The 115,343-nt window shown below is 41.3% G+C and carries 88 protein-coding genes, 1 tRNA gene and 1 riboswitch (2 of these 90 running past the window's edge); of the genes, 39 read left to right on the plus strand and 50 right to left on the minus strand.

Annotation, left to right across the window (positions count from 1 at the left end):
* Window positions 1-52 carry the beginning of an endonuclease/exonuclease/phosphatase family protein gene (locus BM161_RS07720; protein ID WP_074931582.1) on the minus strand. The gene continues 1,025 nt to the left of window position 1, outside the view, so 52 of the gene's 1,077 nt are visible here — the first part of the coding sequence; the start codon lies at window positions 50-52; its stop codon lies beyond the left edge, outside the window.
* Between the two features lie 70 nt (window positions 53-122).
* Between BM161_RS07720 and BM161_RS07725 the strand changes: the two genes are divergently transcribed.
* Window positions 123-1,679: a sodium:solute symporter family protein gene (locus BM161_RS07725; RefSeq protein ID WP_074931426.1), complete on the plus strand. Its 1,557-nt coding sequence runs from the start codon at window positions 123-125 to the stop codon at window positions 1,677-1,679.
* A gap of 290 nt (window positions 1,680-1,969) precedes the next feature.
* On the opposite strand, the gene metA is transcribed toward BM161_RS07725, so the two are convergent.
* Window positions 1,970-2,887: a homoserine O-acetyltransferase MetA gene (gene metA, locus BM161_RS07730; RefSeq protein ID WP_074931427.1), complete on the minus strand. Its 918-nt coding sequence runs from the start codon at window positions 2,885-2,887 to the stop codon at window positions 1,970-1,972.
* Window positions 2,888-2,958: 71 nt separating this feature from the next.
* Between metA and BM161_RS07735 the strand changes: the two genes are divergently transcribed.
* The 4 genes from BM161_RS07735 (at window position 2,959) to BM161_RS07750 (ending at window position 7,100) form a co-directional block, all read left to right on the plus strand.
* Window positions 2,959-3,963 (plus strand): alpha/beta hydrolase, encoded by a 1,005-nt coding sequence (locus BM161_RS07735; protein ID WP_074931428.1) that lies wholly within the window; start codon window positions 2,959-2,961, stop codon window positions 3,961-3,963.
* A gap of 9 nt (window positions 3,964-3,972) precedes the next feature.
* On the plus strand, window positions 3,973-5,475 hold the full coding sequence (locus BM161_RS07740; RefSeq protein WP_074931429.1) for a peptidase U32 family protein: 1,503 nt from the start codon (window positions 3,973-3,975) through the stop codon (window positions 5,473-5,475).
* A 204-nt stretch (window positions 5,476-5,679) separates the two neighbouring features.
* Window positions 5,680-6,228, plus strand: coding sequence for a hypothetical protein (locus tag BM161_RS07745; protein ID WP_143090520.1), 549 nt, complete (start codon window positions 5,680-5,682; stop codon window positions 6,226-6,228).
* Window positions 6,225-7,100 carry a metallophosphoesterase family protein gene (locus BM161_RS07750; RefSeq protein WP_074931431.1) on the plus strand — a complete coding sequence of 292 codons (876 nt, stop codon included), beginning with the start codon at window positions 6,225-6,227 and terminating at the stop codon, window positions 7,098-7,100. The genes BM161_RS07745 and BM161_RS07750 overlap by 4 nt, the downstream gene beginning before the upstream one ends.
* On the opposite strand, the gene BM161_RS07755 is transcribed toward BM161_RS07750, so the two are convergent.
* Window positions 7,097-8,923, minus strand: a complete 1,827-nt coding sequence (locus tag BM161_RS07755) for a RelA/SpoT family protein (protein WP_083425725.1) — start codon at window positions 8,921-8,923, stop codon at window positions 7,097-7,099. The genes BM161_RS07750 and BM161_RS07755 overlap by 4 nt on opposite strands.
* A gap of 103 nt (window positions 8,924-9,026) precedes the next feature.
* Here BM161_RS07755 and BM161_RS07760 point away from each other — a divergent pair, with 103 nt between their 5' ends.
* The 4 genes from BM161_RS07760 to BM161_RS07775 all read left to right on the plus strand — a co-directional run bounded on the left by BM161_RS07760 (window position 9,027) and on the right by BM161_RS07775 (window position 14,826).
* A complete protein-coding gene (locus BM161_RS07760; RefSeq protein ID WP_074931432.1) occupies window positions 9,027-10,331 on the plus strand; it encodes a TolC family protein in 1,305 nt (434 codons plus the stop codon).
* Between the two features lie 9 nt (window positions 10,332-10,340).
* Window positions 10,341-11,357, plus strand: a complete 1,017-nt coding sequence (locus tag BM161_RS07765; RefSeq protein WP_074931433.1) for an efflux RND transporter periplasmic adaptor subunit — start codon at window positions 10,341-10,343, stop codon at window positions 11,355-11,357.
* Window positions 11,357-14,431 (plus strand): efflux RND transporter permease subunit, encoded by a 3,075-nt coding sequence (locus BM161_RS07770; protein ID WP_074931434.1) that lies wholly within the window; start codon window positions 11,357-11,359, stop codon window positions 14,429-14,431. Before BM161_RS07765 ends, BM161_RS07770 begins: the two co-directional genes overlap by 1 nt.
* A 98-nt stretch (window positions 14,432-14,529) precedes the next feature.
* Window positions 14,530-14,826 carry a PG0541 family transporter-associated protein gene (locus tag BM161_RS07775; RefSeq protein WP_074931435.1) on the plus strand — a complete coding sequence of 99 codons (297 nt, stop codon included), beginning with the start codon at window positions 14,530-14,532 and terminating at the stop codon, window positions 14,824-14,826.
* Between the two features lie 73 nt (window positions 14,827-14,899).
* Here the strand turns inward: BM161_RS07775 and prmC are convergent, their stop codons facing one another.
* From prmC to BM161_RS07805, 6 genes are all read right to left on the minus strand, one after another.
* Window positions 14,900-15,850, minus strand: coding sequence for a peptide chain release factor N(5)-glutamine methyltransferase (gene prmC / locus BM161_RS07780; RefSeq protein WP_074931436.1), 951 nt, complete (start codon window positions 15,848-15,850; stop codon window positions 14,900-14,902).
* 151 nt (window positions 15,851-16,001) lie between these two features.
* The gene (gene prfA / locus BM161_RS07785) at window positions 16,002-17,084 is read right to left on the minus strand and encodes a peptide chain release factor 1 (RefSeq protein WP_074931437.1); all 1,083 of its coding nucleotides are present in this window, start codon (window positions 17,082-17,084) and stop codon (window positions 16,002-16,004) included.
* 480 nt (window positions 17,085-17,564) lie between these two features.
* Complete coding sequence (locus tag BM161_RS07790) at window positions 17,565-17,711, minus strand: FeoB-associated Cys-rich membrane protein (protein ID WP_074931438.1); 147 nt, start codon at window positions 17,709-17,711, stop codon at window positions 17,565-17,567.
* A 91-nt stretch (window positions 17,712-17,802) separates the two neighbouring features.
* Window positions 17,803-20,154, minus strand: coding sequence for a ferrous iron transporter B (gene feoB / locus BM161_RS07795; RefSeq protein WP_074931439.1), 2,352 nt, complete (start codon window positions 20,152-20,154; stop codon window positions 17,803-17,805).
* Window positions 20,155-20,244: 90 nt separating this feature from the next.
* The gene (locus BM161_RS07800; RefSeq protein WP_074931440.1) at window positions 20,245-20,463 is read right to left on the minus strand and encodes a FeoA family protein; all 219 of its coding nucleotides are present in this window, start codon (window positions 20,461-20,463) and stop codon (window positions 20,245-20,247) included.
* A 27-nt stretch (window positions 20,464-20,490) separates the two neighbouring features.
* Window positions 20,491-20,700 carry a FeoA family protein gene (locus BM161_RS07805; protein ID WP_074931441.1) on the minus strand — a complete coding sequence of 70 codons (210 nt, stop codon included), beginning with the start codon at window positions 20,698-20,700 and terminating at the stop codon, window positions 20,491-20,493.
* Between the two features lie 135 nt (window positions 20,701-20,835).
* On the opposite strand from BM161_RS07805, the gene BM161_RS07810 reads away from it, so the two are divergent.
* From BM161_RS07810 to BM161_RS07825, 4 genes are all read left to right on the plus strand, one after another.
* Window positions 20,836-21,498, plus strand: coding sequence for an HAD family hydrolase (locus BM161_RS07810; protein WP_074931442.1), 663 nt, complete (start codon window positions 20,836-20,838; stop codon window positions 21,496-21,498).
* 77 nt (window positions 21,499-21,575) lie between these two features.
* A riboswitch (cobalamin riboswitch) is annotated at window positions 21,576-21,756 on the plus strand.
* A 78-nt stretch (window positions 21,757-21,834) separates the two neighbouring features.
* Window positions 21,835-22,359 carry a hypothetical protein gene (locus BM161_RS07815; protein ID WP_074931443.1) on the plus strand — a complete coding sequence of 175 codons (525 nt, stop codon included), beginning with the start codon at window positions 21,835-21,837 and terminating at the stop codon, window positions 22,357-22,359.
* A gap of 248 nt (window positions 22,360-22,607) precedes the next feature.
* Complete coding sequence (locus BM161_RS07820; protein WP_143090522.1) at window positions 22,608-24,065, plus strand: hypothetical protein; 1,458 nt, start codon at window positions 22,608-22,610, stop codon at window positions 24,063-24,065.
* A 130-nt stretch (window positions 24,066-24,195) separates the two neighbouring features.
* Window positions 24,196-26,172, plus strand: coding sequence for a TonB-dependent receptor plug domain-containing protein (locus BM161_RS07825; protein ID WP_074931445.1), 1,977 nt, complete (start codon window positions 24,196-24,198; stop codon window positions 26,170-26,172).
* On the opposite strand, the gene BM161_RS07830 is transcribed toward BM161_RS07825, so the two are convergent.
* Genes BM161_RS07830 through ilvB form a run of 3 tightly spaced genes read right to left on the minus strand, consistent with a single transcriptional unit; the run spans window position 26,159 to window position 30,413 of the window.
* Window positions 26,159-27,061, minus strand: coding sequence for a hypothetical protein (locus BM161_RS07830; RefSeq protein ID WP_074931446.1), 903 nt, complete (start codon window positions 27,059-27,061; stop codon window positions 26,159-26,161). The two genes, BM161_RS07825 and BM161_RS07830, sit on opposite strands and share 14 nt — an antisense overlap.
* The gene (locus BM161_RS07835; protein WP_074931447.1) at window positions 27,058-28,671 is read right to left on the minus strand and encodes an NFACT RNA binding domain-containing protein; all 1,614 of its coding nucleotides are present in this window, start codon (window positions 28,669-28,671) and stop codon (window positions 27,058-27,060) included. Before BM161_RS07835 ends, BM161_RS07830 begins: the two co-directional genes overlap by 4 nt.
* 23 nt (window positions 28,672-28,694) lie before the next feature.
* Entirely contained in the window at window positions 28,695-30,413 is a 1,719-nt protein-coding gene (gene ilvB, locus BM161_RS07840) for a biosynthetic-type acetolactate synthase large subunit (protein ID WP_074931448.1), read from the minus strand.
* Between the two features lie 903 nt (window positions 30,414-31,316).
* Between ilvB and BM161_RS07845 the strand changes: the two genes are divergently transcribed.
* A complete protein-coding gene (locus BM161_RS07845; RefSeq protein ID WP_074931449.1) occupies window positions 31,317-31,847 on the plus strand; it encodes a hypothetical protein in 531 nt (176 codons plus the stop codon).
* A gap of 56 nt (window positions 31,848-31,903) precedes the next feature.
* Here the strand turns inward: BM161_RS07845 and BM161_RS07850 are convergent, their stop codons facing one another.
* The 3 genes from BM161_RS07850 to BM161_RS07860 are packed head-to-tail and all read right to left on the minus strand — an operon-like array spanning window position 31,904 to window position 36,339.
* On the minus strand, window positions 31,904-34,498 hold the full coding sequence (locus BM161_RS07850; protein WP_074931450.1) for an AAA family ATPase: 2,595 nt from the start codon (window positions 34,496-34,498) through the stop codon (window positions 31,904-31,906).
* A gap of 42 nt (window positions 34,499-34,540) precedes the next feature.
* Window positions 34,541-35,701: a hypothetical protein gene (locus BM161_RS07855; protein ID WP_074931451.1), complete on the minus strand. Its 1,161-nt coding sequence runs from the start codon at window positions 35,699-35,701 to the stop codon at window positions 34,541-34,543.
* A gap of 41 nt (window positions 35,702-35,742) precedes the next feature.
* A complete protein-coding gene (locus BM161_RS07860) occupies window positions 35,743-36,339 on the minus strand; it encodes a TP0733 family outer membrane beta-barrel protein (RefSeq protein WP_074931452.1) in 597 nt (198 codons plus the stop codon).
* Between the two features lie 100 nt (window positions 36,340-36,439).
* Between BM161_RS07860 and folD the strand changes: the two genes are divergently transcribed.
* Complete coding sequence (gene folD, locus BM161_RS07865) at window positions 36,440-37,315, plus strand: bifunctional methylenetetrahydrofolate dehydrogenase/methenyltetrahydrofolate cyclohydrolase FolD (RefSeq protein ID WP_074931453.1); 876 nt, start codon at window positions 36,440-36,442, stop codon at window positions 37,313-37,315.
* Window positions 37,315-38,085, plus strand: a complete 771-nt coding sequence (folE2, locus tag BM161_RS07870) for a GTP cyclohydrolase FolE2 (RefSeq protein ID WP_074931454.1) — start codon at window positions 37,315-37,317, stop codon at window positions 38,083-38,085. Before folD ends, folE2 begins: the two co-directional genes overlap by 1 nt.
* A 420-nt stretch (window positions 38,086-38,505) precedes the next feature.
* On the opposite strand, the gene BM161_RS07875 is transcribed toward folE2, so the two are convergent.
* Window positions 38,506-39,516 (minus strand): LacI family DNA-binding transcriptional regulator, encoded by a 1,011-nt coding sequence (locus BM161_RS07875; protein ID WP_074931455.1) that lies wholly within the window; start codon window positions 39,514-39,516, stop codon window positions 38,506-38,508.
* Window positions 39,517-39,605: 89 nt separating this feature from the next.
* On the opposite strand from BM161_RS07875, the gene miaB reads away from it, so the two are divergent.
* From miaB to BM161_RS07905, 6 genes are all read left to right on the plus strand, one after another.
* Window positions 39,606-40,982: a tRNA (N6-isopentenyl adenosine(37)-C2)-methylthiotransferase MiaB gene (miaB, locus tag BM161_RS07880; RefSeq protein WP_074931456.1), complete on the plus strand. Its 1,377-nt coding sequence runs from the start codon at window positions 39,606-39,608 to the stop codon at window positions 40,980-40,982.
* A gap of 9 nt (window positions 40,983-40,991) precedes the next feature.
* Window positions 40,992-41,330, plus strand: coding sequence for a LapA family protein (locus tag BM161_RS07885; protein WP_074931457.1), 339 nt, complete (start codon window positions 40,992-40,994; stop codon window positions 41,328-41,330).
* Window positions 41,331-41,332: 2 nt separating this feature from the next.
* Complete coding sequence (locus BM161_RS07890; protein WP_074931458.1) at window positions 41,333-42,322, plus strand: SPOR domain-containing protein; 990 nt, start codon at window positions 41,333-41,335, stop codon at window positions 42,320-42,322.
* A 117-nt stretch (window positions 42,323-42,439) separates the two neighbouring features.
* On the plus strand, window positions 42,440-44,176 hold the full coding sequence (gene ettA / locus BM161_RS07895) for an energy-dependent translational throttle protein EttA (RefSeq protein WP_074931459.1): 1,737 nt from the start codon (window positions 42,440-42,442) through the stop codon (window positions 44,174-44,176).
* A gap of 50 nt (window positions 44,177-44,226) precedes the next feature.
* The gene (locus BM161_RS07900) at window positions 44,227-45,555 is read left to right on the plus strand and encodes a glycoside hydrolase family 5 protein (protein WP_074931460.1); all 1,329 of its coding nucleotides are present in this window, start codon (window positions 44,227-44,229) and stop codon (window positions 45,553-45,555) included.
* Complete coding sequence (locus tag BM161_RS07905) at window positions 45,556-46,878, plus strand: GH1 family beta-glucosidase (protein WP_074931461.1); 1,323 nt, start codon at window positions 45,556-45,558, stop codon at window positions 46,876-46,878. It begins immediately after the preceding gene.
* A gap of 161 nt (window positions 46,879-47,039) precedes the next feature.
* Here the strand turns inward: BM161_RS07905 and BM161_RS07910 are convergent, their stop codons facing one another.
* The 4 genes from BM161_RS07910 to BM161_RS07925 all read right to left on the minus strand — a co-directional run bounded on the left by BM161_RS07910 (window position 47,040) and on the right by BM161_RS07925 (window position 52,370).
* Window positions 47,040-48,431 (minus strand): carboxylesterase/lipase family protein, encoded by a 1,392-nt coding sequence (locus tag BM161_RS07910; RefSeq protein ID WP_074931462.1) that lies wholly within the window; start codon window positions 48,429-48,431, stop codon window positions 47,040-47,042.
* A 174-nt stretch (window positions 48,432-48,605) separates the two neighbouring features.
* Window positions 48,606-49,547, minus strand: coding sequence for a carbohydrate ABC transporter permease (locus BM161_RS07915; protein ID WP_218150245.1), 942 nt, complete (start codon window positions 49,545-49,547; stop codon window positions 48,606-48,608).
* The gene (locus tag BM161_RS07920; RefSeq protein WP_074931463.1) at window positions 49,544-50,524 is read right to left on the minus strand and encodes an ABC transporter permease; all 981 of its coding nucleotides are present in this window, start codon (window positions 50,522-50,524) and stop codon (window positions 49,544-49,546) included. The genes BM161_RS07915 and BM161_RS07920 overlap by 4 nt, the downstream gene beginning before the upstream one ends.
* Window positions 50,525-50,654: 130 nt before the next feature.
* Window positions 50,655-52,370 (minus strand): type 2 periplasmic-binding domain-containing protein, encoded by a 1,716-nt coding sequence (locus BM161_RS07925; RefSeq protein ID WP_074931464.1) that lies wholly within the window; start codon window positions 52,368-52,370, stop codon window positions 50,655-50,657.
* A 164-nt stretch (window positions 52,371-52,534) separates the two neighbouring features.
* Here BM161_RS07925 and BM161_RS07930 point away from each other — a divergent pair, with 164 nt between their 5' ends.
* On the plus strand, window positions 52,535-53,371 hold the full coding sequence (locus BM161_RS07930) for a helix-turn-helix transcriptional regulator (protein ID WP_074931465.1): 837 nt from the start codon (window positions 52,535-52,537) through the stop codon (window positions 53,369-53,371).
* A 3-nt stretch (window positions 53,372-53,374) separates the two neighbouring features.
* Here BM161_RS07930 and BM161_RS07935 read toward each other — a convergent pair whose 3' ends face one another.
* Both BM161_RS07935 and BM161_RS07940 read right to left on the minus strand, forming a co-directional pair.
* Window positions 53,375-54,859 (minus strand): family 43 glycosylhydrolase, encoded by a 1,485-nt coding sequence (locus tag BM161_RS07935; protein WP_074931466.1) that lies wholly within the window; start codon window positions 54,857-54,859, stop codon window positions 53,375-53,377.
* On the minus strand, window positions 54,840-55,808 hold the full coding sequence (locus BM161_RS07940; RefSeq protein WP_074931467.1) for an alpha/beta hydrolase: 969 nt from the start codon (window positions 55,806-55,808) through the stop codon (window positions 54,840-54,842). The genes BM161_RS07935 and BM161_RS07940 overlap by 20 nt, the downstream gene beginning before the upstream one ends.
* 63 nt (window positions 55,809-55,871) lie before the next feature.
* On the opposite strand from BM161_RS07940, the gene BM161_RS07945 reads away from it, so the two are divergent.
* The 3 genes from BM161_RS07945 (at window position 55,872) to BM161_RS07955 (ending at window position 61,665) form a co-directional block, all read left to right on the plus strand.
* Window positions 55,872-57,359, plus strand: coding sequence for a family 43 glycosylhydrolase (locus BM161_RS07945; protein WP_083425730.1), 1,488 nt, complete (start codon window positions 55,872-55,874; stop codon window positions 57,357-57,359).
* A 260-nt stretch (window positions 57,360-57,619) separates the two neighbouring features.
* Complete coding sequence (gene lysS, locus BM161_RS07950) at window positions 57,620-59,251, plus strand: lysine--tRNA ligase (protein ID WP_074931469.1); 1,632 nt, start codon at window positions 57,620-57,622, stop codon at window positions 59,249-59,251.
* A gap of 89 nt (window positions 59,252-59,340) precedes the next feature.
* Window positions 59,341-61,665, plus strand: coding sequence for a methyl-accepting chemotaxis protein (locus tag BM161_RS07955; protein ID WP_074931470.1), 2,325 nt, complete (start codon window positions 59,341-59,343; stop codon window positions 61,663-61,665).
* Here the strand turns inward: BM161_RS07955 and BM161_RS07960 are convergent.
* The 5 genes from BM161_RS07960 to BM161_RS07980 form a co-directional block, all read right to left on the minus strand.
* The gene (locus BM161_RS07960) at window positions 61,655-62,521 is read right to left on the minus strand and encodes an ABC transporter permease subunit (RefSeq protein WP_074931471.1); all 867 of its coding nucleotides are present in this window, start codon (window positions 62,519-62,521) and stop codon (window positions 61,655-61,657) included. The two genes, BM161_RS07955 and BM161_RS07960, sit on opposite strands and share 11 nt — an antisense overlap.
* A complete protein-coding gene (locus BM161_RS07965) occupies window positions 62,518-63,426 on the minus strand; it encodes an ABC transporter permease (RefSeq protein WP_074931472.1) in 909 nt (302 codons plus the stop codon). Before BM161_RS07965 ends, BM161_RS07960 begins: the two co-directional genes overlap by 4 nt.
* A complete protein-coding gene (locus BM161_RS07970) occupies window positions 63,423-64,535 on the minus strand; it encodes an ATP-binding cassette domain-containing protein (RefSeq protein WP_074931473.1) in 1,113 nt (370 codons plus the stop codon). Before BM161_RS07970 ends, BM161_RS07965 begins: the two co-directional genes overlap by 4 nt.
* Window positions 64,536-64,613: 78 nt before the next feature.
* Window positions 64,614-65,618: a BMP family ABC transporter substrate-binding protein gene (locus tag BM161_RS07975; RefSeq protein WP_074931474.1), complete on the minus strand. Its 1,005-nt coding sequence runs from the start codon at window positions 65,616-65,618 to the stop codon at window positions 64,614-64,616.
* 32 nt (window positions 65,619-65,650) lie between these two features.
* Entirely contained in the window at window positions 65,651-66,076 is a 426-nt protein-coding gene (locus BM161_RS07980) for a MarR family winged helix-turn-helix transcriptional regulator (protein ID WP_074931475.1), read from the minus strand.
* Window positions 66,077-66,136: 60 nt separating this feature from the next.
* On the opposite strand from BM161_RS07980, the gene BM161_RS07985 reads away from it, so the two are divergent.
* Complete coding sequence (locus tag BM161_RS07985; RefSeq protein WP_074931476.1) at window positions 66,137-66,949, plus strand: hypothetical protein; 813 nt, start codon at window positions 66,137-66,139, stop codon at window positions 66,947-66,949.
* A gap of 55 nt (window positions 66,950-67,004) precedes the next feature.
* Here the strand turns inward: BM161_RS07985 and BM161_RS07990 are convergent, their stop codons facing one another.
* The 6 genes from BM161_RS07990 to BM161_RS08015 form a co-directional block, all read right to left on the minus strand.
* Window positions 67,005-67,382 (minus strand): hypothetical protein, encoded by a 378-nt coding sequence (locus BM161_RS07990; protein WP_074931477.1) that lies wholly within the window; start codon window positions 67,380-67,382, stop codon window positions 67,005-67,007.
* Window positions 67,383-67,455: 73 nt separating this feature from the next.
* Window positions 67,456-67,992, minus strand: a complete 537-nt coding sequence (locus BM161_RS07995) for a hypothetical protein (RefSeq protein WP_074931478.1) — start codon at window positions 67,990-67,992, stop codon at window positions 67,456-67,458.
* Window positions 67,993-68,119: 127 nt separating this feature from the next.
* Complete coding sequence (locus BM161_RS08000) at window positions 68,120-68,779, minus strand: hypothetical protein (protein ID WP_074931479.1); 660 nt, start codon at window positions 68,777-68,779, stop codon at window positions 68,120-68,122.
* 401 nt (window positions 68,780-69,180) lie between these two features.
* Complete coding sequence (gene fusA, locus BM161_RS08005; protein ID WP_074931480.1) at window positions 69,181-71,277, minus strand: elongation factor G; 2,097 nt, start codon at window positions 71,275-71,277, stop codon at window positions 69,181-69,183.
* 102 nt (window positions 71,278-71,379) lie between these two features.
* Window positions 71,380-72,756: a hypothetical protein gene (locus BM161_RS08010; RefSeq protein WP_074931481.1), complete on the minus strand. Its 1,377-nt coding sequence runs from the start codon at window positions 72,754-72,756 to the stop codon at window positions 71,380-71,382.
* A gap of 178 nt (window positions 72,757-72,934) precedes the next feature.
* Window positions 72,935-73,783 (minus strand): SPOR domain-containing protein, encoded by an 849-nt coding sequence (locus BM161_RS08015; RefSeq protein WP_074931482.1) that lies wholly within the window; start codon window positions 73,781-73,783, stop codon window positions 72,935-72,937.
* A 220-nt stretch (window positions 73,784-74,003) separates the two neighbouring features.
* Between BM161_RS08015 and BM161_RS08020 the strand changes: the two genes are divergently transcribed.
* Window positions 74,004-75,026, plus strand: a complete 1,023-nt coding sequence (locus BM161_RS08020; protein WP_074931483.1) for a methionine ABC transporter ATP-binding protein — start codon at window positions 74,004-74,006, stop codon at window positions 75,024-75,026.
* Between the two features lies 1 nt (window position 75,027).
* Window positions 75,028-75,696, plus strand: a complete 669-nt coding sequence (locus BM161_RS08025) for a methionine ABC transporter permease (RefSeq protein ID WP_074931484.1) — start codon at window positions 75,028-75,030, stop codon at window positions 75,694-75,696.
* Between the two features lie 98 nt (window positions 75,697-75,794).
* On the opposite strand, the gene BM161_RS08030 is transcribed toward BM161_RS08025, so the two are convergent.
* The gene (locus BM161_RS08030) at window positions 75,795-77,363 is read right to left on the minus strand and encodes a hypothetical protein (protein WP_074931485.1); all 1,569 of its coding nucleotides are present in this window, start codon (window positions 77,361-77,363) and stop codon (window positions 75,795-75,797) included.
* Between the two features lie 152 nt (window positions 77,364-77,515).
* Here BM161_RS08030 and BM161_RS08035 point away from each other — a divergent pair, with 152 nt between their 5' ends.
* Both BM161_RS08035 and BM161_RS08040 read left to right on the plus strand, forming a co-directional pair.
* A complete protein-coding gene (locus tag BM161_RS08035) occupies window positions 77,516-78,571 on the plus strand; it encodes a PorV/PorQ family protein (protein ID WP_074931486.1) in 1,056 nt (351 codons plus the stop codon).
* Between the two features lie 20 nt (window positions 78,572-78,591).
* Window positions 78,592-81,726 (plus strand): FlgD immunoglobulin-like domain containing protein, encoded by a 3,135-nt coding sequence (locus BM161_RS08040; RefSeq protein WP_074931487.1) that lies wholly within the window; start codon window positions 78,592-78,594, stop codon window positions 81,724-81,726.
* On the opposite strand, the gene BM161_RS08045 is transcribed toward BM161_RS08040, so the two are convergent.
* A complete protein-coding gene (locus BM161_RS08045) occupies window positions 81,727-82,371 on the minus strand; it encodes a 5-formyltetrahydrofolate cyclo-ligase (RefSeq protein ID WP_177206220.1) in 645 nt (214 codons plus the stop codon).
* A 111-nt stretch (window positions 82,372-82,482) separates the two neighbouring features.
* Between BM161_RS08045 and BM161_RS08050 the strand changes: the two genes are divergently transcribed.
* From BM161_RS08050 to BM161_RS08070, 5 genes are all read left to right on the plus strand, one after another.
* Window positions 82,483-82,555 (plus strand) — tRNA-Asn (locus BM161_RS08050).
* Between the two features lie 255 nt (window positions 82,556-82,810).
* Window positions 82,811-83,449: a bifunctional 4-hydroxy-2-oxoglutarate aldolase/2-dehydro-3-deoxy-phosphogluconate aldolase gene (locus BM161_RS08055; RefSeq protein ID WP_074931489.1), complete on the plus strand. Its 639-nt coding sequence runs from the start codon at window positions 82,811-82,813 to the stop codon at window positions 83,447-83,449.
* Between the two features lie 9 nt (window positions 83,450-83,458).
* Window positions 83,459-84,478, plus strand: a complete 1,020-nt coding sequence (locus BM161_RS08060) for a sugar kinase (RefSeq protein WP_074931490.1) — start codon at window positions 83,459-83,461, stop codon at window positions 84,476-84,478.
* Window positions 84,479-84,564: 86 nt separating this feature from the next.
* Entirely contained in the window at window positions 84,565-85,386 is an 822-nt protein-coding gene (locus BM161_RS08065) for a CheR family methyltransferase (RefSeq protein WP_074931491.1), read from the plus strand.
* A gap of 25 nt (window positions 85,387-85,411) precedes the next feature.
* Entirely contained in the window at window positions 85,412-86,608 is a 1,197-nt protein-coding gene (locus tag BM161_RS08070; RefSeq protein WP_074931492.1) for a protein-glutamate methylesterase/protein-glutamine glutaminase, read from the plus strand.
* On the opposite strand, the gene BM161_RS08075 is transcribed toward BM161_RS08070, so the two are convergent.
* The 4 genes from BM161_RS08075 to BM161_RS08090 form a co-directional block, all read right to left on the minus strand.
* Window positions 86,605-86,922, minus strand: a complete 318-nt coding sequence (locus BM161_RS08075) for a hypothetical protein (RefSeq protein ID WP_074931493.1) — start codon at window positions 86,920-86,922, stop codon at window positions 86,605-86,607. The genes BM161_RS08070 and BM161_RS08075 overlap by 4 nt on opposite strands.
* On the minus strand, window positions 86,922-87,440 hold the full coding sequence (locus BM161_RS08080; protein ID WP_074931494.1) for a tetratricopeptide repeat protein: 519 nt from the start codon (window positions 87,438-87,440) through the stop codon (window positions 86,922-86,924). The genes BM161_RS08075 and BM161_RS08080 overlap by 1 nt, the downstream gene beginning before the upstream one ends.
* Window positions 87,437-88,486 carry a polyprenyl synthetase family protein gene (locus tag BM161_RS08085; protein ID WP_074931495.1) on the minus strand — a complete coding sequence of 350 codons (1,050 nt, stop codon included), beginning with the start codon at window positions 88,484-88,486 and terminating at the stop codon, window positions 87,437-87,439. The genes BM161_RS08080 and BM161_RS08085 overlap by 4 nt, the downstream gene beginning before the upstream one ends.
* A 506-nt stretch (window positions 88,487-88,992) precedes the next feature.
* Complete coding sequence (locus BM161_RS08090; protein WP_074931496.1) at window positions 88,993-89,547, minus strand: STAS domain-containing protein; 555 nt, start codon at window positions 89,545-89,547, stop codon at window positions 88,993-88,995.
* A gap of 164 nt (window positions 89,548-89,711) precedes the next feature.
* Here BM161_RS08090 and BM161_RS08095 point away from each other — a divergent pair, with 164 nt between their 5' ends.
* Both BM161_RS08095 and BM161_RS08100 read left to right on the plus strand, forming a co-directional pair.
* The gene (locus tag BM161_RS08095; RefSeq protein ID WP_074931497.1) at window positions 89,712-90,686 is read left to right on the plus strand and encodes a hypothetical protein; all 975 of its coding nucleotides are present in this window, start codon (window positions 89,712-89,714) and stop codon (window positions 90,684-90,686) included.
* A gap of 12 nt (window positions 90,687-90,698) precedes the next feature.
* Window positions 90,699-92,534, plus strand: coding sequence for a hypothetical protein (locus BM161_RS08100; protein WP_074931498.1), 1,836 nt, complete (start codon window positions 90,699-90,701; stop codon window positions 92,532-92,534).
* Here the strand turns inward: BM161_RS08100 and coaE are convergent.
* The 6 genes from coaE to BM161_RS08130 all read right to left on the minus strand — a co-directional run bounded on the left by coaE (window position 92,531) and on the right by BM161_RS08130 (window position 106,844).
* Window positions 92,531-93,121, minus strand: coding sequence for a dephospho-CoA kinase (coaE, locus tag BM161_RS08105; protein ID WP_074931499.1), 591 nt, complete (start codon window positions 93,119-93,121; stop codon window positions 92,531-92,533). The genes BM161_RS08100 and coaE overlap by 4 nt on opposite strands.
* Window positions 93,121-96,093: a DNA polymerase I gene (polA, locus tag BM161_RS08110; RefSeq protein ID WP_074931500.1), complete on the minus strand. Its 2,973-nt coding sequence runs from the start codon at window positions 96,091-96,093 to the stop codon at window positions 93,121-93,123. The genes coaE and polA overlap by 1 nt, the downstream gene beginning before the upstream one ends.
* Window positions 96,094-96,360: 267 nt before the next feature.
* The gene (locus tag BM161_RS08115) at window positions 96,361-98,061 is read right to left on the minus strand and encodes a SulP family inorganic anion transporter (RefSeq protein ID WP_074931501.1); all 1,701 of its coding nucleotides are present in this window, start codon (window positions 98,059-98,061) and stop codon (window positions 96,361-96,363) included.
* Between the two features lie 39 nt (window positions 98,062-98,100).
* On the minus strand, window positions 98,101-100,137 hold the full coding sequence (locus tag BM161_RS08120) for an ATP-dependent DNA helicase (RefSeq protein ID WP_074931502.1): 2,037 nt from the start codon (window positions 100,135-100,137) through the stop codon (window positions 98,101-98,103).
* An 11-nt stretch (window positions 100,138-100,148) separates the two neighbouring features.
* Window positions 100,149-103,583 (minus strand): UvrD-helicase domain-containing protein, encoded by a 3,435-nt coding sequence (locus BM161_RS08125; RefSeq protein WP_074931503.1) that lies wholly within the window; start codon window positions 103,581-103,583, stop codon window positions 100,149-100,151.
* A gap of 3 nt (window positions 103,584-103,586) precedes the next feature.
* The gene (locus BM161_RS08130; protein ID WP_074931504.1) at window positions 103,587-106,844 is read right to left on the minus strand and encodes an exodeoxyribonuclease V subunit gamma; all 3,258 of its coding nucleotides are present in this window, start codon (window positions 106,842-106,844) and stop codon (window positions 103,587-103,589) included.
* A 110-nt stretch (window positions 106,845-106,954) separates the two neighbouring features.
* Here BM161_RS08130 and malQ point away from each other — a divergent pair, with 110 nt between their 5' ends.
* Window positions 106,955-108,448, plus strand: a complete 1,494-nt coding sequence (malQ, locus tag BM161_RS08135; RefSeq protein ID WP_074931505.1) for a 4-alpha-glucanotransferase — start codon at window positions 106,955-106,957, stop codon at window positions 108,446-108,448.
* Window positions 108,449-108,455: 7 nt separating this feature from the next.
* Here the strand turns inward: malQ and BM161_RS08140 are convergent, their stop codons facing one another.
* From BM161_RS08140 to BM161_RS08160, 5 genes are all read right to left on the minus strand, one after another.
* On the minus strand, window positions 108,456-110,057 hold the full coding sequence (locus BM161_RS08140) for an alpha-amylase family glycosyl hydrolase (protein ID WP_083425733.1): 1,602 nt from the start codon (window positions 110,055-110,057) through the stop codon (window positions 108,456-108,458).
* Complete coding sequence (locus tag BM161_RS08145; protein ID WP_244882745.1) at window positions 110,057-110,899, minus strand: sugar ABC transporter permease; 843 nt, start codon at window positions 110,897-110,899, stop codon at window positions 110,057-110,059. Before BM161_RS08145 ends, BM161_RS08140 begins: the two co-directional genes overlap by 1 nt.
* An 11-nt stretch (window positions 110,900-110,910) precedes the next feature.
* Window positions 110,911-112,296 carry a carbohydrate ABC transporter permease gene (locus BM161_RS08150; protein WP_074931507.1) on the minus strand — a complete coding sequence of 462 codons (1,386 nt, stop codon included), beginning with the start codon at window positions 112,294-112,296 and terminating at the stop codon, window positions 110,911-110,913.
* 86 nt (window positions 112,297-112,382) lie between these two features.
* Complete coding sequence (locus tag BM161_RS08155; RefSeq protein WP_074931508.1) at window positions 112,383-113,564, minus strand: sugar ABC transporter substrate-binding protein; 1,182 nt, start codon at window positions 113,562-113,564, stop codon at window positions 112,383-112,385.
* A gap of 156 nt (window positions 113,565-113,720) precedes the next feature.
* Window positions 113,721-115,343: the 3' portion of a glycoside hydrolase family 13 protein gene (locus tag BM161_RS08160; RefSeq protein ID WP_074931509.1), read on the minus strand. The gene runs 165 nt beyond the window's last position; only the last 1,623 of its 1,788 coding nucleotides appear in the window; the start codon falls outside the window, past its right edge — the gene reads right to left on this strand; its stop codon occupies window positions 113,721-113,723.

Raw genomic sequence — 115,343 nt, forward strand, 5'->3', positions numbered from 1 at the left:
CCGGAATTCCGATTATTGCGGCTGGAATAATAATAAACAATCTTCTTTTCATAGTAAAAATCATTATATCACTTGTGTGGGGATATACAATAGAAAATAATTTTGTTATTATACATAGTATCATGATTATAAAACTATCTTTACTTATCGTTTTCTTCGCCGTTTTCGTCTTTGTCGGCATTAAGTGCCGCGCAGTTTCAAACAATGTAAACGGTTATGTTTTGGGAGGCAGAACCGTAGGTCCCTGGCTCACAGCTTTTGCTTACGGTACATCTTACTTTTCTGCCGTAATTTTCGTTGGTTATGCCGGACAGTTCGGCTGGAACTTTGGCCTTGCTTCAACCTGGATTGGTCTCGGTAATGCGTTCATCGGTTCTCTTATGCCTTGGGCAATTCTCGGTCGCCGCACCCGCGTTATGACCCAGCATTTGAACTCAAAGACAATGCCTGATTTCTTTGGTCAGCGCTATGAATCAAAGGGCCTCAAGGTTGCTGCTTCTGCAATTACCTTCTTGTTCCTGATTCCTTACACAGCATCGCTTTTCAATGGTCTTTCACGCCTTTTCCGCATGGCCTTTAATGTTGACTATTCAGTTTGTGTAATTGTTATGGCTGTTCTTACTGCTATCTACGTAATTGTAGGTGGTTACATGGCAACTGCTGTAAACGACTTCATTCAGGGAATCATCATGCTCATTGGTATTGTTGCTGTAATTCTCGCAGTTCTTTCTAAGAACGGCGGTTTTATGCAGTCTATGGCTTTGATGTCTGAAATTGAATCTCCAGTTATGAAGGGTGCTTACTCTTCCTTCCTGGGACCTCAGCCTTTCTACCTTCTGATTGTAGTTCTTCTTACATCTCTTGGTACCTGGGGACTTCCTCAGATGGTTGGTAAGTTCTACGCAATCAAAAATGAACGTTCTGTAAAAATCGGTACAATGATTTCTACTTTCTTTGCCATCATCATCGCAGGCGGATGTTACTTCCTCGGTGGTTTTGGCCGTCTCTTCCTTACACCGGAGCAGGTTAAGACAGAAGGTTTTGATGCTGTTGTTCCTACAATGCTTTCGGGGCTCGGAGATGTTCTTATTGCTGTAGTTTTGATTCTTGTACTCTCTGCTTCTATGTCTACTCTTTCTTCACTTGTTTTGACATCAAGCTCAACACTTACTCTCGACTTCATCAACTCATTCAAAAAGAAGGAATTATCTGATAAGCAGAACCTCTTTATACTCCGCATTTTCGTTGCAGTATTCATTGTGATTTCTGCAGTAATTGCAATTGTTCAGGCTAAATCAAAAGTAACCTTTATTGCTCAGCTCATGGGTGTTTCATGGGGTGCTCTTTCTGGTGCCTTCCTTGCACCATTCCTCTACGGTCTTTACTGGAAGAAAACAAGCAAGGCTGCAGTTGCAACTTCATTCTGCTTTGGTGTTGTAATGATGATTATTCAGCTCAGTATTTCTCTTGGTCTCTGCCACGTATCAGGACCAGTTCTCGGATTGATTTTCAAGAACTCACTTTACTCTGGCGTATTCAGCATGCTCGCATCACTGATTATCGTGCCGGTAGTAAGCTTCTGTACTGCAAAGACAAGACCTGTTGAAGTAGAAAAGATGTTCGACTGCTACAACACAACAGTTACTGTTCATACTACTGAAGCACTTACAGAAGAATAGAAATCTATAAGCCCGTCTGGGAAATAAAAAACCTATGCGATCTACCGATAAGATTATTTTGACAGGCAGTCAAGCTGCCTGCAAAATAACTTATAATGTATCTCGCATAGGTTTTTTATTTCCCAGACTTGTTTTGTAGTTTCTAAGAAAAGAGTTATAAAGAACTAGGCCCCAACCAGAAGAAAAAAACATGCAAGATACATTATAAGTTATTCTGCAATTGGCTTGACCAATTGTCAGAATAATCTTATCGGTAGATTGCATGTTTTTTTCTTCTGGTTGGGGTATATTTATTTAATAGACGAAAGATTAAACGGTGTAGCCTGGTATACGTAGTAGTTCAGCCAGTTTGAATAAAACAGATGAGCCGTAGCGCGCCAGTAACTGGTTGGCATTCGGTTTACATTATTTGTAGGGAAGTAGTTCTTTGGAAGTGGAACTTTCATTCCCTTGTCTGTATCGCGGTAATATTCCTGAGCCAGGGTCATTGTGTCATATTCAAGATGACCGGTCATAAAGATTTCGCGGTTATCTTTTGATTTCAAAATTGTAACACCTGCTTCTGCACTTTCTGCAAGAATCACAAGTTCAGGATGTTTAATCAAATCTTCTTTTATTAAAGTTGTGTGGCGGCTCTGTGGAATAGGGAAGGTGTCATCAAAACCTCTTAAGAGAGGGTCGCCTTCAACGGCACGTTCATTCATAAAAATGCCCGACATCTTTCTTTCAAGCGCGTGTTTTGGAACTCCATAATGATGATAAAGACCTGCAAAGCATCCCCAGCACAAATAAAGTGTTGAGTAAACATTCTGGCGAGCATAATCCATAATCTTACAAAGTTCATCCCAGTAATCAACATCTTCAAAATCAATCTGCTCAACAGGGGCACCGGTAATCAGCATGCCGTCGAATTTCTGATTGTAGAGCTCGCTCGAAGGAATGTAAAAACGGTCAAGGTAGCTCTGATCTGTGTTTTTGCTTGCGTGATTTTCCATATTAACGAGGGAAATCTCAATCTGAAGCGGTGTGTTTCCAAGCAGGCGGAGCAACTGAGTTTCTGTTACTTCCTTGTTTGGCATGAGATTTACAATCGCAATTTTAAGCGGACGGATATCCTGTTCCATCGCCCGTTTCTCCGTCATGACGAAGATGTTCTCTTTTTCAAGTGTTGCGCATGCAGGCAAATCTGACTGAATCTTAATAGGCATCGTAAACCTCCTTTGGTTATATTGTTGCATATTCTAGCAGAAATCATATATCTTTGCTATAATATTGCACTATGGAAAACAAAAACGACCGCAAAGGTGCAATCAAAAAACTTAAGCTTCTTACCTTTGGATCAAAATCAAATGTAGATACTTTCCGCGCAAAACTTGATGAAGGCTTTAAAACTGTTTTTCTGCCTAACGGAGTTGAGCGCACCGAATATAAATATGGAAATACAGAATGTGATGTGCTTGCGCCAGAGATTTATGCTTCTAACCGCGTAATGCTTTACATTCACGGAGGCTCTTTTGTGGGCGGTTCACGTGCCGCTTATGCAAGTTTCTGTGCTTCCCTTGCAACAAAATGTTTTTGCCGTGTAGTTGTACCAGAGTACCGCCTAGCACCGGCTTTTCCTTTCCCTGCTGCAAATGAAGATATTCAGAATGTCTTTAAATCACTTTTTACAGAAGAACAGATTGCCTGCTCTCTTAATGCAGAAAAGGGCGCAAAGCCACAGCTTCCGGAAATCATCATTGCGGCAGACAGTTCGGCTGCTCCAATTGCCTGCTCTTTGATTTTTAATCTTCGTGAGAGATACCGTACCTGCATCAAGCAGATTATTCTTTTTTCTCCATGGCTTGATGTTTCAAACTGTTCAAAACTGATTACAACCAAAAAGATAAGTGATGAAGTTATGAGCGGAGACGTTCTTAGAAAGAGCAGCTCTGTTTATACTTTTGAATCTAATACTTCCAGTCCTATGGTCTCACCTCTGCTTGCCGGAGATGATGCATTACAGAATTTCCCACCGGTATTTATTCAGATGGGAGAAAAAGAAATCCTTCTTGATGATGCAAAAGAATTTGCTGAGAATCTTCGTGCTGCCGGTAATGAATGTGTACTGGATTTCTGGCCAAATATGATGTTTATGTTCCAGATGGCAGATGAATATCTTCATGAGTCACACCTTGCACTGGATAAGGTTGGTAAGGTTGTTACAGAAGGCACAATGGGTAAGTCAGCAGTTCAGATTGAAAACAAGCCTAAACTGGAACAGAGTCTTCGTTCGGAAGCGTAGGAGACATTTATGGAACTTTTATCGCCAGCTGGCAATGTTGAAAAATTATATTATGCGTATGCTTATGGCGCAGATGCTGCCTATATTGGTCTTAAGAAATTTTCACTTCGCGTAAAGGCAGACAATTTTTATGAGGACGAATACAAAAAGGTTGTGGCTCTTAAAGAGCAGTTTCCTGGACGCCGTCTTCACTGTGCGCTAAACATTTCTTTTCATGATGAAGAAATTGATGCACTCAAAGCAAATTTTGATTATTTTAAGCAGTATCCGATAGATGCTTTTATTGTACAGGATATTGGTATTGTTCCGCTTCTTCAAAAAGAATTTCCTGGGGCGCAGCTGCATTTAAGCACTCAGGCGAGCTGTGTTAATAGCGAGGCGGTTAAGATGTACAAGTCTATGGGATTTTCGCGCATTGTTCTTGGACGCGAGATTTCCATTGAACAGATTCGCCGTATTAAGGACTCGGTGCCTGATATGGAGCTCGAGACTTTTGTTCATGGTGCGATGTGTATAGCCTACGCAGGCCGCTGCCTTATGAGCGCATACCTTACAGGTCGTAGTGCACAGAGCGGTTTCTGTTCTCACACCTGCCGCTGGAACTTTAAGCTTGCAGAAGACCGTGATTCTGGAAACGACAGTTCGGCTCCTCATATCATAACTGCAGAAGAAGCACGCCAGATGGCACAGAGTGGTCTTCTCACAATCGAAGAAGAGCAGAGACCTGGCGAAAAGTTTCCTATTTTTGAAGGTGAAGATTTTACTGCAGTTCTTTCTTCAAAAGATATTCGCATGATTGAGCACCTTGCAGACCTTCGCGATGCCGGAATCGACTCGCTGAAAATCGAAGGCCGCATGAAGAGTGTTTACTATGTTGCAATGGTAACCCGTGCTCATCGTAAAGCTCTCGATGCTCTGGAAGGAAAAATCACAGACGAAGAAGCGGCTCCATATATCGCAGAACTTGAAAACGTAGCCCACCGCGAAAGCACTACGGGCTTTTACTATAACAAGGCAGATGCCGACAAAACTACAACCGGTGCGAGCGACAGTAAATATCAGCTTGCAGCGGAGATTGGAAACGAAATTACAGGTGCTGCCTTTGATTCAGTTTATTCAGAAGGTCAGAAGCGCGGCGCTGAAAATCAAAAGGTTCTCGACGAAATGCATCCTGCTGCCCGCGAAGCCCGTCTTAAAGATTACGAACAGCATCCGGACCGCCGCATAATTCCGTTTGAGAAGAAAGACGGCTGGTATATGTACGAATGCAATGCCATGAACATGATTCGTATTGAAGATGATATTGAATTTGTTTCACCTGAATTCTGTTCTCTTACAATTCCTGCTGGTGAATGGGAAATCATTGATTCAGAAACAGGTCTTAAAATGAACTGGACCTGCGACGGCCATCCAACCTACATCTATGTTTCGCATAAACTTCCTGCTGCAACTTTGCTTAGAACTCTGGACCCGGATTATGTTGAAGGCAAAATCCGAGACACGGGCCGCTAATACTTTTGGGACAAAATCATGCAGCATCGTGCAGTAAGGCTTTTTCTCGCAATTCTGATTTTTTCACTTTTCAGTTTTTCTCTGAGTGCGGACATTAACTTGTTTACGGGCGGAGCCCCGGCCAGTTCCATTCAGTGGGCTGTAGATTTTCCTATAATCCGAGACTTGAGGAACCCGGCCCCCGCGGAGGAGCTTATCTTGGCGGTGGATTATGGGGAGCTCAGAGCAGGTTCTGGAATCAAATATCAGTGTAATCAGTTTGATTTTACAAATCATATTTCTTATATGCCAACTTTTAATCACAGCTTTCAGGCGGGCTTTGGTGGTACCTGGCATTTTTACCGTTACTTAAAAGAGTTCACAGAGAACGACCTTATAGTTACTGCCCGTTTCCGCTGGATGCGCGGTCCTGTTTTCTCTTTTGAAAATGCGGCAGGTTTTCTTTTTAAGTTTACGACAATTGATGTAATTAGAGAATATAAGCCTTTGATCTACAATTTTTCATATCATTTTTCTCTTTTGTGTAACTGGCATCTTTTTAATAAAACTGATTTATGGTGCGCGCTTAATCTTCAGGATTATTTTGATTACCCGCTTGCTATAAGTCCTTTTTTCAAACTCGGTTTTAATTTCTATGCCGCTCCAGATATTGTTTTAGGACTGGACTATTCTTTGAAGTTTGTTGATATGTTTTTCAGCGCGATTTATCTGAATGAAACTGTCCTGCGTTTTTCGTTTAAGGTGTTAATATGATTTTCAGAGTTGCCAGAGTTTTTGTGATTTCAATCTTTCTCTTTTTCTTGACTTCCTGTTACGGCAGCTGGAATTTCTTTTATGAAGGAAACAATGTAGATGAACGAACTCAGGAAATGAAATGGATTTCAGATTCGAATGATTTACAATTTGAACAGAGCGGTGTTTCAAAACTTGGCGGAACATACACAGTTCTTGTTTTATCTGATACTCATTTTGGAAGCAAGAAGAAGCCTGTAAATCCACAAAAGCTTTATAACTGGCTCGACACTAAAAAGGAATCACCTGATTATCCGTCCTTTGCAATCTGCCTTGGAGATGCAACTGAATTAGGCCGCCGTGATGATTTTGATCTTTATCATGATTTTTGTAAAACTCTTCAGACAAAATATAATCTGTCCCTGATTTTTAATGCCTGCGGAAATCATGACATCTATCAGAATAACTGGGAAAACTGGGAACGTGAATGTTATCCGTATACTTCGTTTTACAGATTTCAGACAACGAATTTTTCATGGTACTGCCTTGATACTGCCTCGGGAGCTGTAGGTTATGAGCAGTACAAAAAGCTGATGGCAGTGTTTGAACTTGATCCTCGACCGAAAATTGTTTTTACACACTATCCTTATGTGCGCTTTAATATCAACTGTTCGAATATGGCAGAGACAACAGAGCGCAATCTCATGATTTCAGATTTTTATAAGAACAAGGTAAAGTGCCTTCTTGGCGGACATAATCACACTGCAACCTACGACAATCTTGGCTTTAATGATTATGGCATTCCATCTTATGGTTATGTTGAAAAGTGGGGACTGCTGTATGTTGATGAAGCAGCCGGCACTGCCGAACTTATTTTTTGTGGTGATAATTAGTCATCCCACTGAACTTCTACGCTGCGTTCTTCTTTATGAGGAATGCGTTGATAAATGAGACAGTCGGCGCGGTGAATTGAAACACCCTTAGTTCTTGTTACATAGCCCGCAATAAGGTCTGGATATTCCGGATGGCAGCACTGCGCAATGTTGTAAAGTACACGGCGTTCGCCCTGTACCAGAACTCCGCATTTTCTTTTAGGCTTCTGTTCAACATTTTCCTGCTTGCCTTTTTTAGGGCGTGATTTCTTTACTCTGCTGAAATGAGTACCACCAGCACCCGCAGTACCAACCGTGCCCTCAATGCCCTGAGCCGCGGCGGCCTCTTCAGCCTTAAGCGCAAGCCGTTCACTGAAAGTAGGGTCATTAGCCATGAGCCACGAGTGAATCTTCTGGTGAGCCTTACTTGTCTTTACCAGCTTGAGCTGAGCCTCTGTAGGATGAGCCTGAGGATTTGTGATTACTTCAATAATCTGAGTATTTTGAAGCGCCTTAGACAAAGGAATGATTTTTCCGTCTGCCTTAGCCGCAATGATTTTTTCACCGATAGCTGAGTGAATTGAGTATGCAAAGTCAATTGCAGTTGCTCCCATCGGAAGCTTTTTTACATCACCCTTTGGAGTGAAAACGTAAATCTCATCACCAAGGAGTTCGTTCTTGAGAGTTTCAAAATTGTTGCCTTCTGTGAGGCTGTCTTTAAACTGCTGCAGTTTGTTGTAAATGGCGAGGCGGTCTTCTTCTATAAGTTCGCGCGAGCTTCCTTTTTTGTAAAGCCAGTGTGACGCAATTCCGTGCTCGGCCATGTTGTGCATGTCGTGGGTACGAATCTGAATCTCAAGAGGCTTTCCTTCACACATTACAGTTGTGTGCAGCGACTGATAACCGTTTGCCTTAGGCATGGCAATGTAGTCTTTGAATCGGCCGTCGAGTGGTTTCCAAAGTCCGTGAACAATACCAACAAGAGTATAGCATTCAGCCGGAGTATTACAGAGAATACGCAGTGCAAGTAAATCAAAAAGTTCTCCTGCTTCCTTGTTGCGCTTTCTCATCTTCTGATAAATTGAGTAAAAGTGTTTTGCACGGCTTTGAATCTCAATCTTCATGCCCATTTTATCTGCAGATTTATAAATGCTGTTTACAGCCTTTTCGAGGTAGCTTGAGCGCTCGTCTTTTTTCTGAGAAACAATTGCCTTAATCTGCTGGAAAACTGCCGGGTTTGTATACTTAAGGCTCAAATCTTCAAACTCATTTTTTTCTGCCTGCATTCCAAGACGGTCTGCAAGAGGAGCCCAGATCTCTATAACGGCAGATGCAATCATATGCTGGTCTGCGGCGGTAAAGTTTTTGATATTGCGGATGCGGTCCAGACGGTCGGCAAGGGTAATAAGGATAATGCGCGCATCATCACACATTGCAAAAAGCATATTGCGGATGGCGTCTGACTGATGCATTGTTTTTGTGTTTATAGGGAGATTGAGAATCTTATTTACTGTGAGAATAATATTGCAGACATTTTCACCAAACTGAGCCTTCAGTTCCTCTTCTGAAACATCAAATTCTGTAATTGAGTGAAGGATTGCTGCTACAAGGGTAGGGCTGTCGAGCTTGCTTTCTGCAAGAATGTTTGCAACTCTGAGTGGATGAACGTAGTAAGGCTTTCCGCATTCACGAACTTTGTCGCCTGCTTTTTGTACAAGAAGAGACCATGCCTGTGAAACTGCCTGTTTTTCTTCCGGAGAAAGATATTCGTGTTTAGAAAAAAACTCTTCCAGAAGGGCAGCTGGATTTTTCATGTCGGAAACAAAAACTTTATCGCTGCTCATACTTCCACCGTATAAATTAAAAATAACAGATTATTCTAAAAAATTACAGTAATTTTCTATAAAATTTATTGTTATTTTATTATAATTTAAATGGAAAACTAGTATGAAACGTTTGATTTTAGCATTGTTTGTTACTGCGTCATTTTCGTTGTATGCGCAGGAAACATTAGAAAAAGTTAGAAAAATTACAGTTGATGATGCGGTTATTCTGGCAGCAGATAACAATATTTCTTTGAAGCGACAGAGAATCACTCTAGATGGTCTTGAAAGAAGAAATAAAACTGCCTGGAATGGTGTGAGTCCTTCTGCATCTTTAAGTGGTGGCTTTACAAAACCTCTTGATGGTATTGTAACTGATATGGAAGCACAGATAAAGTACACTTATAACATTGGTGCTTCTGCAAGACTTTCCCTTACCCCTTCACTTTATACTTCAATTAAAGATGCAAGCCTTAAATACGAAAGCGGAAAAACTTCCTATGAAGATGCAGTTCGTCAGGTTGAGCTGAATGTACGAAAGCTTTTTTATAATCTGCTTTACACACAGGAGAGCATGAATCTGCAGCGCCGAAATATGGAAACTGCAAAGCTCCGTTATGAAAATAATCTTGATAAATATAACCGTGGCCAGCTTTCTGAGCTTGATTTACTTCAGTCACAGTACAGCTATGAAAGCCAGCGCCCGTCACTTGAGTCTGCAGAAATTGCATATCAGAACAGTATTGCATCTTTCAAACAGACTCTCGGTATTCCTCAGAACGAAAAAATTGAACTTTCCGGCTCCCTTGCAGAAGCAATTCCACCGGAAAGTTTTTCTTTTACACAGTCTGTAGATGACCTTCCTTCTGTAAAAAAGATTGAAGCAAGCATTGCACAGCAGAAAAACTCACTTTTGGCAACCCGCTTTTCTGCTTACGGTCCTTCAGTTACTGCATCTTATTCGTGGGGCATGAACGGAAATGATAAAGTTGAAGAATTTAAGAAGATGCAGGAAAGTCATTCACTTTCTCTTTCTGTTTCAATTCCTTTAGACGGCTATCTTCCATGGTCTACAGGCTCGCAGAATGTTGCAAATCAAAAAGCAACTTTGAAAGACCTTGAACTTCAGCTTGAAAATGAAAAAACAACAGCTTCCCTCAATCTTCAGAACAGCATGAAAAATATCCTTCAGAAGCAGAATCAGATGGATATGCTTAACCGCAATGTTGAGATTGCACAGAAAGCTTATGATATGACACTTACTGCCTATAATCACGGTTCGCGCGACCTCCTTACCCTGCAGAATGCTTCAGACTCACTTTTGAAAGCAAAAACAGACAGAGAGTCGCATATCTACAATCTGATTTGTGCAGTTCTTGATCTTGAAAATACACTGGGACTTCCGTTTGGTTCCCTTGGAAAAGAATAGGAGATATAAATGAGCAGAAAAAAAGGTACAACAGCCATTGTTGTGGTTGGAATTCTTGCAGTAACAGCACTTGCAGTATTTTTGATTATGGGATCTGCAAAGAAGAAAAGAGCTGCAATGGGCGGCTTTGGTGGTTTCGGTGGCGGCAGAGGCTTCCAGCAGTCAGCAACTGCAGTTCGTACAGTAGTTGCTAAAAATCAGACAATTACAGATTTTGTTTATACAAACGGTGAAATTGAAACTCAGAAATCTATAGAAGTTTTCCCTTCAATCGGTGGTAAGGTTGTTGAGATGATGGTTTCGCTTGGTTCTTCTGTAAAGCAGGGGGAAGTAATTGCTTACATCGACCCTTCAGAACCAGGAAGCTATTATGCAAAGAGCCCTGTAATTGCTCCTATCGACGGAAGTATCATTACCTCTCCGGTAAAAATAGGACAGAAGGTAAATGCCAATTCGGTAATCACAAAGATTGGTGATATCAACAACCTTCAGATTACAGCAAAGGTTCCGGAACGCTATGTTGCAGATATCGCAATCGGTCAGAAGGCAGAAATCACACTCCAGGCTTATGGCGAAGAAAAGTTTATTGCTTCGGTTGTGCGCATTTCTCCTGTAGTTGATCCTGCTACCCGTACAAAAGAAATTATTTTGAATTTTGATAAACACTACGATAAGGTTAATGCCGGTATGTTTGCCCGCGTTAAGCTTTTTACTGTTGATTTTGGCGGCTACCCTGTAATTCAGCAGGATGCCTTTGTTGAAAACAGCGACGAATATTATCTGTACATCGTAAAGGATGACAGCACTGTTACAAAGCGCAAGGTAACCCGTGGTAAAAACGTAGACGGCTACTATCAGGTAATCGATGGCGTTTCAAACGGCGAAGTTGTTGTTCTTGAAGGTATGCTTTCTTTGTATGAAGGTGCAAAGGTTCGTGATATCAGCGGTAACGTTGAGTTTGTAGAAGCTGCGCCACCAGCCCCTCCGGCTGGTGGTAAGGGGCCAAAGCCAGAGGGTAAAAAATAATGAGTTTAAGCCGAAGAACACTTGAACATCCGGTATTGATTCTGATTGTTTTTGCCCTGCTTGGTATGGTCGGAATCTTTACATTGAGCAATGTTTCAATTGCCCTTATGCCGGAAATGGAAAATCCGTCTCTGTCTATCAGTACTTCGTATCCGAATGCAGACCCGGAAACTGTTGAAAAAACAATTACAAGATCTATAGAAAGTGCCGTTATGAGCGTAAACGGTCTTAAAAAACTTACCTCAACTTCAAACGAAGGCTCTTCAAATGTTTCGCTTGAGTTTGAGTATGGTACAGATTTGACCGAAGCCATGAACGATGTTCGCGATAAGCTTGACCGTGTAAAACGCGGCCTTCCGGACAATGCCGGTGCTCCAACCATTTTCCGCTTCTCCGGAGACTCGGGCGAAATCATGCGTATCCTTATCCGCGGTAACCGCTCTGTAGATGACCTTAAATCAATTGCCGAAAGCAATATTGTAGGAATTCTTGAACAGGCAGATGGAGTAGGAGAGGCTACAGTAAACGGTGGTCGCAATGCTCAGGTAAATGTTCGCCTTGACCAGAACCGCATGACTGCCTATGGCTTTACAGTTCCAACTGTTACCGGCGCGCTTTCTCGTCAGAACCTTGAGCTTGGCGGTGGTAAGGTTCAGGAAGGACACAAAAACTACATCGTACGTACCACAGGTGAATATACCAGCCTTGATGAAATTAATGATACAGTAATTTCTACAATCAACGGTTATGCAATCCGCCTCCGCGATGTTGGTGAAGCAACTATCGGATATGGCGACACAACTCAGGAATCATTTATCAACGGTGGTAAGGGTGTTTACATCAGCGTGACAAAACAGTCTGATGCGAACTCTGTAACTGTTGCAAATAATCTCTATAAAAAAATTAAACAGGCAGAACAGAATCTTCCACCTGATGTAACTCTGGAAATAATTCAGGATAGTACAGACTCAATCCGCGAAACAATCAACACTCTGATTACTTCTGCATGGCAGGGACTCATTCTTGCCATAATCATCCTCTTTATCTTCCTTCAGAACTTTAAGTCTACAATCATTATTTCAATTTCAATTCCTTTGTCGATTATCATTACACTTTTTGCAATGAGCATGTTCGGATTAACGCTGAACATGATGACCCTCACCGGTTTGATTCTTGGTGTAGGCATGATTGTAGATGCGTCAATCGTTATGATTGATAATATTTTTGCGTACCGGCAGCGAGGAGCAAAGCCTCGTACTTCTGCAGTTCTTGGTTCTCAGGAAATGCTGATGTCTGTAATTGCCGGAAACCTCACAACAATCTGTGTATTCCTTCCGTTCATCTTCTTTATTAAAGATCTTGGATTTATGGGACAGATGTTTAAGGCCGCAATCTTTACGATTGTAATTGCGCTTCTTTCATCTCTGCTGGTTGCGATTTTCCTTGTACCGGTACTGGCCGGAAAATTTCTTCCGCTTTCAAATCGCCGTGAAAAGCCGGTGCGTAATCCTGTGCTTAAAAAGACTTACGGATTCTTTGAAGGAATCATTCAGTTCTTTACACGCATTTATGCAAAGCTGCTTGGCCTTGCTCTGGATAACCGCCTTGTTACAATTGTTGCGGCAATCTGTATTCTGATTATTTCGTTTGCCTTTATTCCTGGTATGCAGATTAATCAGATTCCGGCCGGCCGTGATGACCAGGTTCAGCTGAACATCAACATGGCAACTGCTACTCCTTTTGAAGAAACTAAGGAAGTTGTAATGGCTCTCGAAGCGTATGCCAAAGAAGAGTGTCAGGGCTATAAGACAATCACAACGTCTATCGGTGGACGAAATACAAACCGCGGTTCCATCACAATTGCGCTTCCGGAAACAGCAAAGCAGGTTGATTCGGCAGAAGTTATGCAGAATAAGCTTCGTAAGCATTTTGCAGAATTCCCAAGCGCTCGTCTTTCGTTCAGTCAGGGCTTCCGCGGTCAGTGGATGGGAAGCAGTATTGATATTGTTCTTTCATCAGATGATTTGGATGCGGCGCTCAATACCGCTGAAGAGATTCGCGAAGTAATTTCTGCCAACAAAAAAATCAGTGAACCTTCTGTAAGTATGGATAAAGGTTTACCTCAGGTTGAAATTGTGATTGATCGTGAGCGCGCCTACAGTATGGGCGTAGACATTGCCACAGTCGCACGCGAAATTAACTACGCAATCAACGGTTCAACAGCCTGTACTTATAAGACCAACGGAAAGAACCTGAACGTAGTTGTCGTTTACCGTCCGGAAGACCGCAAATCAATTAATGACCTTGAGTCAATTTATGTACGCGGAAACGGTGGCATGGTAAGTGTTGCAAACTTCGCTTCGATTAAGAAGGGGCTCGGTCCTGTTTCTATCAACCGCGAAAGCCAGAAGAGAATTATTCACGTTCGCGCAAGTAACCTCACCGAAGAAAACGACAACGTAATTGAAGAAGAAATCAGAACAATGATTCAGGAAAATATTATCGTTCCTGATTCAGTAATCGTAAATTACAAGGGCGCATGGCAGGACACAATGAGTCAGTATGGCTTCTATGCAAAGATTGCGATTATGGCAATTCTTCTGGTATTCGGTGTAATGGCCGCAACTTACGAGTCGTTTAAAGCGCCGCTTATCAACCTTGCGACAATGCCGTTCATCATCATTGGTGTAATTTTGATTCATAAGATTATCGGAGAAGCCCTGTCGTTCATGACTGCTGTCGGTGTTATTATGCTGATTGGTATTGTAGTAAACAACGGTATTATCCTTGTAGACTATACGAACATTCTTGTTGGCCGCGGCCTCGAGCTTAAGAAGGCCTGCTTTGAAGCCGGTAAGAGCCGCTTCCGACCGGTATTAATGACAACCCTCACAACAATTCTTGGTATGCTCCCAATGTGTTTTGCCACAGAAGGTCAGGCCAGCATGGTTCGCCCGATTGCAATTGCCGTTGTCGGCGGTTTGATTTCGAGTACCTTTGTTACACTGCTGATTATTCCGGTGTTATACAGCTTAGTTATGCGTAAGAAGAAGGAGGTACCGGTGATTGAGTAGCCCGCAGGGCGTATCGAAATCACAATTCGAGAGACTTCTGTTGTGTTTTCGATACGGCGCTTCGCGCCACTCAACCACCCGTGTAGTAGGAGAATTAAATGTCAGAACTTTATCGTGCCGAAATAATTTCAAATCAGTCTGTTCAGGAAGATATCGTTGAACGTCTGGAAAAAGAACTTCCTTCTATCCAGTACACTGTGATTCCGGAAATCCATGGCCGCGGTGTACGCACCAAAAAACTTGGTGACACCATCTGGCCCGAAATGAACTTTGTTCTTTTTGCGTATGTTGAAGAAGAAGCTGCGCGAAAGATTAAGGAAGTAATAGAAGCAGTAAAACAGAGATTTCCGAACGAGGGAATCAGTTTGTTCTTTACGAAGGCGGTGGAGCTGTAACGCGGCGACGCGCGGTGGTTGAGCCTGCGGTCCCTGAGCCTGGTCGAAGGGTCGAAACCACCGTGGGGCAGGATTAGTAGAGTTCCACGACCCTCAGCTGGCCTTCGAGATCCCGGTGAATCTCCGAGTTAAAACCGAACCCTTCCGCGAACTCCGCTGTTGCTTCGGCATTGTACTCGCCAGTCTCAATCAGTACTGAACCGCGCGGTGCCAGATGCGCCTGCGTCTGCGGAATAAGGTTTCTGATTATGGCAAGACCGTCGTTGGCGGGCTCGCCGCGGTCAGTTGTGGCGCGGTCGCCTTCAAGTGTTATGTCGCCGTCGAGTGCCAGGCGCGGTTCGCTCCGGCCATCGCGCAATAATTCATCCACCATAGTATGCGGAATATACGGCGGGTTAGAAAGGATTACATCATATTTAATTGCTTCAGAAATTGCATCGAATAAGTTTGTTCGCACAAAGTTGAAGCGGGAAAGAATCAAAGAACTGTCTGGCCCATCACCCAGCAGCGCTGCCACATTACGGCGAGCTACATCGAGCGCAGCCTCGGAAATATCCCCAAGTGTAAACTTAGGCAGCTGCTCCGCCGGAACTCTCTCATCTTCAAGCAAAGTCTTAGCCACAGCTACTGCAATACAGCCGCTTCCCGTACACATATCACAAACAGTCAAAAGGTTTTCACTACGTGCATCCATCATAGAAAGAATCACATCTACAGCACGTTCAACTAAAATCTCTGTATCCGGCTTTGGAATTAATACATCCGGAGTTACAATAAAATCATAACCATAAAACTCTTTGTGGCCGGTTATATACGCAATAGGAAGCCCTGTTGAGCGGCGATTTGCAGCATCGTTAAGCCAGACTTGTTGTTCATGTGGAACTTCGTAGTCGCGTTTTAATAACAGCTCAGTTTTTGAAAAGTTCAGACAGTGCATAAGAAGAACTTCTGCATCGAGTTTCGGGCTTGGAGAAGAATTGGAAAGTTTTGTAATGATTTTTGTTTTTAGTTCCTGGACTGTCATGGGGGCGTTGCGGGGGTGTCCCCCGCAGAGAGGGCATGCAGGCATAGCCTGCATGTGCGCATTTTGTTGGAGAATCCTAAAACGGCCCGCTGCCGCAGCCCGTTTTTTAACGGATTTCCAATAAGAGCGGGGGGAGACTTCCCCCTCCTTATTAAAGCTCAGTGATATCCGACTTCAACTGCTCTTCCTTAGCGTAAACGTTAAGAGCGTCGAGCATATCGTCCATATTTCCCATCATAAAGCTAGGAAGGTTATGAGCAGTGTAGTTGATACGGTGATCTGTTACGCGGTCCTGAGGGAAGTTGTAAGTACGAATCTTCTCTGAGCGGGCTCCACTTCCGACCATACTGCTTCGTGCAGCAGCACGCTCTTCCTGCTTCTTGCTTTCTTCGAGGTCAAAGAGGCGGGCACGGAGTACACGGAATGCCTTTTCCTTATTCTTAATCTGAGACTTTTCATCTTGCTGAATAACAACAAGACCAGTTGGAATATGAGTAAGACGAACGGCAGAGTCAGTTGTGTTTACACACTGTCCACCAGGTCCACCGGCACGCATTACGTCAACGCGAACATCGCCTGGTTTAATTTCAATTTCAGTTTCTTCTGCTTCAGGTAAAACGGCAACAGTTGCAGTAGAAGTCTGCAAACGTCCCTGAGATTCAGTAGCAGGCACACGCTGAACACGGTGAACACCAGATTCCCAACGCAAAGTTCCATAAACAAACTTACCGCTGATAGAAGTTACGATCTTGTTGAAACCACCAACCTCAGTTTCCTGAGCTTCCATAGTTTCAGTTTTCCAGCCCTTGCGTTCTGCCAGGTGAGTGTACATTTCCCAGAGGTCGCGTACAAAAAGCGAAGCTTCGTCACCACCGGCAGCCGAACGAATTTCCAGAATAATATTCTTTTCATCAAGAGGATCAGGCGGAACAAGTTTCAGTTTAATTTCTTCTTCCAGCTTAGGCTGTTTTTCTTCAAGTTCCTTAAGCTCTTCGCGAGCCATTTCTTTCATCTCGGCATCATCTTCAGCCGTAATCATTTCTTTTGCGTCTTGAATTCCCTGCAGAACCTTTTTGTATTCGTCATAAAGTGCACAAACTTCTGTCAGGTATCCGTGTTCGCGCATAGTATCCTTGTACTTTTTCGGATCCTTTACAAGATTTGGATCCATAACAAGGTCGCTTACTTCCTTAAAGCGTTTTTCGCATTCATCAAGCTTTTTCAGTAAATCCATAATTTGAATATATTATCATAGAAAAGAAATTGTGAAAATAGGTGGAGTTTTTTAAGAAGGAGGGGGGGAACCGCCTTCCCCTACCTTCAAACACTGAACTGTCCTCCAGTTTTCCGGCTTCCCCAGAATTACAACCTGTTTTTAAGTATTTCCGCGGGGACGAGCCTGCAAGAATACATTTTTTCTTGTTTAGCAGGCTCCCCCCTAGCAGAAAACTTTCCCTTGAGCCCGCTAAAAGGCCGAAAATTGTATTCTTGCAGGCTCTCAGACATCTCCCAATTTTCCTTCAGCCCGCTAAATCTTAAAAAATCTCAAAAAGCGGGCCTCCACCTAATTCTCACCAGAATTCCGAGCCTGCTAAATCCGTGAATTACAAAAATAACAGGCTCCTCCTGCTTTATCACAAAAAAAATAAGCCTGCTAAAAAACAAAAAATGCAATTTAGCAGGCTTGTCTCATAAAATATTCTTTATCTGAAAATTATTTCTGGCAGTGGCAGGCGCCACCGCAGGAAGCGCAGTGACCGCCACATGAGGGGTGCCGGCCGGCGCGTTTTGCTTTTACCAGATTACAAATTATAAGTGTGATAATAGAAATGAGAGTTATACTCACAATTATTGTTCCCATATTTAGCACTCCTCTTTTATTGATTGCTTCACACCTCGTCTTTACGTCCTTTTAACGGCTTCGAAAATACGCAGCGAAGCAATCTATAGTATTATTTTACAACTTTTGCCTTGCGGAATAAAGCGTAGCACAAACAGCCAAGTACTGCAATTGCACAGATAAAGCCTGCAATATTTCCGTTACCAGTGAACATGCTTCCGAACTGATAAACGATGAACGAAATTACATAAGCAAATCCACATTCCCAACCGATTGCAGCCCAGGTCCATTTGCGGTTGTTCATTTCGCGCTTGATAGCACCGATTGCGGCGAAACAAGGAGCACAGAGCAAGTTGAAAATCAGGAAGGAAAGACCTGCAGGTGCTGTAAAGGCCTCTGCAAGAGCAGACCAGGTTTCAGCACCGCCATAAAGTACACCCATAGTTCCAACAATGTTTTCCTTTGCAACAAGACCAGTAATCGATGCAACAGCTGCCTGCCAGTTACCCCAGCCAAGCGGAGCAAAGATCCAGGCGATAAGGCTTCCGAACTTTGCAAGAATACTAACATCCATCTGATCTTCTTCGAGCATTCCAAAGCCTTCTTCTGCCCAGCCGAAGTTAGAAAGGAACCAGATTACAATTGTAGAAAGGAGGATGATTGTTCCAGCCTTTTTGATAAATGACCAGCCGCGTTCCCACATTGAGCGAAGAACGTTTCCAACTGTAGGCCAGTGGTAAGCCGGAAGCTCCATTACAAAAGGAGCAACTTCACCAAGGAATGGCTTTGTCTTTTTAAGGATAATACCAGAAATGATGATTGCTGCCATACCGATAAAGTAACAGCTTGCTGCAAGCCATGGGTTACCACCAAAAATGGCACCAACAACAAGACCAATAAAAGGTACTTTAGCGCCACAAGGAATAAAGGTTGTTGTCATAATTGTCATACGGCGGTCGCGTTCATTTTCAATAGTACGGCAGGCCATAATACCAGGAATACCACAACCAGTTCCAATTAATACTGGGATAAAAGATTTTCCGGAAAGTCCGAAGCGGCGGAAAATACGGTCAAGGATAAAGGCAATACGTGCCATGTAACCGCAGGCTTCAAGGAAGGCAAGGAAGATAAAGAGAACCAGCATCTGTGGAACAAAGCCAAGTACAGCACCAACACCGGCAACAATACCGTCGAGAATCAAACCAGAAAGCCAGTCTGCACAACCAATTGCTTCAAGTCCGCTTCCAATAAGAGCTGGAATACCAGGTACCCAGATTCCATAATCAGCAGGATCAGGACCTTCTTCGCCGTACTTTTCTACCATTGCATTTGCTTCAGCAATAGCTTCATCTGTAATTTCGATTGGATCAGAAACCTCCATAGTTTCATCATCAACTGTAACATAAGTAACTTCGCCTGCTTCTGCTGCTTCGAGAATTGCAGCTGTATCACCAAACTCTTCGGCTGCTTCTTCGTAAGCGCCGGTACCAATTCCAAAGAGGTGATAGCCGTCACCAAAGAGACCGTCATTTGCCCAGTCTGTAGCAGCGGCACCAACTGTTACCATAGAAACATAGTAAACAAGCCACATAACTACTGCAAAAATAGGAAGGGCAAGCCAGCGGTTTGTTACAACGCGGTCAATTTTATCTGATGCAGAAAGCTTTGTACGGTTCTTTTTTGTAACACAGTTTTTGATGATTGATTCAATATATTTATAGCGTTCAGCTGTGATGATAGATTCTGAGTCATCATCGAGTTCTGCTTCGCAAGCTTTAATATCTGACTCAATATGATTAAGCTTTTCAGACGAAATTCTAAGGGCTTTGATTACCTTTTCATCACGTTCAAAAAGTTTTACCGAGTACCAGCGGTGCTGCTCTTCTGGAAGGTCGTGAACGATTGCTTCTTCAATGTGAGCGAGGGCATGTTCAACACAGCCTTCAAAACGATGTTTGTAAAGCATCGGCTTCTTTTCCATTGCCTTGTTCAAAGCAAGTTCAGCAGCCTCTGTACAGCCTGTTCCCTTAAGAGCTGAAATCTCAACTACAGGACAGCCAAGTTCTTTTGACATTTCATCAATATGAATTTTGTCGCCGTTCTTTTTTACAACGTCCATCATGTTTACAGCAACAACCATTGGAATACCGAGTTCTGCAAGCTGAGTTGTAAGATAAAGGTTACGTTCAAGGTTTGTTCCATCAACAATATTCAAAATTGCATCAGGGCGTTCTTTTACAAGATAATCGCGCGATACAACTTCTTCGAGTGTATATGGAGAAAGCGAGTAGATACCAGGAAGGTCTGTAATTACAACTTCATCCTTGTGGCCCTTAAGCTTTCCTTCTTTCTTTTCAACAGTTACTCCAGGCCAGTTTCCAACAAACTGATTTGAACCTGTGAGTGCATTAAATAATGTGGTTTTTCCCGCATTCGGGTTTCCTGCTAAAGCTATTTTTATCATTTGTATTTCTCCTGTTATGCGGTGATTGAGCCTGTCGAAATTACCGCATCGACTTCTGCAAGTTGTGGTTTCGACAAGCTCAACCACCGTTTATTTAAGTTGTATCAACTCTGCGTCGGCTTTGCGAATTGAGAGTTCGTAGCCGCGAACTGTAACTTCTACCGGGTCACCAAGCGGCGCAACCTTGCGCACGTAGATTTCTGTTCCCTTTGTAATTCCCATGTCCATAATGCGGCGTTTTACCGCACCTTCGCCAAGCAGTTTTTCTACAGTAACTGTCTGACCTGTTTTTACTTCCCTTAAAGTCATATTATTTCTCCTATAAAATGTACTGAATTAAATAATGATTTTTTGAGCCATCTCTTTACTGATGGCTACGCGGCTTTCCTTAATCTGAACGATTACGTTACCGCAAATCTTTGAAATAACAGACACTTCGGCTCCGGCAACAAAGCCCAGATTTTCCAGAAAGCGTCTTACTTCTTCTTTACCATTGATTTTCTTGATCAGAAACTTGTCATTTGGACAAGCCATAGTTAAAGGCATTGTAGTTAACTCCCTCTAACATAGTGTTAGATTAGCCTAATATTAGTATTAACTAACAGGTTAGTCAATACTATCAAAAGAGAAATGTTTTCTATTAAATTGTCTTTTTTATTTCATTGTTATATATTGATGCGTATGAAATACTCACTTGCGATTTTTGATATGGATGGAACCATCCTCAACACTCTTGATGACATGACAGATTCTCTGAACGAGATTCTTACAAAATACAATCTTCCGCTTCACACTGTAGACGAAGTACGTTTTATGGTAGGAAACGGAATTCCAAAACTGATTGAACGCGCAATTCCAGATGGACGCAGTAATTCTCAGTATGAAAAGATTCTTGCAGATTTTATTGCTTATTATGAAGAACACTGTGCAATTAAAACAGCTCCTTATGACGGAGTGGTGGACTGCATAAAGACTCTCCGTGCTGCCGGAATTAAAATTGCCGTAAATACAAACAAGGTTGAGCCTGCTGCTATTGCTCTTTGTGATGACTACTTCCCGGGCCTCTTCGATATTATCTCGGGCAGCCGTCCTGGTATGCCTCCAAAACCTGCCCCAGACGGAATCTATGAGATTTTGAACCGTGCCGGCATGGACGGAAAAACTGATGGCCAGCGTGCAGTGTTCATTGGCGACTCAGACGTTGATATGCAGACAGGCATGAATGCCGGCCTCGACGTAATCGGCGTAGACTGGGGCTTCCGCGGTAAAAAGTTCCTCGAAGAACACGGAGCCAAAGTAATCATGATGAAGGCTGCAGAACTTGCAGAACATCTTACACGCTAACTTCAAGCCTATAAATCAAATAGGTTTATACTGACATTTTTTCCTCTTTATGATATATTCTCCCCGTGTATTTCAATGGAATCAGGTGCAAAGCCTGAGCTGAATGCGCAACGGTATGCAGCCGGTAACAATATACACGGTGGTTGAGTAGCCCCTCAGGGGCGTATCGAAACCATAGTTATATACCACACGAATAATTACAGCCACTGGGACTTCCTCCTGGGAAGGCTTCATTTGTGATACTGCCAGCCCGGAAACTTTGGTACACGCCTTTCGTATGAAAGGATATCTCTCTTTTTTGGGAACTGCGCAGTCTCGGTTCCCGGGTAGGAATTAATGAAAAACATTAAATTTTCTCGTCTTTTTGCAGCAATGATGTTTGTTGCAGTGTTGTCATTCGCTGGATGTAAACAGCAACCGGAAGAAGAAAAGCTTCCAGAGAATGTAAGACTTTTATCAGAAGATGATGGTATTGTTGGTAAGTGGGAAGATGATTATCCTTCTTGGAATGCATTTACGACTTACGATTGTCAGATAAAAACTGATTTTGTTGAGTTGGCATCATATTATAATTTACATGAAAGTACTGTATATATTAAAGAAACAGCTGAAGACGAAGGGTATATATATTTTCAGTTTTCACAGCCAATAAATCTATGGCAAATTGGTGATGTTGATGTTACCGGAAAATGGGGAGCAATTGCATATCAGAAATTAACACAAAATTCTGTACAGATGTGTGATGCTGATTACACGGATCAACAGTTTGCTTCGACATTGGAAGAGTGTGTAGCAAAATATTTTAAGACTTCTGGATATTTTGCAGGTATTTCTACACCTTTTACAAGAGTGTCTGAATAATCTCATTTTGCAATAATACATTCTGATATCTACAATAAATTATTACAAATAATGAAAGTGAGTTTCAAAAACTGTATCGAAACTAAACTAAATATTTTGAAATAGGTTTCGATACAGTTTTAAATTCTAAAAAAACTATCATTAAATCAAATCATTTTTATGGAAAACAAATGAGAAAACATATAAAAAATTTTCTTCATATATTAACAGTTTTATTTGTTACTATATTTTTTCTAAATTCCTGTGCAATGTCTGATGAAGAATTAAATAGTAATACAGATGATAATATTAAAAAAACAGGAACAATTCTTAAGCCAGTTAATTTAAATGGAAGTGCATGGTTTTCGGGAGATTCTCGGGTAGATTTTCCTACAGAGGGCGAAAACCTTTATATGAATTATTTTGAAAATGGATTAAATACAAAACTTTGGATCCAACTTAAATCAAAAGGTAATACAACTTATGAAGCAGAAATTGTTTGGTCAGAGAATATTCGTGAAATAGGAAAAAAATCTGCAGCTATAATTGGTGTTGATGAAAGGAAGAGACTTTCAATACAAAGTGATATTCTTTGTATTACAAATCTTGTGTCTTATGAAGGTGTAACTGCAAGTCTTTTTGATATTTCTAAGATATCACCCCTTTCCACAGATTATTTAAGTAATTTCAGTGGAAGTTATACACTTGATTCAAAACAATACACCTTAAATATTGGAGCAAAAATAAATATCAATAAGGATGACTCTCATTATTGGAATGCAAATGTTCTTGGTACAACCTATAATGAAGCAGAGAAAACTTATGATTTCCTTCTTGCTCATTCATCACAAAAGAATGCATCAGGATCTATTGATCCAGGTATTACTGGTAATGAACCTTTTATTTCGAAACAAGGATTGTTTTGGTCTCATATGACTCTTACAGCAAATCCTGGATCCGTATGGACAATAAAATGGTCTTCTGAATGGAAAAATACTCCATATGAAGCACTTCATTCTGAGATGGATATGCAAGATACATTTATTGGCCCAGAAACTTCCAAGATCAAATACTCGTATAAATTCTATTTTGGAAATCCTTCAAAAGATTCTTCAGGCTGGTGTTGTGTAGATAAAGGAGATTTGATTTATTCTGTCGAATATGAGTCAGATTTACCAACAGATAAAAGCTGGAAAGAAATATTAGATACTTTTCAGATTAATTCAAAAATTAATCTTCCAGAAGATAAACTTGCAGATTACTGGTGGTATAGTACAAAAGCTATTACTGGAATTGAAGATTCATATGTTTATAAACTTTCTGATAATTATAAGCCAAGTCTTACTGAATATGAGTTTTATCTTGCGTTGACTGATAAACCTGCAGACAGCATATATACAATAAGAGGAACCTATTCAGAAGAAAATATAGGATGTTTGATTATAACTGAGAATAAAATTCAATGGAATGATACTATATATAATATTGTAGATGCAGCTATTTGGTCTAATGGTGGAAATGGACTTCCTCTTAGAGTTGCATATTTAGTTGAGAATAATTCAGTAAACTATTTATGTAGTGTATGGTATTATATTAATAATTCTAAAGATTACGTAAAATTTAATATTCCACTTGAATCTTCATTGTCAAAATGTCCTGAACAATATGATTATCAATCAGAAGATTGTAATACAGGAAAATTAACAAAGGCATTAAAGGTTCAATAATAATATTAATGAAGTTATGGGGGCGTTGCGGGGGCAACGATCTCTGTTTGTTTTGCCCCCCCGCAGAGGGGGTAGCCCGCAACAACGTGCGGGCGAGGGGGAGACTTCCCCCTCCTGTATTTTGAAATTCATGAAACACCGTTTTTTTATTCTTTCAATTCTCAGTTTTAGTTTTCTCTGTTTTGGCGAGGGGGCCGAGATTCGGCTGCCGGAGGTGACGACTTATATTCCGGCGGCGGTGGAGCAGAAGATTGTGATTACGGCGGAGGAAATTGAGGCGGCGCATTTTGAGAGTGTTGCGGAGCTGGTGGAACGCTGCGGTATTCAGATGCTTTCTTATGGGCCGTACGGATTGGAGAGCAAGGCGAGTGTACGCGGTTTTACGGACGAGACGGTACGCGTTGTGATTGACGGAATCTGTGTGAATAATGCGCAGTACGGAACTTTTGATCTTGCGTCTGTGAATCTGAATGCGGTGGAAAAAATTGAAATTGTGCGCGGCGGTTTTACTGAGGGCGTGGAAGATGAAGGTTCGGTTGGTGGGGTGATTTACATCACTATGAAAAAGCTGGAGCTGAAAAACACTCTTAGTGCAGACAGCGCTTTTAAAACTTTTTTTAATTCTGAACGGCCGCTGGATTCTGCCTTTCAAAAACTTGCCTTTGAGGGGCGGCTTGGCGAAAATACTTTTATGAATGCCAGTGGAACTCTCAACTATGCAACGAACCGATACATGTACAAGCTGTCGGAAACAAGTTCTTTGCTGGACGGTGCGTTTGGCGGTCTTGTAACGACAGGTAAAGATGGCAGCCTTTACTGGGGAAAGAACGGCACCTGGAAGTCTGAAGAAAATGCTCAGGTGATTGACGGGCATGCTGCTACTTATGTGACTCATTATTTTGGTGATGGAAACTACCTTTCGATAGGAGAGTTGTTTTACGGTGGACACAAAAATACACCGGGGCCGGTGAACTCTAAAGATCAGGGGCTTCAGCGTGATTACAATAATAATCTTTCTGTTACGGTCTGGAATCCCGCTATTGCCGGCGGACTTTTTAATTTGAAAAACAGCGTGGCATGGCTTTGCAATAATCGCTTTTATAAAAATGACAGCGGCAGTGAAGACAGCAGCCACTTTATTAATACTGCAAAATATACTGGAACTCTGGATTTTACATCTCTTGCGGGTGGGCGTATTCAGCAGACCGCAGGATTTTCCGCAGATGTTACTAAACTTGATTCTACGAATGATGGAGAGCACATTCAGTTTTCCGGAGTCCTTAAAGAAACTACAAAATTTGCTGCGGGCGGTGGCTGGAGTCTGAGCACGCCGCTTGCTGTTAAAGTTTGTATGAATGATGATAAGGTAAACTTTGCCTTTGTTCCTAAAATAGGTGCGGCGTGGGAAAGCCAGGGAAGGGAAGCCAGTGTGTTCCGTGTGAGTGCAGACGTTTACCGCATGGTGCAGTTTCCGAACATGGATGACCTTTTCTGGGAAGGTGGTGGCTTTCACGGTAACCCGAACTTAAAGCCTGAAAGCGGCTGGGGTGCAGATCTTGGTATTGCGGTAAGCAGTGTGCGTGCCGGACAGTCTGTGCTTGGCGGTGGCATTACAGTTTTCTCTGATTATTATAAAGACAAAATTAAGTGGGGCAGTGGAACAACAGAAAATCTTTCGAGCGCTTTTTATCTTGGTGTAGATTTTAATGCAGATGCCTCGTTCTTTAATAAGTTCTGGACTGTGGCTGTAAATGGTGAATATCTTTATAACTGCCTTCTGGACAAAGAAAATAAATACACTTATGGCAAGCGGATTATGTGGACTCCGGATTTAATCTGCAATCTTACAACAACATGGAACTTTGAGCTTGCAAAGATTTCTTTGAGCGCCACCTATACCGGACGTCGCTACACAGACAATATGAATCTTTATTATCTTAATCCTTATGTGCTTGTAAATCTTGCGGCAGAGACTGCGCCTATAAAAGAACGCTTTACGCCGTATGTGAAAGTGGACAATCTTTTGAACTGGCAGTACCAGTCTGTGGAAGGCTATGCAATGCCGGGTATTTCAATGACTATTGGCGGCCGTGTTAAATTTTTTTAGACTCTGCAAACTCGTCCAGCCAGTGCTGAATGCAAAGCTGCCAGTTTGAAGAATATTTACTTTCGAGCAGAGCCCTGTCGTACATATAATAAAAGTAGTCGATTATTTCTGCGCGGGTTGCCTCATCAATTTCTGTGGCTGTCACAAAAAGTTTATCAATAAAATCAATTGCATCTTTTGGCGAAAAGAAAGATTTATTCATTGTAGAAGAGAGCATGTACAGGGCAAGCGGAATACAGTTTACGCTGTGTTGTTTTACAAAGAGAACACTCTCTACAATTGCAACAGCTTGCTTTTGAAGCTCTTCTGTAAATGCCTGAACTTCTTCTTCATCAAAAAGTCCGAGCTTAAAAAATTGGCGGAACCAGGCAAGCACTCCGGCAGAAATTGCAACGTGAATACTTGGTACACACAAAAGGTGCGGATCAAAAAAATGAATTGTTCTGAAGTTGTGAGTTTTAAGATATCGTGGACGGGTAGTAGTTGTCATTGTAAAGCGATAAATTGATGATGCGTTTTTGTAAACGTTGGTAAGAAACTTCAGATAAAGACAAAGATACGGTGCAGCTTTTTTAATTCCAAGACGGCGCTTGAGCATATCCATTGGGCGGACAAAAAATCCTACAAAGCCAAGGTACGCAAAAACACGCTGAGGAACAAACGGAATCTTATCATCAATATCAGTATCAACATTTATGATGCGGCGTTTTGTAAAATGAAATTTCTGAAGATGCTGAAGAATGAAAAAATCTCTTAAGATTGTAAAAATATATTTCCATGCGTTGCGCGCTGTATATGGATTAAGCGGCATATAAAAGAACGGCGCAACCGCAGAGTAGTGGCTCAGTGGTTTGTGAATTGTACGTGTGGAGTGGGGGCGGTTTTTCATAACTGACCTTCTGCGTGTAATGAATCAAGACGGGAAAGCCGTGCCTTGTCCGGAGTGATACAGAGATTTTTTTCCTGTGTCGGAAGTACAAGACCTTTCGGACCGTTCTTTGCGCGGCGCAGATATTTTACGTGAGTGTAGTAGAGATCTGTCTTGCCGGCGTTGCGGGCCTTTGAGTAGTACACGGCGAGGTTTGCCGCATCCAGAAGAATATCCAGAGGAACAGTTTTTCCTTTGCGTGCTTTAATGAAAACGTAGCCGCCTGGGAAATCGCGCACGTGGAGCCAAAGGTCGTCGCCGCGAACATGATGGCGAAGCAGCTCGTCGTTTTCGTTTGCATCGCGCCCCACAAGAATGTACCAGCCGTTTACGGTGTAATCCAAACCAGGGTGAGTTTTCTTCTGCTGCTGTTTTGGTGTTGTATCACGGCGGAGCAGCTGTTCAATCTTTACAGGATTTTTCTCGTTCTTGATTTCTTCATATTGTGCATCAAGTTTTTCAATCTGTTTTTTTGCAATCTCAATATCGTGAACAAGATCCTCAGAGCCAGAAACTGCCTTCTTGTATTTTTTATAATATTCAGCAGCGTTGTCCTGTGCCGATTTTTTCTGGTCAATCATAAGGCGCACAGTCTTACCGGTCTCGTAATCTTCGCACTCAAGAAAATTGCTGTTGCCGTCAATCAGATAGCCGAACGAAAGAATGAGGTCTCCCTGATGTTTGAGCTGGTCTGCGTTCTTAAAAGATTCCAGCTTTGCTTCAAGGTTATGAAGCGCCGCCTCTTTTTTCGAGCGAGTCTGGTTATACCACTTTTCCGCTTTTTCCAGCAGCGACTCGCGCGAGAGGGTGTCGGAATGTTCCGAGTACCACCAGTCGATGTAGGCGTTGAAGGAGGGGAAAGTCTTCCCCTCGCTGCAGCCGGCTTCGCCGTCTTCCGCTACCCCTTCTGCGGGGGACACCCCCGCAACGCCCCCGGCCTGATGGTCTTTCCATTCCCTAACCGGGAACCTTATGGCAACTTCATCTTCAGATTGCTCGCGGATTTCTACTACAAACTTCTGATCTTTAACTTCACCGCGTTCCGGTCTTCTGAACATAGGCTCCAGAATTGTGCCGTCAGTGTCGCAGAGCAGAACGTTTGCAGCATTGTTCCAGAGTTTTATATAAAGAATATAATTTTCCTCGATTTCTTCCGGGCCATTCTGTGCTTCAATTTCATCCTTGCTGAGCATAGGCTTTTTTACAAGCGAAATGTGAACAGTGCCTTTAGCTGCAGATTTAGGATTTTCTTCTACAAGGCGGCTGAGTTCCATTTTGATCACTCGTTCATAACCAAGCTGAGTTACCGAGTTTATGCGGCAGCCTTTAATTCGTGCCCGCAGAAATTCCATAAAGCGCAGCGGCTTGTCATTCTTTGTAATCTTTCGTCTGGTCTCGTTGAGACGCACCGAGTTCTGCGCTGTACAAATCAGCACAGTCTTAGCGTTCCCTTCCTTATAAGTATAAAGCGCCAGTGTATCATACCCCGGCTGAATTATATCCTGAATGAAGGCGCCTTCAAGGTTGAGCTCGTTGAGAATAAGATTTATTTCATTACAATTGAGTGACATATTTTTCCCGTTGTCGCCGCGTACTAATCTCTTATCGAATCAATATTAGCCTTGCCGCCCGGTACGAACGGCAATACGTTTTCTTCGCTGTCTACTGTTACGCGTACAAAGCAAGGCTTGTTCTGGCGGTTTGCGTCAAAGGCTTTCATGTACCATTCAGCGTCGCTGTCTGCATCAACTGCTTCAATTCCAAAGCCACGGGCAATTGCAAGAAGATCTGGAGAACGTCCGAAAACAGAAGCGCTGTAGTTCTTATCAAAAAGGAACTTCTGCTGCTGGTAAACCATACCAAGAGTTCCGTTTTCAAAAACAATGATTGTTACAGGCAGATTAAGTTCTGCAAGAGTTGCCATTTCCTGAACGTTCATCATGATTGAGCCGTCACCACTGAAGCAAACAATACGCTTGTCCGGGTTTGCAATTGCAGCTCCGATAGCTGTTGGGAGACCGAAGCCCATAGTTCCAAGACTTCCGGAAGTGAGGAAGCTGCGCGGACGTTCTACAGGGTAGTACTGTGCAGCCCACATCTGGTGCTGTCCAACGTCTGTTGTTGCGATAAGTCCGTCTGGAGCAAGGCCGGCAGTGGCCGCCAGCTGAGGGATTTTAGAAATGATGTCGCGAGGGTTAGCAAGCTTCTCGCCTTTTGGGCGGCCGCATTCTACCGAGTGGCATTCCTTCTTAATCTTATTAATCTTTTTAAGCCAGCCTTCATCTGAGCTGATTTTCTTTTCACTAACAAGCTGAGCAATTACAGGGAATACAGATTCAACATCTGCAACTACAGAGATATTAGATTCGATAATCTTATCAACTTCGGCAGCATCGATATCAATATGAATAATTTTAGCGTCTGGACAGAACTGATTTACAAGACCTGTTGCGCGGTCGTCAAAACGTACGCCGGCAGCAATTACAAGGTCACTATCGTGCATTGCAACGTTAGCGGCGTGGCTTCCGTGCATACCAACCATTCCGATAAAAAGCTCTGAGCTTTCTGGAACGCAGCCAAGTCCCATAAGACTTGTTACAACAGGAAGTCTGTAGTTCTGAAGGAAAGCTTTGATTCCGCTAGCAGCTTCTTCTGAGTCACAGCCGCCACCGCAGTAAAGAACCGGGCGTTTAGCCTTTGCGAGAGCTTCTGTAATCTTTCCCATCTTCTCTGAATATTCATCAATAGGAGTGTGGAAGCGGATGTCGTGCAGGCGGATTTTTTTAATGTCCGGCCAGGTGTCAAAATCACATTCCTTGAGCTGAACGTCGCGTGGAACGTCAATGAGAACTGGTCCCGGACGTCCGCTTGTAGCAATCTCAAATGCCTTAGGAATTGCTTCGAGCAGTTCATAAGGAGTTTTGATAAGAATTGAATGCTTTGTGATTGGGAAGGAAAGTCCGAAAGTATCGGCTTCCTGGAAAGCATCTGTACCGATAAGGCTTGTATTTACCTGGCCTGTAATTGCGATGATTGGGATTGAGTCTGCGCGGGCATCTGCAATTGCTGTAAGAAGGTTCATTGCGCCCGGGCCGGAAGTTGCAAGACAAACGGCTGGTTTACCTGTTGAACGGGCCATACCCTGTGCAATAAATCCGGCTGCCTGCTCGTGGCGCACAAGGACGTGTCGGATTGATGAGCGGTTGAGCTCGTCGTAGAGAGGGAGAATTGAACCTCCCGGAATTCCTGCTACAGTTTCAATACCATACATTTCCAGTAACTTAACAATGATTTGTGCGCCTGTGTGTTTCATTTGTAACTCCTGAGTAAGGCCGCCCGGTAGGCGGCCGGTGATGAATCGAAAAGCGTTAAAAAAAATTGCGAAAGCAATTTTTTAGCTTATCCTTTAAAAGCTCCCCGGCGGAAAACAAAAAAAGCTCCCCGAACCGGAGAGCTTTTCTTATATTTTTGCTTATCACAAAGTATATAACATTCACTCTCTGGTTATTTATTAACCACAACGACGAGGACTGCTACGACTTTGACTAAAGCATTGAATTTCATAACTTTTATTTTCCAAATTTTGCTGATTCTGTCAAGAGGTACAAGGGGTATGAAAAAAAAATTGATTTTTGTAAACTTTTTTTTGGGAATTTTTGTCAAAAACGTCATATTAAAGCAATTATATATATAGGAAATTGTAAGAAATGTGTGAGAGAGCCAATAGAAGTTGAGATAATACAATCTCTGTTGGCTGTATATTAATCGTGAAAATGATGTAGATGTGATTGGAGCTAATAGAAACTCAAAAAATAACAATTCTATTGGCTCTGTTCAGTTGTTGTTTGGTGATTCGTCACTTCAATATAGCAAAATGTATGTAAATCGTGGCAGTATTAGCCAACAGAATTACAAGAAATAGTAAATATATTGGCTGCGTACGAAATAGGCACAAAATAAACGGAAATATCTAGCCAATAGATTTGTATGTTTTTCGAAATCTATTAGCTAAAAACACAAAAAAGGTAGTTAAATAACCAATCATTGTCATGCTGAACTTGTTTCAGCATCTCATACAGGAGGAATAATGCAAAAAGAACTATTATCTCCAGACACTTTTACAAAACAGTTACAATCGCGTCGACAATAACTGCAGAAAGTTCTGGATTTAAAACAAAAATCTCAAAAAACAGCCCCGCAGGGGCATCTGAAAATTATGCACCCTGTTGATGGACGGCCTCCACAGTTCTATCACATAACCAATCCCAAGGATTTTAATGGTACCTACATTCCGCGCGCACAGATTTCTTTCATTAAAAAACTGGCGCAAAAGGATTATGACCTCAAACTCATAAAAATACTTCAAGCTCAGGTGCGCGCGCTCGATAAGCTTATAGATATTTCACTTTCTAAACCTGATTCAGAGTTGAAAATAGAACAGCTTTATTCCAGGATGATTAGTACACGGCAGAAGCTTATTGTGCCAGTTACGCTCACCGACGCCCAATACACAGAAGAATGGCAGAACGTAAGCTGGCAAGGACGCTCCTTTCCCGACGAAGCTCCCGGCTTTACAACTGTCCGTGGTGAAAGAGTACGTTCCAAGTCCGAGATTATAATTGCCGATACTCTCAACCGTCTGTATATACCGTATCGTTATGAATACCCTTTGGAACTAAAAGGTGGCCAGATATTTCATCGGAGTCACAGCACAGCCCACTCAATACTCGACAACTCGAGCAGATAATTAAAACTTATCTGTGTTAAATTTTGATACAGTTATTATTCCCATGAAACAAAACTCTACTTTTCTATCGTAAAGAAGGCGATCTCGCTCTTCCATTCGAAGATTGTGCGGTCGCAGGCTGCCAGCAGCAGGTTTACGATTTTCTGTAGCTCGGCGTTGCCGCAGGCTTCGCTCATTTTGGCGCCGTAGGCAGAGCTTTCTGGGGTGAACCACTTTTCAATCTCGGCTGGGGTGATACGGCGCTTTTCGGTTAATACCTGAGAGGCAACGCGCACGGTGAAGCCGCGCTTACGGAAAATGTTCGCGATGTAGATTCCGTCCCATGAGAAAAGAGGATTATCTCTGTCGCCAAAGAACTCCTGTTCTGCAGCTTCCATTTTATCTATTGTTTCGCGGAATGGACCAAGGCTTTCCGGTGATAACACCTGCTTACGTACAAGCTCGCTGATGCGCTGTCCGTGGCAAGGAATCCTCTGCGAAATTACAACCTTCCAGCCCGCAGCAAGAGGGCATTCATAAGAAAACTCTTCACCAGCCTTATCATCATTTTTGTCCAAGTCTGTATAAGGCATATGAGTAATATTCTCGTTATCTCCCTCAGCATCCTTCTGAGGAGTCATAATTCCAGCCAGTGCATCTGAGAGAGCAATAATAGAAGGCTCGCTCGCAAACGGATCTGTAAAGAACATGCGGTCAAATACTGCTCCGTTGTACTGGAACTTTACCAGAATATTATAGAAATCTTTTTGAGTAAGGAAATCTGTTGAAATTGAATCGCCGCGGTGTTGAAGAATAGGGCGGTCCAGGCTTCCGAGTGTACGGCCGTACTGCTCGAGAATCTGCATGCCTTTTTCTGTACGGCAAACGCCACAGGTAACGCCTTCCGGAGTCTTTCTTGCAATCTCCCACAAAAGAAGGCCGCTGTCTGCATTCCAGATGAGCGAACGGTGATGGCGAAGCAAATCTGCCATAGAAGTCATTGTGTCACGGATTCCAAGCAGAACCTCGGCGCGGTTAGAATCAAGACGCTGCCGCCAGAAGCGGTCTGCGCGGTCCAGAACAACCTCTTTTGCCGGGTCTTTAGGACTGAAGGTAAGATTTTCTTCCTTCTTTGTGTTTCCGGCCTTAAAGTGCTCGTTTATCCACCATTCAGAAATAGGATTTTCTCCATATTCTGATTTTTCCATGTCGTCGCCAGAAGTTTTCTTGGCTGTAAAAATATTTATAGAACCGGTGGTCTCCGGAGAAGATGCAAGTTCATCTGAAGTATACTGTTCGTGAGTCTGTGCCTTTTCAAGAATTGCCGCAATCTGAAGCTCGCGGCGAGAAAGGACACCGTCTCTGATAGTTGCTTCGTAGCCCTGTGTACTTGGATTATAGAAAACTCGTCCGCTCAAGGTATCTGGCAGATACTGCTGAGCAACCCAATGGTCGCGGTATGCGTGAGGATAGAGATAGCCCGCTCCGTGTCCAAAGCCTTCTGCATCACGGCTGTTATCTTTAAGATGATTTGGAACCTCGGCATCTTCTTTTTCAACTGAGGCAAGCGCATCAAAAAAGGCCATGCTGCTGTTAGATTTAGGTGCAGTAGCAAGATACAGCGCCGCATGTGCAAGGAAGTAACGTCCTTCAGGCATACCAACGCGGTCAAAGGCCTGTGCACAGCTTTCTACAACGCTTATAGCATTCGGATCTGCAAGTCCTGTATCTTCACAAGCAGAAATAAGCATGCGGCGGAAAATAAAATGAGGGTCTTCGCCTGCAGCAACCATTCGGGCAAGCCAGTAACAGGCTGCGTCCGGGTCGCGTCCCCTCAGAGATTTTATAAAGGCAGAGATAATATCATAGTGATAGTCGCCATCGCGGTCGTACAACACAACCTTTTTCTGAATACTTTCCTCGGCGGCTTCTTTAGAAATATAAATCTTAGTTCCATAGGCTGGAACCGGAGGATCTGTATACGGCGACCACTTTTCCGGAGTTGTTTCAATTGCAAGCTCCAGAGCGTTCAAAAGGGAACGGGCATCACCATTTGCAGTTTCAATCAGATGTTCAAGAGCACCCTCTTCAAACTCAACCTTCCAGTGCCCGTAACCGCGCTCAACATCGCTCAAAGCCTGATGAGCGGCTTTTTCAAGGTCATTATAGGTAAGCGGCTTAAGCTGGAATACACGTGAACGAGAAACCAGAGCCTTGTTTACTTCAAAAAAAGGATTTTCAGTAGTAGCGCCAATCAAAATGATTGTGCCGTTTTCTACCCATGGCAAAAGTGCGTCCTGCTGGCTTTTATTCCAGCGGTGAACTTCGTCTACAAACAGAATTGTACGGCGGCTGTAAAGATTATAGTAATCTTCTGCCTGTTTAATTGAATCGCGGATATTCTGAACGCCGGTAAGTACGGCATTCAATGTAATAAAGTTTGATTTTGTATGATTTGCAATAACGCGGGCGAGGGTAGTTTTACCGCTTCCCGGAGGTCCATAAAAAATAACCGATGTAAGCTGATCTGCCGCAATGGCGCGGCGTAAAAGACGGCCCTTTCCAACAATGTGGTCCTGGCCGATATATTCATCAAGATTTCGCGGCCTCATACGGGCCGCAAGAGGTTCCTGAGTTAGTTTGATTTGTTCGAATAAAGAGTCTTCAGACATATCTCTCCTTCGATTTTTAAGCGACTCTCATAGTCTCGCCGCTTACTCTCGGTTCCAGTTACCTCTTTCAGGGTAGTATGACCAGAGGCCAACGTTATCAAAGTTGTATGAGGCGCCGGCAAAGGTGATAGAAGCATAAAGACTGCTTTCTATTTCTTTCTTTTCTGGGCTGGCATTTACCAGAGCAAGAACCATATAAGAACTTGTAATCTGGAACTGAGCGTTTGTTTCAAAAGCTGCAATTGCTCCAGGAACTCCATCTGTCAAAAGTATTCTGTCTATTCCACCGGAAGTTCCTGTGCTTGATTTACCATAGCCAACAAGAATAGAGTCTGCGCAGGTTGCCAAAGCAGAGATTACAGTATCACCAGAAGTATCTGACTTTTTAGTAGTAGAACCATTTGTGTAATAAATACTGCTGTCTCCATTAGTATAATAGCAGTAAGTAGCATCAGTTGTATAGGTTTCATTTGTTGTTGAAACTGGAGATGTAAAGAACTTTACTTCACCATTAAAATATGCTGCAGAACTTGCTACAGGAGTATATCCCTCATCAGAAGAAGGCTCTGGATCAATAATAGAAGATGTAGCAATTGTGATTTCAGCAGGAACTGATAAACCGTTGAGCTTATAGTACTTATAAGCACTGTTTTCTGAATCATAAGCTCTGATAAATGCTTCGCGGTGTGCTTTCTGAGGTGCATTTGTCTGGAATACACGGAAGTTTGAATCATAATAAGTTGAAGATGAGTTATAAGTAACAGGGAAGAGATCTGAATTATTCTCTGTAATAAGAGTCCAACTGTCATTTCCGTCTGTTTTTCCCCAAAGCTTAATATTTGAAGGATAAGACAAACCTTCTGTGCTTGTGTGCTCATAAACAGCAGTTACAAGGTAAAGGGTAGTGCTGTTTGCGAGTACAGAAAGAATCTGCTCTCCAGAATGACTTGAAGAATCAAAATCATAGCTGTGCAATCCAAAAGGAATGCTGTATGTGCCCCATTCTCCGTGAGAGTTTTTATCCTTCTGTTTGTAGCGAAGACCGTCATCTGCGGCAAGGAAAAGATATTCTGTTCCGCCGGCTGTATATCTTGTGATTGTACCAATGTTTCCTGAAACTGTAGGATCTTCTGGTTTTACATCTTCGCGGATTGCTTCATATATTGGACTCCAGCAGCCTGTAAAAAGAAGAAGTGAAGTCATTAATGTTAATATAGCTATTTTTTTCATTTTTATATCCTGTTTTAGAAGTGGTAGCGTACCGAAAGACCGGCACTTGTGAAGAATCCATTATCTGCCTTGTGAACCTTTGGGTTTTCAAATAAGAACCACTGTGGAATCCAGTAAGTTGTAGAAGAAAGTCCGAAAGACCATGATTCAGAGAATCTGTAGAAGGCTCCACCGGTAAATTTTGCAGTAAAGGCTGGGAAATAGGTCATAGACTGGCAGGTAAGTGTTGCAAAACCTACATCCAGCATGAGAGGGAACTCAAACTTTCCTACATAAGGCTGGTACATTACACCAAAAGTAACTGGTACAGAGAACAATGGCTTTTTACCGATAGAAAGGTTGTAGCCGAGAACTAAATCTCCGCCCACAGCAAAGTACTGATTCAAGAATCTGTAATAACCTACAGAAACTTGTCCACCAACATATAACTGAGATCCAAAATTTAATGGAAAGTTAGCACCTAAATCAATTTTAATGAACTGGTCTCCAGCTCCGTTCTGTTCGTAAACATATCCGTCATCGTATTCTTCATCATCGTCATAATATTCATCTGCAAAAACAGCAGCGGATAATAAAAGAATGACAGATAATATGGAAATAAAGCGTTTCATATTGCGACCTTTTTTTTATTTCAGTATATTTTGTTACTATAAGAATATACTGATTTTATAGCAGTTTATCAATAAAACAGAAAGGAGCTTTGAAGGTTACATGAGCGCAGTTATTATTGACGGTAAGCAGGTTGCGGCAGATGTTCGTGCAGAAGTTGCACAGAAGGTTAGTGAACTTAAACAGAAGGGAATTGCCCCTTGTCTTGCAGTAATTCTTGTAGGAGAGAATCCAGCCAGCGTTAGCTATGTTACAGGAAAGCAGAAGGCACTTGCAGAAGTTGGTATGGTAGACCGCTCAGTACATCTTCCAGAAAGCACAAGCGAAGAAGAACTTCTTAAACTGATTGACCAGCTTAATGCAGATGACAGCGTACACGGAATTCTTGTTCAGCTGCCTCTTCCAAAGCATATTAATGAAGAAAAAGTGATTATGGCAATCTCTCCTGAAAAGGATGTAGACGGCTTCCACCCTGTAAGCGTTGGTAATCTTATGATTGGCCGACCTGGTTTCCTTCCTTGTACACCTCATGGAATCATTGTTCTTCTTAAAAAGGCCGGAATTGAGACAAGCGGTAAGCATGCAGTTGTAATTGGCCGTTCAAATATTGTAGGAAAGCCGGTTTCTATCCTTCTTGCATGTAAAGACGTAAACTGTACAGTAACAATGTGCCACACAGGTACTAAAAATATGGCAGAAATTACCCGCCAGGCAGACATTATTGTTGTTGCCAGTGGTCATCCACACACTCTTACTGGTGATATGGTAAAAGATGGCGCGGTTGTAATTGATGTTGGTGTAAACCGCATTCCAGATTCAACTAAAAAATCAGGTTTCCGTCTTATCGGAGACTGTGATTTTGATGATTTGAAGGAAAAGACTTCATTTATCACACCTGTTCCGGGAGGAGTAGGTCCTATGACTATTGCAATGCTCATGCAGAATACCCTCGAAAGTGCAGAAAGAAAGGCAAATTAATGATTGATATTCAAAGTGAAGAAGACACCCGTGCCGTACCTCTTCAGAAGGTCGGCGTAAAAGGTGTAAAATATCCCGTAGTCGTTCTTGATAAGACAGCAACAAAACAGCACACCACTGCTTCTGTAGATTTATTTGTAAATCTTCCGCATAACTACAAGGGAACCCATATGTCCCGCTTTATTGAAGTGTTCCATAAGTATCATTCTGATATTTCTATGCATCACTTTCTGGACATGCTGGAAGAAATGCGTACAAAGCTTTCTGCTCAGAAGGCTTTTGGCCGCATAGAGTTCCCATATTTTATAGAAAAGAAAGCTCCTGTTACTGAAGCTGCCGGAATTATGCAGTATAAATGCTCTTATGAGGGTGAGGTTAGCGAAGATGGAACCCGTAAGTTCTATATTTCTATCCAGGTTCCGGTTGCAACCCTTTGCCCGTGCAGTAAAGCTATCAGTGAATATGGTGCACACAACCAGAGAGGCATTGTAAGCGTACGTCTTTTGTATAAAGAGTTCTTCTGGATCGAAGATGTTATTGCAACAATCGAAAGTTGTGCCTCAACTCCACTTTATTCCCTTCTTAAACGCAAAGATGAAAAGTATGTTACTGAACATGCTTATGAAAATCCTCGCTTTGTAGAGGATGTTGTTCGCGAAGTATATCTTGGACTCAAAAAACTGGGATTTACACAGTTCTCTGTAGAAGCAGAAAACGACGAAAGCATCCACAATCACAACGCATACGCCTTCGCAGAATATTCTGAATAAAAAAATAGAGCCGTCAGACCACCTGACGGCTCATATTTAATACGTAAAATACCAAAAGACCCAAAAACAATTTTTTAAATACTTATTTTGTTTTTAATTCATTTTTAAATAAATTTTTTAATACTTTTTCTTTTTTTTACTTATTTTTAACTATTTGTTTTTAACTTTAGGCTAACTTTACTTAACCTAAGATTATAGTAATATGACCTTGGTAATATGTCAAGAAAAAATTTAAAAAAAGTTTAAAAATATGCAAATTTTAACGAATTTTTATCGCTTTTTTTAAGAAATTCTTGTGCATAGAATCAAAAACCGTGTGACTACAGTCATATTAAACGTTTTTACTATTCTTAAAGTGAATTTTTAGGGGATTTAACGGATGAAGGCATAAAAAAACCGGCATTCTGGTTAGCCGGTTTTTTAGTTTATAATATTTTGTTTTTTAACAGAATCACGGACAACTACGTTACCATGAACAACCTTTTTTCCAATATGGAAGTTAGGATTTTCAAGCTTTAAGGCAATACTTTCAGCAGCAAGCTGGGCCATTGTGTTGTAGTTGATACTGTAAGTGGTTAATTTTGGAATACCAATGTCAGCAAAAATACCATCATCAAAAGCTGCTACCGAAATATCTTTTGGGATGCTGTATTCAAGGCCTTCCAGGTTATGAATCAGCTTGTAGGCTGTTCGGCAGTCGTTACAGATAAAGGCATCTGGCATTTTATCTGGAAGAATAAGGCTTATTTCTTCACCAAAATCAGTTACGTCCGGAATCAAAAGATCTTTCTGAAGATCCAGTCCGTGATGAAGCAGGGCTTTTGCAATTCCAAGGTAGCGGTCCATTACGATTTCTGCAAACTGAATGTTTCCAACAAAGCCTATGGTTTTACAGCCCTGATCAATAAGATAATTTGCAAGAGTAAAGCCTGCATAAAGGTTATCTGTAATAATTCCGCCTTCATTTACATCATCATAGATATGTGCAAGGAAGAGGAATGGTTTTCCGGTTTCTTTAAGTATATTTACATATTCCTTACTCATCTGACCAAGAATTATAAAGGCACTTACCTTATTTTCTTTTAAGATTCTTGGAAGAATAAGCAGGTGTTCTGTTTCATCTGAGATAATTTCTGTGATTCCGTAGTAATTAAGCTGTGTAAGATTTGTGATGAGTGGTTGTTGAAGGGACATATAGGTAGCATTGGCATTCATACTGCGTTCTGCAATCAAAATGCCTATGTTGTGCGAAGACCCGTCATCATTATTTGAGGATTGAGATTTCTTGTAGCCTAATTCTTCTGCTTTTGCAAGAATCTTGGCCCTTAAGTCTTCGCTCACTCCATCTTTACCTGATAACGCTTTTGATACAGACATAACTGTGATATCAAGCTCATCAGCTATATCTTTCATTGTTACTAGGTTTCTCATTAAATTCATTATATATTAAAACTAAAGTTAACGCAAAGGTATTGAAGATATATTTATAAATTCTTATTTTTTTTGTACAATACAGTGATATGCGTACGTATTTTTTTGAAACCTATGGCTGTGAAATGAATATAGCGGAATCTGCCGCAGTAGAACAGCTCTTTATTGCCAGAGGCTGGAAAGCTTCTGAATCTGCTCAGACTGCAGATGTTGCAATCATTAATACCTGTTCTATACGCGAAACAGCCGAAAACAGAATTCTTGGCCGTTTGGGCTGGTTCAGCGGTCTTAAAGCTGTTCGTGAATGTAAAGTTGGCGCAAAAACTAAGCTGCTTGAAGAGGCTGTTGAATATGTTCGTGATGGTGCAAAGCCTCTTACCCTCATTGTTATGGGCTGTATGGCAGAAAGATTGCTGCAGTCGTTCCAGAAAGATTATCCTTTTATTGATTACGTTGTTGGAACTTACGCAAAACATCATTTTTCGGAAATCATTAGTGCTATAGAAGAGGGCAGAAAGCCTTATAAGATTGATGATTCAGAACAGTACCGTTTTGCGGCTTTATCTGCCGAGCCTGGTGCATTCTCTACCTTTGTTCCTATTATGCACGGCTGTAACAATTTCTGTACTTACTGTATTGTTCCGTATGTTCGCGGTCGTGAGCTTAGCCGCCCTGTAAATGAAATCCTTAATGAAATTGATTTGCTTGGTAAGATGAAGGTTCGCGAAATCACTTTGATTGGCCAGAATGTAAACAGTTATCATAGTGATGATGGAGTGAACTTTGCGCAGCTGCTTCAGAAAATTGCAGATCATCTTAGAGAAACAGATTCTCCTATTAAATGGGTTCGCTTTATGTCTTCTCATCCAAAGGATTTTTCTGATGATGTTATTGATGTTATTGCAAAAGAGAGCGTAATCTGCCGTCATATTCACCTTCCGGTTCAGCACGGTTCTTCGGAAGTGCTTAAAAAGATGAACCGCCGCTACACACGCGAGCACTATCTTGAACTCGTTCAGAAAATCAAAGATCGTATTCCAGAAGTTTCTCTTACAACAGACCTTATGATGGGCTTCCCTGGAGAAACAGAAGAAGATGTTGAGCTTACCCTCGACCTTATGCGCCAGGTAAAATATGAATCTGCAATGATGTACTATTATAATCCTCGTGAAGGAACTCCGGCCGCTAAATGGGAGCAGATTCCTGTTGAAGTTCGCAAGGAACGTCTTCAGAGAGTAATTGACCTTCAGCTGGAACATACTCACGAGCAGATGTCTAAGCGTGTTGGAAGCACTGTTATGGTTCTTGTAGAAGGTGTGAGCCGTGATGATAAGACAGAGCTTCTTGGCCAGACTGAGCAGCATGAAAAGATTGCGTTTAAGGCAGACCGTTCATGCATCGGCAGCTTTGTTAATGTAAAAATAACAGAACTCAGCGGAAATACCTTCCGCGGCGAGTTGCAATAGGAGTGATTTATGGTAGTTACTTTAATTTTGATATTGTTAATAGTAATTTTCATGGCATTTTTCATTGGTATGAACCTTTCAAATCTCTGTACCTTCTGGTTTTTCAAAACCTATACAGATTTGCCAGTTGCTGTTCTTACTCTGATTGCTTTTGGAGCTGGTATTATTTTTGCCCTTCTCTTTATCCTTGTTGCAAAAATGAAGGCTCCTCCAAGTGATGCAGAAGCCCGTGCTGCTAAAAAGCTTGAGAAGAAAGCCCGTGCCGAAGAAAAGCTCCGCCTTGCAAGAGAAAAAGAAGAAGCCAAAAAGGCTGCTAAAGAAGCGAAGAAGAATCCTCCGATACAATAAATATGAAGAAAATAATTACTGTTGTACTTTCACTTTTCCTTTGTACTTCAATTTTTGCCGCAGAACTTACCGCTGCCTTTGTAACTGCAGAGGCTGCTAAAAAAAATTCCGTAGACGAATCAGTTACTTATCTTAAATCTCAGATTTCTAAAATGACCTCTCAGGCAGAAAAACGTGCCACCTGGATTTTTCTTGCTTCTCTTCAGGAGCAGATGGCTTATTTTGATGATGCCCAGAAATCCTATGCACAGGCTGCCGCAATTGCCGCAGGCGATGTAGAAGGAATGCCTAAAAAATCAAACGAGCAGATTGTTCTGGATGCAGTTCGTTGTGCCCTGAGCTCTGGAGATTATGCAACTGCAGACAGTTATCTTAATTCAGCAGTTCGCAATTCAAAGAATGCAAATGTTCAGGCTTATATAAAACTTTATACCCAGTGGAGTGCCCTTTGTAAGGCAGATGATGTATCGGGCATTCAGGAGCCTGTAGTAATGCTTCAGGCTTATCTTAAGGTAGATTCAATGGCTGCCGTAAAGCCTGCAGTTCTTCTTACTCTGTGGTATGTAACCGGCGACACTTCATACTCAAAAGAAATCACAAAGCTTTATCCAAAATCTATAGAAGCTTCTATTGTAAAAGGCGATGCACAGCTTTTACCAACTCCTTTCTGGTTCTTTGTTCCTAAGAGCGGAGAGGCAGAGCAGGGAACAGGAAGCATTGCAATGCCGGAAGAACCAAAGCAGACAGCAACTCAGAGTGTTACTACTGCACCTGCCAAGTTTACAAAATGGCAGCTTGGTCTTTTCCGTACTGAAAGCAACGCAAAACTTCTTGCTGATGAAGTAAAAGCAAAAGGTTTTGATTCATACATAACAACAGAAACTCGTGCCAGCGGTACAACCTATTACATCGTACTTGTGCGCGAAGATAAAAACGGTAACGTAGCCGATAGACTTCGCAGCTCCGGTTACGATTGTTACGGTGTAGAATAATCCCACTGCCGTCATTGCGAGCGTAGCGAAGCAATCCATAGTTTCTGAATGGCGGTTGTTGAAAACACTTTTTTTCTGTAAACTTAAACTGACTATAATTTTACAGGAGACCGCACTATGGCTAAAACCTTCGACGACAAAAAAATCATCTACACAATGGACCGCGTTACCCGTTCTTATGGAACTAAGGTGGTTCTTAAAGATATCAGTATTTCCTATTACTATGGTGCGAAAATCGGAGTTGTAGGACCTAACGGTTCTGGTAAATCTTCTCTTTTTAAGATTCTTGCTGGAAAAGATACAGACTTCGCTGGTGAAACTTCACTTGCTCCAGGCTACACAATCGGTTACCTCGAGCAGGAACCAGAGCTCGAAGCCGGCAAAACTGTAATGGAAATTGTAAAGGAAGGCGTAAAACCAATCACAGACCTTCTTGCAGAATTCGATAAAATAAACGAAGCCTTTGGCGACCCGGATGCAGACTTCGATAAACTCTGTGCACGCCAGGGTGAGGTTCAGGAAAAGCTCGATGCTCTCGATGCATGGAACCTCGATAATAACCTTGAACTTGCTATGGACGCTCTCCGCTGTCCTCCAGCTGATCAGGTTGTAGACGTTCTTTCCGGAGGTGAGCGCCGCCGTGTTGCTTTGTGTCGCCTCCTTCTTCAGAAGCCTGATATTCTCCTCCTCGACGAACCTACTAACCACCTCGATGCAGAAACAGTAGCATGGCTGGAAAAGCACCTTCACGACTATCCTGGAACAGTAATTGCCGTAACTCACGACCGTTACTTCCTTGATCAGGTTGCAGGCTGGATCCTCGAACTTGACCGTGGTGAAGGTTATCCATTTAAGGGTAACTACTCAAGCTGGCTTGAACAGAAAAATGCCCGCCTTGCCCAGGAAAATAAAAATGAATCTGCCCGCCAGAAGGAAATCCAGCGTGAGCTTGAATGGATTCACATGGGTGCTAAGGGACGCCAGGCAAAGCATAAGGAACACATCACACGCTATAACGAGCTCATGGCTCAGGAAAGCAAAAAACAGCTTAAGGATACACAGATTTCTATTCCAGCCGGTCCTCGTCTTGGAGCTCAGGTAATTGATATTGAAAATCTTACAAAGTCTTTTGGCGACAAGTTGTTGTTCGAAAACTTAAACGTTCATATTCCAGCTGGTGCCATCGTTGGTATTGTTGGACCGAACGGTGCCGGTAAAACAACTCTCTTTAAGATGATTGTTGATGCAGCTGGTCTTGAAGGCGGTGAAAAGCCTGATTCAGGAACTATCAAAGTTGGTCAGACTGTAAAACTAGTTTACGTAGACCAGATGAGAAGCGGCCTTGATATGAACAAGACTGTTTACGAAACTCTCGGCGGTGGCGGAGACCTCGTAAAACTTGGTGCTGTAGACGAAAAGGGTAGAGCACTCGAAGGTGGTGTTCGCGAAGTAAATGCACACGCATACTGCGGCTGGTTCAACTTTGCAGGCCCTGATCAGAATAAAAAGGTAAGTGTACTTTCTGGTGGTGAAAGAAACCGCCTCAACCTTGGTATGATGCTCAAGGAAAGTGGAAACGTACTCCTGTTCGACGAACCTACAAACGACCTTGACGTAGAAACAGTCCGCGCCCTTGAAGAAGCTCTCGAAGACTTTGCAGGTTGTGCACTTGTAGTAAGCCATGACCGCTGGTTCCTCGATCGTATCTGTACACATATTCTTGCCTTCGAAAACAACTCTGAAGTCCGCTTCTTTGAAGGTAACTGGTCTGAGTACGCAGAATGGAAGCTCAAGGAATTTGGTGAAGACGCCGGAGTTCCAAAGCGCACTGTTTACCGTAAGCTCAGCAGATAAGAGATATTTCTGACTTACAAAATCTTCATACTTCTATTATATTTAGCGGTATGAAGATTTCTTTTAAAACAACAACTAAGATTCTCGGTTTATTGTGTTTTGCTGCGGCAGTTATTTCATGCAGCGGCAAATCTGAAAAAAAACAGAACGCAGAAGCTGCTCCTATGACACAGGCTCTTTTGAAGGCTGTGAATTCAACTGATTCAAGCTCATCTAAAACTACGAGCACTGCTACAGAACGCATCCGCTTTAATACCGGCATTGCAATAAAAGATACCGGCAGTAAAATTTTCAACGAGCGCAAGGCAATTGATGTTGTGCGCGATATGAAAACCGGCTGGAATCTTGGAAACACTCTTGATGCAACTGCTGGAAAAGGTCTTGCTTCAGAAGTGAGCTGGGGACAGCCTGTTACAACAAAGGCTATGATAGACGGCCTTGCTGCTTCTGGAATTAAAACCCTGCGAATTCCAATTTCTTGGAGCCGTCATATTGTAGATTCAGATTATACAATTGATCCTGCCTGGATGCAGCGTGTAAAGACAATTGTTGACTGGGCAATTGATGACGGAATGTATGTTGTAATTAATATTCATCATGATAATTTCGATAAAAATGCAAAGATGCCGGCTCTGGCGGGATTCTATCCTAGTGATGAGAATTTTGAGAACTCGGCAGACTTTGTCTGCAACATCTGGGCTCAGATTGCTCTTGCTTTTAATAACGGCTATGACGAACATCTTGTTTTTGAAGTTTTGAATGAACCACGCCTTTGTGGAACTTCAGAAGAGTGGTGGTATAATTCTGCTTCTATTGATTCAATCAAAGCTATGAATAATCTGAAAAAACTTGAACAGGCTATTCTGGACGTTATTCGTGCAAGTGATGGAAATAATAAAAAGCGCCTTGTTGCAATTCCTTCATTGCAGGCTTCTCCGGAATCAGCTCTTGCAACTACATTCATAATGCCAAAAGATTATGATAACAGCAAAGACCGTCTGATTGTTTCAGTTCATATGTACACTCCATATAGTTTTGCAATGGAGTCACCAGGAATTATAGAGTACTCAGATTCTGTAAAAAAAGAGTTTACTTCAATGTTTAAAAAGCTCAATGATCATTTTATTTCAGATGGTTATGCAGTTTACATTGGTGAATATGGTGCAACAAATAAAGAAAATCTGAAAGACCGTGTTGAATGGTTCCATGATTTTATTAAAGAATCTTATGCATACGGAATGCCTTGTTTCCTTTGGGATAACGGTGTCTGGAAGGTTGAGAATAATCAATATGATGAACATTACGGCTTTTATAACCGTGAACAGCAGACCTGGTATTTCCCGGATATTATTCAGGCAATTAATGAGGAGCTTAAATAAATGAGTTTTAGAAAAGATTTTTTGTGGGGAGCAGCTACCGCTTCTTTTCAGATAGAAGGCGCATGGAATGAAGACGGAAAATCTCCGTCTATCTGGGATGTATTTTGCGAAGAACCGGGAAGAATTGAAGATGGTTCTGATGGAAAGATTGCCTGCGACCACTATCACCACTACAAGGAAGATGTAAAGCTGATGGCCGAGCTTGGTCTTAAAGCTTACCGTTTTTCAATTGCATGGCCTCGTGTTATTCCAGATGGATGTGGGGCGGTAAATGAAAAGGGCCTTGAGTTTTACAGCAATCTTGTTGATGAACTTTTGAAATATAACATTACTCCATTTGTAACTCTTTACCACTGGGATCTTCCTTATGTTCTTCAGTCTAAAGGCGGCTGGTTGAATCCAGAAATCTCGGACTGGTTCGAAGAATACACACGTGCAGTAGTTGCAAAATTTGGTGACAGAGTAAAGAACTATATTACCTTTAATGAACCTTCCGTTTTCCTTGGCTGTGGTCATATTTCTGCTTCACATGCTCCTGGCTTTAAGTATGGTACACGCGAGCTTCTTCTTGCCGGTCACAATGTTCATGTAGCTCACGGTAAGGCTGTTCGTGCCATTCGTGAGCTTGCTCCAGATGCAAAGGTTGGAATTACTCTTGCAACAATGCCACGTATTCCAAATGGTGATATGGATGCTGCAACCGCTTATGATATTTACTTCAGCTGCCATAAGCCCTATTTTATCTGGTCTGATTCTTACTGGGCAGATCCAATTGTGTTTGGTAAGTATCCTGAAGACCTTGTAAATGAATGTAAAGATATCTTTCCTAAGGTAACTGATGAAGATATGAAGCTTATCAGCCAGAAGATTGATTTTATTGGTGAAAATATCTATCAGGGAAGATATGAAGATGGTTATAACAGACCTCGCGGAACTCCACATACAGAAATCGGCTGGGATACCTATGACCGTGCTCTGGAGTGGGGTGTAAAGCATTTTACAAAACGCTTTGGTCTTCCAATTTATATTACAGAAAACGGCATTTCCTGCCACGACTGGGAAAGCCTGGACGGAAAAGTACACGATCCTAACAGAATTGATTTCTTACACAGATACCTTCGCGGCTTAAAGGCTGCAGCTGAAGATGGCTGTGATGTTCGCGGATATTTCCAGTGGTCGTTTATGGATAACTTTGAATGGGCAAAGGGATACAATCCTCGCTTTGGAATGGTGTTCTGTGATTATAATACATTGAAACGCATTCCTAAAGATTCTGCTTACTGGTATAAAGAAGTGATTGAAACAAACGGTGAGAATCTTTAAATAAATACCGACATCTTAATCTGAAAACACTCCATCAGAAAAAAAACACCTTGCTTCGACGGGGAATTATGAGTCTCAGCAAGGTGTTTTTTTCTGCCTGCGCATTTTCAGATTAAATGCAGGTGTCATTGTCGGACTTGCCCCGACAATCTTTCAATCCATTATAAATACTTCAACATTTCATCAGTTGGCTTAATGGGATTCTCTGCACTATATGTAGTGAACTCCATGAAGTTTGATTTTTCTGAGGTGTATGAATTCCACTGTGGTAATGGTTCTCCGCAGAGGTCCTTGCCGTTCGGGTTACCATTCTTAATAAAGTTACACAGGTAATCACACATCTGGCGTGCAACGTCGTAGTGAACTCCCTTAAATGGTCTCCAGCATTTTGCCAAGGTTTCAAAGAAGAACCATAAATCCACTGAATGGAATTTGCCCGGGTGATCCCAGCCTGGAATTGGTACATCGAACTTGTAGCAGTAGTTCTGAATATTCAGACCCTTTGCTTCTTCTTCCTTCATAAGTTTTCTAACACCCATTTCAACTGCGTGCATTCCACCAAAGATAAATTCATCTGTAGTAAAGCCTGTGAAAATTGGGCATGGTGTACATTTCCCTTCTGCTACAATATCAATCAAACTTCCCTTATTGAACTGTTCATCAAAAATTGGTGTCCAGCAGGCAATAGACTTTTCATATCCGCCCCATTCACTCCACTTCTGGCGAAGCTGTTCTGTTGTAAGCTTACGTGCTTCTGCAAGTGAGTTACAGCCGCAGAACTTAAAGAACTCAACCCCAAGCTGTTCTGCTTCTTTTACAGAGCGTTTAGGGAACATATTAGGCATGTTTGGAGCGTAAATTAGTCCGCTGTCTACAACTGCACGCTTAAAGTATTTACGGCTTTCTTCGTTTGCAATGTGGCAAAGAACACTTCCGGCACCTGCAGACTGACCTCCGATTGTGATATTTTCCTTATCACCACCAAATGCTTCAATATTTTCATATACCCACTTTAAGCCGGCCAGCTGATCCTGTAAGCCCATATTTGCAGGGGTTTCTGGATATTCTGCAGTAAGCTCTGGATGACAGGTAAATCCAAAAAGATTTACACGATAATTTACAGTAACAACAACAATTCCTCGGCGTGCGATACGTTCACCGTCAAACTCCATTTCTGCAGTGTGGCCAACCTGCCAGCCACCACCGAAAATCCAGAAGTATACAGGAAGTTTTTCCTTGCCTGTTTTTGCAGGTGTCCAGATATTCAAATAAAGACAGTCTTCGCTTACTGGAATATCAGGATCTACAGACCATTCGCGAGAGTATACATCCTCTGGAGGCGGATTGCGGTTAGGGGAGGGCTGTACAGGGATTGGTGGGAACTTATAGCATTCGCGAACACCTTCCCATGGTTCAGCTGGCTGTGGAGGAGCAAAACGTAAATCTCCTACAGGAGGCTTTGCAAATGGAACAGATTTAAATGCAGTAATACGAGGATCTGCAGCTGGGATACCTTCAACGGTACCGAGTTTAGTTTTTACGATTCTAAGCATAGTTTTTCTCCCAAAAAAAAAGCGGTGGTTGAGTGCTCGCAAAGCGAGTTTATCGAAACCACCGTTTTAATTGAATAAGTCGGCAAGCACAGCTTGCCTCTGAGGCATTCTTTCGATGAACCTAAAACGGCCCGCTGACGCAGCCCGTTTTTTAACGGTTCTTCGATTTTAGCCTTATTCCTTAACACCACCGATTGTCATACCAACTACGAAGTATTTCTGAACGAACGGATATACTACGAGGATTGGCAATGTTGCAACTACAGTAATTGCAGAACGTGTACTGATTGGTGTTACAGAAGTTGTAGAAGCACCAGCACCTGCTGCAACGGCCATAGCGTTTGCATCGTTGGCATTTGCACTCTGGTTCTGACTGGCCTGAAGAATAGACATCAATACATACTGCAATGAGTGAAGCTTAGGTTTGTTAGAACAGTAGAGATATGTATCGAACCAGCTGTTCCATGCACCTACAGCAGTAAACAGAGAAACCATAGCAATTGAAGGAACAATAAGAGGCCAGATAATCTGAATGAAGATTCTGAACTCATTAGCACCATCAATACGAGCAGATTCAACAAAGCTGTCTGGAAGACCATTGATGTAAGTTCTTACAAGAATGAAGTTGAATACATCTACGAGCGCAGGAACAATGTAAACTGCATATTTACCAAGAAGGTGAAGATTCTTAATAAGCATGTATCCTGGAATCAAACCTGCGTTTACATACATAGAGATTACAAGAATAGTTGTGAGAGGTTTTCTCATTACGAATTCTTTGCGGCTCAAAGCGTAAGCAAGCATTGTAGTACAGAATACACTGAAAACAGTCTGAAGAATTGTTCTTGTTACAGAAATAATACCGGCATGGAAAATACGATCTGTAGTAAACAGGTTAGCGTAGTTTTTCCAGGTAAACTTTCTTGGGAGAAGTTTAATACCGCCTGTAAGCGAATCAAGACCATCATTCAAAGAAATGGCAATTGTATTCCAGAAAGGATATACAGTTACAACAACAACGAATGCAAGAACAATATAAATGATAACATCAAAAATGATGTTACTGATCATTGTATTTCTTCTAGCTGAATAGTACTGGTTTTTCTTGTCCATCATATCAGACGCTCCTCACCACTCTTCTTAGCAATAGTATTTGCAATAACAAGAAGAAGGATATTTACAACATTTTTAAAGATACCAGCGGCAGTAGCAAGACCGTATCTTGAAAGTTTGAAACCGTATTTCAATACATAAATATCGATAGTTTCTGCTACATCCTGGATCATACCATTCTGTAACAAGTATGGCATTTCGAAGTTAGCATCAAGAATATGACCAGCAGACATAATCATCATGATGATGATAGTTGCTTTAATTCCTGGAAGTGTAATGTGCCAGATTTTGCGGAGACGACCACAACCATCAATCTGTGCTGCTTCATAAAGACAAGGATCAATAGCAGTCATAGCACCAAGATATACGATTGTGTTCCAACCTACTTCCTTCCATACATAAGTCCAACCTATGATGTGCCAGAAATAGCTCTGTTTAGCAAGCCACTGAATAGGCTCGTCGATTAAATGAAGACCTAACAATATGCTATTTAAAATTCCAGTTTTATCACCAACAAGTACGTTTGCAACGAGACCTGTTACGATAACCCAGGAAAGAAAGTGCGGAAGATAAGAAACTGTCTGAACAAAGCGTTTTATACCAATGTAACGAACTTCGTTCATAAATACAGCGAGCAAGATAGCAGTAATATATCCTAAAGCGGTACTGATAAGGCTCATGCCTACAGTATTGCGTAATGACAGAAGGAATTCTTTTTCTGTGAAAAGCTGGAAAAACCATTTTAGTCCTACCCAGTCCTGCTGAGCAAAGGTTTTGTAAGGTTTGTAGTCCTGGAAAGCCATTGTCCATCCCCAAAGTGGGATGTATCTGAACAAAATGATATAAAGTACAAAAGGAAGTGACATGAGAATAAGCATTTTCTGCTTTCCTAAAAGCTTCCATTTACTTTTTTTATTTAATTTAACAAGTTCTGTAGTTTCTGAATTGCTAACAGAACCAGACTCTTTTTTATTTTTCATAAAAAATCACCCATAAAAATGATATAAAAAAAAGTCCACAGAAAAAGTTGTGGACTTTTTTTTAGACGAAGGAATGTATTTACATTCCTTCGTCACTGATTAAGCTTTGACACTAAGTGTCTTTACTTAATTAGTCCTGGAAACCACCGAATGTTTCTACACGGTTGTCAAGCTGCTGCTGCATGAACTTGTTGTATGTATCTGTAAGTGGTTTGAGAAGCTTTTCATATTCAGCCCAAGTCTTTTCGAAGTCTTCTGGCTTGCCCATGATCATAGCTGGGAGGTACTTTCTCTGTACTGTCTCGAAACCTGTCATAGCTACAGCTGCTTCTTCTTCGAATCCACCCTTTTCAGCAGATGGGTTACACTGCCACATTGGGTACCATCCAGCGTTCTTTGGAGGGTTTGGATCAACGAATTCAGCATAAGAACCTACACCGTAAGCCTTCCAGAGGTCGATATCAACCTGCTTCTGTGAAAGCTCATATTCCCATGGAAGGTCATCCATAGAGCGTGTATATCCGCTTGGGAGTGTACCATCAAGTTTTGGAGCTTCTTCTCTCCAGAGGAGAGCGTAGTGCTTCTGGTTGTAGTTAGGATCTTTCTGCATATCGCGCATAGCCTGTGTTCTGTATGCAGCACCCTTTGTTCCAGTCTTAGAACCGTCTGTATCGATGAGGTAGTCTTCACCTTCAAATCCCCAGTAGAGAACTTTCTGGTTTTCTTCTTCGATCATCTTGTCCATGAACTGAAGAATCTTGATAGCCTTGTCTTCTGGACACTTAACAGTGATACCAAAACCTCTCTGGAGGTTAGGAAGTGACTGATCACGGTAGTGTGGGCGGATAGATTCATCGAATGTGATAGCGAGTGGAGCATATGTTCTCTCGTCTTTTCCTGCTGACCAGAGTGCGTTTTCAGCGTTATCGCCCATGAACTGCCATCCCTGGATGAACATACCAAGTACACGACCCTGAGAGATCTTTGCATAGTACTGGTCACGGTTATCTGTGAATGAAGCTGGGTCGATCAAACCACGCTGGAAGTATCCGTTAGCAAGTTTGAACCATCTCTTAGCATTTGCATCTACGAAGTTGTCTGTGTAAACATATTTACCGTTCTCGAGTGTAACGTGTCCGTTACCATCGTTAGGGAATCCAGCCAAGAAGTTAGGTGGGTTCCAGAGGTCAAATGCTTCCCAGTCAGCTGTGATGATATTGAATGGAATTGTTGGAGCTCCATCAATTGTTGGATATTTCTTGTAGTAAGCTTCGAGAAGATCGAAGTACTGGTCGATTGTCTTGATTACAGGATAGCCGAACTCTTTGAGAACTGCTTTCTGAATCCACCAACCGTTCTGGTTGTAGTATGTATCAGATGGAATACCATCATTTACACCATAGTTAGGAAGTGAGTAGATGTGTTCCTTAGTGATTTTGCCGTTTGCATCTTTTTCTGAGTCTGCATCGAGCATCTTCTTCCAAGCTACTGAATAATGCTTCATCAGGTTTGGAGCATATTTTTCTACGAGTGGCTTAAGGTCGCGAAGACAACCAGCACCCTGGAACTTCTCTGAGTCTACTTCTACGAGGTCAGGAAGGTCACCAGAAGCGATAAGTACACCAATCTTCTGGTCTTTATCACCTACAAGGATATCCCAAGAGAAAGTTACACCAAATTTCTCTTCGATCCACTTGTAAGTTTTGTTGTCAGCAGGTGGCTGCTCACGCTGCTGGATAGTGAAAACTGAGATGTTAAGTTTGTCGCTTTTTTTAGCTCCGCCCTTACATCCCACCAGGCTCAATGCCAGTACTGCTGCTGCAGCAACTAACATAATTTTTTTCATAAAAGTCCTCCATTTTTATAAACTTTTAGTAAAAACATGGTAAAACGTTTTAATAACATCATAAAACCGATATTTTTCGAAAAAAACACTTATAGTAGCATAATATTTATAAAAAAGTCTCATTTTATGTTGAATTTTGCGAATTTTGGTTATAAAATGGTATTATGCAGCAAGAAAACCGTATAGAACGGCAACCGGTTGCCGTAAGCTTTTTATCGCAAAATAACTATCCTGAAGAGCCTTTAAGGCAGATTGAGTACGAAATTCTGTATGTAGACCGGGGTAGCGGCCAGCTTTTTATGGGGAATGCTGCAGAAGAAGTGCATGAGGGAGACTTTATTTTCATCAATTCCTTTGAAGAACATACCTTTAAGCAGGTTGGGGCGGTCGAAAGTTTTCACTGTTATCGCATTTTGTTTGATGTTTCTGCTCTTGGGCCTGCAAAAGATTCCTGCCGTAATTTTTTTGAAGGTATCAGATTGTGCCGTTTTCTGCAGATGCCCGAAAGTCTTATGGTGAGATTGGAAAAAATAGCTTCAATGAAAAAAGATTCTGAAGGAATGGAAGTTATTCTGCGCTCGGTTCTGCTGGATATAATTGCCTATGCAATTGAAACTGAGCAGTATGAAAGATTTTCACAGATTATCGATAACGAAAAAAGAAATATTTCTGCAATTGATAATGCGCTTCACTATATCCGCGAAAACTACAGTGAAAACTTAAGCCTTGGAATTATCCTGCAGCTTACAAACTACAGTAAAAGTCACTTTATCAGATTGTTCAAAGAGTGTACTGGCATGAATGTTTCGGAATATATAAATAAATACAGGATTGAAAAGGCGTGTCTTGATTTGATTTATACAAATAATAACATTACAGAAATTGCAACGGCGAGCGGCTTCAATAATATTCAGTATTTTTCTAGAAAATTTAAGGAATATATGAAGTGCACGCCGAAGCAATATCAGAAAAAGAAGAAAAAGCTGCTTACTCCAGAGTAAATCTTACTCAAGAGTAAAGCCTTTGAACTGGTGAGTGCCGCTACCTACAAACTTAAAGTACAGCTCGCCAATTCCGTCTGGAATCTTTATGTCTGAACTGTTTGTTTCCCAGATGTTTGAGCAGCCGGCAGAAATCTCTGCAAGAACAGGGCCATCCCACTTAGTTCGTACTTCGTACTTACCGTATACATAGCCTCTGGTTGTAATGGAAATCTTTTTTACATCCTTAAAATCAAAGAACTTAAAGCCAATAGTGTAGCCGTTCTGCATATTTGCAATGTAACCGATTTCTTCATCACCATCGCGGCCGTCCTGGCTGATGCGTGGATGTTTAATATCAACATAAGGATTTTTTTCATCCGGATTAAACAGGTTGCAGGCAATGTAAGCCGGGTATTCACCTTTTCCTTCAAGCGGACCGCCGTTCAAACCGCAGGAAGTAATCTGAACCTGAGGAATTGAACCGTCTGGCATAACCTTAAGCTTTTCTGCACAGCCCTGGCGGTTGAACCAGCTTCCGTTTGTGTGGCGATGATAGAAGATGTAGTATTCACCGTTAATCTTTTCAAAACCGCCATGATTATTAGCTCCAAAGGCTGCAGGCATGTTTGCAGGTTTGTAGGAATCAATATGCATATCAACATTACTTACAATAACACCGCCATATACAAACATATCTGTAGGATTTTTACTTGTGGCATAGCAAAGCTCGTGCATAACCTGTGAAGAATAAACAAAGTAATAGGTGTCTCCAATCTTTCTGATGGAAGGAGCTTCAAAGAATGCATGGTCCTTAAAGCCTTCCCAGTTTTCTGTTGAACTGAGTGCATAAGGGAATGAAGCTCCGGCTTCCATCTGCTGAGCAGTTGCGGCAGCGCAGGCTTCTTTTTCAGGAAGAGTGTAGCAGTCGCCCGGAACAATTACTGCCGGCTCTTCTATGATTGTGAGCATATCTGGTCCAAGCACTGTAGCCATGGCACCAATTCTGTCTTTCATGTGATTTCCGCAAAAGCCAGTGTAAAGGTAAGTTTTGTCGCCTTCTGTAAGAACTCCAGGGTCAAACTGCGGCATATCGCCCTTGCGTTCACCGAGTCTTGTTCCGTCCTGGTAGTGAACGTGTCCGTAGAATTTATATTTACCGGCAGGTGTGTCGCATACGGCAACTGAAACAAAGCCAACTTTGTCGTAAACGTAGTAGAGGTAATAGCGGCCGTCTGGTCCCTGAGTAACATCAGGAGCATAAAGACACATGTGGCCGTCTGCATTCATTTCTTCTGAAGTTTTTGGATAGATAACGCCTTCGTAGCGCCAGTCTGAAAGGTCTGTTACAGGGGCAGAGTAGCATACATAGTCTCCCTGGCAGAATACCCAGCCGTTAAAGCTGTCGTGTGAGCCGTAAACATAAACACGGTCTCCAAAAACGTGAGGTTCTCCGTCCGGAACATATTCCCAGGACGGCATATAAGGATTAAAGGCTTGTTTTTTCATTTGCTCCTCCAAGAATCTTTGCGAAATTATAGAATCCTAAGTTCCAGATACCAAAGTCGTGGCCGCCACCCTGTTCCTGCCAGCGGTAATTGCGGCCTTCTTCCAGTTTGTCTGTAAGGCGCGGAAGAAGTTTTGCTGCAGCGGCGTGAGACGCATAGGCAATTGAATCATCCTTTCCACAGATGTTGTAGAAATAGTGAATAGGAAGTGATTCGTTTTGATTGAGAGTATTGGCAACCTTGTTAGCTTCGTAAGAGGTTGGGGCAGCAGAAAAGGCACCGAACCAACTTATAAGATCAAGACATTCACAGATTCCAATATTGATAGTCTGCATACCGCCCATTGAAAGACCAGCCATTGCCCGGTGGTCGCGGTCTGCACTTGTGTTGTAGTGGCTGTCCATATAAGGAATGAGGTCGTTACGAAGTTCTTCGCCAAATTTATAAAAAGCAAGATAGGCATTGTTTGAATCTTTATCAAAGCCAGCGCGACCGTTAGGAGTAACAATGATAAACGGCTCAATGTCACCTTTTACTGTAAGATTGTCCATAATCTTTTTTACAGTAGATTTATCGTCTGTCATTCCCCATTCGTTTTCATCGCCGCCAATACCGTGCATGAGGTAAAGTACCTTGTATTTTTTTGATGAATCGTCTTTGTTGTAGCCGGCAGGGAGATACACGTTTGCTTTCTTTTCATAAGCCTCGCCGTCGCCAAAATAGTTTTTTGTTTTATAGGTGATGTGTTCAATTGTTCCGCCGTTTTCAACAGAAACTCTGTAAGTTTCTGGAATGCGGTCCAGCTGTTCTTTTGTGATAGGTTTTGTTTCCTGTTTGATAGCCTGTGCAATAGGGCTTGAGTCGAAAGAAGGTTTAGTATTTTTTTTCTCTTTGCAGGAGATTAATAGTGCAGATACAAAAAGTAAGCACAAAATCAATATTTTTTTCATGGAATTTCCTTAAAAGTTAGTTAAACGTTTTACATTATTTTAAATAAACTCTATAATGAAATCATGAAATGTGCAAGAGTTTTATTACTCATAATAACCGGAGGACTATTATTTATGTCTTGTTCAAAGAATGAAGAAAAAAAAGTTGAAACACCTGAAGTAAAGCTTACGGCAACACCTGTAACAGAAATGCAGAAGCTTATGGCTGAAAAGGCATTTAAGATGCTTGGAGAAAACAACCCTATTATGGCTCATAAGTATGGCGCTGACCCTGCAATTCTTGTTTATAATGATACACTTTATGTTTATTCAACAAACGATATGCAGCAGCTTGAGTTTACAAAGGGTAAGCTTGATAACGGATATAACAAGATTACATCGCTCAATGTTTTCTCAACAAAGGATCTTGTAAACTGGACAGACTGCGGTGAAATCAAAGTTGCAGGTAAAACTGATTTTGCAGGAGCAGCTTTGTGGGCAAGCAATTCATGGGCACCTGCTGTTTGCTGGAAGAATATTAATGGTAAAGATAAGTTCTTTATTTACTTTGCAGACAGTGGAAACGGAATTGGTGTTCTTGAAGGTGATTCACCTGTTGGACCTTTTGTTGATCCAATTAAGGGACCTCTTATTTCCCGCAGCACTCCAACCTGTGCAAAAATCAACTGGCTTTTTGACCCTGCAGTAATGGTAGATGATGACGGCCGTGCTTACATCTACTTTGGTGGTGGACACGATCCAGATAAATATGAGCATCCAATGAATGCACGTTGTGCCGCTTTGAGTGAGGATATGGTTCACATTGAAGGCGAGCCAAAGGTAATTGATGCTCCATTCCTTTTTGAAGATTCTGGAATCAACAAGATTGGTGATACTTACTATTATACATACTGTACAAACTGGCAGGACAGAAAGGATTCAAAAGATCCAGACAAGATGCCAATTGCAGTTATCGGTTATATGACTTCAAAGAATCCTCTTGGACCTTTCGAGTACAAGGGCTACACTCTCGAAAATCCTGGAACAGTATTTGGTGCATGGGGTAACAACCACCACTGGATTTTCAACTTCCGTGGTAACTGGTACATTGCATACCACACACAGACTCTTGAAAAAACAGTAGGCTGCGAAAAGGGCGGATACCGCAATGTATTTATAGATAATTTTGCAGTAAATGCTGATGGAAGTCTTCCAATCCAGAAGTCAACAAAGAAGGGTGTAGACCAGCTCGGAAACTTTGCTCTTGGTAATGTTGTTCCAGCTGCAACCTTCGCTTCTTCAAGAAACGCTGCAGTTACTTCAAAACAGACTGTAGTTGCAGTAAAAGATGGCGCATACCTCTGCCTCAAGGGAGTAGAGTTCAAAGGAACCGAAACAGAGTTTACCGCAGAATGCATCCCAGTAGAAGGCAAATCAATCCGGCTTAATATAGATGGAATCGGCAGCGCCGGCACCGAGATTGGCACTAAGTTCAGCGGCGTAAGTGGTGTTCATGACCTCTACATCATTCTTCCAGAAGGCTGTGAGCTGATTTCTTGGAATATCAAATAATTATAGTAAATAAATGAATAATTGAACGGAGTTCTAAATGAACTCCGTTTTTTTGTTTATTGGAAGCGGAGTGGAAAACACTCCCTCAAAACATTTGGTGCCGATACTGACCGTCTGTCCTCGCCGTTAATACAGAGCGAAGCGCCGAGGCACCTCGGTTTTGAGGGATGTTTTCCACGGGAGCATTCCAATAAACAACGAACACTGAAAATTTTAAAACTACTTCCTACATATTCATTTTTTTACTATAATATACGCCTATGAGTAACGAAAATCAGAACAACAACGAAAAGAGAGATCCACTGCTCTGTCACTGGGCAGATCAGATGGCTAATCAGATTATCCGTGAGAAGGGAGATCTTGATTCTTATACCTGTGCATCAGGAATCACTCCATCGGGAACAGTACACCTTGGAAACTTCCGCGAAATCATTACTGTAGACCTTGTAGTTCGCGCACTTCGCGACCGCGGTAAGAATGTACGTTTTATTTATTCATGGGACGACTACGACGTATTCCGCAAAGTTCCTGCTAACATGCCTGACCCTGAAATCCTTGAAAAATACCTCCGCTATCCAATTACTGAGGTACCTGATACAACTGGCCGCAACGAAAACTATGCACGTCATCACGAAGTAGATATTGAAACTCAGCTTCCACGCGTTGGTATTTCTCCTGAGTTCCTTTATCAGGCTAGCCGCTATCGTGCAAACCGCTATGCAGAAGGTATGCGCAAGGCTATGCAGAACCGCGAGGTTATTAAGGAATGTCTTAACGAATACCGCGATGACGCTCACAAAATGAAGCCGGAAGATGTTTACTGGCCAGTAGCAATTTTCTGCGGAAAGTGCCAGAAAGATACAACTGAAATTACAGACTACGACGGAGAATACGGAATCACTTATAAGTGTGAATGCGGTAACTGCGAAACTGCAGATATCCGTACCTTCAAGGGCGCAAAACTCGGCTGGCGTGTAGACTGGCCAATGAGATGGAACGAAGAAAAGGTAGTATTTGAGCCGGGTGGAAAAGACCATATAAGCCCTGGTGGAAGCTACGATACAGCAAAGCTTGTTTCAAAGAAGATTTATGGCTGGGATGCTCCAGTTACAATGCGTTATGACTTCGTAAACCTTAAAGGTGTTCCTGGAAAGATGTCTTCATCAAAGGGTAAGGTAATTGCTCTTCCTGATGCTCTTGATGTTTATCAGGCAGAAGTTCTCCGCTACCTCTTTGCTGGTACACGTCCAAATACAGAATTTGCAATCAGCTTTGATATGGACGTTCTTAAAGTTTATGAAGATTACGACAAGACAGAGCGTATTGTTTACGGAATCGACAAGGCTAAGTCAGATGATCATTTCAACAAGGAAAAGCGTATTTATATGCTGAGCCAGATTGACGGAAAGATTCCTGAAACAATGCCATATCAGGTAACAATCCGCCAGCTTACAACATTGCTCCAGATTTACTCTGGTGATATCGATGCTGTAATCAAGGCTCTAGGAGATGTAAAACCTGAACAGGAAGAACGCCTCCGCCGCCGTATTGAATGTGCATGGTTCTGGGTAAAGCACTCTGCTCCAGACTGTGCTCCAGATTTCTGCTTTGAACTCCGCAACGACGGAAGCAAGGCAGAACTTTCAGACGACCTTCTTACTGCTGTAAAGCGTGTTCGCGACGAGGTTCTTCCAAAGCTCGATACATTCCAGCTTGATAAGGAATGTCAGCAGGCTATGTACGACATCGCTACAGAAATGGGACTTGAATCAAAGGCATTGTTCACTGCACTTTACCAGGCACTTATTGGAAAAGAGCAGGGACCAAGACTTGGAAGCTTCTTCAGAATTATTGGTAAAGAAAAGCTCGAGAAAATTCTGAGCGTTTACTAGTAACTTCGGCTTCGCTCAGGGACCGGGTAGACAAAAATTTGCAAAATAGGAATCCTATGGTAAAATATTTACCATAGGATTTTTTGTTTATGAAACTTAATGGCAAATTCTCGTTTATCATTCTTTTTACTGTTTTTCAGGCCGTAATTCTTACAGTATTTTCTATTGTAAATATTACTCAGATTCAGAATTTAAAAAATTACCAGATCATGGAAATCAAGACAGAATCGCAGTTAGCTTCGATTGTAGATTATCTTGAAAAAATGGATTACTGGGATTTTGACCTCGAGAATGCATATTCTTCATTTAATACAAAAAAAGTTGCAATAACAGAATCCTTTAATTATCTTCTTGAAGATCCTGTAACAGAAACTTTCCCGGAAGATTTCAAAACCAGCCTTAAACAGACAAAACTTACCTGGCAGCTTTTGAACGACAGCTTTGTTCCTGTTGAAAACATCTTAAAAACTATGGAAGCAACAAAGCCAAGTTCTTCTGTTCTTACAAGTATTAATAGCTTTGGTATTCGTGAAACTGCAAATCTTTACTCACAGGATGCAGATATAATAAATCTTCTTAGCCTTACAGATGATGCTCATACCCAGATAAAAAAAATCAGACTTTTGTATGTTTCTTTGATGGAGCTCAATACAAAAACTCTTGATAGAATAGAAAATATTGTTTCTGAACGTGAAAATAAATTCGTTGTAATCACAATTCTTTTTGCAGTAGTTACAAGTATCATTCTTGCTATCTTAATCTTCCTTGTCACTTCAAGAATTTCTAAGAGAATTGTAAAAGTAAAAAATGTAACTTCTACTCTTGCAGAAAAAGACTTTACTGCAAATGTAAAACCAGAAGGTAATGATGAAATGCTTCTTCTGATGACCAATATTAATAATATGGTTACTCAGATAAATAATTTCTTCCTGCTTGTAAAATCTACCGCTAAAAAAGCCCTTGATTCTGAGGCTTTGATTAATGAATCTGCAAATACAACTGCTACGGCAACTTCTCAGATTGATACAAATATTGATAAAATGAACAAACAGTTTACAGAGATGGTTGAGGTTATTAATGGCGCAATTGGTGTAATTGCAGAAATGAACCTTCATGTTGATACTCTTGTAAAGAGCAACAATGCTCAGACCGAGGCAATTGAAAACAGTAACACTGCTGTAAACGAAGTTGTAAAGACTCTTGAATACATGAACAAGATGGCTGTTGAGCGAATGGAAAATGCTCAGGAAATGCATACTTATGTTGCAGATGGTGATGAAAAGATTACTTCTACAAATGAGATTCTTGGACACGTTGCTGAACAGCTTGATGAGGTTTACGAAGTTGTAACAATCATCAATAACGTTGCAGAACAGACAAACCTTCTTTCTATGAATGCGGCAATTGAGTCTGCACATGCGGGCGATGCAGGTAAGGGCTTTGGTGTCGTAGCTGAGGAAATCCGTTCTCTTGCAGAAGAGACTTCTGAAAATGCTGATAAGATTTCACGAGTAGTAAATGCAATTGTTCAGGCTGTTGAAAATGCAAACAAGTCAAGCCAGTCTGCTTTTGAAGCTTTTGAAAAGGTAAGTGCTCATGCAGACCAGATTGTAAGTTCTTTGCAGGAGATTACAGGCGGTATTGGAAAGATTGATTCTCAGATGCTTCAGATTAAAAATCGTAGTGAAGAGACAGCTTCTGCCGCAGATTATATGAACAAGTACTGTACCGACCTTGCAGATAAGCAGAGACAGGTTTCATCTCAGGTTGATAATATGAATGAAGTATTCTTATCGGCAATTCTTTCTTTGAAGAATATTAAGGAAGAAACTGCAGACATTGTAAATAAGATGAAGGATGTGAGTACATCAAGTGATGAAAGCTATAAGAATCTTACTGAACTTGAAAACGTACTTGATGAGTTCAAGACAAGCGAAGTTGGAAAGTCAACTTTGATTGCTGTAAAGCCTGTAGTTGAGAAAAAGGCTGAGCCTGTAGTTGAGAAAAAGCCAGAGCCTGTTGAAGAAAAGAAAGCCGAACCTGTGGCAGAAATAAAAACAGAACCTGTAGTAGAAATAAAAGCCGAACCGGTTGTTGAAAAGAAACCTGCAGAACCTAAGAAAGAAGAAACTCCTGCAAGCTCAAACAAGAACAATAATACTTCTTGGGGAATGTTTAACAAACAGGTTTCTAAGGATGACATTTTTGATACAACAGGTGAATCTACTATAAATGATGGTATTCAGGAAATTGGAGAAGTTGGAATTGTAGGTCAGGAAGATCCGGATGCTATGAAGGGAAGATTTGTAAGTCCAAGTCTTGAAGAAATTGATGCTAAACTTAATCAGCTTGCTATGGCAGGAGGATTTGGTATCAGTGATGATATGTTCAAATCTGATTTTCCTACTTTATAAGGATAAGCAGAAGAGAAACAAGATAAGGCAATGAAATCAAAAAGGATGATGGAATGCCTGCAAAATAGTTCTGGATGTTAGCAGAGAAAATATCTGCCAGACAGAAGATTAAGACCGCTGCCACAATGCGCAGCGGCTTTTTTTTGCCTAAGAAAACAGCTGCCAGTGCCATCCATCCACGACCGCTTGAGATGTTCGGAACAAAAGAAGAAAGCCGCATTGCAAGAAGGATTCCTGCAGTTGAGCCGTAGAGTGAGGCAAGTGACCATGAGAGGGTTCTGATATGGCCGGGATTTACGCCTTTTGCTTTGAGTACATCCGCATCACTTCCCGCGATTCGAATGTACAGACCGTGGCGGCTGTACTTCAGGAAGAGAACTGAGATCGCTACAAGCACCGCAGTTATTGCAACCGCCGTCGCGCGCGCCGTGGTGGCAGAGAATTTAAAGAGTGCTGTGGTATTGGCCGAACTCGCTGAGGCCGTAGACGCCGCCGCGTTTGCCGCCCCCGCCGTAGCCGCCAGCACACCGCGAGTTCCAAAAATTATCGAAGACAAACAAGATGTCAGTGCCCCAAATAACAGGTTCATCGCAATGGCGGCAATAAACCTGTTCGCACCGCCCCGTTCGACAACTGCCGAGAAGCCCAGTGTAATTAAAACTGCGCTGAGGCAGGCCAGAACGGCTCCAAGTACAGCCGAGCCGGTGGTCACGGTGAATGTATAGAACAAAAAGGCAGAGAACGAAACAAGGCCGTCTAAAAAGAGTGCGAGGCAGCCGGCGAATTCGGAGAACAGGGCTCCGAGCGAGCAGAGAATAAGAGGGCAGGCGTAAGATAAAAGCGCGAGGAGGGTCATCGGGACCTCCGAAGTTTTTTTAGCAAACCGGCAGACCTCGGCCCGTTCAAAATCGGAAACGAAATTACAAACAAAATTACGGCCTGCAGCATGCTGCTCATATCAAAGCCGAAATTGTGATAAAGCGCAAACTTATTTGAATAAGTTGTAATGAAGCCCATAAACAGAGACGACGGTATAAGCAGCAGTGGATTTGCTCCTGCTATCAGGGCTGAAGAGAGGGCGTTCCAGCCCATTCCCGAGTAGAAACCCTGATGGCAGGTAAAGTAGGTGCCGAGAATGGCGGCCGCCCCGCACAGGCCGTGAAGGCCGCCGGAGATAAATGCGGAACTAAGTGAGAGTTTTCGGCACGCAAAGCCCGCGTAACGCGAGAACTCTGGACTGGTGCCGTGTATGCATAGCTGACGGCCCCAGGCGGTGCGGTTAAGCAGGAACCATGCGGCCACGCACAAAGCCAGCGCAGCCAGGAACGAGGCGTTTAAGGGCGATGGCGGTAAAATTGAAGGTAAACGCACCTGTTCGGCAATAAATGGCGTAGCCAGCAGATTGTCTGTGGTACTTCGGAACGGGCCGCTTACAAGACCGTCTATAAACGGAATTATTGCGGCAGAGGCTATAAACGAAGTAAAAAGAAAATCAGCATTTCGTAAAATCTTAAAGACTGCAGAAAGAGTAGCCATCAAAGCAGAGCAGGCAAAGGCAGCCAGCAAAGCTATAGTTACCGTAAGCGCAGCGCCTAAGTTTAATTTTGCCAGCAGCACAGCGCTTACAAAACCACCAAGATAAATCTGGCCTTCGCCGCCAAGATTGAAGTCTCCTGATTTTATTGATATTAATGCGCCGCTTCCTGCAATCATATATAAGGCAGAAATGTTCAGCGCAGAGCCTACGTAATAAATGTTCATTCTACCTTTCCTATTATTATCTTCACACCGTTTTTGGCAAGCCCCTGAAGTCTTGAATAAAGCCGTTCTGTTGCTTCTGCATCAAGGCCATGTGTCGGATCAAAAAGATAAATCTCCTTTGGACTTTCAGCCAGTTCGCGTTCAAGAATTATTCTCTGAAGCATTCCGCCCGAAAGACAGAGTGCTTTTTCATAAAGTCTGATATTTACATCTGCTTTTTCAAGCAGAGTTTTTGAGTAGTCTTCCAGTTCTTTTTGTTTTCCGTTTGTACGGTATGCCGTGCAAAGCTGGAAAACTGTGAGGTTAGGGTTAGAAGCACGGAAGGTTCTGTCTGATGGAATATAGCCTATAAAATCTGAGTTTGCCCCTAAGGTCTTTTTTCTAAGTTCCATAACCTCATCTTCTGTAATATCTTTTTCTTCTATAAAATCTGGCATAGTTATAGTTTTTGTGAGGCCGAAAAGTTTTTCTTTGATATATTCTTCTGTTATAGTTTTTGCGGAAGTTTTTTCCAGAACCCTGCCGTCTTTTAAGAGCACAACTTCATCAGATTTTTCAATTGCTTCCTTAAAGCTGTGTGTGATTATAATGATGATGATTCCGCTTTTTGCCAGATCTCTGATTTTCTGTGTGTCCAAGAAGGGCGGTTCATCCAGAATCAGTACGAATGGACTTTTGAGCAGCGCACCGGAGAGAGATGTATTGAACACTTCCTGTTCACTGATATTTTTGACTGTTTCTGAAAGTTCCCGCCCAGGGAGCCATTTTTTTGTGAGTTCCGGAATAAGCTTTGTCATCTTATGGCTAATGCCGATTCTAAGGTTATCTCGGATTGAAATTGAAGGAGCAAGCAGAGGTCTCTGATGAACACAAACAATTCCGCTTTTAATTGCATCCTTCGGATTTCTTATATTTAGTTTTTTTTCATTAAGATAAATGCTTCCGCCGGTTGGCAGAATGTCACCACAAAGTACATGCGCAAGCGTAGACTTTCCGGCGCCGTTTTCTCCGAGCAGGGAATAAATCTTCCCCTCTTCAAAATCCAGTGTTACACCATTGAGTACAGTTTTATAAGAATATTTTACGCAGATATCTCTTAAACTTAGCATCTTTCTTATGGATTGCCACGTCGCCTTACAGGCTCCTCGCAATGACGTCATTGCGAGCGTAGCGTGGCAATCTATTATTTATTTTATTTCTACCTTTCCTGAACGAAGGTCTGAAACAAGTTTACTCATTTTCTCTCTGATGTCTGCTGGAACGGCTTTGATATAGTTTGGATCGTCCTGAACGAAGTCTACATAGCCTTCTTTGATACCAACCATATCTGCTGTTCCCCAAGGAGTAGTTCCTTCAATGAACTCCTTAGTTACATTATATGCCATTTCCTTCTGTTTCATAACACTTGAAGAAATAATTGTTCCCGGAGCCTTTGCAAAACCATTGTCGTCGAACCAGGTAACATAGATTCCGTTGTTTACTGCAGAATTAATAACACCCTGAGAAGCACCACCGCAGATTGGAAGAATTACATCTACGCCTTTCTTTGCAACTGCATCAGCAAGTTCTGCACCCTTTGTTGCATCATACCAGTTTCCTACAATTCTGAAATCAACTGTAGAAACGGCATTTGCAGCCTTTGCACCCTTTTCGAAATAAGGAAGAATGATGTTGTTCATAACAGGATATTCCTGAGCTGCAATTAAAGCAAGCTTGTGAGACTTTGACATAAGTCCACCAATATAACCTGTAAGGTAAGACTGCTCATACTGATTGTAGCATACTGTATGAATATTCTGATTTCCTTCTTTAGTTGCATCCATAAGAATGAACTTCTGTTTTGGGAAAGTCTTAAGAATTGGTTCAACAAGTTCCGGAAGGGAAGGGTTAGAAGAAATGATTACATCATATTTCATTTCTGCACAGAGGGCTGTAATTTTAGGGCCCCATTCTGCCTGGTTTGTACCAGCTTCCATAATGAAAAGATCAATTTTTTCTTTTTTAGAAAGATTCTGATTCTTTTCTTCTACAGCGGCCTTTACCCCCTGAACGAGCATATTGTAAACCGGACTGTCATCAATAATACCAGGAACAAAAACAGCGATAGAAGTTTTGTCCGCCTTTTTTGCCTTAGCAAATCCCATTGAAAGGAATGCTGCGAAAATAGTTGTAAATAAAAGTATCTTTTTCATGTGTGATAATATAGTTTTATATAAAACTAATGTCAAGCGAAATTCTTTTTGATTTTCTGTAATGATTCAAAGAATTGCTGTTTTTCAGATTCTGAAAAATCTTTGTAAAAAGTAGAAAGTAATTCCTGGCTGAGTTCTCTTGCCGTAGCGTTAAACTGTTTTCCTTTTTCTGTAAGGAAGATGATGCGGCTTCTTTTGTCGGACGGGTCGCTTTCTCCTGTGATAAAGCCTTCTTTCTCAAGTTTTCTAACAAGCACAGTAGTTGTAGATTTATCGCGGTTGATTTTTTCTGAAAGGTCTCCCATTGTCATTTTTTCATTTACGCTTAGCTGAAAAAGAATATTTCCGTGAGATGAGGCAAATTCAGGAAATCCTTTTGCCTTGAGCTTTTCTGTGAGAAAATCTGCGGTTATGCTGTGTATGTTTGAAAGCAACGAAATAGAAGAATTTACGTCCATAACAGTATTTTACCACGAAATCTTCTTGTATTTAACAGTATTTATTGTTAAATTTTAAATATGTTTGGTTTTATTCTAAAAAAGAATTTCTGCGACGGCTGGGATAACCTGCTTTCGGTAATTTTTTCTAATCTTGTTTTCCTTTTTACAGGAATTGGTCTTGTTCTTTTGAATGGTTTAGCAGCAAGAAGTGAATCTCAGATTTTAATTCTGCTTGTAGTGTTGTTTAGTGCAGTTGTACTTTCAGTTCTGCTTGTTGCCTACAGCGATACTGCAGCTCACATTGCTAATTTTGATGGAGTCCGCCTGCTGGACTTTATTAAGGCTATTCCTGGTGCATTAAAAGATGGTGCACTTTTTGGTCTTATGAATGCCGCTGTATTCATTATTTCAAGCTTTTCAATCAGTTATTACATTATTGATTCGGGAAATCTGCTTGGCTTTGCACTTGGCTGTGCCATCTTCTGGATTGATTTCTTCTATCTCCTTGCAATGCAGTGGTTTTTACCAATCCGCGGCTTGATGCACAATAATTTTAGAAAATGCTTTAAGAAGAGTTTTTTGATTCTTTTTGATAATACCGGCTTTTCTCTTTTGATGGGCCTTTATAATTTGATTTTCCTGGTGCTTTCAGTTGTATGTATCGGATTCTTCCCTTCAATGGCAGGTATTTTGATTGCTGATACAAACGCTCTGCGTGTTCTTCTTTATAAATATGATTATCTTGAAGAGCATCCTGAACTTAAAACAAGAAGTCAGCGCCGCCAGATTCCATGGAATGACCTTCTTGCCGAAGACCGTGATATTCTCGGTCCTCGCCCAATCCGAAGCTTCCTCTTCCCATGGAAGGATGATAAACAGCAGAATCTGTAAAATAAAAAAAGGAATTGCTTATGCAATTCCTTTTTGTTATATAACTCATATATTGTTAATTCTTTGGTTCATAAGATTTATCAATATAAATATGTGCATCGGTATCTAAGTCAAATTCTCGGGTTCGAATATAATCACCGTCGTCATAATCAGGGTTTTCCACAAAAGAGACATAAATAACATATCTGCCTTCAGGAAGAGTCATGGTAGAGGTTCCACCATTTCCAGTAATTGGACAGCATTCATCGACTGATTTTGCGTAAGTAGTTCTACCATCTTTTACAACACACCAATCTGTAATTCTATATTTAGTTTCGTTATGACAGGTAAGATCATAATAGTTTGTTTTTGGTGTATCTGAAGTTACGATAACACAACTAGAAAGCATAACCGCAGTTATGGCAACAACAATTATAGTTAGAAATTTCTTCATAATTATACTCCTAAGTTTGATACCTACTATTATAAAGTACTATCCTTGAAAATCAAGGTAGTACTTTAGATTTTTATTCAGAAACTACATTCAGAATGATTTCACTTCCATCTGAGCCTTCAAGATAGAACTGAGGAATTACCGATTCGCTGTTATTTGCTGAGCGGCATGCAACGGCAACCTGTCGTTCGTACAGGCAGTAAGTAATGTCTTTATTCAGATAAACACTTTCGCTGCTATAATAATCTTCTGGCTGAAGCTGATAGCAGTCTTCAAAAGTAAAATAAACCTTATAATACCCTTCTGGTAAATCAAGAATCATATCTTCTCCGCCGGAACGGATTGAACGGTTATAACCTGAGTTTGCATAAGTTACGATGTTATCTTTTTTAACACACCAATCGGTTACCATATAAGAAGTCTGATTTTTACAGGTAATGCTGTATTTTTCAACAGTGGTTGTGATAGTTGTTGTAGATGTAGAAGTTGCAGTTGTTGTTGGTTTCTTTTCGATAACAATTTCAGGGTCTTCTGTTGTTCCTACAATGATACAACTTGATAACATAAGTGCTGTGATGCTAATAGAAAGAATTAAAAATATCTTTTTCATAAAAAATCTCCCGTGTTTGAGTTTGTTTACATATATTTAGACACGCGGGAAATAAAAAAAGTGCACTTTTTAGTGCACTTTTTTTGAATTTATGTGGTTTCGACAGACTCAACCACAGTATATTCTCTTATGCTTTAGTCATAAGCAGTGTTTTTGCATCAAGGCTTACTTTTCCTTCGCCATTCTTAAGAATAGAGAGGGAAAGTGCTTTTCCTTCTGCTGCAAGATGTGCAACTGTTGCAAAGTTGTCGAGTTTTGCTGCATCAAGAGTTCCCTTGAGGTCTGCTGCTTCGTTTGTGAAGCTGAACCATGCTGTCATCTTTTCTTTTTTGATGAAATCTCCAAAGCATTTGATGTCATCAGCAGAAGTTTTATTCATATCAAGACCATCTACTACAACGGCAGAAATAGAAGTTCCTCCGTCTTTGAGAGCCTTTATTGTATTTACAACCTTTGGAAGAGTGAATGTTTCCTGATTGAAGTTCAAGATTGTACGGTTGCGTACAATTTCTTCATTTACCTCATCAAGATTTAAACTCTTTTTCTTTGCAATTTCTGAAAGCACACTTGAGTACCATGCAATAACGTTTGACGACTGCTGATCAAAAGAAACGTGTACGAGGGCTTTGTCATTGAGAAGACTGTCGATTCCGAACTGAACCAGAATAGATGTTTTTCCAAGACCTTTTTTTGCTGTTATGAGTCCCATTTCGCCGTCTTTCAAACCTGCATTTGTTGCGTCAAAATATCTCACAGGGCTGTGAGCAATTAAATCTTTTTTATCCATAGTTACCTCCTGAGTAAGGCCGCCCGGTAGGCGGCCGGTGATAGATAGAAAAGCGTTAAAAAAAATTGCGAAAGCAATTTTTTAGCTTATCCTTTTCAAATTTTCGAGTACAACTGATACTCAGTTGTTTAATATATTCTAAACTGTGAATTGATATAAAGCAAGCCTAAAATCGAAGAACCGTTAAAAAGCAAGCCGATAGGGTTGCTTTAGGTTCATCGAAAGAACGGCTCAGAGGCAAGCTGTGCTTGCCGATAAAAAAAAGACCGTCCGAGTGGACGGCCTTTTGAGATGCCGAAACTTAGGGAGCGACAGCTTTAGCTGGCAAAATGCTCCAGTGGAGCATTTTGAGCGAGTCTCCGAGCAGCTATGCTGCGAAGGGTTCGGCATGACGTCAGCTGTTATTTCTTACCAGCTTCCTTTGCTGCCTTGTGCTTAGCGATGAGTTCATCAGCAACAGCGTTAGGAACTTTACCGTACTTGAGGAATTCCATTGTGAATTCACCCTTACCCTGAGTTGAAGAACGGAGGATAGTAGAGAATCCGAACATTTCTGAAAGTGGAACTTCTGCGTTTACAGTAGATGTGTTGTTTTCATCAGTTGAATCAACAATTACACCACGGCGCTGGTTGATAAGACCAAACAAGTTACCCTGGAACTCAGTAGGTGCAGTCATCTGTACCTTCATGATTGGTTCGAGGATTACTGGCTTAGCCTTGAGGTAACCTTCGCGGAAAGCACCAATAGCAGCAATCTGGAATGCGTTATCGTTAGAGTCTACAGGGTGGTACTGACCATCATTAATTGTGATCTTAACACCTACGATAGGAGCTCCAATCAAAGAACCTTCCTTCATAGCCTTCTGGAAACCTTTATCACAAGAAGGAATGTATTCGTTAGGAATAGCACCACCCTTAATTGCGTCTACGAACTCGTAGTCTTTCTCAGAATCTGGCTCCATGAAGCCGGCAACACGACCGTACTGACCAGAACCACCAGTCTGCTTCTTGTGAGTGTAGTTAAAGTCACCCCGCTGAGTGATAGATTCGCGGTAAGCAACCTGTGGAGCACCTGTTGTTACTTCACAGTTGTATTCACGCTTCATACGCTCAACGTATACTTCGAGGTGAAGCTCACCCATACCCTTAATGATTGTTTCGTTAGATTCTGGGTCTGTGTATACGCGGAATGTAGGGTCTTCCTTAGTAAAGCGGTTAAGAGCCTTAGACATCTGCATAGAAGCCTGCTTGTCTTTTGGAGTAATAGACAAAGAAATTACAGGCTCTGGAACGTACATAGAAGCCATAGAGTAGTTTACTCCACCGCTTACGAATGTATCACCAGATGCACAGTCAACACCAAAGAGTGCAACGATATCACCTGCACAACCTTCGTTGATATCTTCCATCTGAGCAGAGTTCATACGTACAAGACGTCCAACCTTGAACTTCTTCTTTGTACGAGTATTGTAGAGTTCTTCACCCTTCTTAATTTTACCCTGGTAAACACGAGTATATGTAAGCTGACCATACTGACCATCATCAAGTTTGAAACCAAGTGCAACACATGGCTTGTTATCAACTGATTCAAGTTCTACTTCAGCTTCGTTGTTGTCGAGGTCGAGAGCAACGTTGCGTACTTCGTTTGGAGCTGGGAGGTAGCGAACAACTGCGTCGAGCAATGGCTGGATACCTTTGTTTACGTGAGCTGAACCACAGAATACACCTACGAACTGTTCAGCAAGAGTTCCCTTACGGATAGCAGCGATAATCTTATCTTCTGCAACTCCATCATAACCCTTTTCCATGATTTCTTCCATCAAAGAATCGTCGAACATAGAAGCTGCGTCGAGAAGTTCTTCGCGGTACTTTTCTGCGTCATCTTTCATGTTTGCAGGAATTTCTGCAATGCGGAGGTCTTCACCGTTTGGTCCGTCGAAGTAGATAGCCTTCATAGCAACGAGATCTACAACACCTTCGAGTTTGTCTTCAAGACCAATTGGAAGCTCCATCATATAAGCGTTCAAGCCGAGCTTTTCGCGAAGCTGCATGCGAACGCGAACTGGGTTTGCACCCTGACGGTCACACTTGTTTACAAATGCAACACGAGGTACATGGTAGCGCTTAAGCTGGCGGTCTACAGTGATTGACTGTGACTGAACACCGGCAACGGCACAAAGAATCATGATAGCGCCGTCCAAAACGCGGAGAGAACGTTCTACTTCTACAGTGAAGTCAACGTGACCCGGTGTGTCGATAAGGTTGATTGTGTAGTCTTTCCACTGAACCTGAGTAGCAGCAGACTGGATTGTGATACCACGCTCACGTTCCAGTTCCATGTTATCCATTACAGCACCAACACCGTCCTTACCACGAACTTCGTGAATTGCGTGAATCTTGTTACAGTAGAACAAGATACGTTCTGAAGTTGTTGTCTTTCCAGAGTCAATGTGGGCACTGATACCGATATTTCTTACTTTTGAAATATCCCAAGCCATATTCATACCTCTTTAAAAAAAATTATTCCTAAAATTATAGTATCACGTTATTTTAATGAAAAAAATACTTCTATTCAAGATATTAACCCCATAAATAGTAAATCAAAAATCAAAGGAGGCTGAGGCCTTGGCCTGGACTTTTAGATGTTTGAAGTTTAATGTGCCGGTAATTGCGGCAGAAAATTTCTTTTCTGTGATTTGCCCGTCTTTTGAGGAGAGGGTAACTGCGCTGCTTCCGCTTACCTTGTGTTTTGTGTTACTGGCAATGTTCAGTTGAAGCTTGTATTTTGTTCTTCCCTGTGTGGTGTCCAGGTCCAGCGTGTTGGCTTGTTCCATGGAATCTGAAAATTGTTTTTCTATAGATAAAAGGAGGGAAGGGGTGAGCTTTTTAAGGTACCAGGAATTATTAATTTGGATTAAGGCTGATTGATTTTTTAGTTTGTCTGGAGCGAGTTCTGCAGACTGGGCTGTTAGCAGCATTGTTTCTGAAACGGAAAACGAAATTGAGGTGAGGCTTGTGTTCAGTTGGAGGCCGGTATTTATGCGAACGGGATGTTCTGCCTTCATCAGATTAAAACGTGTATAGCCGTTGAGCCCGAACTTGAGGAAGGCAAGTTCTGTGCTTTTAAGCAGCAGAGGTTTTGATGTGATTACTCCGGCTTTGAACTGGCAGCACGGTTCGTGCTTTTTACCGGAACTTGTGAGAACATCTTCATACTGGTTCAGGAAGGCGGATGTAGAGAACTCGGTACGTTTTATTGTAACTTTGACATCTGCCCTATACGCGGCTGTATATGGTCCAAAGGGAGTTTCGTATAACACAGCCATAAGACCTGAATAAAGCCCTGCTTTAGATTTTTTACTTTTATAATCAGAAGAAAATTGAAACATAGAACAAAAATGTGAACCTGCCTCATAAAACGGTGACTCAAGAAACCAGGAAGAAGTACTGTTATCATCATAAAAGAAATTGCCCGCCGTAAACTGGGTGTTGAGACTAAGCTGATTTGAAAAGAACTTGTTTGAAATCATAGTGGAAAAAACTGGGCTGGCATTTTCGGGAGATACCCAGAGGTTCATTGTTACGGAGAGCGGCTTTTTTATGAGGTCTTTGAATTTAATCTGGCAGAAGCTGCTTTCCGGTTTTGAAAAGCTTGAGGTTCCGGGAAGGCTTATACTGAGCGGCGTGGTGGAAATAAGCCCGTTTGAAAATGGGGAAGTCCCGTTACTCAGCTCGGGGGAGTTTAAGCGGGAAAGGGAGCCTGAGGCAGAAAGGTTTCCCACCTTCAGTTCAAATGGGAGTTGTTTTATGTAGTTTCCTGTTGTAAGTAATAAGCCTATGTTGAACTTGTCCGGGCGGTTTGCTGTTCTGAATTCCATAAGAGGAGTAAGGATTTTTATGCCGGCAGTTTTTTGTGTATCGGCATACATTTCAAGCCGTGCGGGGGTAGTTGCAAAAAACGGCCAGTTCAAAATCATCAATATTGTAAATAAAAAGTATTTTCTCACACTATATAAATAGAACAAACCATTTAAAAAGCGGAAGTTTTTTCAGACGATTTTTGATTTTTCTGCAAAAAAAAGGAACTGTCTGACCATCTCAAACAGTTCCTTTTGTAAAGGAGTATAAAACAGGACTTTTTTAATTATTATATAATTAAATTGTTGTGCTTGTTATATAACTGTCGCCTGCGTTATCAATATCATTGATCTTGATAATTCTTGTACGCCAGTACTCTGCTTCACTCTTTGTTGTATATGGACCTACGCGTACGCGGTAGTAAAGCTTGTCTTTGTTATCTCTGTAAGTGAAGATGTCTGAAGGAATTTTGTTTTCATCAAGAATTGAGCGGGCACCTTCTGCACCTTTTTTGTTGCTGTAAGCTGCAACCTGTACCCAGTACTGAGTTTTCTTAGGTTCTGCTTTTGGAGCAGGTGTTGCAGTTTTCTGTGTGTTGGCATTTGCCTGTGCAACTGTCTTTGTTGTTTTAGCAGCCTTTGTTTCTGCCTTCTGAACAACTTTTACATTGTTTTCAACAGGTTCTGCCTTTGCAACGTATTTTGTCTCTGCCTTAGGTTCAACTTTAACTTCGTTAGCCTTTGTTTCTGGAATATTTACTGTAATGTTAATATTCTGAGGCTGTGGTTGAGCCTGAAGCTGAGAATCTGTAACAAGTTCATTTTTGAGAGCGTTCAAATCAATTGTTGTAGCGTTATTTGCAGGAACTTCTGTGTTCTGAGAATAAACTGTAGCGTTATCTGCAAGTACAACAAGCTCGTTTACCTTTGTTGCAGCTACATCCTGAGGAAGTTCTACAGGTGCTGTAATATCAGCAGATGGTTTTGTCCATCCGCTTTGAGGGGTTTTCTTTTCAACAGGGGAGATGCTTGCATAAGCGGGAACTGTATTTCTTGAAGGATAGTGTAAAATTGCTGGTACTCCAAGAACTACCAGTAAAAATACGCCGACAGCGGCGATAATCCATAATGTCTTTTTCTGTTCCATAATTTTTCCTCTTTGCACCGGCTGTTTGAAACCGGCCACCTTATTCAAAATATCGGAATCTGATAAAAATAGTTTAGAAAATTCTTTAATTTTTGTGACAGTGGATTGCTTCGCTTCACTCGCAATGACGGGGTGTTTTCGTCATTGCGAGGAGCCCGCAGGGCGACGTGGCAATCTATTCTGTAATGACATTAGGTACGGTTTTTAATATAATAGAAGAATGCAGATAGAATTAAATAATCTTGTAAGGGTTTATAATTCAGCTGACGGGCTTTCAAAGGTTGCGGCTGTAAACGACATTTCCCTTACTATTCCTTCAAATCAGATTTTTGGAATTATTGGAAAGAGTGGTGCGGGAAAATCTTCCCTTGTGCGCCTTATCAGTATGATGGAAAAGCCAGATTCTGGTGAAGTTTTGTATGATGGCGAGCGTGTAGACAACCTCAGTGAAAAAGAACTTGTAATGCGCCGCCGAAGAATCGGTATGATTTTCCAGAATTTCAATCTTTTTTCTTCTCGTTCGGCTGGTCAGAATATTGCTTATCCAATGGAAATTTGTGGCCTTCCTAAGGACGAAATTAACCGCCGTGTAGATGAGCTTCTGGAACTTGTAGAACTTTCAGACCGTAAAGATGCCCGTATCAGCACTTTGAGTGGTGGTCAGAAGCAGCGTGTGGCTATTGCCCGTGCTCTTGCCAATAAACCGGACATTCTTTTTTGTGATGAGGCTACTTCGGCTTTGGATCCACAGACAACTGCTTCAATCTTAAATCTCATCAGAAGAATTCAGAGTCAGATGAATCTTACTGTTGTAATGATTACTCATCAGATGGAGGTTGTACGTGATGCGTGCAGCCAGGTTGCGGTTATTAATGAAGGTAAACTTGTAGAACTCGGTTCGGTAAATGATATCTTCTTAAATCCTAAGAGCCCTGTAACAAAAGACTTTATTTCTCATATTGGTTCAGACCGCAAGGCTGGTGATGGTTCTGACATTGTTCGCTGGAGCCAGGAGGGTGGTGAGTATGAACTGAGCTTCCCAAGCCACCAGCAGGGCGCTCCTGTATTGAGCAATGTGGCTAAAAAGTTTGATGTTGAGTTCAATATTCGTGCGGCAGGTGTTCAGCACCTTACAGACGGCGATATTGGTAAGATGATTGTAGATTTTACTGGCTTCCAGGTAAAAGAAGCTCTCGAATATCTTCGCAATCAGGATATTATTGTAGAAAAGGCAGGTGAGTAGTATGAGTCCAGCTGTTGTAAAATATCTTTCTGTAATTGGAACTGCCACCTGGCAGACTCTTGTAATGGTTCTGTTTTCTACTATGTTTAGTATGATTATTGGAATCCCACTTGGAATTCTTCTTTGTACAAGTGACCCGGCTGCAGGCCTTCGTCCTCACAAGATTTTGAATCAGGTGCTTTCGGTAATCATCAATATTCTTCGTGCAATTCCGTTTGTAATTCTTGTAATTCTGTTGTTCCCTTTTACACGTGTAATCGTACATACTGCAATTGGAACAAAGGCTTCTATTGTACCACTCACAATTGCCGCAGCACCTTTTGTTGCCCGTGTAATTGAGTCGAGCCTTAAAGAGGTTGACCCTGGTGTAATTGCTGCCGGCCGTTCAATGGGTTCTACAGACAAGCAGATTATCTTTAAGATACTTCTTCCGGAAGCACTTCCTTCTATTGTAAATGGTATTACACTTACAATTATCAATCTGATTGGTTATTCAGCTATGGCAGGAACTGTAGGTGGCGGCGGACTTGGAGACGTTGCTATTCGTTATGGTTATCAGCGCTATCGTGTTGAGTATATGGTTGGCGCGGTAGTTATTATTCTTGTACTGGTTGAAATTATTCAGTTGATTGGTACCCGCATTTCGAACAAAATGCAGGCAATGCGATAGTGGTGGTTTCGATACGACACTTCGTGTCTACTCAACCACCGGACGTGACGCTGGTTGAGTGCCGCGTAAGCGGTGTATCGAAACCAGCGTGTTTATCCTTAACTGATGTAATTCTGCATTAATTGTACGAACAGATAAATCTTCTTGTAAATATCTACGCTGAACTCTTTTAATGGAGTTTCAAAGAACTTTTCAAGTTCCTTCCAGTTTGCAACAAGTACAGGCTTTGGAAGTACATAATCTTCTATAAGCTGCTTGATTGTCTTTCCAATAACAATAAGATTCTGAGTTCCCTGAATAATGTATCCGCGGGCAGACTCGTTTGCATCTGAAACAACGCGGTTAATGATGTTTTCTGCACCGGCATCATGAGCAGTCTTTGGAAGCAGAGTCTTAACCTTTACTCCCATAGAACCTTCTTCGGCCATCATTTCATCAAATCCTGTAATTTCATCAGAAAGCTTTAAGAGTTCCTGATAAGCATTTGACATTGGAGCAGAGAGGGTAGCATCCCACTGACCACGAATTACAACAACATCATAATATTCACGAATTGACTTCTTTACGAACTCAACAAGGAAGGTTTTGAGGTAGTTGAGAGGTTCTGTATATTCAAGAACAGAAAGTCCTTTCTTTTCGAGCGGTGCATTGAACTCTGATGTGTAATACTTAAGGCTCTGTGGGCTTGCAGTTCCAAAAATCTGCATACAGATAGAAGAAGCTTTAGATTCCTTCTGTTCTGCTTCAATTTTTGCAATAAGATTTCTTGTATCATTTTCGAATTTTTCGATATATGGCTCAATGATTGAAGCGTGATGATAAGAAGTCTTTGTTTCGTAAGTAAAGTCTTCTGAAATGTGCTGAACAATCAGATCAAGAGATTTTGATGACTGAATGCTCTTGATTTTTGCGATAATCTTTTTCCAGTTTCCGGCAGAAATAAGTTCACGGCTCTGAGTTTCCTTAAACATGTCGAACAAGGCATTCCAGTCAATTGTATCATCTGTAATGCTGTAGGCAACAGTAAGGAAGTCTTTAAGATCATCAATGATATATTCTGCGTTTACCTTTTCAAGACGAGGAAGTGAATTGAAAGAGAATTCCTGATATGAAGAGTCGAACTTTTTGAGAATCATATAGAAGTCGAACTCACAGAAATCCTGGAAAAGCGAGAAAGCCTTTTCAAGACTGTCTGCTTTTGTGGCGCGGGTTTCATTAAAATCATTTGTGAAAACCTGCAGCTTATGTTCTACGTCCTGAGAAAGCTTTCCAAAAGGAACTGTTTTTGCAAGTTCAAGAATTTTCTGTTCATCAAGCTCTTCAAGAAGGGCAAGCTGGTTGTCTGAAAGAACATAATTAATAATCTGGCGCTTAAAAATTGCCGGATTCTGAGTATTTCTGAAGAATGTCTGAGCTGAAGAAACAGCCTTGTATAAATCAAAAATTAATTTACCGAATGGAGCAAGCATTTCTCCCGAAGAAGGTCTGTAGAAACTATGATATTTAGTTTTAGAAATTGTCTTAGCGAGATTTTTGAGACGTCTTTTTTTCTCTGCTTCTGGATTTGAGGATTTAAATAATGACGAAAGCAATGACTGAAAAAAGCTTTCTTTCTCCGCAGGTTTATTAGCTGAACTGCTTTCCGATGATGTTTTTTTACTGTCCATACTTATTATAATATGGTAAAAACTGCAATAATTCAAGGTGATTATGACAGGGCGGTATAACTTGAAGTCGTTTTGATTTCCGCTTATAATTATTTTAATTTAAAACGTTGCCTTTATTGAGCTTCGTTGTTTTCGTTGTGAAGGAGTTTTTTATGAAAAAAATCTTATTAACGATTTTTGCAGCAGCCGTTTTTATGACTTCTGCATATTCTTACAATCCGCCAGCTGGTGGTGAAGATTTGAATCTTCTTGCCAGTCCTGCAAATCTTTCAGGTGCAAATTCAGTAACTGGCGGTGCGTTGTTTAATGCAGGCGCAGATTCAATCGTAGTGAATCCGGCTCTTACTGCAAGCGAACAGCGCGTAAATCTTACAGCAGGGTATACATTCCTTTATTCAGCAGATAAAGATAATGAAAAGCAGGTTGGAAGTTCTTTTCAGACAGGTATCCTTATTCCATTCAAGCTTTACATTTTCAGTGGATATATCAATGGTACTTTTGCTCCATTTGGCGAAATGCATCTTGGAAATCAGATGAACTTTAAGGCAGGTCTTTCTAAGGAGATTTCTGACAAACTGAGCGTTGGTCTTGGTGCCGGCGGTGGTTTTGCATGGACTTACGGTAAAGACTGGTCTTTGTATGCAGATCTTGGTGCTCTTTATAAGTACGGTAGCCTTGGTTTTATTGATGATTTCCGTATTGCGGCTTCAGTTTTGAACCTTGGTAAAATGTATAATGATGTTGAACGTGTAGGAATTGACTACACAGCTGTAAATACACCATATCCAACACTTGCAACATTAAAGTTGGGTGCTGCAGGTACCTTCCTTAATACAGACATTGCAAAAATCGGACTTGGACTTGATTTTACAGTTCCTTGCTTCCAGAACTTTATTGCAGATTTGAATGCTCAGGTTGCTTTCAAGGATGCTTTCTACATCAGCATTGGTGAAAAGTTCAATCTTGCAGAGGTTATTCAGAAGAAATACAACTTTATTCCTTCTGTTGCCTTCCTCTTTAAGTTCTCATTCGACGTAAAGAATAATCAGTATCTTGAAGATAATGGCTGGAGCCAGAGCGAAATGACAGTTTCTGCCGGCTATAAGAATCTTTATAAGACAGTACATGCAATATCTGGTGGAGTAGACATTGACCTTGGTATGGCCGATGAAGAAGCTCCAAAGATTACCGTATGGGATAACGAATAACCGGGTAAAAGGAGAAGATGATGAATAAGAAGATTTTTATTTCCGGTCTTTTGATGATTATGACAGTGGTTTTCGCCGTTGCGGAACCAAAATATATCTCGCCGAACAGCGACGGTATTCAGGATGAGCTTGTAATTCCTATGAAGATTTCTGACAAGCGTTATGTACAGGGCTGGAGCCTTGTTATCATGGATGCAAATCATAACGTTGTCCGCACAATCGAAAATAAGATTGCTCGTCCTACAAAAATGACTTTTAAGGCTTTCTTTAAGCAGCTTTTCACTCCAAAGCAGGGTGTTACTGTTCCAGAGTCTGTTATCTGGAATGGTGCGATGAATAATGGTGAAACTGCTCCAGATGGTACTTATTTTTATTATATTACTGCTACAGATGATAACGGTAATACTGGTAAAACAAAAGAATACGAAGTTGTAGTTGATACAGTTGCTCCAGATGTTGAGCTTTCTCAGCCTTCTGACAAGATTTTCGGTGAAGGTGCTAAGGCTGCCCTCAAGATTAAGCAGACTGGTTCTGTTGAAGACGAATGGGTTGGTTTGTTCCGTGCTGCCGACGGTAAGGTTGTAAAAACTGTAAGATGGGTAAGTGCTGAGCCTGCTGAGTTCCAGTGGAAGGGAACTGATGATACAGATGCTCAGGTATTTGACGGTGTTTATTCTTACGAGATTTCTGCTACAGACCGTGCCGGAAATACTTCACAGCCTGCTTCAATTACAAATATCATTTATTCTGCAGAAAAACCTGCTACAAACCTTTATGTACAGGGCTCTCGCTATTTTTCTCCTAAGACTGACAGCAAGACTGGCACTGTTACTCTTGATGTTACAATTCCTGTTCCGGAAGAAAAAACTGGTAACAAGCTTGTTGAATGGGCAGTAACTGTAAAAGACAATGCTGGTAAAACAGTTCGTGTTTATAATCAGGCTAACAGTGGTGCTATTCCTCCTTCTTCTATTGTTTTTGATGGTAATGATGACAGCGGAAAACAGCTTAAAGATGGAAACTATCAGGCTGTTGTAACTGCAAAATATCTTAACGGTTATGAGCCAGATCCAATTTCATCTCCAGTACTCGTACTTGATACAGAAAAGCCTTCTGCTCAGATTGTTGCTTCTGAAAAGGTATTCGGTGCTGGTTCTAAAGACTCAGTTACCTTTAAGATTTCTCCAGTTCCTTCTGATGGAGCTGCAGTTCCTTCATGGAAGGGTGAAATCCGTTCTTCAGACGGAAAAGTTGTTAATTCTTATGACTTTGGTGAGTATCCTCCTTCAGAAGTTGTATGGAACGGTATTTCTTCAGATGGAACTATTGCAGACAAGGGACAGTACCGCTTTGTTCTTGTTGGAACTGACCTTGCAGGAAACTCTGGTGAAAGCCAGACAACTGAACTTGTAACCTTTGATACTACAGAAGCACAGCTTCTTCTTGCTATGTCTGATTCAGCCTTCTCTCCAAATGGAAATAAGGTAAAAGATACAATTACTTTCACACCGGTAACAGCTACTAAGGATGTTGCTTCTTATGAGTTTATTATCCGCGATAAGAAGGGTAATACAGTTTATTCTGTAAAAGAAAGTAAGAAACTTCCTGTAAACTTTGTTTGGGATGGTAAAGATGCTTCTAAGATTCTCTGCCCGGACGGACAGTATTCTGCACAGCTTTCTGTACTTGCTGTAAACGGTTCTACAGCTTCTGCTTCTACTCAGAACTTTGAACTTGATACTGCAAATCCTAATCTTGTTGCAGAAATCCCTTGGAATTCATTCTCTCCAAACGGAAACGGTGCTCAGAAGAACATTCCTGTAAAAATTAAGGAAAGCACAGCTGAAAAACTCTGGAATGCAGAGGTTCGTAATTCAAAAGATAAGGCTGTTCGTAAGTTTACATGGAACGGAAGCAAAGACAACTTTACATGGGATGGTACCGACGAAGCCGGAAATATGGCTGCAGACGGTAAATATAATATCGTAATCTTCTCTACTGATGATGCAGGAAACAGCTTCAGCACAGAACTCAAGGGAATTACTCTTGATAACCGCGAAACTAAGGCTTACATCACTGCTGAATACGAAGGAATCTCTCCAAATAACGACGGATACCTTGATGTTCAGAAGTTTGAGATCCGCACTTCTGTAGCAGACAATATTAAGGCATGGAACTTTGATGTTCGTAAGGAAGACGGAACAAGCGTTTACGCTCTTTCTGAAAAGGACAGCGCAAATCTTCCTGCAACAATCAACTGGAATGGTGCTGGAAAAGACGGAATTGCCTGCGAAGGAACTTTCACAGGAACTCTTGAAATTGTTTATGTAACAGGAAACAAGGTAAGTGCAGTTTCTTCTCCATTTATCTGTACTGCTACATCTCCAAAACTCAGTGTAAAAACTGCTCCTGAATACTTCAGCCCAGATAACGATGGTGTAGATGATGATCTTTACATTAAGCTTTCTGGTTCAACAAAGGCTAAGATTAAGAACTGGTCTTTTGTAATCAAAGATCCAAAGGGTAAGGATTTCTGGAAGACTTCTGGAAAGTCTCAGATTACAGAACGCATTATTTGGGATGGTTTGAGTAATGTTCAGAAGGATGCAAGCGGAAATGCTGAACGCGTTCAGTCTGCTATGGATTATCCATATGAGTTTACTGTAACAGACAATCTTGGAATGACTTCTAAGGTTTCTGGTGTAATTCCTGTGGATGTTCTTGTTATCCGTGACGGCAACCTCTTGAAGATGGCAGTTCCTTCTATCATCTTCGAATCAGATGCTGCTAACTTCCAGAATGCAAATGCTAAGCTTGATGCAGATAAGGTAAACAACAATATTAAGGTTTTGAACCGTATTGCTGATATCCTTAAGAAGTTCAAGGATTACAAGGTTACTATCGTAGGTCACGCAAATAAGATTACAGATAATCCTGATGAAGAGCTTGTTGATAATCCACGTGAATGGGGACGTGCTTCTATGCCACTTTCTAAGGAACGTGCTGATGCTATCAGAGCTTACCTCATTAAGCGTGGTGTAAGTGCAAGTGCACTTTCTACTGACGGTATGGGTGGTACAAAGCCTGTTGTAAATCCTAAGGATAAGGACAACAACTGGAAGAACAGACGTGTAGAGTTTATTCTCCAGAAATAATTAAGATTTACTGCAATAAACAGTATCCATAATTATATCATCCGGTGTTACTGGAAGTGCTGGCAGAAGCTGGCAATCCAGACAAACACCGGATTTTTTTATGTCAAAAATTAAAGGAATCTGCGAAAGGTAAATGTCATAAAAACCTTTTCCGCGGCCAAGGCGCTTTCCGTTAATTGTAAAGGCGCGGCCAGGCACAAGAATTAAGATGTGTTCTATGGGAAGGTCGTGAGGTTCTATATCAACATACTCTGAAGAATGTGCTGCCGGAGAATACTGCTGAATGGAAATTTTTTCAAGGAACTTTGTAAAGCTTTGTGCTTTATCTGCCTGTGGTTCAAGGATTCCAAAACTGCCTTTTTCTGTATTTGAAGTATTGTCGTAGCGGTAAAATTCCATCTGATTTGTTTCTGGAAAAACGCGTGGTAAAAATACTTTTTTTCCTTTTGAAAGTGCGTCCTGAATAACGGGAGTTACGTCTGCTTCATCTTTTAATGGCATGTAAGCGAGCAGGGCAGTGCAGCTGGTGTATAGCTTTGATTCAATGATTTTGCTGCAAAGGGCTTCTGACTGTGCTTTTAATTCACTTTCAGAAAGTGCTGCAATTTTTTCTTTAATTTCTTTACGGATCTGGTCTTTGGTCATATAAAAAGTATAGCATAAAAAATTAAAAAAATGCATAAAATTCTATATAGCCCTGTTGACACTCATGTGCGATTTCATTATATTAATATTCACGTTCAGCAATGAACTGATGGTTGCTTAGCTCAGCTGGTAGAGCAATGGACTGTTAATCCATGTGTCGCAGGTTCAAAACCTGCAGCAGCCGCTTAAATGAAAGCTTTCCGAGATTTCGGAAAGCTTTTTTTATTTCCTAAAAAATTTAAGGATTTCTCATAACTGGCTGCTGCAGGTTTTGAAACGGAGTGAGCGGTCGGAAAAAATGCGAGCAGTGGCGCAGTGTTTTTCCCTATATATCAAATCAATATAATAAATTATGATGACAATATCCGAACAAAATGATAAAATATCATAACTTGAATACTAGTATATTACTTATACACCACTTTAATAAGAGGCATTTATGAATGATACATTAAAACAGATTGGAGCAACTGGAATTGTTCCTGTAGTTGTTCTTAATAAGGTTAGCGATGCTGAACCGCTTGCTCAGGCATTGATTGCCGGCGGACTTCCTTGTGCAGAAGTTACTTTCCGTACCGACGCCGCAGAAGAGAGCATTCGTGCAATTGCAAAAAAGTTTCCTGATATGTTTGTGGGAGCCGGAACAGTTCTTACTACAGAGCAGGTAGACCGTGCAATCGGAGCAGGTGCAAAGTTTATTGTAAGCCCTGGTCTTAATCCAAAGGTTGTTGAATATTGTATCAAAAAGGGATATCCAATCACTCCTGGAATTATGACACCAACAGAACTTGAAATGGCTCTTGGTTTTGGTCTTGATGTTGTAAAGTTCTTCCCTGCAGAAAATGCCGGCGGACTTAAAATGATTAAGGCAATGAGCGCTCCATACACAATGATGAAGTTCATGCCAACTGGTGGAATCAACGCAACAAATGTGCGCGACTATCTTGCCTGCGACAAGATACTTGCCTGTGGTGGCAGCTGGATGGTGAAGGGTGATTTGATCAATGCCGGAAACTTTGCAGAAATTGAAACGCTGACTCGTGAAGCAGCAGCTATTGTTAAAGAAATTAGAGGTTAGGGGGATAATATGAAAGTTGTAACATTCGGTGAAATTATGCTGAGACTTGAACCGGAAGGATATTTCCGTTTTGTTCAGGTTGATAAAATGACTTCAACATTTGGTGGCGGTGAAGCTAACGTTGCAGTTTCTCTTGCAAACTATGGCTTAGACGCTTATTACGTAACAAAGCTTCCAAAGCACGAAATTGGTCAGGCTGCAATTAACAGTCTTCGCCGTTTTGGTGTAAACACAGAATATATTGTACGTGGCGGGGAGCGTGTAGGTATTTATTACAACGAACGTGGTGCAAGCCAGCGCGGTTCAAAGTGTATTTACGACCGTGCACACTCTTCTATTGCAGAAGCAAAACCAGAAGACTTTAACTGGACAGAAATCTTTAAGGACTGTAAGTGGTTCCATCTTACAGGTATTACTCCAGCTCTTGGCGGAAACATGGTTCAGATTTGTATTGAAGCATGTAAGGCTGCAAAGGCTGCTGGTGCAACAGTAAGCTGCGACCTCAACTATCGCGGAAAGCTCTGGACTCGTGAACAGGCTCGCGAAGCAATGACAGAAATCTGTAAGTATGTAGATGTTTGTATTTCTAACGAAGAAGATGCAAAAGATGTTTTCGGAATTGAAGCAGAAAACACAGACATCACTGGTGGAAAACTCAACAAAGACGGATACAAATCTGTTGCAAAGCAGCTTGCAGATAAGTTCGGTTTCCAGAAGGTTGCAATCACACTCAGAACTTCTATCAATGCAAACCGCAACAACTGGGCAGCCCTTCTTTATGATGGAAAGGATTACTGCTTCAGCAAGGAATATGAAATGTATATCGTAGACCGTGTTGGTGGCGGCGACAGCTTTGGCGGCGGACTTATCTACTCTCTGCTCAACGGCAAGAGTACACAGGACGCTGTAGAATTTGCAGTAGCAGCAAGTTGTCTCAAGCACACAATTGAAGGCGACTACAACATGGTAAGTGTTGACGAGGTTGAAAAGCTCGCTGCAGGTAACGGATCTGGACGTATTCAGCGATAAGTCGTCTAAACCGGGCTATACACGAGGAAAACAAATAAATAATAAATTTTTTTACAATTATAAAATTCTCGTGTATAATATAATTTATGTTAGACGTACTTACCGATGCCGACTACGAATTGTTCCGCAAAGTAATTTATGATGAAAGCGGAATCACTTTTTCGGCTACAAACAGATCCATTCTCGACAGTCGAATCAAAGAGATGCTTCGTAAGAAGAATCTCACTACTCCACAGGAGTACTATGAACTGATTTCCAAAGACCCGGAAGAAATGAAGATCATGCTGGATGCAGTTACAACCAACCTGACCCGTTTCTTCAGAAATCAGCCTCATTTTGATTCGTTTATTAATTATGTAATTCCTCATGTAATTGAGAATAAAAAGGCTTCCGGCGACCGTACAATCAAAATATGGAGTGCTGGTTGTTCAACTGGAGAGGAACCTTACACAATCGCTATGATTATGAAGGAAATCTGTCCTCCAGACTTTACATTCCAGATTACAGCTTCTGATATTTCGCTCAAGTCTATCATGACAGCACAGCAGGGCTACTACCCTGAAGCTCGTGTAGACGGAGTACCAGAGAATTACCTTTCTAAGTATTTTACAAAGGTTGATGGCGGCTATCAGATTAAGGATGATGTTAAGAAGACAATCCGCTTCGATTATCATAACCTTAAGCATGATTCAGGAGCCAGAAATCTTGATGTTGTTTTCTGCCGTAACGTACTTATCTATTTTGATGAGCCGGCACAGTTAGCCGTAATTAATCATTTCTATGATTCTATGGGACCTAAGTCTTATCTTTATATTGGTCATTCAGAATCATTGTTTGGAATGAAAACCAATTTTGAGTTTATTAAGACTGAGTGGGCTTGCTTCTACGGTAAAGGCGTAAACAAATAGGTTATTTTTTTGCGGAGTTTATAAAATGGATGATATTTCGGTAATGATATGCGATGATTCTGCATTGATGCGGAACCTCATCGGTAGAATTGTTGATGAAACAACTGGTTTGACTGTATGCGGAAAAGCAGAAAACGGTCAGGACCTTATAGACAAACTTCAGACTGCAAAACCGGATGTAATTCTTCTTGATATTGAAATGCCGGTAATGACAGGTCTTCAGTTCCTTAAGAAACGAAAGGAATTGAAACTTGATGTACCTGTAATCATTCTTTCAAGTGTGGCAACAGAAGGTGCCGCAGTTACTATTGAATGTCTTGAACTTGGTGCTTCTGATTTTATTACAAAACCAGGTGCATCTGTTACTCTCAAGATTGGTGATGTAACAAACGAAATCATTGAATATATTGCTTCTTATGGTGGTGCTTATGCTGCTATGCATGGCAAGAAAATTCCTGATCCGGAATTCTTCCATCACCAGATTAAGCTTAAAGAAGCTGAGCGCTTTGTAATTAAGAAGAAGGGTGAAGAGACCGCTAAATCTGTTTCTATTACAAAACAGGACGTTGTTCCTTCAAGCTGGTTCCAGCCAAAGGTAAAAGAGCCTGTTGTAATTACTCCAGAGCGTGAAGGCGGAAAGATTGAGCTTATTGCCATTGGTATTTCTACTGGTGGTCCAAATGCTCTTCGCGAAGTATTTAAGGATATTGATCCAAATCTTAAACAGCCAATTCTGGTTGTTCAGCATATGCCTGCAGGCTTTACTAAGGAATTTGCAAACAGCCTTGATAATATATGTCCGCTTAAGGTAACTGAAGCAGAGGACGGAGAACCTATCCTTGGCGGTCATATTTATATTGCTCCTGGAAGTTATCATATGTTTGTAGAGCATAAGCCTCTTGGAAACTTTATTAAGCTTTCACAGGATGATCCTAGAAACGGTCATAGACCTTCATGTGATGTTCTTTTTGAATCTGTTGCAGAAATCTTTAAGAATAAGGCTCTTGGTGTAATTATGACTGGTATGGGCCGTGATGGTGCTGCTCAGATTACAGAAATGCGAAAGAAGGGTGCCTGGACACTTGGTCAGGATAAAGACTCAAGTATTGTTTATGGTATGCCAAAGGTAGCATTTGAGATGGGCGGTGTTCAGAAGCAGGTTGCTCTGGCTGATATGGCTGGAGAAATCAGTGCACTGGCAAAAGAACACCTTCTGGCTTAGTCAGCTTTCTCAGACTCAGCATCTGTATCATGACTGAAAATCCCGATCTTCATGATCGGGTTTATTTTTCTTGTCTTAATAAATACAAATATTACTGCAATCGCAAAAAGAACTACTGCACAGATAAAGTGGAAAACCTCTGGTACATCATCATTCTTTTTGAGGACATGCCATAGGGGAGCGGCAAGAAAATCGCCTGCAAAGGCCATGGCAATTGGAACAAAAAGATATAAAGTATCTATAAGGCGTCTGAGGTTTGTGCGGTGGATATTCTTTTCGACAATTACAATATTGTTTTTTTCTTTATCTTCCATTATTTTTCAATTTCCTTAATTCTTGCATCACAGGCTGCTTCGCCTTTATGGTTGTGAAGAACAGAGTAGGTGTCGCGAAGATTATAAAGAGCATCGAGATAGTATGGATTTATTGAAACAGCCTGCTCAAAAAAGTTTGAGGCTTCGAGATAGTTTTCCTGCTGGAATTCAGTTACGCCAAGAAGATTCCATAAATGAGGATTAATTGGATTAAAGTCCAGGGTATCCATGCAGATCTGCTGAACCTTAGAGTATTTTTTCTGCATAAGGCAGATAGTTGCAAAGGTTTCTCCTACATCTTCCTTCTCTGGAGCGATGTGGAAGGCCATTTCGAGGGCATTTTCTGCTTCTGCAAGCTTGCCTGCGTCGCGGTAAGTGACTCCAAGATTGAACCACAGAAGATAGTTATCCTTGTCGATTACGATAGCTCTCTTAAAGCATGCAATAGCTTCTGTATAAGAGCCGTCTGAAGCGAGGATAATAGCCTGATTGTTTAAGGTATCTGATCTTTCTATCATCTGAAATTCTCCGGAATCATTGATGTAAAGAGCTCTGTAATCTGTTCTGAGTTGAACTTACGGCAGCTTTCAATAATCAGTGTGCGGCCGCGTTCCGCAGCCTTTTCAATACAACCGCTTTCCTGCAAGAGAGCAATACATTCTTCAACTGCAGGCGACTCAATTCCAGCCGCGGCCGCCGCTTTCATAAAGTCAGCGAGCTTAGACCTGTCGCTCGGGCGTTCCGCCGCATGAATGAGAACCGGAAGGCTCTTTTTTCCTTCTACAATGTCATCGCCGCGCTTTTTACCCGGGTTGCCTGTAGTTAAGTTGATTACATCATCTATAATCTGAAATCCTATTCCAATATCTGCTGCAATGCCGCCAAACTGTTCAGCTTCTTCTGCAGAAAGTCCGCCTGCTATACAGCCAAGCTTAGCAGAAAGGCTTGCCAGAGTTCCGGTTTTACTTTTTACCATGGCAAGATATTCCTTTTCTATCGGGAAAACATCTGGATTTCGGTGCCAGTAAATATCCATGGCCTGGCCAATGTGAAGGCGGCGAAGCTCATTTGTGTAGGTCTTGTATAATTCAAGTTTAAGGCCATCTGGTGCAGTAAGTCTGTTAATGCATACCGGGGCTTCAAAATAAAGCCAGGAACCCGCATTAAGGGCTGTATCAAGGCCGTAAGTAATATGAGCTGCAGGTTTACCTCTGCGGAGGTCTGCATTGTCTTCTATGTCATCATGAATAAGACTTGCTGTGTGTACGAACTCTACAAGCGGAGTGATGGAATAAGTCTGCTCTTCTGAAAGGGCAGGGGCTCCGCTTTTCTGAGCTGCCATTTTGTAGCAAAGCATCATCAAAAGAGGGCGCCAACGCTTTCCACCAAGGCTGATGAGCGCGTGGTTAGGTTCTATGAGTTTATCTATGTATTCTGTAGAAGCCCCTTCCGGAAGATTCCCGAAAGAAGAGAAGGTCCAGTCGCCTGTGGCAGAGGTTTGCGGCAGGGCGGCTTTGAGAGAGGTTTCGATATTATAAAGTATCTGCTTAAATTCATTATTCATATTTTAAAGTATATAGAAGATTTGGAAAAAAGACAAATAAAAGAAATTCACATTAAACACACTATTTGTGCACAATTTATATGCCTTCATCAAGGCACGCTGCGCTCAAGGCCTTGACAAAGGCATTTTCTAGGTTGATAACAGATTATCAACCTAGAATCCACAATTTATCCACATTTTAACAACCGTACTGTGTCAAAATGACTTGTCAATAGGGTTTTGAAAAAAAAATACGAAAATTTACGAAAATTCTTGAAAAGTTATGTAATTCTATATAATACAAAGAATTAGAATACGTGCTAATATCATACTTTATTTTTTAATTTATTATTTAATTAAATTATGCAAAATTTTAGTTTGATGATAGGACTAAATTCGTAAGTTATCCACACTTTATCCACAGTCAATGTTTCACGAAATTTTGTGAAACTTTCACAAACTGCCTGAAATAAAAAAAAGACCCTCAGCGCACTGAAGGTCTTTTGTGAGCATTTTATTCAACTGGCTTAACCGAGCGAAACTTCACCCATTTCATTGATAGCAAGAATTGAGCGGCAGCCTGAACAGCGGAAGCGTCCAGACTTAGTTGCACGGAGCTTTTTATTGCAAACAAGGCAGGAGATTACAAGAGGGAATACAGAAGAACTAGTTGTTGCGCCTCCATTATTAAAGAACGCAATAGCTTCATCAGCAGTACTCTTAATATTGAAGAACTGTGAGAATCCAAGCAACTGAAAAACTTCATAAACTTTTGGCTGAATCTCAAGAAGAATTACATCTCCTCCCTTAGGTTTTACAACCTTGAGGAACACAGTAAAAGAACCGATTCCTGTAGAAGAAACGTAGTTCAATGAAGAACAGTTAAAAATTAAGTTAATAAACCCCGCATCCATTACTTTTTGAATCTGTTTTTGAAAGAAGCTGGAATTATAGGTGTCGATATATCCACTAAGATAGATAAACATACCATGTGGGACACCTTCAGCTTTTCTCAAAGAGATAGTAAGGCTGTCATCTTTGTCGTTGTCAAAACCAGGAATAATTCCATTGTTATTGTCCATATTACATCCTATCTTCTTATTATATCTAAGAAATGCATTATATGTCAAACTTATTATCGGTATAAACGCAATTTTTCTTCATTACTTTTATATAGTAAATTTTCTCAATTTTATGCCGATAATTATAGTGTATAATAGTAGCCTAAACTGAATGTAGGACAAATATGAAGAAAGCATTAAAATTAGCCTTGATTTATCTGGTTATACTGATCCTGGGAACTGTTCTGGGAACCCTTTTGTATTCTCTTTATTTGAATCTGCTTGGATTTATTTCCGGCCGTGATATTACCTTTTTTACCGATACAGAACTCTTTCAGTCTTTATTCTATGTAATGCCATGTATGCTGATTTTCATTATTCCTGTGATCTCTTATTACCGCATAAGACATCCGGGTGGAGTGCTTCAGTTTATTGTATTTATTATTCTTTGTCTTATTACCTGGGTAGTTTTAATGCCTGCTACCTTAAAGCTTAGAGATTTCTGTAATAAAAAGTTTAACTTCCAGATCGAAAGGGAAGCTCTTTCTCCAAATTATTTCCGTAAAGTGGATGATAAGGTTTATTATTTTACAAGAGAGTTTGAAAGTTCGGGAGCGGGCTCAGTTGCAGAAGCTCCGGCTATTATAATTGATACTTCTGAATATGGTGAAGTTGATTACAGAGTGATTGGTGATTACCCTGGATTTGCATTGAACAAAAAAGCTCTTCCATATAGAGAGGTTCAGCTTAAAAATATCTTTGGTGCAGATGAAAATCAGATTCCAATTGACTTTAAGCTTTTGATTACAAAAATCAACAGTGAATATACACCAGATTTAAGACAGCTTTTGCTTCTATTTTCTTTTGTTCTTGTTATGTGTTCGATATATGGAATTACCGGTTTCTTTGACTGGCGCCTTTTAAATGCAGTTATTCTGTTTATTACCGTTGCATTAATTTTGTGCGTTAATTCTTTATATTACGCTCCTCAGTTTGACATCCTAAAGTCTCGTATTATGTCTAACGGATTTTTCAGAGGCTTTGGTGGAATTGTAAGTGAACCGATTCTGTTCTTAATCAATTGCTTCTTTGCACTTGTTTTTATAATTACTGGAATTGTTAAATTCGCAGTTCGTCAGCATGCTAAAAAGGCTAGATAGGGAAGGGTGGCTATGAAAAAAATATTTGGAATACTTTCAATCTTCATAGGAATTGGCCTTATTGTAAGCTTTGTGATGGGCTTTTTGAGCGATGTTCCTTCTACAGTTCCACAGTCTTCAATTGTTGTTTATAAGATTATGACAAGTCTCCAGAATTTTGGAAGATATATTCCTGGAGTTGCTATTACCGGTTTTGTTGTAAGCTGTTCTGTTCATTTTGGCCGCAATTCAGAAGGAAGTACAGAGCGATTCTCAAAAGCAATGATGGACCGCTTTAAGGTAGTAATGATTGTTTCTATATCAGTTGCCTTCTTACTTACAATCTGTACAGAAGTGCTGGTTCTTGTTACTGCAAATAAAAAGGCTTCTATTATTAACAGACCAAAAATCGTAAATGATTATATCAATGTAGGAAATAAGCTTTTTGATAACGGCTACTATGAGCGTGCCATGAATTATGCAGACGCTGCTCTTAAGCTGAGTCCGAACGAAAAGAATGCTCTTAATTTACGTGACCGTGCAGATGTTGAAATTAACCGTGCCAGAACTTCGAATATTCGTTTTAAGCTTTATGAGTCTGTAGAAGAGGCGGAGAAGGTTGACCGCGTAGTAATTGATGCAGAGCAGATTAATGAAGTTTACAAATTGTATGAAAAAGCTCAGACAGCATATGATAAAAAAGAATGGTTTAATGCGCATTATTATTCTGAACTTGGAATTAAGCTTGCTACTTCTAAAGATCCAAATCTTGAAGAATTAAAGAAGCTTTCAACTGCTGCCTGGAACAATCTTACTGAATATCATAATCTTGCAAAAACTGAAGGTCAGCTTTTGTTTGAAAAGAAATATCAGGGCTATCTTGCACTGGTACAGAAGGATGACCTTAAGGCTTATTATATTTTCCGCGAGCTTTATCAGTCTTCACGTGAAATGCAGTCTGACCCGGATGTTGTGTTCTATCTTCAGATTGCAGAAAACAGAATTAATGAACGAAGCTTCTTTGTTGATGAGACTTTTGAGCTTAAAAGCTTTGAGAGTGCAAATGACGTATATTTTGCCTATGAATATGCGGATGGCTCACAGGACGTTATTTACTTTAAGGGTATGACAACTGTGGCTTCTACAGGAAACTCAATTCAGTATCTGCGTGCGCTCACAATTGTTTCTGTTACACGTACAGGTGAGATTTTCAGAACAATGACTGTTCCTTATGCAAAGGTTCTGCCGGTTTCTGTAAAAACTCTTACACCTACAACTAAGGCTCTTATGGGAATTGATGACAGTATTGACTGCGTTCCTTATATTATGCTTAAGTCTGTTGGCCGCGATTCTCCAGAGATTCATAATGAACCGCTTTATACTTATCAGAATGGTGAGATTGCAACTACACCTGAATATCTGCTGCTTTCAATTCCTTATGATAATTTCCTTCTTCTGGAAAAATCAACAGCAACTCCAGAATCTATGTCTCTGCCGTCTTTGATACGTCTTGTTCATATGGCAGAAAAATACGGCTTCTGTCCTGAAGTGTACGGTCAGGCTATGATGAACAGAATATTCTATCCTCTGTGGATTCTTATTCTCTTTATTCTGCTTGCAGGCTTTGGCTGGAATAACAGAATTGATGCAAATCAGTATTTTAAGTTCTCATGGGCCTTTGCCTTTATTCCGTTTATCTTTGTTTCGCTGCTTTCTTACAATATGATAATGTTCCTCTTCCGTCTCATAAATTACGTTCTGCTTGGAGGCTTAGGCATTTCGGGCGGTATGATAACGGGACTGGTTCTCTACGTTATAGTATTGATTTGTTCGTCAGTATTCTTTGTTTCAAGACATTCGAGAATTTAGTTTTTTATAATTTCTATTTGAAGCCCGGTCTTTTTATATTCTCTTAACAAATTGCGCTGCGCGTGAAAGCGGCGCAATATTTGTTTATACGAAAGATGGTCGCGGTTTCGGGCACGGCGAAGTCTTGTAAAAAATGGAGCTGTTACAAAGAGGATTTTTTCACAGCGGGCAAGAAGCTCCGGTGTTTTATAAAGCACGGTTGCATTTATGATTGTTTTTTTATGTTCACTGATAAAGTCTTCAATCTGCTTTGTGATAATTGGGTACACAATTGATTCCTGAATCTTCAAAAGCTCAGGGATTGCAAACAGAAGCTTACCGAGCGCACGGCGGTCGATTGTGCCGTCGGTACGAGTAAGCTTGAGATTCTGCTGTTCGGCATAAGGAATAAAGGTATCGAGAATGCGGTCTTTTGCAATTTCGATGGCACTGTGTACGAGAATGTCTGCGTCTACGGCAGCCCAGCCTTCGCTCTGGAGTTTTGCACAGATATAGTTCTTGCCGGCGGCCATTGGGCCTACGACGGCGATCACCTGAGTTTCTGCTTTATTGTCTGCCGGAGCGGCTTTGCTGCCTCTATCAAACATTAGTGGAATTCTCCCCAGTTTTTGCCATATTCAATACTAACGCGCAGCGGAACGTTGAGTTTTACTGCGTTTTCCATCTTATCTTTTATGAGTGCGATTGTTGCGTCGATTGTTGTCTGGTCGTCCGGGCATTCAAAAATCAGTTCATCGTGAACCTGAAGAAGGAGCTTTGCCGGTGAGCCGGATTCTTCGAGGGCGGCAGAGACGTTGAGCATTGCCTTTTTTACAATGTCTGCGGCTGAGCCCTGAACCGGAGTATTAACGGCGATGCGTTCTGCTGCTGATTTTTCTACCTTATTTCGGCTGTTGATTGCGAGAATAGGGCGGCGGCGGCCGAAGATAGTTTCTACGTAGCCTGTCTGTTCTGCTTTCTGGATTGTTTCTTTGATAAAGGAATCTACGCTGCTGTACTGGGCAAAGTAGTTTTCAATAAACTGGCTTGCCTGTGTACGGCTGATTCCAAGGTCGCGGGCAAGGCGGAAGGCGGACATTCCGTAGATTACACCAAAGTTGATTGTTTTTGCGGTGCGGCGCATATCCGGGGTGACTTCGTCTGGAGTAACTCCGTAGATAAGGGCTGCGGTGGATTTGTGGACGTCTGTTCCTTCGATGAAGGATTTACACATATTTGCATCGTTTGAAAGATGAGCAAGAACTACAAGTTCAATCTGAGCGTAGTCGGCAGAGATGAGAACTTTGCCGTCCGGAGCGGTGAAGGCTGAACGGATGCGGCGGCCGGCTTCATTGCGTACCGGAATATTCTGAAGGTTTGGTTCGCGGCAAGAGAGGCGGCCGGTGGCGGTTCCTGTCTGTACGAAATCTGTGTGTATGCGGCCCTGATTATCTGTAAGCTTTGGCAGAGTTTCAACATAGGTTGATTTGAGCTTTGCCATCTCGCGGTAGTCGAGAATCATGCGAGGAACAGGATCTTCAAAGGCGAGTTCTTCGAGAACTGATGTGTCGGTTGAGTAGCCGGTTTTTGTTTTCTTTCCGGCTTTAAGACCTCGTTCTTCAAAGAGAACTGTCTGAAGCTGTTTTGGAGAAGCAATATTAAACTCGTGTCCAACTTCCTTATAGATTGCCTGCTCTGCGGCTGCGATTCCTTCTGTGAGTTCTTTGTTGTAGGCATGGAGGGTAGCGGTGTCCAGATGGATTCCGGTGAGCTCCATGCGGGTGAGAACGGGGAGGATAGACATTTCGAGAGAGAAGAGGTTTGTAAGGTGATTACGGTGGTTGAGCTTGTCGAAACTACCGTTAGCCGCGGTCATTTCGACAGGCTCAATGACCGTATTTTCCTGCTTCTTATACAACTTCAACGTGAAGTCGGCGTCTTCGGCGGCGTATGGTGCGGCTTTTTCGAGTGGGACGTCGGCAAAGGTCTGGCCTTTTGAGACGATCTCGGAGAACTCGATTCCTTTGAGACCGAGTACTGTTTCTCCGAGGAACTCGAGGGAGTAGCCGTTTTTGCCAAGGCGTTCAGGATTCTGAAGCCAGGCGTATATCATTGTGTCGTGAAGTTTTGCCTTTAAGATTTTATTGATGATAGTGTCTGCATCCTTGAAGCCTGCTTTTCTGATGTTTGTGGCAAGCACCTTGAGGTCGAACTTTGCGTTGTGCATTGCGATGGTGAGGTCTGCGTCAAAGAGGCGGAGAAGCTGTGTGAGGGCGTCTTTGAGTGAAACTCCTACAGTTTCTGAGAAGAGGTCGCCATCGTCACGGGCGATTGGTATGTATACGGCTTTTCCTTCTTCGTAGCAGAGGGAGAAGCCGAGGATGTTTGCGGTTATTGTGTCCAGGCCGTCGGTTTCGCTGTCGTAGGCTACTGACTTTGATTTTAGAGCGGAGTCTATGAATTTCGTGAGGTCCGCGAGTGTGGTGATGGCCTTGTAAGATGAGGTGTCATTTTGGGTGATTGAATGAATAATCGAGCTCTCTGATGAAGGACAATCAGGCATAGCCTGATTGTGCGCATTTTGGTGGTCAAGCCTAAAACAACCCGCTGCCGCAGCTTGTTTTTTAACGGCTTCCCCATTAGAGCGGGGGAAGACTTCCCCTTCCATCTTTTGACCATTTTCAACTCCAAGCGCAGCGTAACTTTTGGCTACGGCTGGAACACCGAAACTCATGAGGAGGTCGGCGGCGGCGTGGTAGTTGAAGGTGTACTTGTCGGAATTAATGGCGGCGTCGATGTCAGGGCACGGAACGGTGTCGCAGAGGCGGACGAGGTCGCGGCTGAAGTAGGCGTCCTTTTTACCGTCGGCGAGCTTTTTCTGCATTGCGCCTTTGATTTCGTCGATGTGGGCGTAGATGCCGTCGAGGTCACCGTAATCGCCCAGGAGCTTGGAAGCGGTTTTTACGCCGACTCCGTGAACGCCAGGAATATTGTCGGCGGTATCTCCGTAAAGGGAAAGCAGGTCGAGGAGCTGAGGAGGCTTAACACCCCATTCGGCTTCAACGCCTTCTATGCCGGTAACCTTCCAGGTATTTGCGCCTGATTCTGGCTTCATAATCTGAGTGGTTTCGTCTACGAGCTGCATGAGGTCCTTGTCACCGCTGAGGATGCGGCAGGTGCGGCCTGTTTCGCGGCACTTGCGGGCTACTGTTGCAATAATGTCGTCTGCTTCGTAGCCGTCGCACTGAAGAACCGGGATTCCGAGGGCTTTGAGGGTGTCGCAGATCCACGGAATCTGAGCGTGAAGATCTTCCGGAGTTTTTGGACGAGTTGCCTTGTACTGGTCGTACATTTCGTGACGGAAGGTTTTTGTTTTGCTGTCCATGGCTGCAACTATGTAGCCTGGCTTGTAATGTTCAAGGATAAAATGAAAGTTTCTGAAAAAGCCGAAGAGGGCCGAAACGTTTTCGCCGCGCGGGTTTGTGAGCGGACGGTTTATAAATGCAAAATAGCTGCGGAAAATAAGGCCGTAGCTGTCCAAAATGTATACAGTTTTCTCATTAAATTCGTTTGTTGACATGAGAATATTTTAGACGAAATGCAGGGCGCGTGCAAGTTCGGAAGGAAGGTAATTGTATATTTGGAATAAAAAATCTGACGGGCGGAGCGGGCGATGGGTGCGGACTGCCTCTTGACGTCTTTGCAGACTTGCATGAAAAGAATTCGAGGATTTTCGCTTGCGAAAACCGCAGAATTCTTACCCAAAAACGGAAAGCGAGCATGTTCGTACCCAGCGCCAGCGGGAGCCCGTCAGATTTTTTTATGAGCCGGTATTTTTACAATTACCTTATTTACGGCACCTGTTAAGCGCATCAGTAATATTGTCAAAAATATTCTCACGTCCAAGAGTATCTGCCATGCCTGTTTTCTCAAGCAAGAGATAAGGCTGTGTGTGAATACCGCTGATTACAATTGTAATTCCCTTGCGGTCACATGCGGCTTTACACTGTTCAAGAGCCTTAATTCCACCGGCATCAAGATAAATTGTGTTTCTCATGCGGAGAACAAGATATTTACAGTCAGACTGTGCGCGCTCTGTTGCAAGCTCGAACTTACGTACTGTACCGAAGAAGAGAGGTCCTTCAATTTCGTAAACGAAAGTCTGTGGCGGAATGTCGAGGTTTTCTGCAGGCTGATCAACCTTGATACCGCCGGTAAGTGTTTCTCTCTGATTCTGAACTTCTGAAAGATCAATCATCTTCTTGATGAAGAAGAAGGCAGCAAAGCCAAGTCCAACTTCAATAGCAACTGTAAGGTCTACGAATACTGTGATAAGGAAGGTAACTGTGAATACACAGATATCTGATTTCTGTCCTTTGAGCAGTGAGCGGATAGCAGGGAAGCCTGCCATGTTCCAGGCAACGTTGATAAGAACTGCTGCAAGGGCTGCCATTGGGATATAAGCGGCATATTTTCCTGCGAACAGAAGAATAATCAAAAGTGTGATTGCGTGGATGATTCCGGCGATTGGTGTGCGTCCGCCATTCTTAATGTTTGTGGCTGTGCGGGCAATAGCACCAGTAGCTGGGATTCCGCCGAAGAGTGGGCTTGCGATGTTTGCAATACCCTGGGCGATAAGCTCAGTGTTTGAATCGTGCTTTGAACCAATCATACCGTCTGCAACTACAGCAGAAAGAAGGGATTCAATTGCGGCGAGAACTGCGATTGAAATTGCTGTAGGGAAGAGTGTTGTGATTGTCTTAAGGCTGAGAGCTGGCAACTGTGGCTTTGGAAGTGTGTTTGGAATTACAAAGTGCTGTGAGCCGTCTGCGAACTTTCCGATTGTGTCTGTGTGAAGGCCTGCTGTTTTTTCAAGGATAATGCTTACAACTGTAGCAAGAATGATTACAACAAAGCTTCCAGGAATCTTTTTAATAAACTTAGACCAGATAAAAATGAAGGCGAGACAAACTGCAGCCATGATTGTTGAATAGAGGTTGAAGCTTGCAGCCGAGCGGATGTAAACGATGATTTTTGGAAGGAAATCACCAGGCATCTTTGAATACTCTTCACCAAGAATCATCATTGGAGTTGAGAAGTCCGGACGGAGTCCGAAGAAGTCTCCGAGCTGTCCGGCAGCGATTGTAACTGCAATACCTGCTGTAAAGCCTGTAACGATTGTGTAAGGAATAAACTTTACCAGACCGCCCATTTTAAAAGCGCCGAGAAGAATCAAAATGATTCCGGCCATAACGGTTGCGGTGGCGAGGCCTGAAAGTCCGTACTGAGCAACTACTCCATAAACGATTACTGCAAATGCACCTGTAGGGCCGCCAATCTGAACGCGGCTTCCGCCAAATGCAGAAATACAAAAACCTGCGATGATTGCGGTAAAAAGTCCCGCCGCAGGATTTACTCCCGAAGCAATGGCAAATGCGATTGCAAGTGGAAGTGCAACAATGCCGACGATTACACCGGCGATGAGGTCGCTCACAAAAGTCTTTGAATTATAAGTCTTGAGCGAATTAAGTAACTCTGGTTTAAACATAGTGAGAAGATTATACCGAGTTTACATGAGTGTGTCATGCTAAAGATTTATTCGTGTGTCTCTTGTAATCACCGTCTTTCGTGCATTTTCGAGGGTGTCGTAATCTGCGTAGATGTAGGTAGAGCCTTCTGTTCTGGTGATAGCTGTGTATGCAATCTGTCTGTTCAAAAGCGGATGGCCTGCCTGTTCTGGTAGAAGAACCAGAATTGCTTTATAACCTGAGCCCTGTGATTTATGAATTGTAATTGCATAGGCAGTTTCAATTGACTCTTTGGGTAACAAGTGAAGAGGGTAGAATATATAGCTTTCTTTCTGGAAGATTCCTTGTTGTGATAACGAACGTTCGTTAGTCATGTTTGGTGACGAATCAGATTTAGTCTTAATTTCTTTTTTGACCATAAGATATTTTAAATCGTTATGTTCAACAACAATGCCTGAGTCACCATTATAAAGACAGAACAGGTTCTGGTTTTTTGTGAGAATTAAAAGCTGGCCTGTAAAGTACTCATCATCAGAAGTAAGCTTTTGTTTATTTAAAATATAACTGCAGACTTCTTTGTTAATTGTCTCTACACCCTGAAGACCTTTTCTTTCTGCACATAAAATGCGTGCTGTACATGCAAGTTCCCAAAGTTCATTGATTTTTTGAATTTCAAAATCTTTTGTCGCTTCATGTGCTTTATGTACAAGCTGAGTAAAGAAAGTGTCGGCCCATGAAGCAATTATTTCATTTAGCTGATCTTCGCGTAAAGCATATTTTTTTTCTGGAATAAATGATGTAACCGGGAACTCTCCTTTTGCGGGAATGGAGAAATTATTCTGTGTTTTCCAGGCCTTCCATTCTGTAAGGTTTGCAAGATTCTTTTCCAGAGGAGTTTCTTCCTGCATTGCATTTTTGAGACGGCCGATATCTGAATTATCATTAAAGCGGCTGGACTGTTTGAGTGCTGCTACACTGCCTTTTTTGTTTGCAAGAAGTTCACCAAGGACTGCACCTGCCTGAACAGAAGGAAGCTGGTCTTTATCCCCCAGAATAAATATTCTGGCTTTTTCCGGAATTGCTTCGAGCAGGGAACAGAAGAGAGAAATGTCAATCATACTTGCTTCATCAATTACAAAAATTGATTTTTCATCAAACTGATTTTCTGCGTTATATCTGAAGCCGTTTGTTGAAGGATTAAAACTGAGAAGACGATGAATTGTTGAAGATTGTGAATTGTTGAGTTTTTCAAAAACTGCATGGGCAATGTCGTGCTCCTGGCCTGCCGGAATTGCATTGAGATTGAGGCGGGAAAGAGTTTCGGAAATACTTTCCTTCATGCGGTCTGCGGCTTTTCCACTTGGGGCTGCAAGATACAAAGAGTAATCCATAATGTCTTTTGTTGAAAAAAGTTCCCACAAAAGATAGCAGACTACGGTGGTCTTTCCAGTTCCAGGACCTCCGGTAATTATGAGGTTTTCGTTCAGACCGCGAAGAATTGCATCTATTTGTTCATCTTTAAGAATCATTGGAGTGTGGCCTTCTGCAGTAGTAAGTTTCGTAAAATATTCACGAATTCTTACCTTTTCTTCTTCAAGAGGCGGAATTGTATTGTGCTGCATTATGAGCTTGATGCGTTTTTCGATAATCAGTTTTGCCTTAAAATATTTAGCGGCAAAAAGCCATCCTTCATCAATTACAAAGGGTTTTGAAAAGCTTGTTGTACTTTCATCATCATAATATTCGATGAGGTTTGGAAGAAGCTGCCGGGAGATTTTTGGAAGACCTTCTTTTATGATTGCTTCAAAATATTTATCATCTTCGTTTTTTTGTTCAAGATGATTTTCTATGAGGAGGAGACCTTCCCATTTTTTCTGCCATTTTTCTGTGAGTTTTACAGCGTCCATTGGAATACAGATATTACCATCATCGAGCTGTGAAAAATAAATGCAGAAAACTGCAAGAGCTTCAAACTCTGCATTTGGCTCGAGCTGGATAAGTACATCCAGAACTTTTTCCCAGACAAGAGAAAGACAGTTCATGTTTTTCAGTTTTTCGCAAAATTCTTTGAGTTTAAGTTTTTCTGTTTCCTTCATGTTCTGTCCCCTTAGTCTGCAATCTGTAAATCTTTAAGGATTTTCTTAAAGGCATTTTCGAGTTCCTGCCAGCTCTTCCAGGTGCGCGCATAGATTCCGCTGCAGGTGCCAGCATTACAGCCGCGTACGTAAGTGTAATAAATACCACCGAAGTGGTTTTCAAAAACTTCAGCTTCTGTTTCATTTTTATAGAAAGAAGCAAGCCATTTTATGAGGCTGTAAGAATATAAAACGCGCTGGATGGAATACCTGTCATCAGAATGGGTTTTGAGAACGGCTCCGTCAGCATACTGCGCTTCTTCAAAAGAGTCACTCTTCCAGTCGAGTATGGAATAGAGCTCTTTTCCGTCGACGTTGCGTTTGAAGACGAGGTCTATAAAACCGTTGCAGTAGTTTTTCAAAATATCGGAGAGGTCGGCGTTCATATTAAACTCTGCTTCGCTTATACGGTCTTCTGGGGCCAGTTCGCTAAGGCTGAAGTAACGGCAGGTTTGTGTGGCGCCGGAAATTTCTGGAAGCTTTGCATTAAGGGTGTTCCACAAAATCGATGAGGTGTATGTGAGCCAGTGGTCTGGATCTTCTGGCGGAATGCTCAAGGTCTGCTTCTCGAAGCAGGCCGTTATGAGACGGTGTATGCTCTCATCATTTTCAGCAGCTGCAAAATCAGCTTTTTCAAAAACTTCATGAAGTGCAATACCAAGTCGTGCTCCCTTAGGATAATTGTATGGAACAGAAATTGTCGGAGTGCTGTGATCCTGTGAATCTGGATTTGCTTTGTATGTAATTGGATTTTCTGTCGCATCAAAACCTGCAAGAGAGACGTGTTGTAAATCAGCTCCTTCTTTATCTGCGCGACCACCGTTTTCAGTCATGCTTTCTGATGTCGAGTTTGCGATGGACTCTGCAGCAGTTTTTTTATGAGAAAGGGAAGAGTAAGAATGCTTGTGAAGAATCAGAGATGGAATTTTGGCTGAAAGACGTTTTGCTTCTGCGAGCTGCTGCTCTTCAGTAAAATCATTTTCTGAAGCTTGCCCCTGTGGCTGTTGTGCCTGAGTGTTCTTTGTTTCTTTGAGAATGAGCTGAACATCATTCTGGAGATCTTCATAATTTTTATTATTGTCTTTCACTTCTCTTACATAAAGAGGGGCCTTGTTATCTTTTTCTTCAAAAAGGGCAAGAATATTATTTCGCAGGAATGCGTAGATACTTGATTTACTTGAGTCTACAGCCGGATCCCAGACATCATAAAGCGGAAGCATGAGAATGGAAGAAGCTCTTGTGTATGCTACATAATAAATTCTTTCGCGTTCATAATCTTCTTCGACGGTTGTCTGCTGTTTTCCATAAGGTGAAAAACTCAGCTTTGTGTTGCACTGTGCATCATGATAAAGATAAGTGTGCGCTACATTTGGATTTCTGGCTTTTAGGCCGGCCGGTACAATAACAACCGGGAATTCCAGTCCCTTTGAAGCGTGTATTGTCATGAGCTGAACACAGTCAAAATCAGTTGCTTTTTCAACAATGTTTCCATCATCAATTGAAGAATCAGAATCAGTTGATAGGCGTAAAAGATGTTTGCTTACATCTTCGAGTGAGCTGTCAGTTTTGTACAGATAGTCTACAGCATAATTTCCAATTTGGCGGATTTTTGCGAGTGACTGCATTTTATCGAGTTTAGAAAGCCTGTTTTCTATCATTGTATCAGCAAAAATCTTTTCCAAAAGTTTTGCCCATTTTCTCTGTTGTGCTAACTGCTGCCACTGAATTATCAGCTGTCTTTCTGGAGAAGCCGGATTATCATATTTTTCATCCTGAATATTTTCTATCGGGATTCCAAAGAAATCTGTGAACAGCGCTTCGCTTAAAATTGTACGATTATGGCCTGTAAAATCTTTTGCGGTAATTGCATTAAAAAGAGAAATCCAGTTTGTACATTCTTTTCCATAGAAGAGATTTGCATCCTTGTAGCGAAGAAACGGAATACCGGCTTTTTTGAGGGAGCGTTCTGTTTCTGTAAACTCAGAAGATGAGCGTACAAGAATGGCAAAGTCACGGAAGCTTACATTTCGTAAACCGTCTTTGCCATTTACTTGAAGTTTTGTTTTTCCATCTACCCATGTACAACAGTCTACAATTGTCTGTGCTGTGAGTTTTGCAAAATCTTTTTCGGTAATATTTTTATCTTCATTGCCTGCTATCCAGAATGGATTAACTTCTTTACCTGAATATTGTGCAGGTGCCTTCTTACCATTAATATCGGAAGGTGAAAAAGTAATTCCCGCTTCCGGAGAAAAAAAGTTCCTGAACAGGATATTACATCCCTGTACAATTTTATTTGTTGAGCGATAGTTTTTTGAAAGCTTACAGGCAAGACCATTTTGTTCTGCAATAGAAGAGATGGCTTTGTTATAAACATTGACATCAGCACCCTGAAATGCATAAATAGACTGCTTTGGATCACCTACAACAATAAGAGTGTGTTCTGTGTCTTCCAGAAAAACGGTTTTAAAAATGTCCCATTGTTTCTGGTTGGTGTCCTGAAACTCATCTATAATTGCGAACTCATATTTTTTCTGAAGCTGCTTTTTCAACTCACAGGCTGGATTACAAACTGCTTCGCGTACACTACGGAGCATATCGTCGTAGCTCTGAGCTTTGTTGTTTTCTTTTTCCTGCTGCCAGGCAATGTAGAGTTTTTTGAGTTGAATGAGATAAAACTTTGCTTTATTGAATTCTGCTAATTTGTCGTAATGAGCTTTGGTTCCTTTACCAGACAGAACACTTACGAATTCAGTTTTAATTGAATCATAATCAGTTTCTGAAAGTTCAAGAAGATTATCAATTTGAGCAAAAGTATAAATCTGAGACGGGCGGTTTTTCTTTTCTTCGGTTTTAATATAGATATCATCAAGCGATACAATATCTTTTATTTCATGATTATTGTTATCAAGATAATATTTTGAAATTGCATGTTTGAAATCTTTTTTAATTGCATTTATAAATGAGGATTGTTTTTCTGCACTTTCAAATAGATTTTTGAATTGTGAATCAGTGATTAAAACATCACGAATCCAGCGATCTATAAAATCGTCAATTGCAGTATCTTCAACCAGAGTAAGATTTGCACATTGATTTGCTGTAAATGAAAATTCTGAAAGGGTTTTCTGACAGAACGAGTGAATTGTGAAAATCGGTGCATTGTCTACGTCTTTTTCGGGACAGGCTTTTCTGATTCTGTCGCGAAGTTCACCTGCGGCTTTTTCGGTATAAGTTACAACCAGTATCTTTTCAAGTTCAAAATCTTCTTTAACAAGCTTTTGGATAATTCCTGTGATTGTATAAGTTTTACCTGTTCCTGCTGAAGCTTGAATAAACATTGAATGTTTTAATTCAGAGCGGTCTTTTATTTCAGAAAACTTATTCAAATCAAATTCTGTAAGTGTCATATTTTATTCTCCCGCTCCGTCAAAAATTTTCAGATATTTTATCAGCTGTTTTTGATGCATCTTTGCTTTACTCCATTCTGCATCAAAGGTCTCGTCGGTGTAGCCAAGATCTGAATCTAAATCAAATAGTTTCTTCTTTGAAAAATAAGTCCACTCAGTATGACCATAATCGCTCTGCAGTTTATCTTTAAATTGATTAAAAGAAAAAATAAATTGTTTTTTATAAACACCTTTGAACTCTTCCTGAATTAAGGAAAGTGGTACAGATTTTTTATATTGATCTATAAACATGGCTTTATATATTTCATTTAAAATAGATCTTGCGTCTGCTGGTGTTGCCTTAAAGTTTTCCGGCTCTGGAATGGAAGCTGTGCCCTGAGTAAAAACTAGAACATGTAAATTTACATCATATACATTTTTATCATTGTCCGGCTGTGCTGCCAGCAGAAGAAGTGAAGTTATATAACCTGAAATAACATTATTTGAACCTGAAAGTTCAAGAGTATTTATGATTTTTGTATCAGTATAATTTTTATCATACCAGGCAAGTTCACCGGAGATATACCAGTCTTTTTGAGTGATACCCGAAAATTGTGGTATATGATGCATTTTATTTTCGTTAAAAATCAAGCTGCCGGCAAATGGACATTCAGTTGTTATTTTTTCAAGAATGGTTTTAGCATTTTCGAAAACAGTTTCAACCGCAGCTGTTCCAAAATAACTGTCTGGAAGAGAATTGAGAATACTTAAAGTTAAAGAAATCTTTTCAGGAGTAATATCATTTTTACCCTGTAATTGAGAAATAATATAATCTTTTCGGATTTCTGAATTTACTTTGTTGTTTAAAAACAGCGGTTCGAATTCCAGTTGTTCCTTTTCTTCATCATCATAATTATTTGTAAGTTTTTGATAAACATAAAATATAAAAGGTTCATTCAAAAACTTTTTCATCTGACTGATTGTGATTCGGTCGGGGAGTGTTGCTGCTTCCTGTGGAGCATCTGTCTGAGTTTGTGATGATAAAGAATCCTGTGAATCTTTACTGTACTGAAGCGCAATAAAGTTGTGCTTATTTCGGTACTCGCGTTGTGTATACAGCTCGTTCCATGGGCGGTCTTCATCAATCTTTATGCTGTTTTCTGTAAAGCTTGAATCGTAAACAGTTTTGAAAAGATCTTCGAGTACAGAGCTTTTAAAATATTCTTCGTCTTTCTGAAGATTTTTATTTACATAACTGAAAAAAAGTCCTTCGCCGGCGGCCATAAGCTGGCAGAGAAAAGCGTTTTTGTTTCTGTCTGGAATTGATTCGTCTCCTGCCAGACGTTTATCTTTGTCGCCCCGAAGATCAAGCTCATTTTCGTTATCAACTCCGGGGAAAGCCTTTGAGTCAAGGCCTAAAAAGAAAACATACTTTGCAGAAAGAATACGGTTTGATTCAAAATTTGCAAATGTGATTCCCTGTGTAAGAATATTAGCGCTGTGAAGAGTTACGGCTGCAGAACGATCAAAAAGCGCATTTGCAAAACAATCTGTAAAAACGTCTGGAGAAGCAGTGAGCCGCTGACGTTCAATCTCTTCTACAACGTTCTGAAAAACAAGACTTTCGTTATAAAGATTTTCAGGTATGTTGTCGTCAAGTAAAAGCCAGCTCTTCAAAAGTTCTTCCAGCCGGTTTATATCTGAAATATCAAGTTTTTCTTTTTGTGAATAAGATTCCCATTCAACAAGTTCATCAATGATCTGAATAAATTTATAGAGAGAATTATTATCCGCTGTGGTCATTGTTTCAAATGGTAAAAACTTACGCTCGTTAGTTTCTACGAGGTCTGAAGTCAGCCGGGCAAGTAACAGTCTGTTTTTTGCTTTCTGCCATTCTTCATGTCCATTGCGGTCACGATAGATATTTAACTTAGAAGACCAGTCGGCCCAGTTTGAAACATCCTCATCTGAAAAGTCACGAACACTCTGTACAAGATAATTATGAAGAAGTGAAAAAACATCTGAACGGCTAAGGTAACGCTTTTTGAGAATTCCAAAAAGAATGTTGAGTGCCTCAGCCGTTAATGAGCGTTCTCCGGAATAATCTGCAATTGTATATGGAATATAGGGGAAGTTTGAATCTGCTGAAAATAAATCATTCTGATCAAAGACTTGTTCAATTGCTGTTCTGTAATCCTGGATTTTTGGAGCAACAACCAGAATATCTCCAAGCTGTGTATTATCATTCTTTGAAAGAAGCTTACAAATGTTTGAATGCACAACTTCTATTTCACGGAGACGGGTAGGGGCACCGGTGAGTGTGAGCGAAGTGTCTGCAGCGTTATAAGCTTCGGCTGCAATCTCATTGTCTTGTACAATTGACTTTTGTATACGTTGAAGCAGAGAATCAGTTTTATTAAAAACTTGATCTTCGGAAATTGCTTTTGCAGAACAGTTTGTACTCCATAGAGCTAACTGTTCCCTTCCAAAATCTCCCCATTTTGAAAGTAACTGATTTGCAGGTTTTTCTGGAATCTCTGTAAACTGAAGGAAAACTTCAAGGGAATAATCCTTAGAAAAATCTTCAAGAATATTTCGGTAAATCTGACCAAGGCCTGTAAAGCCAAAAATAAAAACCGGAGTTTCTTTGTTCCAGTTAAAGCGGAGTGTGCCGCCGTTCTCTTTTTTATTTAGTTTTACAAGCTGGTAAAGGGTAAGATATTTTTTGTTTTCAATTTCAACACCAGACTCTCCAATTACATCGTCATAAAGTTTTTGCTGCCATGGTGAAAGAGACAAAACTTTTTCTAATGTGTCCGGGCGGGTATCTTCATAATCAAGAAAAAGACTAGCTATGGTCTGTGCAAAATCATAAAGATGATTTGCGTTTATTTTTTCGGGAGATGATTTGTCTCTAAGATAAGTAATTATCTGAGGCTCACCTAAGCTTTCAAAGTAGTATTTTTTATCAGCGGTTTTAGAAGTAAGCTTTGTTATAATAAGGTCGCGAAGAAGTTCAACAGAAAGTTTTTCGGTTTCACAGTTTTCGGGAGTTACAAGATCAAAAAGAAACTGCTGGATTCGCAGTGTTTTGAGGTTCATCAAAATGGAGTTTCCGGCGACCTTTCTTTTAAGCCAGTGAAGCTTGAACCATTGTTCGGTTTTAGGGTCTGGAAAAACAACAGCTGGTGAATTAAATGGAGTTGTCCAGTTCTGCATGATTTTTTCAATCATTGTTTCTGCAAGCTGATTCAAATTCCACGAAGTATAAACACTTTTCATACGAGACCTCTAATATTAATATATCATGTTTTTAATGGCTAGTAAAAAAAATCACATAAGAAGTGAATTTTGTTATAGTCAAAGTTGCAAAGTATTGTATACTTAGTACTATGAATACTAATGGATTTAAGCAGAGAGGTAGCGGCGTTCTTATGCATATTTCATCGCTGCCTGGACCTTATGGAATTGGAACACTTGGAAAAAATGCATACCAGTTTATTGATTTTTTACGGGAAGCAGGTCAGTCGTACTGGCAGATTCTGCCCGTTTGTCCTACCAGCTATGGAGATTCTCCATATCAGAGCTTTTCAACATTTGCAGGAAATCCATATTTTATAGATTTTGAATTGCTTGAAAAAGACGGACTCATTTCTAAATCAGATTATGAAGGAATTGACTGGGGCAGCAACAAGTCTTATGTAGATTATGGTTTGCTTTATGTAAAGCGTCACGAGCTTTTTGCAAAGATTCAGGAATATTTTGAAAAGAATACTCCATCTGATTATAAGGCTTTCTGTAAAAAGAACGCCTGGTGGCTCAACGACTTTGCTCTCTTTATGGCTGTAAAAGATGCTCACAACGGAATTGCTTTCCTGGAATGGGAAGACGATATCCGTATGCGTGAGGAAAAAGCAGTAAAAGAGTGGACTAAAAAATGTGCCCGCCGCATCGAATATTACAAGATGCTTCAGTATCTTTTCTTTAAGCAGTGGAACGACCTTCGCGCTTATGCTGCAAAAAATGACATTAAGATTATTGGTGATATTCCGATTTATGTTGCGGCTGATAGTGCAGACGTATGGACTCATCCGGAAAACTTTAAGCTTAATAAGAAGCGTGTCCCGGTTGAGGTTGCAGGCTGTCCTCCGGATGCGTTTACAGAACTCGGACAGCTCTGGGGTAACCCGGTTTATAACTGGAAGCAGCACAAGGCAGACGGTTACGGCTGGTGGAAGCAGAGACTTAAGGCTAGTCTTGAGATTTATGATATTTTGAGAATTGACCATTTCCGCGGATTTGAATCATTCTATACTATTAAATATGGTATGCCTGATGCAAAACTTGGTGTATGGCGCAAGGGACCAGGAGCAAACCTCTTTAAAGAAGTAAAGAACGAATTCGGCGATGTACCAATTATCGCAGAAGACCTTGGTTTTATGACTGATGAAGTTCGTGCAATGCTTAAGAAGTGTGCATTTCCTGGAATGAAGGTTGTTCAGTTTGGTTTTGATGGAACTGCAGACAATGCATATCTTCCAGATAACTATCCTGAAAACTCAATCGTTTATACAGGAACTCATGATAATGATACAATTCTTGGCTGGACAGAAACAGGTAGCCCGAACGAAGTTGAAAATGCCATGAAGTATCTTAAGGTAGAAGAGAAGGCTGATGTTCGTGAAGCAATGATGAAGGCCGCTCTTAACAGCAAGTCTTTTGTTTGTGTTCTTACAATGCAGGATTTGATTGGTCTTGGTCATGAAGCAAGAATGAACACACCATCTACAGTTGGAGATAACTGGAAATGGCGTGCTACAGAAAAGCAGATTACTAAGAAGATTGCAACCTGGTTGAAGAAAGCTACTGAAGAAGCTGGAAGATAACTGCCAGCTATTGAATAAACACAGCAGTTGTGAGGGACGGAATCGTAAAGGTTCCGTCCTTATTATTTTTAACCTGATTAGTCTGGAACACTGCAGTTTCAGCAAAGCCTTCCGGCAGCTTAATGGTTGCTGCAGCATCTGATACATTGTGAATAACAAAAGCCTGTGAATCTTCATTTTTAATAATCCATGAAGAGAGGGCAGAGTTACCTGTATCGAGAGGAAGGAGTTCAGAATTAGCAGCAAAAGCTTTGCAGCTGTTTCTGAAGTTTATAATTCTTCTATAATAGTTGTAGAGAGAGTCTTTGTTTTTCTTCTGAACATCCAGTCCAATTGTTTTCTTGTTGTAAATGCAGTCTGCATCAGAAGCCCAGCTAGTCATATAAGATGGTTTCTTTTTTGCATCCATCTGTACCCAGAGGAATGGAGTTCTCTTTGTTTCGTCCTTTGTACCACTCATCATACCAAGCTCTTCGCCGTAGTACACAAATGGAATTCCCGGAGTAAGAAGATACATACCAGCTGCAAGCTTCAGTTCTTCTACATTGCCTTTGAGATTTCCTGCAAGGCGTGCCTGATCATGATTTGTAAGGAACGGAGCATCTATAAAATCTGCATTGTATTTTTTATACGCAGCAAAATCATTTTCGATAATATGTGCAAGGTTATTATTGCCGGCACTTTTTGTTTTGATAGAGTTCAGAATATAGTTGTCGCCCAAATCAAAATGGAAAACAGAATCAAGTCCTGCAAGTGCTTGAGCGCGGATGCTTGTTGTATCCCATACTTCTGCAACGCTGTAAGTGCGTGCATTTTTTGATTTAGTGAAGTCGATGATTTCTTTCCAGAATTCAGCAGAAGCCTTGTTTGATTCATCAAAGCCGGCTGGCATTTTTATTTTGTCGTAAATGTGGCCTGCAGCATCAAAACGGAAACCTGTAACACCTTTGTCCATCCAGAAGGCGAGTACGTTTTTAAGTTCTTCGCGAAGTTCAAGACTGTCTAAGTTAAAGTCCGGCATGCCGTCAAAAAACTCTCCTGCATAGTAAGAGTTTCCTACCTTGTTCCAAAGATTGTGTCCCCATACCTTTGTGTTCAGACTGTAACGGGTGTCATTTGCATCAATCCAGTGATACCAGTCTCTGTGCGGATCATCAGGATTTTTAGAAGCAAGGAACCATTTGTTAGTAGATGAAGAATGATTAAAGGTGATGTCGAGCATTACACAAATGCCTTTTGCTTTGCAGGCTGCAAGAAGATTTTCAAAATCCTGCATAGTACCGTACTGCGGGTTTACATCATAATAATCATCAACATCATAACCATGATAGGAAGGAGAAGGGTAGATAGGAAGAAGCCAGAGCCCTTTGATTCCGAGGTCTGAAAGATAGTCCAGATGCTGAGTAATTCCGTTGAAGTCTCCAATGCCGTCTCCGTCGCTGTCTGCAAAGGAGCGTACAAAAAGACTGTAATAAACACCGCTCTGCGGGTCACACAGAGCGGACGAAGAAGAGTTGGTTGCAGCGGTGTCCTTGCTGCAACCTGTGATACCAGCCAGAAAGGCCAGTATCAGGAAAATTGAAAAACTTTTTTTAATATGTGTGTTCATTATTCTTTTCCTCCAGTAGAGGCAAGTGACTGAAGCAGAGATTTTTGTCCGAGTACGAACAAAAATGTAAATGGAATAGCTACAAGAAGAGCTCCTGCGGCAAACATTGTAAAGTGGTCTGCGGCACGTCCATTAATCATTTCATAAAGTCCAACAGCGAGAGTCTTTTTGCTGTCGGTACGCAATACTAGGCGAGGGAAGATGAAGTCCATCCATGGGCCGGTAAAGCTTGTAAGAGCAAGGAAGATAATCTGAGGCTTAGCAGCTGGTACAACAACTTTAATAAAAGCTCCCAGAGGTGTTGCTCCATCAATATAAGCAGCTTCTGCAATATCATGAGGAATTGTGTCAAAGTAGCCTTTCATAAGCCATGAGTTGAAAGGAATACTTCCTGTTGAATAAACAAGTACAAGCCCCCACAAAGTATTCAGAGCATTAAGCTTCCACAGAATTACATAAGTAGCAATCATTCCAATAAAACTTGGGAACATCTGAAGAATAATCATAGATGCCATGATAGGTTTACGGAACGGGAATGTAAAACGGCTGAAAATGTAACCACAAAGACTGCATACAAAAACTGTAATGAACATGTTTGAAGTTGCAATAATCAGAGTGTTTAAGTACCAGTGGAAGTAGTTTGATTCCTTGAACAATCGCTGATACTGATAAATTGAAAACTTATGCTTGAACGGTACAATGCTTGTAGAAGCAAGAGAGTTAGAGTCAGAGAACGAAGCACTGATTGTAAAAGCAAGAGGATATAAAACCAATAGTACCTGAATTACAAGAATGATTGTAAGCAGAACTACTGAAACAGATATTTTGTTTGTTCTTTCCATTTTTTCTTTCATTATAGTTCACCATCCTTGAATGCTTTTGTGTGAGTAAAGTTGTACAAAGCAAACGGTACAAGCACAATAAATACCAGAATAGAAAGTACAGAAGCAAGCTGATACTGGTTTGGAGTATTCATTGTGAGCTTGTAGATCCATGAAATCAGAAGATCTGTTGAACCTGCCTGTGTTGAAATGGTGAGGTTTTCAGTTCCGAACATGAGGTTTGGACCACCGCTTGTAAGGAAGAAGACTGCACCAAAGTTATTAATGTTTCCTGCGAACTGCATAATCAGTGCAGGCTTGAGCTGATACATTACAAGCGGGAAAGTAATATGAATGAACTGCTGCCAGCGGTTAGCACCATCAATCTGAGCAGCTTCATACTGAGCCTGCGAAATTGCAGTCATAGAACTTGTTGTAAGAATCATACTATATGGGAAACCAATCCAGATGTTTACAAGAACAAGAGTGAGCTTTGCAACATTCGGATTAGAAAGCCATGGAATACCCTGAGTTATAATATGCCAGTACTGAAGAGTTCTGTTGATAGGACCAAAGGTTCCGTTAAGAAGGTTAGCCCATACAAAGAGAGAAAGCATCTGAGGAATGGCATAAGGAAGAATAAAAATTGTGCGGTAGAATTTTGGGAACTGGATGCGCTTGTCGCGGAGAATTACCGCAAACATAAAGCCGGTAAAGAAACAGGTGAAAGTAGAAAGAACAGCCCAGAGGACAGTCCATCCTGCTACACGAGCAAAGGCTTTAGGCCAGTTACCGCCAACGTTCCTTGAGAACATTGTTGTAAAGTTTGAGAATCCAACCCAGTCTACCAGATTCTTTGGTGGAATGTGGTCTGGAGATGAATAGTTGGTAAATGCAATCAACATTGAGAACAGAAGTGGAATCAATGTAAAGATTGAAAGCATAAGTAAAGATGGAGTGATACCAAGAACTGGGAAAGATTTTGTAGCAAGATGATTTCTTACTTCTTTTGCAGTTGGGTATCTTCCGCGTTTCAAAATACGCTCAGCGTCTTTTATACCTGATTTTACCTGTGTGATATAAAGGACAATAAAAATTGCAAGAATTATAATAGTAAAAAGACCTTCAATCAGCATGAAGATTGAGTGGTCAAGTTGTTTTATCGGCGTTCCTTCTGGTTTTGGAGAGCCGAGTGTAATAACACCGTAAAGTGTTGTTGGAATGACAGAGTTGAAAACCGGTGTACAGCACAGAATCATGATGACTTCAAAAATCATCAGAAGAATTCCACGAACATATTGTTTTAAGAAAAGAACCTGACCAAGCCCCATAAAGCAGCATGAAGCTACTTTTGTTTTCTGAGGCAGGTTAGCATCTAATGTGCTTACGCTCTCTGTGTTCGTAATTGTATTTTCCATAAAGAAAGACCTCAAAAAAAAGGTCATTGCAGATTAGCGGAGTATTAACCAAGCTGCAATGACCATGTAGTTTAATTATAATTTAATTAGTTAGCAGCTTCCATTGCGGCAGCAGCAGCGTCAAGATCCTGCTTAACATTGTCGCCGTCCCAGATTCCGCCGTAAGCACTACCCATTGCAGACCAGTATGTACCCATCTGTGGGATTGTTGGCATAGGGAATGCGTAAGCAGCCTGTGAAAGGATTCCGTTAGAAAGTGGATCAGTAATTGTGATGTCCTTTCTTGGTGGGATCTGTGCTGTGAACTCAAATCTCTTTTCGAGGCAAGCCTTAGACATAAGGAACTTAGCGAAGTCCTGAGCTTCTGCCGGGTGTTCAGAGTAAGCACTTACGAAAGCGATACGTACACCAGAGAATGATGTAGCAGGTTTTCCATCGCCGAAGCCTGGAAGAGTTGTAATACCAAAGTTTTTTACAGTCTTGCTGAAGTCTGAAATCTTCCATGGTCCTGTGATGATCATAGGAGCCTTTCCTTCTTCGAATGAAGAGTTACAGAAGTCGTCAGAAAGGTCAGCAGAAGGAACGTCGAGAATCTTCTTTCTCAAATCCTGGAAATACTGAAGTCCCTTGATTGTTGCTGGAGCATTGATTCCATGCTGTGACTTATCAGAACCGTTAGGTCCGAACAAAGATGTGCCGTAAGCGCTCATGAACATGTAAGAGTAGTATGCGTTACCTACACCCCATACGAGAGCGTATTTGTTCTGTGACTTATCGTTCCAAGTTTTAGCGTATTCAACAACTTCGTCCCATGTTTTTGGTGGGTTCTTAATGATGTCCTTGTTGTAGAACAATGCGTATGTTTCAATTGCAAGTGGGTAGCCGTAAAGTTTTCCATCATAAGTACCTGCAACTTTTGCTGCGTCTACGAAATCATTAATGAAAGATGTGTCTTCTACTGGGAGTACATGTCCACCAGCTACAAGAGCTCCAACGTGATCATGAGGTGCAACAAATACATCAGCTCCAACTCCAGCCGGGCCGTCCAGCTCAATCTTTGCACGTGCATCTGGTGAACCAACTGGCTCATAAATGATTTCAATGTTTGGATGGCTCTTCTTATACTCAGCAGCAGCCCATTCCATGAACTGGCGCTCTGGACCATCAGATTCCCACATCTTGAGAGTTACTTTTTTCTCTGAGCAGGAATTAAAAAGAAATACCGAAAGACATGCAAATGCAGCCAATACCTTAACAGATTTTTTCATATTACCTCCAAATATGAGTGGACTCCTTTTTTCCACTCAAAATCCTGTTATAGTTTTATTATATCCTTGATAGATATACTTTCAAAAAAAATTTTTTTAGCGGTACTTTTCTTTTATTTTGATGTGAAAATCGTACTATTTTCACCTTTTTTTCAATTAAAAACCGCTTTGTGCAATCAGAATTCCGTCGGAATCGAGGGTTCTGGTTTGCGCATTAAATCCATTTTTGAACAGAACTTTTGTTCCATCCAGCAAGTTAGAAACTTCTTCCTGCTTGCCTGAGAAGTTTACGATGATGAGAATGTTGTTCTCGCCGTCGTTTTTCTTCAGACAGAGAAGACGATCTTTTCCTTCAATGTGTTCAAAACTCATTTCATATGAACTCATTGCAGTGTTTGTTTTTCTCAAATAAATCAGCTGCTTAATGATGTCCATCTCTTCGTCGCATTTTCCACTTTCAATATCTTTCCATGGCATGCAGCGGCGACAGTCAGGATCTTTTCCACCTTCAAGGAAAACTTCTGTACCGTAATAAATACATGGTGAGCCTGGCATAGCAAACATTACGGCGAGCATCTGAAGAGCTTTATTGCGGCTGCCGGCTTTTGTAACAAGACGCATTGTGTCGTGGCTGTCCATCAGGTTGAACATTACTTTCTGTGTCTGCTGGAAATAATCTGTGAGACAGCGGTTTACGTCCTGTTCAAAGCTGTGGCTTGTGCGTTCTTTGTCCAGAGCAAAATTGTAAATTGCATTCTGAAGAGGGTAGTTCATGATTGCGTCAAATTCGTTTCCGCGAAGCCATGGAATTGAGTTGTGCCAGATTTCACCGATGATATAAAAATCATTCTTAAGACCGCGCATACGGGTCTGAAGTTCACGGCAGAAGTCATGGCAAACTTCATTTGCAACGTCCAGACGGAGTGCATCAATGTCATATTCTTTTACCCAGAACTCGCAGGCATCAATCAGATATTTGCGAACTTCCGGATTATTTGTGTTGAACTTTGGCATGTAATCGCAGTAAGCAAAGGCAAAAAACTTACCTTCGTCTGCGTTATGGCCTGGCTTTCCAGGGAAACTCCAGTCATTTACCATATACCAGTCGGCATATTTTGAGTTCTGGCGGTTTTTAAGTACATCCTGCCAGGCAAAAAACTCCCAGCCCGAATGATTGAAAACACCGTCCAGCATAATTCTGATACCGTATTTATGTGCTTCGGCAACAAGCTTTTTCATATCTTCTTTTGTACCAAAGTCCGGGTCGATATCAAAATAATCAGTTGTGTCATATTTATGCTGAGTTGTAGAGCAGTTAACCGGATTAAGGTAAATACCAGTAATTCCAAGGTCTGCAAGATAACTCATTTTTTCTGTGATGCCGCCAAGATTTCCGCCAAACTTCTGTTCGTTAGTTACAACAGTGTCTCTGTCTGGCCATGGAGAAAGTCCTTCCTTTTTATCAGCAATAGGACCTTTTCTGAAACGGCTTGGGAAAATCTGATACCATACAGTATTCTCTGCCCATTTAGGAGGATTACAGATATCATTCTGATTCATCCATGGGAAAATGAAAGGGTAGTATTCATCTTCGGCGCGGTGAAAATCCTCTTCACAAACAAGTCCGCTTTCACCGTAGATATAAGAATCATCTCCTGCTTTAATATTGAAAAAATATTTACAGCGTTTGAATTTTGGCTGGAGCTTGATTGTCCACCACAAATGATTCTGGAGCTCTTTTTTCTCTGTGACTTCGACCGAGGTATACTGCCAGGTATA

It is taken from the genome of Treponema bryantii, assembly GCF_900113965.1.
Taxonomy (GTDB): Bacteria; Spirochaetota; Spirochaetia; order Treponematales; family Treponemataceae; genus Treponema_D; species Treponema_D bryantii_A.

Bases quoted from the DNA above. Each gene is read 5' to 3' on its own strand.
- BM161_RS07725 (WP_074931426.1), top strand. From the start codon at position 123: ATGATTATAAAACTATCTTTACTTATCGTTTTCTTCGCCGTTTTCGTC.
- metA (WP_074931427.1), bottom strand. From the start codon at position 2,887: ATGCCTATTAAGATTCAGTCAGATTTGCCTGCATGCGCAACACTTGAA.
- BM161_RS07735 (WP_074931428.1), top strand. From the start codon at position 2,959: ATGGAAAACAAAAACGACCGCAAAGGTGCAATCAAAAAACTTAAGCTT.
- BM161_RS07740 (WP_074931429.1), top strand. From the start codon at position 3,973: ATGGAACTTTTATCGCCAGCTGGCAATGTTGAAAAATTATATTATGCG.
- BM161_RS07750 (WP_074931431.1), top strand. From the start codon at position 6,225: ATGATTTTCAGAGTTGCCAGAGTTTTTGTGATTTCAATCTTTCTCTTT.
- BM161_RS07755 (WP_083425725.1), bottom strand. From the start codon at position 8,923: ATGAGCAGCGATAAAGTTTTTGTTTCCGACATGAAAAATCCAGCTGCC.
- BM161_RS07760 (WP_074931432.1), top strand. From the start codon at position 9,027: ATGAAACGTTTGATTTTAGCATTGTTTGTTACTGCGTCATTTTCGTTG.
- BM161_RS07765 (WP_074931433.1), top strand. From the start codon at position 10,341: ATGAGCAGAAAAAAAGGTACAACAGCCATTGTTGTGGTTGGAATTCTT.
- BM161_RS07770 (WP_074931434.1), top strand. From the start codon at position 11,357: ATGAGTTTAAGCCGAAGAACACTTGAACATCCGGTATTGATTCTGATT.
- BM161_RS07775 (WP_074931435.1), top strand. From the start codon at position 14,530: ATGTCAGAACTTTATCGTGCCGAAATAATTTCAAATCAGTCTGTTCAG.
- prmC (WP_074931436.1), bottom strand. From the start codon at position 15,850: ATGACAGTCCAGGAACTAAAAACAAAAATCATTACAAAACTTTCCAAT.
- prfA (WP_074931437.1), bottom strand. From the start codon at position 17,084: ATGGATTTACTGAAAAAGCTTGATGAATGCGAAAAACGCTTTAAGGAA.
- BM161_RS07790 (WP_074931438.1), bottom strand. From the start codon at position 17,711: ATGGGAACAATAATTGTGAGTATAACTCTCATTTCTATTATCACACTT.
- feoB (WP_074931439.1), bottom strand. From the start codon at position 20,154: ATGATAAAAATAGCTTTAGCAGGAAACCCGAATGCGGGAAAAACCACA.
- BM161_RS07800 (WP_074931440.1), bottom strand. From the start codon at position 20,463: ATGACTTTAAGGGAAGTAAAAACAGGTCAGACAGTTACTGTAGAAAAA.
- BM161_RS07805 (WP_074931441.1), bottom strand. From the start codon at position 20,700: ATGCCTTTAACTATGGCTTGTCCAAATGACAAGTTTCTGATCAAGAAA.
- BM161_RS07810 (WP_074931442.1), top strand. From the start codon at position 20,836: ATGAAATACTCACTTGCGATTTTTGATATGGATGGAACCATCCTCAAC.
- BM161_RS07815 (WP_074931443.1), top strand. From the start codon at position 21,835: ATGAAAAACATTAAATTTTCTCGTCTTTTTGCAGCAATGATGTTTGTT.
- BM161_RS07820 (WP_143090522.1), top strand. From the start codon at position 22,608: ATGTCTGATGAAGAATTAAATAGTAATACAGATGATAATATTAAAAAA.
- BM161_RS07825 (WP_074931445.1), top strand. From the start codon at position 24,196: ATGAAACACCGTTTTTTTATTCTTTCAATTCTCAGTTTTAGTTTTCTC.
- BM161_RS07830 (WP_074931446.1), bottom strand. From the start codon at position 27,061: ATGAAAAACCGCCCCCACTCCACACGTACAATTCACAAACCACTGAGC.
- BM161_RS07835 (WP_074931447.1), bottom strand. From the start codon at position 28,671: ATGTCACTCAATTGTAATGAAATAAATCTTATTCTCAACGAGCTCAAC.
- ilvB (WP_074931448.1), bottom strand. From the start codon at position 30,413: ATGAAACACACAGGCGCACAAATCATTGTTAAGTTACTGGAAATGTAT.
- BM161_RS07845 (WP_074931449.1), top strand. From the start codon at position 31,317: ATGCACCCTGTTGATGGACGGCCTCCACAGTTCTATCACATAACCAAT.
- BM161_RS07850 (WP_074931450.1), bottom strand. From the start codon at position 34,498: ATGTCTGAAGACTCTTTATTCGAACAAATCAAACTAACTCAGGAACCT.
- BM161_RS07855 (WP_074931451.1), bottom strand. From the start codon at position 35,701: ATGACTTCACTTCTTCTTTTTACAGGCTGCTGGAGTCCAATATATGAA.
- BM161_RS07860 (WP_074931452.1), bottom strand. From the start codon at position 36,339: ATGAAACGCTTTATTTCCATATTATCTGTCATTCTTTTATTATCCGCT.
- folD (WP_074931453.1), top strand. From the start codon at position 36,440: ATGAGCGCAGTTATTATTGACGGTAAGCAGGTTGCGGCAGATGTTCGT.
- folE2 (WP_074931454.1), top strand. From the start codon at position 37,315: ATGATTGATATTCAAAGTGAAGAAGACACCCGTGCCGTACCTCTTCAG.
- BM161_RS07875 (WP_074931455.1), bottom strand. From the start codon at position 39,516: ATGAGAAACCTAGTAACAATGAAAGATATAGCTGATGAGCTTGATATC.
- miaB (WP_074931456.1), top strand. From the start codon at position 39,606: ATGCGTACGTATTTTTTTGAAACCTATGGCTGTGAAATGAATATAGCG.
- BM161_RS07885 (WP_074931457.1), top strand. From the start codon at position 40,992: ATGGTAGTTACTTTAATTTTGATATTGTTAATAGTAATTTTCATGGCA.
- BM161_RS07890 (WP_074931458.1), top strand. From the start codon at position 41,333: ATGAAGAAAATAATTACTGTTGTACTTTCACTTTTCCTTTGTACTTCA.
- ettA (WP_074931459.1), top strand. From the start codon at position 42,440: ATGGCTAAAACCTTCGACGACAAAAAAATCATCTACACAATGGACCGC.
- BM161_RS07900 (WP_074931460.1), top strand. From the start codon at position 44,227: ATGAAGATTTCTTTTAAAACAACAACTAAGATTCTCGGTTTATTGTGT.
- BM161_RS07905 (WP_074931461.1), top strand. From the start codon at position 45,556: ATGAGTTTTAGAAAAGATTTTTTGTGGGGAGCAGCTACCGCTTCTTTT.
- BM161_RS07910 (WP_074931462.1), bottom strand. From the start codon at position 48,431: ATGCTTAGAATCGTAAAAACTAAACTCGGTACCGTTGAAGGTATCCCA.
- BM161_RS07915 (WP_218150245.1), bottom strand. From the start codon at position 49,547: ATGATGGACAAGAAAAACCAGTACTATTCAGCTAGAAGAAATACAATG.
- BM161_RS07920 (WP_074931463.1), bottom strand. From the start codon at position 50,524: ATGAAAAATAAAAAAGAGTCTGGTTCTGTTAGCAATTCAGAAACTACA.
- BM161_RS07925 (WP_074931464.1), bottom strand. From the start codon at position 52,370: ATGAAAAAAATTATGTTAGTTGCTGCAGCAGCAGTACTGGCATTGAGC.
- BM161_RS07930 (WP_074931465.1), top strand. From the start codon at position 52,535: ATGCAGCAAGAAAACCGTATAGAACGGCAACCGGTTGCCGTAAGCTTT.
- BM161_RS07935 (WP_074931466.1), bottom strand. From the start codon at position 54,859: ATGAAAAAACAAGCCTTTAATCCTTATATGCCGTCCTGGGAATATGTT.
- BM161_RS07940 (WP_074931467.1), bottom strand. From the start codon at position 55,808: ATGAAAAAAATATTGATTTTGTGCTTACTTTTTGTATCTGCACTATTA.
- BM161_RS07945 (WP_083425730.1), top strand. From the start codon at position 55,872: ATGAAATGTGCAAGAGTTTTATTACTCATAATAACCGGAGGACTATTA.
- lysS (WP_074931469.1), top strand. From the start codon at position 57,620: ATGAGTAACGAAAATCAGAACAACAACGAAAAGAGAGATCCACTGCTC.
- BM161_RS07955 (WP_074931470.1), top strand. From the start codon at position 59,341: ATGAAACTTAATGGCAAATTCTCGTTTATCATTCTTTTTACTGTTTTT.
- BM161_RS07960 (WP_074931471.1), bottom strand. From the start codon at position 62,521: ATGACCCTCCTCGCGCTTTTATCTTACGCCTGCCCTCTTATTCTCTGC.
- BM161_RS07965 (WP_074931472.1), bottom strand. From the start codon at position 63,426: ATGAACATTTATTACGTAGGCTCTGCGCTGAACATTTCTGCCTTATAT.
- BM161_RS07970 (WP_074931473.1), bottom strand. From the start codon at position 64,535: ATGCTAAGTTTAAGAGATATCTGCGTAAAATATTCTTATAAAACTGTA.
- BM161_RS07975 (WP_074931474.1), bottom strand. From the start codon at position 65,618: ATGAAAAAGATACTTTTATTTACAACTATTTTCGCAGCATTCCTTTCA.
- BM161_RS07980 (WP_074931475.1), bottom strand. From the start codon at position 66,076: ATGGACGTAAATTCTTCTATTTCGTTGCTTTCAAACATACACAGCATA.
- BM161_RS07985 (WP_074931476.1), top strand. From the start codon at position 66,137: ATGTTTGGTTTTATTCTAAAAAAGAATTTCTGCGACGGCTGGGATAAC.
- BM161_RS07990 (WP_074931477.1), bottom strand. From the start codon at position 67,382: ATGAAGAAATTTCTAACTATAATTGTTGTTGCCATAACTGCGGTTATG.
- BM161_RS07995 (WP_074931478.1), bottom strand. From the start codon at position 67,992: ATGAAAAAGATATTTTTAATTCTTTCTATTAGCATCACAGCACTTATG.
- BM161_RS08000 (WP_074931479.1), bottom strand. From the start codon at position 68,779: ATGGATAAAAAAGATTTAATTGCTCACAGCCCTGTGAGATATTTTGAC.
- fusA (WP_074931480.1), bottom strand. From the start codon at position 71,277: ATGGCTTGGGATATTTCAAAAGTAAGAAATATCGGTATCAGTGCCCAC.
- BM161_RS08010 (WP_074931481.1), bottom strand. From the start codon at position 72,756: ATGATTTTGAACTGGCCGTTTTTTGCAACTACCCCCGCACGGCTTGAA.
- BM161_RS08015 (WP_074931482.1), bottom strand. From the start codon at position 73,783: ATGGAACAGAAAAAGACATTATGGATTATCGCCGCTGTCGGCGTATTT.
- BM161_RS08020 (WP_074931483.1), top strand. From the start codon at position 74,004: ATGCAGATAGAATTAAATAATCTTGTAAGGGTTTATAATTCAGCTGAC.
- BM161_RS08025 (WP_074931484.1), top strand. From the start codon at position 75,028: ATGAGTCCAGCTGTTGTAAAATATCTTTCTGTAATTGGAACTGCCACC.
- BM161_RS08030 (WP_074931485.1), bottom strand. From the start codon at position 77,363: ATGGACAGTAAAAAAACATCATCGGAAAGCAGTTCAGCTAATAAACCT.
- BM161_RS08035 (WP_074931486.1), top strand. From the start codon at position 77,516: ATGAAAAAAATCTTATTAACGATTTTTGCAGCAGCCGTTTTTATGACT.
- BM161_RS08040 (WP_074931487.1), top strand. From the start codon at position 78,592: ATGAATAAGAAGATTTTTATTTCCGGTCTTTTGATGATTATGACAGTG.
- BM161_RS08045 (WP_177206220.1), bottom strand. From the start codon at position 82,371: ATGACCAAAGACCAGATCCGTAAAGAAATTAAAGAAAAAATTGCAGCA.
- BM161_RS08055 (WP_074931489.1), top strand. From the start codon at position 82,811: ATGAATGATACATTAAAACAGATTGGAGCAACTGGAATTGTTCCTGTA.
- BM161_RS08060 (WP_074931490.1), top strand. From the start codon at position 83,459: ATGAAAGTTGTAACATTCGGTGAAATTATGCTGAGACTTGAACCGGAA.
- BM161_RS08065 (WP_074931491.1), top strand. From the start codon at position 84,565: ATGTTAGACGTACTTACCGATGCCGACTACGAATTGTTCCGCAAAGTA.
- BM161_RS08070 (WP_074931492.1), top strand. From the start codon at position 85,412: ATGGATGATATTTCGGTAATGATATGCGATGATTCTGCATTGATGCGG.
- BM161_RS08075 (WP_074931493.1), bottom strand. From the start codon at position 86,922: ATGGAAGATAAAGAAAAAAACAATATTGTAATTGTCGAAAAGAATATC.
- BM161_RS08080 (WP_074931494.1), bottom strand. From the start codon at position 87,440: ATGATAGAAAGATCAGATACCTTAAACAATCAGGCTATTATCCTCGCT.
- BM161_RS08085 (WP_074931495.1), bottom strand. From the start codon at position 88,486: ATGAATAATGAATTTAAGCAGATACTTTATAATATCGAAACCTCTCTC.
- BM161_RS08090 (WP_074931496.1), bottom strand. From the start codon at position 89,547: ATGGACAATAACAATGGAATTATTCCTGGTTTTGACAACGACAAAGAT.
- BM161_RS08095 (WP_074931497.1), top strand. From the start codon at position 89,712: ATGAAGAAAGCATTAAAATTAGCCTTGATTTATCTGGTTATACTGATC.
- BM161_RS08100 (WP_074931498.1), top strand. From the start codon at position 90,699: ATGAAAAAAATATTTGGAATACTTTCAATCTTCATAGGAATTGGCCTT.
- coaE (WP_074931499.1), bottom strand. From the start codon at position 93,121: ATGTTTGATAGAGGCAGCAAAGCCGCTCCGGCAGACAATAAAGCAGAA.
- polA (WP_074931500.1), bottom strand. From the start codon at position 96,093: ATGTCAACAAACGAATTTAATGAGAAAACTGTATACATTTTGGACAGC.
- BM161_RS08115 (WP_074931501.1), bottom strand. From the start codon at position 98,061: ATGTTTAAACCAGAGTTACTTAATTCGCTCAAGACTTATAATTCAAAG.
- BM161_RS08120 (WP_074931502.1), bottom strand. From the start codon at position 100,137: ATGAAGGAAACAGAAAAACTTAAACTCAAAGAATTTTGCGAAAAACTG.
- BM161_RS08125 (WP_074931503.1), bottom strand. From the start codon at position 103,583: ATGACACTTACAGAATTTGATTTGAATAAGTTTTCTGAAATAAAAGAC.
- BM161_RS08130 (WP_074931504.1), bottom strand. From the start codon at position 106,844: ATGAAAAGTGTTTATACTTCGTGGAATTTGAATCAGCTTGCAGAAACA.
- malQ (WP_074931505.1), top strand. From the start codon at position 106,955: ATGAATACTAATGGATTTAAGCAGAGAGGTAGCGGCGTTCTTATGCAT.
- BM161_RS08140 (WP_083425733.1), bottom strand. From the start codon at position 110,057: ATGAACACACATATTAAAAAAAGTTTTTCAATTTTCCTGATACTGGCC.
- BM161_RS08145 (WP_244882745.1), bottom strand. From the start codon at position 110,899: ATGGAAAGAACAAACAAAATATCTGTTTCAGTAGTTCTGCTTACAATC.
- BM161_RS08150 (WP_074931507.1), bottom strand. From the start codon at position 112,296: ATGGAAAATACAATTACGAACACAGAGAGCGTAAGCACATTAGATGCT.
- BM161_RS08155 (WP_074931508.1), bottom strand. From the start codon at position 113,564: ATGAAAAAATCTGTTAAGGTATTGGCTGCATTTGCATGTCTTTCGGTA.